A 113,182-nucleotide genomic window follows, 5' to 3' on the forward strand; every position below is an offset into this window, starting at 1 on the left:
CCGGATCCGGTGGCCCGGTCGGGGGTTCGGGTCGGGGAACATCCGCGGGCGGGTCGCGGTTGTATCCCCCGTACGACCGCAGCAGCGGGCGACATCACCGGCCTGTCCCGGCGTTTGTGGCCGGATGGGTGTGGTGTCCGGTTTCCGGGTCGTGATCGACTCGGCCGGGTGGGCGGATCCGTGGAATGCTCACCACCCGCCGACGGTTGTATCCCCGGTACGACCGCAGCAGCGGGACAGCCCCTCCGGTTTCCCCACCGAGAGCAGGGCATCCTCTTCTCTCCCGTTTTCGACCCACGCTCCCTGTCGGGGGTGTTCGGGTCTTTCATCCCCGGAAAATGGAAGGCGACCATCATGACTTTCGTCAACCGGTGGCTACCGGCCATCACCGAAACCCCGATCCGTAAGACCGCGCTCGGCATCGCCGGACTCGCCGTCGTCGGCGGCGCGATCGCCGGCCCCGCCGTCACCATGGGCACCCCGGCACCGTCGATGGACATGACCCCCACCGCCGTGACCCAGCAGATCGGCGACCTGGACAAGGGTCAACCGTCGAAGGTCCTCGACGTGAACTACGAACCGCAGTCGACGTACTTCTACTGCGCCCCGGCCGCGACCCGGATCGCACTGTCCGCGCAGGGACACACCCCCAGCCAGGACGACGTGGCCCGACAGCTGGGCACCACCGAGGCCGGCACCAACTCGGCCGAGGACACCACCCGCGTGCTCAACAACGCCGGCGGCAAGGACTACCACACCGTCGCCATCCCGGACGAGACCGCCAAGCCCGCCGAGATGGACCGACTCCAGGTCGACGTCGTACACGCCATCGACAACAACCGGCCGGTCGTGGCCAACATCAAGGGCACCGCGGTCGACACCGACGGCATGGCCCACTCCTACGAGGGCGGGCACTACCTGACCGTCGTCGGCTACGACGACCACGGCCGCAAGGTCAAGATCGCCGACCCGGCCGAGCCGAACCACAGCGAGTACTGGATGAGCACCATCAACCTCGCCAACTGGGCCGCCGAACGCGGCTACTCCGCCTGACCGACAAACCCGCACCACCACAAACGGGCCGGCTCCCCACCACGGGGAGCCGGCCCGTTCCGTCGTACCGTCACCCACCCGCACCGGGGCTCAGGCCGGTACGCCCAGTTCCTCGGCGAGGCGGGCGATGCCGCCACGGACCAGTCGCCCGTAGTCGTCGTCCGGAAGCACCGGGACGGCGTGCCGGGCCAAGGCGAGATGCTCCCGCGCCTCGTCCGGTCGTCCCAGCTTCCGGTAGTCGTCCGCGAGGTTGAGGTGCAGCGAGGGACGCATCCCCTCCACGGTCAGCGCCGAATGGTGCCGCTGCGCCCGTACGTCGGTGAGCACGTCGGCGGCGTCCAGGGCCCGCAGGTCCCAGCGGAGTTCCTCGGCCGGGTCGTCCTGCAGGTCGGCGAGGTAGTGGGCCAGGGAGCACCGGTGCAACGGATCGCCGTCCGGCCCGATCCGGCCCCAGAGTTCGGTGAGCCGCTCCCGCGCCTCGTCGACCCGGCCGGCCCGTCCCCACTCGACGGCCTCGATGATGCTCGCCAGCATGTCGTCGACGTCGTCCGGCATCTGCCCACTCCCTCCACCCGGCCCGACCCACCGTGGTGTCGGGACCTGCCACCGGCCGGTCAGCGCGCCGGCCGAGCCGCCATGCTCGGGGCTCAACAAGGTCGAGGGTCAAGCGAGCGACCGGACGCTCTCCCGGCTCGGGAAGGTCTGCGGGTGAGCGACCGGACGCGCTCCCGTCGCGGACCCGGCGCCGGGGGTCGGGCGACCCGCCGCAGGCCCGGGGTTTCAGAGTTCCCCGAGCGACATCGCGGTGGTCACCGCCGCCGTCCGGTCCGACACGCCCAGTTTGGCGAACGCCCGCAGCAGGTGGGTCTTCACCGTCGCCTCGCTGATGTGCAACTCGCGGCCGATCTCCGGATTCGACAGTCCCCGGGCGACCAACCGCAGCACCTGCACCTCACGTGGGGAGAGCGCCTCCTGCCGGGGGCGGCGTACCCGACGGATCAGCCGGGTGGCCACCGACGGGGCGAGGATGGTCTCGCCGCGCGCCGCCGCCCGTACCGCGCCGACCAGGTCCGCCCGGGAGGTGTCCTTGAGCAGGTAGCCGGCCGCGCCCGCCTCCACCGCCCGCAGGATGTCCGCGTCCGTCTCGTACGTGGTCAGCACGACCACCCGGGTCGTCGGGACGAACGCCAGCACCTGCCCGGTCGCGCCGACGCCGTCCAGGCCCGGCATGCGCAGGTCCATCAGGACCAGGTCAGGCCGCAGCGCCTGGGCGACCCGCACCGCCTCCGCGCCCGAGCCCGCCTCACCGACGACCGCGATGTCCGGCTCGCCCTCCAGCATGGCCCGGATCCCGGCCCGGACCACCGGATGGTCGTCGACCAGCACGACACAGATCATCCGTCCGCCACCTCCACCCGGACCGTCGTCCCGGCACCGGGCCGCGACTCCACCGTGAGTTCGCCCGCCACCTGTTCCACCCGCGCCGACATCGCGCCCAGGCCGTAGCCGCCGGCCGCCGGTGTGCCGAAGCCACGGCCGTCGTCGGCCACCACCAGCAGCACCCCGTCGGACCGGTACGCCAGCCGGACCGTGACCGAGGTGGCGTCCGCGTGCTTGCGCACGTTCGCCAGCGCCTCCTGGGTGACCCGCAGCAGCACCACCTCGACCGTGGTCGACAGTGCGCGGGGCTCCCCGGTCACGACAACCTGCCCGACCAGCCCGGTCTCGGCGCTGAGCCGGTCGACCAGCCGCCGTGTCGCGTCCGCGAGGGACGAGTGGGCGAGCGCCGACGGGGTCAGTGCGCCGACCAGCGCCCTCGCCTCGGCCAGGTTGTCCCGGGCCACACCGGTCGCGGTCCGCAGGTGCCGCCGGGCCTGGGCCACGTTCCCGTCGAGCTCGGCCTCGGCGGCCTGGAGCAGCAGCACCACACTGGTCAGACCCTGGGCGATCGTGTCGTGGATGTCGCCGGCCAGCCGCTGCCGCTCGGCCGCGACCCCGGCCTCGTGGGAGAGTCGGCCCACCTCGGCACGGCTGGCGTCCAACTCCTCGATCAGCACCGCCCGTTCCTCGTTCTGCCGGGACACCTGACGGGCCCAGGTGCCGAAGACGGCGGAGATCAGGATGACGACCACGGCCGTCGGCCCCGGGCCGGTGAGGGCGTCCCGCAGATCACCGGTACGCAGCACGTACACCGTCACACCGGCCAGGTTGAACAGCACCACCGCGCCGGTCGCCGGCAGCGCAGGCAGCACCATGTACGCCTGCGCGCAGACCGCGAGCAGGACGAAGGACGCGGCGCTGACCGAGGCGACCGCCGGTACGTAGAGCAGCAGGGCCACCCCGAGGTAGACCACGCCCCGCCAGCCCTCCACCTCGTCGCGGGCGACGGCCCGCCCCCAGAACAGGTACCAGCCGGTCATCGCGGCGAGCAGCACCACCGCCCTCGCCCGGTCCGACCCCGGTCTGCTCAGGTCGGCCAGGACGAAGGTGGTGGTGGCGACCGCCGCGAGTCCGAAGTAGAGCTCCCAGAGGGGGTACCGGCGCTGCCAGGCTCCTCTGCGGGTCTCCGGACTCACCGCTCCCCGTGGCCGCGCCAGCGGAAGGTCCTCAGACACAGCAACAGCCCTCCGATGCACCAGACGGCGAGCACGAGCGCGGTGCGACCATGCTCCCACGACCGGGTGACCTCCTGCGGCAGGATGGTGTCGGGCAGGAACACCGACCGGAAGCCCTGGGCCATCCACTTGAGCGGGAACAGCGACCCCACCCGCAGCAGCGGCTCGGGCAGCGCCGAGACCGGGGTGTAGAAGATCCCCGAGATGAACGCCAGCACCAGGTAGGGCAGGTTCATCACCGCGCCGGCGCTGCGCCCGGAGCGGGCCAGGCTGCTGGCCGCGATGCCCAGGAAGGAGCAGCCGGTGACACCGAGCAGGAAGACCCAGCCGAAGGTCAGCCAGCGCCCCGGCTCCGAGGGCAGGTCGACACCGAACATCAGCATGCCGATCGCGAGCAGCAGCACCACCTCGGCCACGCTGATCACCAGCACCATGAGGACCTTGCCGAGGAAGTAGGCCGACGCCGGCACCGGAGCGCCGCGCAGCCGCTTCAACGTGCCGTCGTCCCGGTCGGCGGCGATGCTGACCCCCAGGTTGACGAACGTGGTGGACGCGATGCCGGCGGCGATCATGCTGGGTACGAGGTACTGGGCCGAGGTGACGGTGCTTCCCTCGTAGACCCCGCTGATCAGTGATCCCAGCAGCGCCAGCAGCACCGCCGGCAGGGCGAAGGTGAAGACCACCGCGTCGCGTTCCCGGAAGAACGCCTTCAGTTCGAGAAGGCCACGGTGCAGCCCGAGAACGGGCACGGAGGCGATGGCGCCGGTCGTGACGATCATCAGGTACCGCTTTCGATCAGGGTGAGGTAGACGTCTTCGAGGCTGGGCCGGGTGATGGTCAGGCCGGGTACCGGTCCGCCGTACCGCTCGGTCAGTTCGGCGACCACCGAGGCCGGGTCGTCGGTCCGGCAGGACCGCGGCGCCGGGCCGTCCCGCCACGACACCGTCGCCTCCGCGGTCGCCCGGCCGCCCAGGGTCGCCGGATCACCCTCGGCCACGATCCGTCCGGCGACGATCACCGCCACCCGGTCGGCCAGGGCCTCGGCCTCGTCCAGGTAGTGAGTGGTGAGCACGACGGTGGTGCCGTAGCCGGTGGTCAGCGAGCGGATCAGGCTCCAGAAGGCGCGGCGTACCTGCGGGTCGAACCCGGTGGTCGGCTCGTCCAGGAAGAGCAGGCGGGGTCGCCCCACCACGCCGAGGGCGACGTCGAGCCGGCGCCGCTGTCCACCGGAGAGGGTACGGACCAGGGCTCCCGCCTTCTCGGTCAGCCCGACCAGCCCGATCACCTCGTCCGGGTCCCGGGCGTCCGGGTAGTACCGGACGAAGTGCCGGACCGACTCGGCCACGGTGAGTTCGTTCAGGTCGCGGGCGTTCTGCAGGACGATCCCGATGCTCCGGCGCCAGCGCAGCGGAGCCCGCCCGGGATCCGTGCCGAGCACCGAGACCTCGCCCTCGTCCCGCTCCCGGTAACCCTCCAGGATCTCCACCGTCGTGGTCTTGCCCGCGCCGTTCGGGCCGAGCAGCGCGAGGATCTCGCCTTCGGCGACGTCGAGGTCGAGGCCGTCGACGGCCGGCTCACCCCGGTAGCGTTTGCGGAGCCCCCGTACCCGGACGGCGTTCTGGTCGGTCATGTGTCGAGGATGCGCGAGGCCGGGGTGGCGCCGCGACGACCGGTGGACTGAACCGTGCTGTCCACCGGTCGGTGGACGGCACGGGCGTCCCGATCCGGGCCGGGCGGCGGGCTACCACGAACGTGGTATGCCGGGCGAGGTCCGGCTACGTACAGTTGCGGCGTGCGACGGTGGATGGTGGACGCCGGCATCCTGGCGATCACCGGCGCGGTGACCGGATACCGGCTGGCGGTGACCGACGCGGCCCCCGGCGACCAGGCTGCCGATCCGTGGGCGTACGGGATCGGGCTGCTGATGACGCTCGCCCTGCTCGGCCGGCGGCGCTGGCCGGCCCTGGTGCTGGCGGTGGTCAGCGGGCTCTTCCTGCTCTACCACGTCTGGCACTATCCGGGCGGCGCGCCGGCCCCGCCGATCTGGGTGGCGCTGTGCTCGGTCGCGCTCGCCGACCGGCGCCGGCCCGGCCTGGTCCTGGCCGGTCTGTTCATCCTCTTCGACCTCCATTCCCGGATGGTGGTGGAGGGGGTGGAGCCGCTGACCGCCACCCTGGACGGCTCGACCCTGGTCTTCCTGGCCGCGCTGCTGCTCGGTGAGTCGATCCGGAGCCGGCGGATCCGGCTGGCGCTGGTGGCCGCCGAACGCGACCGGGCGGTCGAACGACGCCTCGTCGAGGAGCGCCTGCGCATCGCCCGGGAACTGCACGACGTCACCGCACACACCCTGGCCGTGGTCGGCGTCCAGGCCGGGGTCGCCGCCGAGGTGCTGGAGGAGGACCCGGCGCAGGCCCGCGCCGCGCTGGAGGAGGTCCGGCGGGCCAGCCGGGAGGCGATGGTGGAGCTGCGGGCCGCGGTCGGCGTGCTCCGGGACGGCACCCGGGCCACCGACCCGACCGACGGGACCGGCCCGGAACGGGCCAGGCTCCTCGGGAGCGACCCGGAAGGACTCGGACTCCCCGGGACCGACGAGGAACGAGTCGGACTCTCCGGGACCGGCCCGGGACAGGTCGGATTCCCCGGGACCGGCTCCGTCGGGGGGTCCAGCGCCGTCCGGGTGGGCCCGGTCGGCCCCCGCCGGCCGCCGTCGGACGTCCCGTCACCCCCGCCGCCGGTGCCCGTCCTCGACCGGCTGCCCGCGCTGGTCGCCGCCACCGGTGCGGTCCTGGCCCGGGACGGCGAGCCGCGCCCGTTGCCCCGGGCGGTGGAGGCGACGGCGTACCGGATCGTGCAGGAGGCGGTGGCGAACGCGGTCCGGCACGCCGACGCCGGACGGATCGAGGTACGACTCGGTTACCGGGCGGATGGCCTGACGGTGACGGTCCGGGACGACGGCCGGGGCGCCACCGGCCCGCCCGGCAACGGGCTGCGTGGCATGACGGAACGTGCCACCGGCCTGGGCGGCTGGCTGCGCGCCGGCCCGGCGGAAGGGGGCGGTTTCCAGGTGCGGGGGTGGCTGCCGGGATGACCCGGGTGCGAGTGCTGTTGGCCGACGACCAGACGCTGGTGCGGGCGGGCTTCCGGGTGCTGCTGGAACGGGCACCCGACATCGAGGTGGTCGCCGAGGCGACCGACGGCGACGAGGCGATCGCGCTCACCCGCGCGCACCGGCCGGACGTCGTACTGATGGACGTGCGGATGCCCGGCACCGACGGGCTGACCGCGACCCGGCGGATCCTCGCCGACGACCGGCTGCCCGGGGTACGGGTGGTCGTACTGACCACCTTCGAGCTCGACGAGTACGTCTACGCGGCGTTGCACGCCGGCGCGAGCGGTTTCCTGCTCAAGAACCTGGAACCGGAGGAGTTGCGCCGGGCGGTCCGGGTGGTGGCCGCCGGTGACGCGCTGCTGGCGCCGGAGGTGACCCGTCGACTCGTCGCGGCGTTCGTCAGCGGCCCGGAGGTGCCCGGCCTGCACACGCTGACCGCACGGGAGCGGGAGGTGGTGGCGCTGGTCGCGGAGGGGCTCTCCAACGCGGAGGTGGGTGCCCGGCTCGGCATGAGTACCGCGACCGCGAAGACCCACACCAACCGGGCGATGACCAAACTCGGTGCCCGGGACCGGGCCCAGCTCGTGGTCTTCGCGTACCGCAGCGGGCTGGCCGGGGTACGACGACCGCGGTAGGCCGCCGCGTCGTCGGTCGGATCCGCCCGCGGCCGGCCGTCCATAGCGTCGGAACCATGTTTCTCATCCTTGGTCCCACCCTCAACCTGCTGGCCACCTTCTTCTGGGAGTCCGACTCGCAGGGCAGTACGGCCGGCACGCTCAGCGCCCTGTCCGTGGCCTGCTGGCTCATCGGCCTGCTCGGCCTCTACGACCGGCTGCGGGCCACCGCGCCCCGCTACGTGGCGGTGGCGGTGCCACTGACCGTCTTCGCCACGCTGGGCGGAATCTCGTTCGGCGTGCAGAGCGTCCACGAGGCGCTCTTCGACGTCTCACACGCCCGGGCGGTCGAACTGCTGGACCAGCACCAGTTCGCGGCGACGACCCTCTTCTGGACGGCCGGTCCGCTCTTCCCGCTCGTCCTCTTCGCACTCGGCGCGGTGCTGGCCCGGCTGCGCGCGGCACCACTGCCGGTCGCGGCACTGCTCTGTCTGGGGGCGCTCGCCTTCCCACTGAGCCGGATCACCCGCGAGGCCTCCATCGCGCACGTCGCCGACCTGCTCCTGCTGCTGCCGTTCCTCTACCTCGGGGTGCGAGCGCTGCGGGAACGGGCCCGGCCGACGTCGCCGGCGGTCGACGGTGACGTCGCCGCACAGCCACCCGCCCCGGTGGCGGGCGGCGGCGGTCGGGCCGGCTGATCCCGCACCCGGCCCCGGCCCCGGCTCGTCGCCGTGCGGGACCGGGGCCCATCCGTCGGGGTGCGGGCCCGGACCACGCCACCGGGCGTCGTCCGGGTCCGCTGCGGGCGGCGGAGCCGTCAGCCGTCCACCACGTCCGTCGGCCGCTCGACCCGTACCGGCAGGCCGTAGTCGGAGAACCCGATGGTCGCCCGTACCGTGTTGGCGACGTCGACCGGCGGCTCGGTCAGCCTGCCGCGCTTCTCCCACTGGTAGGTCACCTTCGCCACCCGACCCTCGGCGTCCAGGGTGACATCGCCGGTGAAGGTGACGGTGGCCGACCCGCTGGGCTCGTCCACCGTCGACACAGCGGTGAAGCGGTACGCCCGCTCGCCGGTCGAGGTGATCTCGGCGTCCGCCTGTCGCAGCACGTCGAACAGATGTTCCCGGTCGGCGGAGCCGCTCAGCGCCCCGTCCATCACGTGGTGGTCGAAGCCGAGCCGGTCGTGTCGCCCCGGATCCCGGACGAACTGTCCGCCGGTGGTGTGGATGAACATTTCGCCGTTGACCAGCCGCTGGCTCTCCACCCCGTCGGTCCGGACGTACCCGGTCGCCGTCGCCGGGTCGAACGCCCCCTCCGAGGTGTACGACGCGTCCGGCGTGACGGTGTCGCCGTACGACTTGTTGTAGGTGGTCGTGGCAGTGACCCGGTAGCTGAGTGCCTCGCTGGCGGCGATGGCCGCGACCAGTTCCAACCGCGGCGAGGACGCGGCCCCCACCGTCACACCCGACCGGTCGGTCGACGCCGGCCCGGGCCAGGCGACCACGGTGGCCCCGGCCACGGCCAGCACCACGCAGGAGGCACCGACCACCGCGACCGTCCGCCGACGTCGCGCCCGTACCCCGCGCAGCATGATCTGTCCGGTCGGTGGCGGCGTGGTCGGCTCGTCGTCGACCAGCGCGCGCAGTCCGCCCGACAGTCGCGAGTCAAGATCGTTCATTGCTGTTCACCTGTTCCGTTCCAGGATCGGCTCGCGCACCGTCTGCCGCAGCTTTGCCAGGGCGCGCGAGTACTGACTCTTGACCGTGCCGACCGAGCAGCCGAGCGCCTCCGCGATCTGTCGCTCGGAGAGGTCCTCGTAGTGCCGCAGGACCACCACCGCGCGCTGCCGCGGCGGCAGCGCCCGCAGCGCCCGCCGCAGCTCACCGTCGTCGGGCTCCGGACCCTGCGGCGCCGCCCGCTCCGGTACGTCGGCGACGAGACTCTCCCGTCGCCACCGCCGCCACGCCGAGGTGTGGCCGTTGATGACGACCCGCCGCAGATAGGCGTTCAGGTCGTCGTGGCGGGACAGCCGACGCCACCGCTCGTACATCCGGACCAGGCTGTCCTGCAGCAGTTCCTCCGCCCGCCACCGGTCGCCGGTCAGCAGCATCGCCAGCCGCAGGTGGCGCTGCCAGGCCGATTCGACGAAGGCCACGAATGATGTGTCGGCCGCCGACAGCGGCCCGGCTCGGTTCGTCACGGTCCTACCACGTGGCCGGCCCGGAAAAGGTTGCCCGGGTCTGTCAGCCGGACAGCAGGTGGCGCGCCTGGGTCAGGGTGGTCGGTTCGCCGTGGCTGTCGACGTACCACTGGTAGTCGTCGTCGAGCAGGTCGTGCAGCATCGCCACGTCGAGGCCGTCGTCCGGGCCCCGCAGGTGGAACGGCGGCGGATAGAAGCAGTCGCCGAGCAGCGCCACCCCGGAGTCCGGCACCAGGACAACCGTCGAGTCGGGGGCGTGCCCGCCACCGACGTGCCGCAGCCGTACGCCGCCGGGCAGGGTCAGCTCGTCGGTGAAGGTGGTGTGCGGCGGTACGACGGCGAAGTCCTCCCAGCCCTCCATCGCCAGCGCGCGGGCCCGGAAGCTCGGCCCCAGCCGGGGATTCGCCCGGACCTCGTCACGCAGGTAGCGGTGGCTCCACGGGCGGGCCGCCTCGGCTTCGAGCAGCTCCCGGCCGGCGACGTGGCCGATCACCTCCACCTCCGGCCAGGCGCAGGCGCCCCAGACGTGGTCCCAGTGGTGGTGGGTGTAGACCAGTCGACGGGCCGGTGGCAGCCCGGTGTCCCGGATCGCGGCCTGGATCTGGCGGGCGTGCGCCGGTGACTGGCCGGCGTCGACGATCACACTGCCCCGGTCGTCGGCGACCACGGCGACGCTGCCCCGGACGTTCTCCGGATCCGGGTCGCCGGGGAAGATCCAGACCCGCCCGGCGAGCGGCGCAAGGGTGGTGGTGATGGCGATCAGCTCCTCGGGCCGACGGGTCCGGCAGCGGACCGCGTGGCCTGGCTCACCAGGACCCGACCGGCGCGCTGCACCGGACTACCGTACGGCGTAGCGGGTGGAGCGGAGGCAAGAGATGATCAGCCGTACCGATGTGGAGAACGCGACGATCCGGATCGCCGGGCATGTCCGGTCGACCCCGGTGGTCGAGGTCGAGCCTGATCTCGCTGGTCCGGCCGGGGCACTCTGGCTCAAACTGGAGTACCTGCAACACACCGGATCGTTCAAGGCCCGGGGCGCGTTCAACCGGATCCTCGCCGCGGCCGAGGTCGGCGAGTTGCCGGCGGCCGGCGTGGTCGCCGCCTCCGGCGGGAACGCCGGCCTCGCCGTCGGCTACGCGGCGCGCCGCCTCGGCGTCCCGGCGGAGGTGTACGTACCGACCACCGCCCCCGAGGTGAAGGTGGCGAAGCTGCGGCGGCTCGGCGCCACCGTGGTCCGGCACGGCCGGGAGTACGCCGAGGCGTACGAGGCGGCGACAAAACGGACCGCCGAGACCGGGGCGCTCTTCTGCCACGCGTACGACCAGCCGGAGATCTGCGCCGGGCAGGGCACCGTCGGGCGGGAACTGCTCGACCAGCTCGGCGACCTGGACACCGTACTGGTCGCGGTCGGTGGCGGCGGGCTGCTGGCCGGGGTGGCGACGGCGCTGGAGGGGGTGACCCGGGCGGTCGCGGTGGAGCCGGAGTCGGTGCCGACGCTGCACGCGGCACTGGCCGCTGGCGGCCCGGTCGACGTGGAGGTCTCCGGCGTCGCCGCCGACGCGCTCGGCGCCCGCCGGGTCGGCGACATCGCCTACGACGTGGCGGTCCGGACCGGGGTGACGAGTGTGCTGGTCGACGACACCGAGATCGTCGAGGCACGACGGCTGCTCTGGGACCGGTACCGGATCGTGGTGGAGCACGGCACCGCCGCCGCGCTCGCCGCGCTCACCGCTGGCGCCTACCGGCCGGCCCGCGGGGAACGGGTCGCCGTCCTGCTCTGTGGCGCCAACACCGACCCGGCCGACCTCGGCTGACCGGCGGTTGCGCCCGGTTGGGGCCGGGAACCCGTCCGCTGCCGTCCCGGTCCGGCCGACCTGGGCCGGGGTACGTCGACCCCACTGGTGCCCGGCCAGTCCACCGCCGGACCGAGCAGCTCGACCAACCGGGTCGCGTCGGACTGCGCCTGGCCGCCGCAGCAGTTGTTGAGCAGCACGTGCAGCTCGGTGTGCTCGGCGGCGAAGTCCCGCAGCCGGCCGGCCCAGTCGGCGAGTTCGTCGTCGGTGTACGCGTACCGGAACTTCTCCTGCTTGTCCCCGGTCTCCCAGGCCGGGCTGTGGCCGTGGAAGCGGATCACGGCCGGTTCGGCGGTGCCGAGCAGGACCGGCGGTACGGAGGAGGCGTACCCCTGTGGCATGTCGACGCTGACGATCGAGATGTCGTGCCCGGCGAGGAAGCCGAAGGTGTCCGGTGCGGTGGTCGGTTCGTACCAGGAGGCGTTGCGGAACTCGACCGCGACCCGCAGTGGCCGGCAGCGTTCGGCGAGCTCGCGGATCCGCCGCTTGGCCGGCTCGCCGTGCGCCAGCCAGGGCGGGAACTGGAACAGCAGCACACCGAGTTTGCCGGCCGCGTCGAGCGGTGCGACCACGGACCGGAACCTCTCCCACAGCCGCTCGTACGTCCGCGCCGGCAGGTCCCGACGACGGACCCGACCGGTTTCCCGGCCCTCCGGTCGCAGGTCACGCGGCAGCGCCGTCACCTCTGTCGGATGGCCGGTGAACAGGCTGAACGCCTTGACGTTGAAGGTGAAGCCGGTCGGGGTCCGGTCGGCCCACGCCTCGACCGTCTCGACCGCCGGCAGCGCGTAGTACGTGGTGTCCACCTCGACCAGACCGAACCGCTCCGCGTAGTAGGCCAGCCGGCCGGCCGGGGTGTTGACCGACCGGGGATACCAGCCCGAGGCGAGCAGCGACCGGTCCGCCCACGACGAGGTGCCTACCCTGAGCGCGCCCATGCCTGACAGTTCTCCACCAGACACCCCGGTCGAAACCTCCACGACCGGTGGAAATCACCGAGGTCCACAGGTGACCGTCGCGGGACGGGACGGCGTGCCCCGGCCCGCGTCCGTCGCGGCCTGGTTCGCGTCCGTCGCGGCCCGGACGAACTCGCGGATCCTCGCGGTGGTGTTGCTCTCCAACCAGACCAGCCCACGATGGATCGGCGGGGCGTCGTGGATCGGCACGTACGTGATGTCCGGCCGTGCGTGGTAGCGCCGGCTCAGCTCACCAACCGGCAGTACGCCTCGGCCGAGCGCGACCAGCGAGAGCATCTCGGAGAACGTGTTGCCGGCCGGGCCCTTGGGCACCGGACGGCCGGACGGGGTCCACTCCGGGGTCCGGTCGCGTTTGAACTCGGCCGAGGTGATCTCCGGGTACTGCACGACGGGAAACTCGGCGAGGACCTCCAGGGAAACCGCCTCCGCTTCGGCGAGCGGATGCCCGACGGCCACGGCCAGCAGACGTCGTTCCGCCAGCAGGGGTGGTCCACAGGCCATGCCGTCGAAGGGGAACGAGGCGATGAGGAGGTCGACCGACCCGTCGAGCAGGCTGGCCCGGGAGTTGGCGAGCTGCACCTCGCGTACCTCGACCTCACAGTCGGGGTGCCGTTCGGTGAACAGGCTCACCGCCCTGAGCAGGGTCGGGGCCGTCCACTCGCCGAGAAAGGCCACCCGGAGTCGTCCGGTCACGCCCCGACCCGCCTCGACCGCCCGGCGTACCGCCTCGGCCATCCCGTTGACCAGCGGCGCCAGGTCGTCGGCGAGTTGACGGCCGATCGGGGTCAGTTGGACGACCCGGCTGGTACGTGCGAACAGCGGCGCGCCGATCCGGCGTTCCAGTTTCCTGACCACATGGCTGATCCGGCCGGTGGTGACCCGCAACCGCAGTGCGGTACGACCGAAGTGCAGTTCCTCGGCGAGCGTCAGGAACGTCTCGATCTCGTGCCGCTCCAGCAGCTGACTGGAGACGACAGTCTCGGCCGTCGTCTGCGGCATCGTGTCCCCCTCACCGGTTTCGGAACGTCCCACTCGAAACCGTTGCCGATCGTTGCCGCCCGCTCCGCACCGCCGCCGATCGTTGAATCTGGCGCAACGATCGTAGCTTGATCAAGTCTTGGTGGCCGCTACGGCGGCGCGAATAGTGGAGGCCGTCCCCGGTCGTGCCGGAAAGTCCCGGCGACGGCCGACATGACGACCATGGGAGCGAGCGGATGCCCAGCGCCACCCAGAACCTGCAGAATCCCGTCACCGACTACCTGGCCGGACTCGACGACCCGTTGCGGAAGGTCGGTGAGAGACTGCGTGGCATCGTCGATGCCGCGCTGCCCGAGGCGACCGGCGCGATGTGGCACGGCCACCCGACCTGGAGTCTCGGCGGGAAATCCGGGCAGCGGCCGGTCTGCCTGCTGAAGGCGTACGGCTCGTACGTGACCTTCGGGCTGTGGCGGGGCCAGGAGGTCGACGACGGTCCGGACGGCTCGTCCCCGGCGCCCGCCAGATGGCGTCGGTGAAGCTCACCAGCGTCGAGGACATCGACCCCGACCTTTTCGCCGACTGGTTGCGGCAGGCACACGACCTGGAATCGAGGTAACAGATGCTGCGGGTGAAGGCATTCGACCATGTGGTGCTCCGGGTACGCGACGTCGAACAGGCCCTGGAGTTCTACTGCGGCAGGCTCGGTCTGGAGCCGGTCCGGGTCGCCGAGTGGCGGGCCGGCACCGCCCCGTTCCCCTCGGTACGGGTCAGTCCGGAGACCATCCTGGACCTGGTGGCCAGCACCGGCGGGTCGACGCTCGACCACATCTGCCTGGTCGTCGAGCCGGTCGACTGGCAGGAGGTGGTCAACTCGGGCACGTTCACCGTTGTCGACGGTCCGGGAACCCGGTTCGGCGCCCGGGGCGACGCGCACGCCCTCTACGTACGGGACCCGGACGGCAACACCGTCGAGCTGCGGTGGTATCCGCAGGACAGCCCAGCCTGACGTCGACCACCGGAACAGGACGGGGTGCCGGGTCCGACGGATCCGGCACCCCGGGTGGCGTCCGACGCCGCCACGGACCCGGCGACCATCCCGAGGCGGTCCCGCCCGGTCGGTGCCCGATCAGCGGCCCAACGTACGACCGAGCAGGCCGAGCAGCCCGTACCCGTCGTCGATGACCGCGTCCGGCGCGCGGTCCGACAGCGGCGGCTCCACGTCCGAGCGCGGTGAGCGCATCAGCACCGCCGCCCCGGCGCCGGCGCGACGGGCACAAAGCACGTCCCGGTTCACCATGTCGCCGACGAACCAGCACTCCTCCACCGGTACGCCGACCTCCCGGGCCGCGCGCCAGGCCAGTTCCGGGTTCGGTTTCCGTAACCCCACCTCGTCGCTGTAGAGCTGGCTCACGAACAGGCCACCCAGCCCGGCCGCGGCGAGGAAGTCCCGGTGCGCGGCCCCGCAGAGCGCGTTGCTCACCACGGCGAGCGGCAGCCCGGCGTCGGTCGCCGCCCGTAGCGCCTCGGGAATCCCCGGCCGCACCGCCCAGTCGTCCTGCCAGGACCAGGCGTAACTGAGCGGGGTCGCCTCCCGGCGTACCGCCTGCCGGGCCGACTCCGGCCAGTCGACCGTCACGAAGTCGTTCCACACCTGCTCGTGCCCGAGTTCCACCGGTCTCGGCTCGGCGCTGGCCGCGTGCCGCCACGCGGCGTACCGCCGGGTGCCGTCGACAAGATCCTGCTCGATCCGGTCCGCCGGTACAGCAGATCCGACCAACCGGTGCAGCCGGCGTACCAGCTCCGGCGGGGCAGGGCGGCGGACACCGGGCGGGCGCGGTGGCCCGTCGACGAGTACGCCGCCGAAGTCGAGGAGCAACGCGCGCGGTGGACGGAGCATGCGTCCATTCTCGCCGAAACGCTCCGACCCGCCCGCGTCGCCGGCACCCCGTCGGCGCTGGGCGGTGTCGCGGTCGTGGTGGTGGCCGGTGCGGACGACATCCTGACCGCGGCACTGGTGCTCAACTCGCGTTCGCGGCCGTCAGCAAACACGGCGCGGCGCGGCCCTCTGGTCAGCGGTGCTGAACCCAGAGGTTCTCCTCGACGTACACACCGTGGTCCTGTTCGACGTCGATCCGGACGAGGTTGAGTGCCCCGGGGATGACGTACTCCCCCGTCACAGGGAAGACCATTTCCGTCCAGCTCTCCCATTCCGCGACGGTGCCTTCGATCACCATCGACCTCGGCGCGGTACCGAGCACCCGGGCACCCATCCGTTGGTGGGTGCGGATCCACGGGTCGATCGAGAGTCCGTCGGGCCGTGTCCACCCGGCGTACTCGTCCATCGGAACCGTCGGGTACCGGTGCTTCCAGGTCGGGCGCAACGGAGCGATGACGTGCGCCAACCCCTGGTCACGGGCCCGTCGCGTCAGCTCCTGGAGTACCACCGTGGCGAGGCCACGCTTGTCGTGCGACTCGCCGACGGCGGCAGCCATGAAACTCAGGGTGGTGGCCGGGATGTCGGCCTCCCGGGCCTCCACGGCCCGGACCAGCGCGGCGTCATAACCCGACGGCAGGTCACCGACGGCACCGTTCCAGGGAACCGGCACCCCCCACCCCCCGGCGACCACGGAGCCATGGTCGAGCACCATGATGTCGAACAGGCCGAAGTACTTCTCGGCCCGATCCGTGTACCTCCGGGGAACCTCGTCGTGGAAGACGAACTCCGGCCAGCGCTCCTTGAACACGGCAGCGGCCGTCTCCCGCAGATCGGGCCTGTCCGCGCGAGTCACGATCTCCACCGCAGGACCATACATCGCCTCGTCGGTCGACCTGATCGGCCGCGGGCCGCGCCGCACCCGGCGACCCGATCGGTGCGTGGCGATCAGTCACCGCGGCTTCGGCACCACGGGGCGGCGGGCGGCGGCGGGCGCCCGTACAGTGTGCACACCCTCGATCAAGGAGGACGTCTTGTCTGAGTCGCCACCGGCGCCGGACTCTCCCCCATCCGCCGACTCCGAACCCAGCGGTGTCGACCTGCCCGGCACCGGCACGCCGTACCTGCTCGTCATGCCGTCGGTCGACGGTGCGCCACCGACGATGACCTGGCCGGGGCCGGAGGGCCGGCCGGGCTGGGCCATCCCGGTCACCATCCCGGCCGGCACCCGGGGCTATGCGGTCTTCGTGCCCTTGCTGCCGGCGGACACGACGCTTCCGACCGGGGTACGCCCGGCCGTGGCGCTGCCGGCCGAGACCACGGCGGCCAGCACGACAACGGTGAGCACGGCGACCGGGACGCCGGTGGCGGAGACGGCACCGGCTGACGTGTCCGCGGCCACGCCGGCATCGGCACCGTCGCCGTCGACCGAGGCGCCGCCAGCGAGCGCCTCGACCGAGGCGGAGGTTGCCGCAGAGCCGTCCGCCGGGACCCCGGCCGAGGCAACGTCGAGCGGGACGCCGTCGCCGGGGACGCGGTCACCCGGAAGCCCGACCGGCACGCCGTCGACCGGCACCCCGACCGCGACGCCGTCGACCAGCACCGCAACCGGGGCGCCGGCGTCCGGCGCCCCGGGCCAGACCGCCGGCAGCGGACACACCAGCACCCCGGGACCGGCCTGGCAGGGCGCGCCCGGATTCACCCCCGCACGGCCGTACCACATGCCGCTCGGTCCCCCACGGCCGTCGTTCCTACAGACCCGGTGGCCGGGGCCGGCGCCCGGCCGGGGCTGGGCCGTACCGGCGGCGGTCCTCGTCGGGGCACTCGGGCACGCGTTTTTTGTCCCGCTCAACCGCACCGGCATCGGCTGGCTGCTCGGCTGGCTCACCCTGACCATCGGGGTCGTGCTGGCGGTCCGGGGGAACGCCGGCGCACTGCCCCGTACCGAGCGGTGGGTCCGGGCCGGCTGGGCCGCGGCGGCGCTCGCCCTGCTCGCCGTGCTCGCCTTCCGCAACGCCTGGTGGCTGGTGACTTTCTGCGTCCTCGGCGCGCTGGGCTGTGCGACGCTCGCCATCATCGGCGGCCGGCTCGTACGCTCGATCCTGTTCAGCCTGGTGGCCGCCCCCTTCGCGGCGTTCCGAGGGCTGCCGTGGGTACGCCGGCACGTCCGCACCTCCGCGAGTCCCACGGCCGCCCGGCGGATCGTCGGCTCGGCGGCGGCGACACTGGCCGTACTGCTCGTCTTCGGCGCACTGCTCTCCTCGGCCGACGCCGCCTTCTCCGTCGTCCTCGGCGAACTCGTGCCCGAGGTCAACGTCGGCACGGTCTTCAAGTGGCTCTTCCTGCTGGCCGTGGGTGGGCTGACCGCGGTCGCCGCGGTCTACACCCTCGCCGCACCCCCGGATCTGTCCACTGTCGACAAGCCGAGCGACCGTCGGTTCAGCGTGCTGGAGTGGGCCCCGGCGATCGCCGCACTGACCCTGCTCTTCGGCGGTTTTGTCGCCGTGCAGTTCACCGTCCTCTTCGGCGGCCAGCGGCACGTGCTGGAGACCGCCGGCCTGAGCTACGCCGAGTACGCCCGCAGCGGGTTCTGGCAACTCGTCGTCGTCACCCTGCTGACGCTCGCCATCCTGGGCGGCGTGACCCGGTGGGCCCGACGGGACCGACCGGTCGAGCGTGTCCTGCTGCGGGTCCTGCTCGGCCTGCTCAGCGCGCTCAGCGTGGTGATCGTGGTCTCCGCGCTGTCCCGGATGTACACCTACCAGGAGGTTTACAGTTTCACCGGTGAACGGATCTTCGTGATGGCGTTCGAGCTGCTGCTCGGCGCGGTCTTCCTGATGATCCTGGCAGCCGGGATCCGCTGGCGCGGCGGCTGGATCCCCCGGGTCACCGTGGGACTCGTCGTCCTGATGCTGCTGGGCCTGGCCGGGCTCAACCCCGAGGCCTACGCCGCCCGCCGGAACATCGCCCGCTACCAGGAGACCGGGAAGATCGACGCCTGGTACCTGCGGGCGCTCTCCGCCGACGCGACCCCGGCCCTGGCCACGCTGCCCGATCCGGTACGCCGCTGCACGCTGAGCTGGATCGACGAGGAACTGGCCGAGCCGGATCCCTGGTACGCCTGGAACCTGGGCCGGATCCGGGCCCGGCAGGCCCTCGACCGGCTGGGCCCGAACGCGGTCGGCGGGCCGAAGGACTGTCGGGCGGCCGACCAGTTCGACCTGCCCAAGATCCGCCGGTGACCCCGGTGCGGGTGGTCCGGCGGAGCATCGACCGGCCCACCCGCACCACCGGCGCGAGTCGCACCGACGACGGCGCCCAGCGGCGCGAACACCGGCGGTTCGGCCCGTTAGGCGGGCCGGAAAGCGGGTAGCCAACCCCGCGATCCGGAGTTCGCCGGCCGGATCGTCGACAGGCGTCGACGAAGCGAGGATGACCGCCGGATGATTCAGCTGCGGGAGAAGAGTCGGCTCGGGGGGTGCCGTGTGCGCCAGCCGGATTGACGAGTACGGTCTTCTCGCCGACGGCCGCTCCGGCGCGCTGGTGAGCCGTGACGGGTCGGTGGACTGGTGGTGTCCCGCCCGGTTCGACGGCCCGTCGGTCTTCGCCCGCCTGCTCGACAACGACACCGGCGGGCACTGGTACATCCGGCCGGCCGGGGACTTCGACGTCGAGCGCCGCTACCTCGACGAGACCCTGGTGCTGCGGACCGTCTTCACCACGGGGGACGGCTCCGTGGCGGTCACCGACGGGCTGGCCCTGGACGCGGAGGCCCGGGGACACGACGTCGGACGCTATCCACCGGGTCTGCTGCTGCGGGAGGTGCAGGGCCTCTCCGGGAGCGTGCCGATGGTGATGTCGTACGCCCCCCGGTTCGAGTACGGCCGGGTGCGGGCACACCTCCTCCGGCACGGCGAGACGATCCTCGCGAGAGCCACCGGCACCACCCTCGGCATGACCGCCTCGGTCCAGGTGGAGTGCCGGGACGTTGACGCGTCGGCGACCTTCACCGTGGAGGCCGGCCAGCGGGAGACGTTCTCGCTGTCGTACTCGCCGACCTACCACCAGCCGGAGCCGGTCGCGGCCGACGTGTCGGCGGCGTTGGCCGACACGGTCGAGGCGTGGCACTCCTGGACCGGCCAGCACGCCTACCCCGGGCTGTACGGGTCGCTGGTACGCCACAGTGCGATGGTCCTGCAGGGGTTGACCTACCAGCTCAGCGGGGCGGTGGTCGCCGCGGCGACCACCTCGGTACCGGTGACGCCGGAGGGCGGGCAGAGCTACGACTACCGGTACGTGTGGCTGCGGGACTTCAACCTGACCCTCCGGGCGCTCTCCATCGCGGCCTGCCCGAACGAGGCGGCACGGCTCTTCCAGTGGATGGCCGAGGCGATCGGCGTAGTGGGCCTGGAGCCGATCCCGATCATGGTCGGTGTCGAGGGCGAGCGTGACCTGAGCGAACGCCGGATCGACGTACTCGACGGATACGTCGAGGCCGGTCCGGTCCTGCTCGGCAACGACGCCTGGACCCAACAGCAGCATGACATCCTCGGCCAGATCGTGGACGCCGCCTGGCTGCTGCGCAAGAGCCTCGACCCGATGCCGGACGACGTACGCCGGCTGCTCCGGGACATCACCGAGCAGGCGGCCCAGACCTGGCGGGAGCCGGATGCCGGGGTGTGGGAGATCCGGGAGCGGGTGCGGCACAACCTGACCTCCAAGGTGAGCTGCTGGCTGGCGCTGGACCGGGCGGTGCGGTTCGGCAGCGTGCTGGGCGGTCCCGCCGAACTCAGGCGCTGGGCGGCGATTCGGGACGAGATCCGGACCGCGGTGCTGCGACAGGGCTGGAACGACCGGGTCGGCGCCTACACCGGCGCCTTCGACTCCGACCAGTTGGACGCCTCGGTGCTGAGCCTGCCGCTGATCGGCTTCATCCCCGCCGACGATCCGCGGATGCTGGCGACGGTGGAACGGATCGAACGGGAGCTGACCGTCGACGGTCTGGTCCGGCGCTGGCCGGGCGAGCCGGCGGGCTTTGTCATCTGCTCGTTCTGGCTGTCGCAGTGCCACGCGCTGGCCGGCAACCTCGACCGGGCCGTCGACCTCTTCGAGGGCATCGTCAGCAGGACCAACGACCTCGGCCTGTTCGCCGAGCAGATCGACCCGGGCACGGGACGACAGGTCGGCAACTTTCCCCAGGCGTTCTCCCACATCGGGCTGATCTCCGCCGCGTGGCGGCTCACCACTGCGCAGGTCGAGACGTACTCCCCGAACCGCGGGGCGACGTCCTGAGCCACACCGGTCCGCCCGAGGGCGTCACGGCAGCAGCCGGTGCCGCTCCGCCCAGCCCCGTACCGCGGCGGCGATCGCCTCCGGCTGGTCCTCTGGTGCGTGGTGGCCGGCGGGTCCGAGCCGCGCGATGTCGAGATTGGCGACGGTCGCCGCGCACCACTCGACCAGTTCGGGTCCCAGCATCGCGCCGGGCCCGGGTTCGAAGGCGAGCAGCAACTTCGGTACGTCGGCGCTCGCGGCCAGCCAGGCGTCGTACCGCTCGACGCGCGTCACGACGTCGGCGGGTTCGCCGTCCAGCGGCATGGCGCGCGGCCACTGCAGCAACGGCCGGCGACTCTCCGGGGTCGGGTACGGCTCCAGGTACACCCGGAGATCGTCGGCGGCGAGGCCGCTGGCGACGGTGAACGGCAGCATGTCGGTGAGAAACAGGTTCTGTTCGAGGATCATGCGCTCGCCGACCCCCGGCGTCCTGATCGACCGAAACAGGTCCCGGCCGCCCTCGGGGAACTCCTCCCACGTCATCGGCTTGACGATCGTCTCCAGGAACGCCAGGCCGCGTACCCGGTCGGGGTGCCGGGCGGCCCAGTCGAACGCGAGCGCGCCGCCCCAGTCGTGGCCGACGAGTACCACCTGGTCCAGGCCCAGCGCGTCGAACCACGCGTCCAGATACCGCGCGTGGTCGTCGAAGGTGTACGCGACCTCGGGCTTACCGGACTGCCCCATCCCGATCAGGTCGGGTGCGAGCCGGCGTCCGGCGCCGACCGCCGGCATGACGTGCCGCCACAGGTACGAGGAGGTGGGGTTGCCGTGCAGGAAGACGATCGGCTTCCCGGTGCCGACTTCCCGGTGGAACATCGTCGAGTCGAGGACGGGTGTGCTGGGCATGAGCTGACCTTTCAGAGGGGTGGGACGTGCTGTCGACGGCGGGGCGGCCGGGTGGGTCATTTCTTTCTGGCGATCGCCTCGCGCCAGATGAGCCCCGCGATGCTGGGCCGGACCTCGGTGGTGATCACCGCCATCGCCCGGCGGACGAACCGGTCGTCGGTCAGCTGCGCCAGCATGCTCGCCGCCAGGTCGGACCGGGCCGTGAACAGTCCGTCCGCGACGTCCTCCTCCACCCGGTGACGGGTGACGGTCGGGTGGTCGAACAGACCGGACGGCCGGGCGATCGTCCAGTCCAGGTCGCTGTCCCGGACGATCGCCTCCATCCGGCGCATGTCCTCGTGGGCGGTACGCCCCATCCGGCGGTTCACCAGCGGGTCCATCACGTTGTTGAAGAAGAGTTCGCCGGTCGGTCGCCACCTCGGGTCCAGCACGCTGGAGCTGACGGTGACCAGCCGCTTCACCCCGTACCGGTGCATCGCGGCCACGATGTTCGTGTTGCCCCGGGAGTAGACCGTGATCGGCTTCGGGGAGAGCGGCACCCCCAGGCTGGACAGGACGGCGTCGCTGCCGGCCACCGCCCGTTCGACGGCGTCGGGGGCGGTGACGTCGGCGGTGACCACGGTGAGGCCGGGCCGGGGCTGGACGGCGTCGGGCCGGCGGGTGACGGCGGTGACCTCGTGACCGGCGGCCAGCGCCTGCGTGGTGAGCTGCCGGCCGGTGGGGCCGCTGGCTCCGAAGATGACGGTACGCATCTGTGCGCTCCTCGTTGTGGGCTTGATCGCGTTGACCATGCCGGGCGGAGCGCGGAGTATTCAACCGTGATGAATAAAGGCCGGGGGCGGCCACGCGGCAATCCCGACACCAAGGCCCGGATCGCCGAGGCCGCCCGTGAACTGTTCCTGCGGCACGGCTACCAGGGCACCACGGTCCGCGCCGTCGCCGCCGCCGCCGGGGTCGACTCGGCGCTGATCAGCTATCACTTCGGCTCCAAGCAGGGACTTTTCGGTCAGTCGCTGAACCTGCTCTGCGTCGAGTCGCCCGCCCTCCTCCACGCCCTGCAGGGCGACCAGGCCGGCCTCGCCGACCGGCTGCTCACCGCCGTCACGACACTCTGGGACGCCACCGCCCCCACCGAGAACCGGATGGCGTTGCAGGACGACGACACGATGCGCGCCTTCCGGGGCTACCTGGAAAGTGAGCTGCTCGTCCGCATTGCTGAATTTCTCGGCGGCCCCGACGCCACCGATCGGGCCACCGCCGCCGTCGGCGTGATCGGCGGCCTGATCTTCACCCGGTACCTGAACCCGATCCGGCCCCTCAACACCCTGCCGTCGGCGGAGATCCGCCGGATCTTCGCACCGGCACTGCGCGCCGCCCTGCACCCGCGGCCCCTCCGACCCGGTCCCGTACCGGCCGCCGTCCGTCGCCGGTCGGGTTCCGAGGCCAGCTGTCCGGCCGACCGCGTGGAGCCTGGAAGCCGACGTCCGTTGGCGCGCGCCTGACCTAGCCAGCGACGGTACGCCGACAGTCTCCGCACCGCGGGCTTCCAGGTCAGCGGCACGCGCGTCGAGTACACCGTGGAGATGGATCTCGGCCACCTCGTCGGCGGGGTGTACTCCGTCCTGCCCGTCGACCGGGTGACGCCCCGGTGTCCAGGCCGGCCCGGACGGGCCGGCCTGGACGTCACAGGATCAAACCAGGTCGTACCGGTCCAGCTCCATGACCTTGACCCACGCGGCCACGAAGTCCCGGACGAACTTCTCCCGGGCGTCGTCGCTGGCGTAGACCTCGGCCAGCGCCCGCAGCTCCGAGTTCGAGCCGAAGACGAGGTCGGCCCGGGTACCGGTCCACTTGACCTCGCCGGTGGCCAGGTCGTGGCCCTCGAAGGTGGTGGCGTCCTCCGAGGTCGCCTTCCACGTCGTACCCAGGTCGAGCAGGTTGACGAAGAAGTCGTTGGTCAGCGCCCCGGGCGTGCTGGTGAAGACCCCCAGCGACGACTGCTGGTGGTTCGCGCCGAGCACGCGCAGACCGCCGACCAGGACGGTCATCTCGGGCGCGGTCAGGGTCAGCAGGTTCGCCCGGTCGACCAGCAGGAACTCCGCCGGCAGCCGGTTGCCCTTGCCGAGGTAGTTGCGGAACCCGTCAGCGGTCGGCTCCATCGCGGCGAACGACTCGACGTCGGTCTGCTCCTGCGACGCGTCCGTACGCCCCGGGGTGAACGGCACCTCGACGTCGACGCCGGCGCTTCGCGCGGCCTGCTCGACACCGACCCCACCGGCGAGCACGATCAGGTCGGCCAGCGACACCTTCCGGCCGCCGGTCTGGGCGGCGTTGAACGACTCCTGGATCCCCTCCAGGGTGCGCAGCACCCGCGCCAGCTCGTCCGGGTTGTTCACCTCCCAGCTGTTCTGCGGCTCCAGCCGGATACGCGCGCCGTTGGCGCCACCGCGCTTGTCACCGCCCCGGAACGTCGACGCCGAGGCCCACGCGGTGGAGACCAGCTGGGACACGGACAGCCCGGAGGCGGCGATCTGCGCCTTGAGGGCGGCGACGTCCCCGGCGTCGACCAGCTCGTGGTCCACCGCCGGAACCGGGTCCTGCCAGACCAGCACCTCGCTGGGAACCTCGGGACCGAGGTAGCGCTGGATCGGGCCCATGTCACGGTGGGTCAGCTTGAACCAGGCCCGGGCGAAGGCGTCCGCGAACTGGTCCGGGTTCTCCATGAACCGCCGCGAGATCTGCTCGTAGACCGGGTCCACCTTCAGGGCGAGGTCCGAGGTCAGCATCATCGGGGCGTGGCGCTTCGCCGGGTCGTGGGCGTCCGGGACGGTACCCTCACCGGCGCCGTGCTTCGGCTTCCACTGGTTGGCGCCGGCCGGGCTCTTGGTCAGCTCCCACTCGTACCCGAAGAGGTTCCAGAAGAAGTTGTTGCTCCACCGGGTCGGCGTGGTGGTCCAGGTGACCTCCAGGCCGCTGGTGATCGTGTCGGCGCCCTTGCCGGTACCGAAGCTGTTCTTCCAGCCCAGACCCTGCTGCTCGATCGGGGCCGCCTCCGGCTCGGCCCCGACGTTGTCGGCAGGTCCGGCGCCGTGGGTCTTGCCGAAGGTGTGGCCGCCGGCGATCAGCGCGACCGTCTCCTCGTCGTTCATCCCCATCCGGCGGAACGTCTCGCGGATGTCCCGGGCCGAGGCCAGCGGGTCCGGGTTGCCGTTCGGGCCCTCCGGGTTCACGTAGATGAGACCCATCTGGACCGCGGCCAGCGGGTTCTCCAGGTCCCGGTCGCCGGTGTAGCGCTGGTCACCCAGCCAGGTGGTCTCCGGACCCCAGTAGACGTCCTCCTCCGGCTCCCAGACGTCCGGGCGGCCGCCGGCGAAGCCGAAGGTCTTGAAGCCCATCGACTCCAGGGCGACGTTGCCGGTGAGGATCATGAGGTCGGCCCAGGAGAGGCTCTGACCGTACTTCTTCTTGATCGGCCAGAGCAGGCGGCGGGCCTTGTCCAGGTTCGCGTTGTCCGGCCAGCTGTTGAGCGGCGCGAAGCGCTGCATGCCGGCGCCGGCGCCGCCCCGGCCGTCGCTGATCCGGTACGTGCCGGCGCTGTGCCACGCCATCCGGATCATGAACGGGCCGTAGTGGCCGAAGTCGGCCGGCCACCAGTCCTGCGAGGTGGTGAGCACCTCGGCGATGTCCCGCTTCACCGCGGCGAGGTCGAGGCTCTTGAACGCCTCGGCGTAGTCGAACTCCTCGCCGAGGGGGCTCCGCACGGCGGGGTTCTTGGCGAGGATCTTCAGGTTGATGCTCTCCGGCCACCAGCTGCGGTTGCCGCCGCCCTGGGTCGGGTGCGGGGCGCGTCCGTGGGCGACCGGGCAGCGGGACTCGCTACCCGCGTCCGCGTCGTGGACGACAGCCTCGTGGTGCTCGGACATGGGGTTCTCGGACAACGGATTCCTTCCGTGTTTGGGCGGAACAGGGAGTCAGGAACTGCCTGCGGTGGAACAGTCGGGGCAGACGCCCCGGTAGACGACCTCGGCCTCGTCGATCCGGAAGCCGTTGTCGTCGGACGCGGTCAGGCAGGGCGCCTCGCCGACGGCGCAGTCGACGTCGGCGATGAGACCACATGATCGGCACACGACGTGGTGGTGGTTGTCACCGACCCGCGACTCGTACCGGGCCACCGAGCCGGCGGGCTGGATGCGTCGCACCAGACCCGCGTCCGTCAGCGTGTGCAGCGAGTTGTACACCGCCTGGTGGGACACCTCGGGGAGTTCGCCGCGCACGGCACCGATGATCGACTCGGTGTCGGCGTGCGGATGCGTGTGCACCGCGTTCAGCACGGCCACCCGAGGACGGGTCACCCGTAACGCGGCCCCACGCAGCATCAGCGGGAAGTCCAGGGTCGTGGCCACGCACGGCAGTCTGGTCAGTTTTCTGGAATCAGTCAAGAAAATGGGCGGGACATCACCCCGGGAACCGGGCCGGACCAGGCAGTACCGGGGAGCCGCCCGGCCGCCACCTTCAGCGCCGGGCGAGGTGGTGATCGAACCCTGACGCGTGAAGGTAGCACGCGCAGAAGTTCACATTTCGCCCATGGTCACCGCGTCGCCGGGACGCACGTGTCGACGTGGAGGTCGTACCCGTGAGCCGGAAACCGGTCGCCGAGCAGCGCCGCCGCACCGCGTCATAAGTTTCCATTATCTGTGGTGCAAGAGATTCGTATTTCCCTGAGGAGAGTTTGATTCACTGACGCCCCCTCCCTAGCGTGTGGGTGCGGCGTACGGGACGCGACCGGCGCCACCGTCGCACGTGGACCGTCGGTCCGGCTGAACGCCGGAGGACGGGCGGCTGTCGCGGCGGGCAGGCTCCGCCGGACCCGAACCCGCAGCACGCGAATCCGGGAGGTTCATACCCATGCGACCGTCGCACCACGGTCACGTTTCCGCCCGTTCCGGCCCCCGCCGCCGGGTTCTCGCCGTGGTCGCCACGCTCACCGTCTTCGGTGGCCTGGTCGGCGTCACGCAGACGTCCAATGCCGGGACCGAACGGGCCCTCGCCGGCCAGCGGGCCCCGGTCGGCTGCGACCCCACGTCGGCACCCGCGTCCACCGGTACGTCGGAGGATGCCGGCGGAGCCGGCACGGCCACCGAGGGCGCCTCGCCGTCGGCGTCCGCTCCCCCGGACGCGGTGGAGTGCGAGGAGCAGGACGGCGGTGAGGAGACGCCCGCCACCCCGGGCGCAGGGTCCGGATCGCCGAGCGCGGGCGCCCCGGGCAACGGCCTGGAACCGCTCGGCGACAACTGTGACAACAGCAGACTCGCCGCGCACACCGGCTTCCAGGAGGGTGACCGGTGCGTCTCGACCGCGTTCGGTGAGCTGGGTGCCGCGGAGCAGAACCCGACACTGCTGATCGCCGAGGCCCCCGAGACGGTACGGGCGGGAGAACGCTTCCGGATCGTCGTGAGCACGCGCAACCTCGTCCGCGACCGATTCCTGCCCGCCGCACAGGGCGGCTACTACAGGGAATCGTCGCTACTCAACGAGGAGGGCCTGGTCCGGGGCCATTTCCACACCTCGTGCCGGATGCTCACCAGCACCAACGCGGCGGCCGAGCCTGCTCCGGTGCCCGCCTTCTTCGTCGCCACGGAGGACGGCAAGGGCGGGAAGGAGCCGGATCTGGTGATCGTCGAGGTGCCGGGACTGCCCGCCGGCCTCGCGCAGTGCTCGTCCTGGGCTGGCGACGGCTCACACCGGATCCCGATGATGGCCCGCGCCAACCAGATCCCCGCGCTCGACTCCGTCCGCATCTGGGTCCAGCCCGCGGAGAACGACCCGCCCGCCGACGACCCCGGCGACAACAACCCACCGGCCGACGACCCTGGCGACGACAACCCACCGGCGGACAACCCGGGAGACGACCAGCCACCCGCCGACCAGCCCGGCGACAACAACCCTCCCGCCGACGACCCCGGCGACGACAACCCACCGGCGGACAACCCGGGAGACGACCAGCCACCCGCCGACCAGCCCGGCGACGACAACCCGCCGGCGGACAACCCGGGAGACGACAACCCGCCCGCCGACCAGCCGGGTGACAACAACCCACCCGCGAACCAGCCCGGTGGGCAGCCTCCTGCGCAGCAGCCCGACGACGATGACGAGCAGTCAGGGAACGGGCAGCAGCCTGGGGGTCAGCAGCCGGAACCGGAGAAGTCGAGCGGCCGTCCGACGCCGGAAGCCACCAAGCCGACGCCGGACGGAGCGGACGCCGTCGCGGAGCCCCCGGTCCGGCAGACCAACGCTGGCGGTTCGGGCGGAGGGTTGGCGCTCACCGGTGCGAACACGATCGGCTTCATGGTCGGCGGCGTACTGCTGCTGATCGCCGGAACGGCTCTGCTCTACCTGACCCGGCGACGCCGCGCGGTACGGCGCTGACCCCACCGACACTCGACGACCGGACCGAACGGCCCGGGCCACCCGTATCAGGGCGGTCCGGGCCGTTCGGCGTACGAAATTCCCACCGGACGAGCGGGTGCGCCGAACTTCCCCGCGCCTCCGGCGCCGCCCCGGTTGACCGGCGCCCTGGGCTGACCGCAGACTCCGGTTTAGTCGGCCGGAGGCCCGAGCCGGGCCAGCTCACGGCGGAGGTTGTCCCGGGCGGCAGATTCGCCTCGTCGGGCCAGCGCCGGCACGTGGAAGAGGGCGGGAAGGGCGAGCAGATTCCGCAGGACCGCAGCCCGGCCGACCTGGAACGCCGGGTCGGGAACGTGGGCGTACTCGGCGCGGATCGCGGCGGCGTAGCGGTCGTACTCGGGGGCGGGAGAGGCCAGGATCGCGAGATCGGCGTCGCAGAGCAGGGCACCGTCTTGGTCCTCGGGTGCGGCCCGGTGGCCGACGGTGAGCAGTACCAGCCTGACCACCTCGGCTACCGTCTCCCCCGGAACACCGAGCCCGGTCAGCAGCTCCGCGGCGAGTTCCGCGCTGGCCCGCTCGTTGGCGTCGCCAGCGGCCCGGGGGTCGTAGACCGCGTCGTGACACCAGGCCGCCAGCCGCACCAGATCGGGGCGGACGGCGTGGCCCTGCTCCGCGTCCACCACAGCGAGTACGGCCGTCAGGTGGTCCACGTTGTGGTAGCGCCGGTGCGGCTCACGCCATCGGCCCAGCAGCACCGCCCCGGCGGACACCACCGCCACGTCGCGGGTCGCCCCGGCCGCGACGGCCGCCGCCCGCCACCGCGTCAGCAGACCAGCCTCGTTCACAGCGGCACCCCATCGAGCTCGATCCGCAGGCCGTGGGTAGACCCCTGACAAGATCCATTGACACCGTCATCCTGGCAGATCCCCGCAACGAACTCTTCCGCCGCCGCGGCGCCGCACCGCTCCGAGGAGACCCGGGAAACCACCTGTCGCCCTGTCGACGGTACTGCGGACACCCGAGCGGGGAAGAAGGCCCGACGACGGCAGCCGACCCGGGACACGATCGAGGGCTGGCCCTGGAGCCAGCCCTCGATCACCTGTCGGTCGGTGCGCGGTCGGTCAGAGTGCCCGCACCCGGACGTTGCGGAACTCGATCAGGTCATTGGTGCCGTGGTTCTGCAACCCGACGAACCCGCTGAGGAACTGTCGCAGGTCCGTCGGCGGGTCACCCTGGCGGGACGACTGCTTGCCGGGCGTGTTGTCGAACTCGGCGATCACCACGCCGTTGCGGATCATCGTGTAGTGCTGGCCGACCACGTGGATCTCGTAGTCGTTCCACTGGTTCTTCGGGGTCACACCGGCCTTCTCCAGCGTGTTCGGCGCGAAGTTGTAGACCGAGCCGGTCTTCTGCGGCTCGCCGGTCTCGCCGTCGTAGATCTGGATCTCGTGACCGCAGTAGATCGCCACCCAGGCCTGGGAACTACGGGCCGAGCCGACCGTGCCGCAGCTGCCGGGTGGACGCTGCTCCAGCGGTGTTCTCGGGTCCGGGAACCGGACGAAGAGACCGCTGTTGGCCCGCACACCCTCCGGGGAGAGGTCCCGGAACTGCACCTTGATCGAGTAGTCGGCGAACTGCTGATCCGCGTACCACAGCATGCCGAGGCCGCCGGAGCTGCGGATCGACCCGTCCGGACGCAGCGAGAACGACCCGCTGGGTGCCTGGCGCCAGCCGGCGAGCGACTTCGCCGAGCCGTCGAAGATCGTCTTGTACCCCTCGGTGGCGCCGATCGGGGACTGCGTCCCGGCCCGGCGCAACGCCCGCATCTCGCGGTTGTCGATGACGTGTGCCGCGGTCAGCTCGGCGAGCACGGCGTCCAGGTGGGCCACGAACGAGGCCCGGTTCGGCCAGGCGCTCTCGTCGTCGATCAGGTCGTTGATCGTGCAGCCCCCGCCGGCCTGGCGGTTGGCCACCCCGGTGTCGGTCTCCAACAACCAGACCGTCGGCCGGGCGTCCGGCGCGGTGCAGCCGGCGTTGACGTCGACCTTCCCGGTGACGACCTCACCATCGGCGTACGTCACCTTCAGCGTCGCCTGGAAGGTGCCGTACCGCTTGTAGGTGTGCGTCGGGTGGGGCGCCGTCGACACCTTGGCGCCGTCGCCGAAGTCCCACTCCCAGGCCACGCCGCCGACCTTCGCGGCGGAGAACCCGATGGTCCGGGGCTGGCTCGGCGCGACCGACCGCGCCGTGGCCAGGCTCGGGTTCGGGGTGGCCTGGCCACCCTGGTACGTGATGCGGACCAGCTTCTGGTTCGCGTGCAGGCTGAAGAAGCCGCTGCCGTAGTCGAGCAGGTAGAGCGCGCCGTCGGGACCGAACTTCGCGTCCATCCAGGACTGGAGCTGGTTCGCGCCGTTACCGCCCTGGATGATGCTGCGCAGGTCCTCGGCGAAGGCCGGCGCACCGGCGTGCGCGACGGTGTCCGGGTTGACGGTGATCGCGACCCGGTTGTTGGAGTTGGACTGGTCACCGATGAACCACTTGTCGTCCCAGTACGCCGGCCAGGCGACGCCGCTGTTCACGTCGACGTTCTCCCGCTGGTACGTCGGACCGTCCATGATGGCCTGCCCGCCGCCGCTCAGGTACGGCTGGGTCAGCGTGATGTCCTCGGTCTTGTACGTCGGCAGGCCGCTGCCGTCGGCCCGCTCCGGGAAGACCGGCCCACCACCCTGCGGCGAGTACCAGACCATGTTGTCCCGGACCGGCGGAAGGTTGACCAGGCCGGTGTTGCGCGGCGACTCGTTCTTCGGGTTGTCGCAGTCGTACCAGCCGGTCAGCACCTTGGCGTCGGTGTTGCTGCGGTCCCGGTACGGCTGCCGGTTGCCCATGCAGTACGGCCAGCCGTGGTTGCCCGCCGAGGTGATGATCGTGGCGGTCTCGTACTTCGCCGGTCCCAGCTCGGGGTTCGGCGCACCGGCGTCCGGGCCGACCCAGGCGGCGGTGAGCCAGTCGTTGACCGGGTCCCAGGCGATCCGGGCGATGTTGCGCACGCCCATCACGTAGATCTCCGGGCGGGTCTTGCCGCCGCCCTGTTCCTGCCCGGTGAAGAGGTTGCCGTCCGGAATCGTGTACGTCCCGTCGGACTCCGGGTGGATCCGGAGGATCTTGCCGTTGAGGTCGTTCGTGTTGCCGGAGGTACGGCGGGCGTCCTGGAACGAGATGCCGGCGTACTCCTGGGTCCAGTTGTTGCCGGAGTAGCCGTCCGAACCGCCGGAGGAGTTGCTGTCCCCGGTGCCGACGTAGAGGTTGCCGGACTCGTCGAAGGTCATCCCGCCACCGGCGTGGCAGCAGCTGTGGATCTGGGTGTCCCAGTGCAGCAGGTCCTTGCGGGTGCCCTGGTCGACCGACTGCGCCGCGTGGTCGTAGGTGAACCGCGAGACCGTACGCTGGCCGACCCGCCGTTCCCGGTCGATCGACTCGTGCGGCATCCAGTAGACGTAGAACCAGCCGTTCTCCGCGAACTTCGGGTCGAGGGTGATGCCGACCAGGCCCTCCTCGTTCTTCACCAGCTCGCTGCCGCTGCCCCGGTTGCCCATCACCTTCAACGTGGTCAGCAGCTTGACCTGCTTGTTCTTCGGATCCCACTGGTGGATCGTGCCGCAGCCCAGGCCGACGTTCGGGTTGGCCCAGTCGGCGACCGGCCCGGACGGGCAGGCGGCCTTGCCGATGTAGAAGACCTTGCCGTCCGGCGCGATGGTCAGGCCGTGCGGCTCACCGATCTGGTCGAGCTGCCCGGACTGGTTGGCGGCGGTCAGCCGTTCGATCCGGTAGTTCGAGGCGATGGTCGCCTGGCAGTCGCCCCGGACCATGCCGGTCGCCCACTGGATCGCCCCGAGCAGGTGGCCGCGGAACCGGGTGTCGGTGGTGTAGCTGGCCTCGGTACGGCCCATGCCGGTGTAGAACGACCGGCCACCGTCGTAGTCGCGGCACCAGGAGACCGGGTGGAACGCGCCGTTGCCGCCCAGCCCCGCGTCGTAGGTGCTCTCCTTGACCTGGGCGACCGTGTGCACCCGGCCGACCGGGCTCGGGTCCCAGTTCATCCACTGGTCGGAGCGGGTCCAGTTCAGCGGCAGCCCCTTGTTCGCCGGATGCTGCCGGTCGACCACGTCCACCACGGCCTCCTGCACCCGGGTCTCCGGTGCGGGCCCCGCGTCCGGGCCGATCAGCCACAGCTCGGCGAGCTGGATCAGCGGCTCACCGCTGTTCGCGGTGATGTTCAGCCGGTAGTACTGGTACGCCTGGGTGTTGCTGAACGTGAACTGCCGGGTCTGGAACCGCCCCGAGAAGGTCTCCCCGGTCCGGCGATCCAGATCGGTCCAGGTGTTGCCGTCGGCCGACCCCTGCAGGGTCCAGTCCTTCGGGTCGCGGCCGACGAAGTCGTTCGCCGACGTCAGCGCGTACTGGGCGATCGCCTTCGGCTCGGCGAGCTTGGCGCTCACCCAGGCCGTCGGGGTACGGACCAGCCACTTGGTGCCGGTCGCCCCGTCGATCAGGTTCTCGACGATCTCGTTCGGCGGGTTGTTGCCGCTCGCCGTGACGCTCTCGATCTTCTCCGCGTTCGGCAGGGTCGCCGCCGGACGGGTGCCGATCAGGCCGGTGAACCACTCGGAGCCGGGCTGTGCCCGGGCGGCGTCGTGGATGCCGACGAAACCGCCACCCCCCTTGACGTACGCCTGGAAGGCCGCCTCCTGGGAGTCGTTCAGGGTCACCCCGTTGGCGGACAGGAACACCACGCCGCGGTAGCGGTCCAGGTTGTCGGCGGTGAAGACCGACGGGTCGTCGGAGTCGTGGACGTTGAAGCCGTTCTCGTCGCCCAGCTTCCGGATCGTGTTGACCGCCCTGGCGACCGGGTCCTCCTGGGAGGCCGCCGGGCCGTGGAAGACCAGCACGTTCACCGCCCGGCCGCCCCAGGCCGGCGCCACCCCGCCGAGGCCCGGGTCCGGGGCCGCGACGGCCGGCGCGGCCGGCGCGCTCAACAGGCCGAACGCGAGTACGGCAGCGGAGGCCAGCGCGACCGCGCGGCGGAACGGGCCGGCGTGCCGGGGTGGCCGGGACACCGGGGTGAGCGCGAGGGACGGTGGGTCAGCGGGGCCGGGACGGGATCGCCCGACCGGTCGGGACAGCCGGAAATGGCGTGGGTGAGCCATTTCTCCTCCTCCAGAGGGGGTACGAAGAGTCGCAGAGGTGGTCAGTGGGGCGTGGTCGCGGGTCATCGGTGGTTGGTGTGCGCGTCGGCGGGTGCCGCCGCGCCCTGGGCCGGCGCGGCCGGCGCGTGGCCACCGGCGTGCGGCGGCATCTGCCCGTTCTCGTCCAGCACGTGCAATGTCGTGGACATGCCCAGGTCGGAGTGGAACTGCATGTGGCAGTGCAGCATCCAGTGCCCCGGTCCGACCGAGTCGCCGGCGACGAACTGCACGCCGAAACTGTCACCCGGGCCGAGCGTCTTGTTGTCGATGATCGGGACCGAGTCGACCAGCGCCTTGCTGCCGTCGACCAGGCCGGTCCGGGTGTCGGCCCAGGAGTGTCCGTGCACGTGGAAGGTGTGCATGTCGTCCCCGATGCCGATGACGATGAACTCGACCCGCTCGCCGAGCTTCGCCACCAGGCAGGTCGGACCCGGCACCGGGTTCACCGGGTCGCAGGTGTCCGCCTCCGCGCTGCGCCGCAGGTTGATGGTCTGCCGGTCGCCGAAGACCGTCACGTACGTCCGGTCGGGCCGTGGGTCGCCCTGCCGGCGTACCACCAGGCCGCCGAAGAGCCCGGAGCGCAGGCCCTGCGTGCCGTGCGGGCCGCCGACCACGTGGTCGTGGTACCACCAGTAGCCGGCGGTACCCGGCGAGGTCGCGGTCCGCGGCTTGGCGAACCAGAAGTACGTCCGCGATCCGCCCGGCGGCACGAACGAGTCGCTGTGCACCGTGCCGTCGGACTGCTGGGTGTACTTGACCCCGTGCACGTGCAGCGACACCCCGACCGGGTGTGCCGGATCGGTACGCAGCTGTTCCAGGGTCGCGGCCGGCACCTGGTTGTGCAGGGTGATCGCCAGACACTCCCCCTCGATCATCTCCATCGTCGGACCGGGGTACGAGGCCGTCTGCGGGGTGAGGCCGTAGCCGAGCCGTACCTGGTTCGTCACCGGGTCCTTGGGCAGCTCCACCGCGTACAGGCTGAGCCGGCGGTCCGGGGCGACGCAGCCCTCCGGCCGCTCCGCCGACCGGGCCGCGGCGGCGGCCTCGACCGCCGGCTGCCCGGCCGACTCGGCGGCGGTGTCGTCGCGGGCGAGGGCGAGCCCGCCACCCGCGCCGACCAGCGTCACCAGCATCACCACCGCCACCAGCACGGCCCGGCCGGTCCCCGAGTCGAACAGCCGGGCCGGGGACGACCGGCGGACCTCCGGCCCCTCGGCGGCCGGTGACCGCACCGGCCCGCCGATGTCGTTCATTTCCTTGTCCAAGGCGGTATCCAATCGCTCGGCCCACCACCGCTGACGCCGGTGGCGGAGAGGACGACGTACGGTCACGGGGTCAGCGGGGCGATCCGGATGTTGCGGAAGCTGACGATGTCGCCGGCACCGTGGTTCTGCAGGCCGATGTAGCCGGTCGCGTTCTGCCGTCCGGCGCCGCCCGGGTCGTCGGCCCGAGGCGGGCTGAAGACGGCTCCGGGGACGTTGTCGTACTGGTTGATCAGCTTGCCGTTGCGGAACACCGAGTAGTGCTGGCCGACCACCCGGATCTCGTAGTCGTTCCAGGTGCCCTTCGGGGTGACCCCGGCGCCGTCCAGGTCGACCTGGTCGAAGCCGTACACTGACCCGCTCTTGTACTGGTCGCCGTCGGCCCGGTCGAAGATCTGGAGCTCGTGGCCGTACTTGATGGCGACCCACTCGGGGCGGGGCTCCTGCGGGTGCTGGTGCGGCTGCGGGAACCGGACGAAGACCCCGCTGTTGGCCCGACCGTCACCGGGGGCGTCGTCGCGCCACTGGAGCTTGAGCGAGAAGTCGCCGTAGCCGCGGACGGGGAACCAGAGCATGCCCAGGCCGTCGACGGCCCGGCTGGTGATCGAACCGTCGGCGTTGCGGCGGAAACCGCCCGCGCCGACCTGCTCCCAGAGCGTGAACGAGGCGTTCGAGCGGTCGAGCAGCGGCTGGTAGCCCTGCTTCTCCTCGGACCTGCCGACGTTGGACTCCCGGGCCGTGCGGACCAGGGTGTTGCGCTCCCTGAGCTGGATCCTGCCCCGCTGGTGCAGGTGGTCGGCGACCGCCGTGACGTGGTCCACGAACTCGTCGTGGCCGGGCCAGGCCCGCTCGTCCTCGATCAGGTCGTTGATCGAGCAACCGCCCTCGATCACCCGGTTGGCCACCCCGCTGTTCGCGGTGCCGAGCCAGACCGTCGGCCGGGTGTCGGTCACCCGGCAGTTCGGTGCCGGCGGTCCGCTCTCGACCACGGTGAACGTGGTCGACCCGGTGCCCGAGGTGTTGCCGGCCCGGTCGGTGGCCCGGTAGCTGACCGTGTGCGGGCCGGGGGTGTTGACCGTGAGCGGTCCGGTGTAGGTGACGTAGCCGCGCCCGTCGAGGGCGTACTCGACGCGGTACACGCCGGAGCCGCTGTCGGTGGCGGTCAGCATGATCGTGGCGCTGCCGACGTACGCCCAGCTGCCGTTCTGTTGTCCGGTGATCGCGGCGTTCACCGTGGGCGCGGTGGTGTCGGGGTTGGGGGGCGCGACCACGGTGAAGGAGACCGATCCGGGGGTGGAGGTGTTGCCGGCGACGTCCGTCGCCCGGTACGCGACGGTGTGCTGGCCTGGCTGGTTGACCGTCACCGGCGCGGTGTACGCCGCGTACGGCTGCCCGTCGAGCGAGTACTCGACCCGGTCGACCCCGGAGCCGGCGTCGGTGGCGGAGACGGTGACCGTGGCGGCACCGACGTAGGCGCCGTTGCCGTCCCGGTTGCCGGCGACGGTGGCGGTCGCGGTCGGCGCGGTGGTGTCCGGGTCCGGTGCCGCGACGACCTGGAACGTGACCGACTGCGGTTCCGAGATGTTGCCCGCGTGGTCGGTGGCCCGGAAGTCGACCTTGTGCTCGCCGACGGTGTTGACCGTCACCGGGGCGGTGTACGCCGTGTACGGCTGCCCGTCGAGCGAGTACTCGACCCGGTCGACCCCGGAGCCGGCGTCGGTGGCGGAGATGGTGACCGTGGCGGCACCGAGGTAGCCGCCGTTGTCGTCCTGGTCACCGGTGACCCCACCGGTCACGGTCGGCGGTGTGGTGTCCGGGGTCGACGTGCCGGCCACCTCGAAGGTGACGGACTGCGCGGCGGAGGTGTTGCCTGCCTGGTCGGTGGCCCGGTAGCTGACCGTGTGCTCACCCGGCTCGTGGACCATGAACGGCGCGGTGTACGCCGCGTACGCCTGCCCGTTCAGCGAGTACTCGACCCGCTCCACCCCCGACTCCGTGTCGCTGGCGGTCAGCGTCACCGTCGCCATCCCGACGTACGCGCCCTCCTCGTCCTGCTCACCGGTCACCGCGGCGGTCACCGTCGGGGCGGTGGTGTCCGGATCCGACGGCGCCACCACCTCGAACGCGGTCGACTGCACCGGCGAGGTGTTGCCGGCGACGTCGGTGGCCCGGTACGTCACCGTGTGCTGACCCGGCTCGTGGACCATGAACGGCGCGGTGTACGCCGCGTACGCCTGCCCGTTCAGCGAGTACTCGACCCGCTCCACCCCGGACTCCGTGTCGCTGGCGGTCAGGGTCACCGTCGCCATCCCGACGTACGCGCCCTCCTCGTCCTGCTCACCGGTCACGGCGGCGGTCACCGTGGGGGCGGTGGTGTCCGGGCTCGACGGCCGCACCACCTCGAAGGTCGTCGACTGCACCGCCGAGGTGTTGCCCGCCACGTCGGTCGCCCGGTACGTCACCGTGTGCTCGCCGTAGGCGCTGACCGTCACCGGCGCCGAGTAGGTGCCGTACGGGCCGCCGTCCAGGGAGTACTCCACCCGACCGACACCGGAGCCGGTGTCGGTGGCGGACAGGGTGACCGTGGCGGAGCCGACGTACGCCCCGTCCTCGTCCTGCTCACCGGTGACCTCGGCGGTCACCGTGGGCGGCGTGCTGTCCTCGCCACCGCCGGTGACGACGAGCAGACCGTTCATCGTGCCGTGTCCGGGGATCACGCAGAAGTAGCGGTACGTGCCCGGGGTGAGCACCACGTCGACCTGGTGCCGCCCGTTGTTGGCGTCGAACGGGTCGGCCAGGATGTTCAGCTCCACGTCCCGGTTGTAGTCCGGGTTGCTCGTGTCGAACGTGAGCGTGTGCTGCATGCCGGTGGTGTTGCCGGTCGCGGCGCTGTTCTCGAAGACGATGGTGGTCGGCCCGGCGACGGCGGTGGTGGGCGCGGAGGTGTACTCCAGCGTGCTGTTGCCCGCCGTCCAGGTGAGCACCTGGGCCTGCAGTTGTCCGGCCGACGCGGTGCCGTTGGCCGAGGTGGGTTCGGTGTCCGCCGGGCGGGCGCTGGCCGGTACGGCGGCGACCACGGAGCCGGCGAGCAGGACGGCCATTACCGCGAGCACCCTCATCGGTCGGCTGGGCCGGCCCGTGGCGAGCCGGGCGAGTAGCCACGGACGCCTCGGTGTGCGGCATCGCACAGGGAGAGCTGGCATGTCGGACATACCTTTCGCGAGTCGTGCGGAACGTCGCCGACCGGGGGTTTCCCGGATCGACGGACGGCATGGCGGCAGACCGCACACCGACGCGGTCCACCTGGGGCGGACCGGGTGACGCGGTTGCCGTCCGGTCAGGACGGAGGTGTGGATGGAGGTGTCAGCCCTGTTGGCGAAGGTGGACGGTGGGCGGGGCCGGATCCTTGGTGGTGGTGGTGGGGGTGGAGTCCTCGGTGGGGGTGGACGCCGACCACGCGTCGCCGAAGCGGCGGAGACCGACGTCGTCGCCATGACACGGGGGACCGTGCCAGCGACGGTCTGCGGACACCGGCAGGCTGGGGAGTCGGTTCCCCCGGCCCGGACCGTGGCCCTCAGACGGTGAGCTAACCGCGCCGCCGGTTACCTCGCCGAAACATGTTGATATTGACCGACCCTAACGGCCGTGGCGTCGACATGTCTACATCTTTCGACGGACTAGGCTCAACTTTTGCTCGTAGCAACAAAAGGATCGGGCAGGCCGCGCGTCGACCACGTCAGACCGGCCGACGCGTCGAGCCCGGTCGCCCGGTCCGGCCGACACGGTCGGCCGACCGACGCGCCGCGACGTCGGGCGCCTCGCCGCACCCTGGACACCTGAGACTGGGCGCCTGACGGCCGGCTCAGCCCCGCAGGTACTCGAGCATGTCCGGCCCCGGCGCGGTCCGGTTCCGCCACGGGTACCGCGCGACGGGGTACGTCCTCGGGTCACGTTGCAGACGCGCGTAGCGTGCCGCCAGGGCGGCGAGCAGCATGGGCCTGAGTTGCGGGTCGTCATCGGGCGCCACCGCCAGCGCGCACAGGAGGACCTCGACGGCGATCTCCGGGTCGTCCCATCCCTGTACGGGCGAGAACACGATGTCGGACTGCCAGATGAGCTCCGGCCAGCCCTCCGCTGTCTTCATCACGCCCTTGCTCCCCTCGGGAGCCTTGACCGGCCTCGCCTGCGTGACCAGGTCCTCGGGACGGCCGGCGTAGCGGGGCGGCTCGACGACCTCCACCTCGGCGTCTTCCGGCAGCCACACGAGGCCGCGTCGGCCGTGCACGACCCCTCGGAGCTCGACGAGCGCGAACGGGTTCTCGTCGCTCACCCGCCGGGTCCACACGGTGACCACGTCGCCGATCGCCGGTGACCCGTCGTCGGACCGACCCGTCGGACCGGGACCGGTGATCCGCACGCGGGAGAACGTCGGGACCGTGGCAAGCAGCATGTCCGGGACACTAGTGTCGCGGACCAGCTTCCTTGATCATCTTCTCGGATGGTCCACCCCGACTGGTCGGCCGCTGTTCGGGCGGGACGCGGCCCGGCGTAGGCCACCGGCTGAACTCCGGTACGTGGTCTGCCGGCCGGCGCCGCCCCTACAGCACCTTGAGGACCTCCTTGGCGAGAGGACCGGACGAGGCGGGGTTCTGACCCGTGTAGAGGTTTCGGTCGCTGACCAGGTAGGGCTCGAAAACGGGGCCACGGGAGTAGTCGGTGGGCAGGTTGCGCACCTCGTCTTCCATGAGCCACTTCGCCCTGTCCCGCAGGTGCACGGCCTCTTCCTCGTCGTTCGTGAACCCGGTGGTCCGGTATCCAACGAACGGGGAGTTCCCGTTGACATCGCGGGTGGCGAGAAGAGCGGCGGGTGCGTGGCACACGACGGCGAGGGGCTTACCGGACGCGAGCGCGTCTCTGAGGAGCTTCCCCGAGTCGCGGTCATATGCCAGGTCTTCCATCGGACCGTGTCCGCCGGGATAGTAGACGACGTCGTAGTCGTCGACGCTGACGTCTCTCAGGACGAGCGGGCGGCGAAGTTCTTCGGCCTTCTCGATGACGGCTTCCTGTGCGAGCGAATTGTCTTCGCCACCCGCCATGCTGGGGCGCAGGCTCATGGTGTCGACGGTGGGAATGACGCCACCAGGGGTCGCGACGGTGACCTGGTGGCCCGCCCCGGTGAAAACGCTGTAGGGCGCGACGAATTCTTCAGCCCAGTAACCGGTGGGATGACGGTGACCGTCCTTCAGCGTCCAGTACTGCGCACCGGACACCACGAACAAGACCTTCGCCACTGTTTTCGCCTCCTTGACCCGGCGCGACGGGAACGGGCAAACACCCAGGCAGAACATTCCGAAGGATCCGCCGTACTTTCGCCGAAGCCAACGCTACCTACCAGCCCGTACCGAGACAGGCTCAACCGACGGATCTGTTGGTTGCTCCCCCGCGCCCTAGGCTGGCACCATGTCGGTGGAGCGTGGAGTGATCGACCTGGATGAGCACCACCACCAGTCGACGGCGGCGGGCAGCGTGGTTCCCGACCGCCTCCTGGCCAGACGGAAGATGAGTGTCCGGCTCGTCGCTGCCTTTGTTGTCGGCGGGGTGCTTGGTGGCTTTGGTGTGAGCGTGCTGCGGGACTCGCGGGAGGAGCGGGAGCGAAATGCTTCGGTCGCACTCCTGGCCTTCCCCGCGACCATCGCCGGCGGGGGTTCGGACGTCCCGGGCGTCCTTGAGCTGGACGGGCAACTGGCCGTGACCAACGCGGGCCAAGCGCCGATCACGGTTCGTGCGGCGACTGGGCAAGGACCGGGTGCCCTGGTCCGTGACACCGGCGAGTCTCGCTTGCTACGCCCCGGTGATACCGACTTGATCGATGTCGAGCTGCGCCTCGAATGCGCGACCGCGTTCGGGAGTGAGCTGTTGCCGATGCGATTCTCGGTCGAGACCGGCGATCGCCGGGTCAGAGAGATCGACTACCCCGTCGCCCTGGTGGGGAGCATCTGGCACGTTAGGACCGAGCAGCCGTGCGCGCACTTCCGTGAGCCGAAGAAGCGCGGCGGACAGCGCTGAAGCGGATCTCCTCGTCGGGCAGTCCCCAGACCGTCCAGCCTTCCGGACGGGGACAAGGTGGAGCGCCGCACCAGCCGAACGACCCTGAGTCGGTCAGGAGAGGCTGACAGCCCCTGTGGTGCCCGGCGAGGTGGTCCGCCCAGCATTCTCGGTCGCCGGTCGTGCGGCTGCGGAATCAGTGCGGACTGAGGGGTTCGGCCCGGCCCTCGGCGTGGTGCGGCCGGGTCGTCGGCAGCATGGCTGACCAGGGTTTGCCTGGTGGGGCGGGCGGGACTCGAACCCGCGACCGAGGGATTATGAGTCCCCTGCTCTAACCGACTGAGCTACCGCCCCGCGCTGGCAGCGCCGGGATCGTATCCCGGTGTACCGCCGACCGACCACCGACATCAGAGCTGGGCGCGGTCGGCCGCCGAACCGGGCCCGGCGTACGCCACGATCGGGTCGGCAGGGCGAGGATAGCAACCGGAGCCGACCACCGGGCGACGCCGACCGGGCCACGCCGGCCCCTACCCGGGCGGTTGACCCGTGACCGGGGATCACGAGTCCCCCGCTCCGAGCGAGCCGCGACTCCGCAGCCGCCGGAGGATCACTCCCGCGGCGCGCCAACCGCTGGCCAACGCGCCCTGCACCGACGGGCTGGCCCGGTGGTCGCCGGCGACGAAGAGCCCCTCCCCCACCACCACCGGCTTGCGGAGCCGCCCCTGTGGCGGCGGCGCGGCGGGTAGCGCCGCCGGCACCGCGACCGTGGTCAGGTGCTCCCAGTCGTCGACCGGTACGCCGTAGAGCCGGGCGAGTTCGGCCCGGACGACCGGCTCCGGCGGGGCCTGCGGACCGGCCACCGAGGTGGCGACCAGGTGCCGCCCGGCCGGGGCGTACATCGGCACGGCCAGGCTGGGCACGACCGTGTTGGCGACCAGTCCGCCCCGGTCCCCGTCGAGCAGCAGGATCGGCTCGTCGACCGGCGGCTCCAGGGTCGAGTGGTAGTACGTGGTCAGCTGGTTCATCCGTACCGGGCCGAGGGTCGGTAGCAGTGCGCTGGCCGTACCCGGGTCGGTGGCGACCAGGACGGCCCGGCAGCGGATCGCGCCGGCCGGGGTGACCACCAGCCCGGGCCGGACCGAGGAGGCTGGCACGCCGAGGGTGATCAGCGAGGCCGGCAGCGGTGCGGCGACCGCTGCCGGCAGGGCGCCCATCCCGGCCGCCGGCAGCCCGATCCGGCCCCGGGTGAAGGCGCGGACCACCATCGCCAGCACGCGGCTGGACGTGGTCAGCTCCCGCTCGCCGAAGACCCCGGAGAGGAACGGCCGGAGCAGTTCCTCCACCGCCCGGTCGGAGAGGCCGACCCGGCGCAGTTCCAGTTCGGTGCTCAGCTCCGGCGCGGCGAGCAGCCGCTCGACCGGGTACGTGGCGCAGCGTCCGGCGAACCCGGCCAACCGCAGCCGGTCGAACGCCCGGCCGACACTGCTGATCCGGTGTGCGCCCACGGCGCGGCCGAGCCGGCCGAGGGTGCCGGGCGCCTGCGCCATCCGGCCGAGGTCGACAGCGTCGGCCAGACCGGTGGCGATGGTCCGGGCCGCGCCGAGCGGGTCCCGCAGCGGGTGGACCATCCGGTGCCGGCCCTCACCCCGGCACACCAGCACACCGTGGGTGAAGAAGCCCAGCTCCAGGTCGGCCGGGTCGACCAGGTCCGCCTGCCGGGGATAACCGGTGTTCACCACCTGGAAGCCATGGTCGATCAGGTAGCCGTCGACCCGGTCGGTGGCGACCCGGCCGCCGAGCCGGTCGGTGGCCTCGACCAGCGTCCAGGGTGTGCCGGCCCGGTGCAGACGCCGGGCGGCGGCCAGCCCGGCGAGCCCGCCGCCGACGATCACCACGTCGGTCTCGGCCGGCGGCGTGTTCCTTGTCGTCACCGGGCCACCCGCCGCTCCGGCCGACGGCCCGGTCCCCGTTGTCACCGGCTCACCCGTGGTCGGGCCGGTCCGGGGCCCGGAACAACCGGGACGGCCACCAGATCACCGGGCCGAGGTCGTAGGTCAGCGCCGGGACCAGCAGCGAGCGGACCACGATGGTGTCCAGCAGTACGCCGAGCGCGACCGCGACCCCCAGCTCGATCAGGATCACCAGCGGAAGTACGGCGAGCGCCGAGAAGGTCGCGGCGAGGACGATCCCGGCCGAGGTGATGACGCCACCGGTGACCACCAGCCCGCGCAGCACCCCGGCGCGGGTCCCCCGCCGGACGGCCTCCTCCCGTACCCGGCTCATCAGGAAGATGTTGTAGTCGATGCCGAGCGCCACCAGGAACACGAAGGCGAAGAGCGGAAACGACGAGTCGACCCCGGGGAACCCGAAGACGTACCGGAACAGCAGGGCGCAGAGTCCCAGGGTGGCCAGGAAGGACAGCACCACGGTCAGGATCAGCAGCACCGGGGCGAGCAGGGACCGCAGGAGCAGGGCCAGGACCACGGCGATCACCCCGAGCACCACCGGGATGATGACGTTGCGGTCCCGGATGGCCGCGTCCGAGGTGTCCACCGTGGTCGCGGTGAATCCGCCGACCACCGCGTCCGCACCCGGTACGGCGTGTACGGCGACCCGCAGTTGCCGTACCGTCCGCTCCGCCGACTCGCTGTCCGGTGATGTGGCCAGGGTGGCCTGGAGCAGCACCCGTCCGTCCACCACCTTCGGCGGACCGGCGGCCCCGCCGGGGCCGGCACCCGGGTCGCCCGTGCCGGTCGGATCGGGGTTCCCGGCGGGTACGGCCCGGACCTCGGCCACCCCGGGCACCGACCGGGCCGCCGCGGTCACCTGGTCGGCGGCACCGGCGGCGGTGAAGATCTCGGCCGGGCTGCCCATCCCGCCGGGGAAGTGCCGGTCGATGACCTCCTGCGCGACCACCGAGTCGGGCCGGTCGGTGAACAGTTCGGTCTCGCCGAGCCGGGTGCTGCCGAGCTGGGTCAGCCCGATGGCGAACCCGACCAGGACGAGGGTGGTCACCAGCCAGACCGCCCGGGACCGGCGGGCGATGAAGTGGGCGGTCGGCTTCCACAGCCGACCGACGGTGGCGGCGTGTTCACGGTACGGCGACCGGGGCCAGAACGCCCACCGGCCGCCGAGCAGCAGCAGTGCGGGCAGGAGGGTGAGCATGACCACCAGGGTGGCGCCGATCCCGACCGCGGCGACCGGCCCGAGGGCCTGGTTCGAGGTGAGGCTGGAGAGCAGCAGGCAGAGCAGGCCGGCGATGACCGTACCGGCGGAGGCGACGATGGCCGGCGCGGCGCCGCGCCAGGCGGCGAACAGGGCCTGGACGGTTCCCTCGTGGTGGCAGAGTTCCTCCCGGTAGCGGGCGATCAGCAGCAGGGCGTAGTCGGTGCCGGCACCGAAGACGAGCACGGTGAGGATGCCCTGGGCCTGCCCGTTCAGCATGATCACCTCGGTCTTGGCCAGGAAGTAGACGGCCAGCGCGGCGAGGGCGTACGAGATGCCGGCGGCCAGCAGCGGGATGATCCACAACACCGGGCTGCGGTAGACGACGAGCAGGATCACCAGCACCACACCGAGGGTGACCAGCAGCAGTGGCCCGTCGATCGAGGAGAAGACCTCCACCAGGTCGCCGAGCAGACCGGCCGGGCCGCCGACGGCGACCCGCAGCCCGTCCGTGGCGGACTGCTCGGCCGTCCGACGCAGCTCGCCGACCACCTCGGGGGTCCGGTCGCCGTCCGCGCTGTCGACCGGCACGATCACCTGCAGTGCCATGCCGTCCGTGCTGGGTATCGGCGGCGGCAGCGGGGTGACCACACCCGGGATCCCGCTGAACCGGGTCGCGGCGGCGGCGACCCGCTGCCGGTCGGCGTCGGTGATCCCGCCCGCGCGGGTGTAGACGACCAGCGCGGGTACCGTCTCCCGCTCGGCGAAATCGGCGGCGAGCCGCTGGGCCCGGGTCGCCTCCGCGTCCTCGGGCAGGAAGGCCGCGTTGTCGTTGACGGCGACCTCGCCGAGCCGTCCCGCGTACGGACCGGCGACCGCGGCGACCGCGAGCCAGCCGACCACCAGCAGGGCTGCCCCCAGCAGAGCGGTACGGCTGCGCGATCCGGCCATCATCCCCACCCGTTCCGTGCGCCGTCTCTCCCGACCCGCCCGCGCCTCGGAACGCCCCGCCCTTCACACACCCGCGGCGGGACGGCGCGGAGCGGCAGGGCGGGTCCCCGGACCTTGCGGATGGACCCCGGATAAAACGATGCCCGCCGGGTGGGCCGGCGGGCGGGAAGTTGGTGAAGCTCCCCCGTTTGGACTCGAACCAAAAACCTGCCGGTTAACAGCCGGCTGCTCTGCCAATTGAGCTACGGGGGATCGCGGTGTCCGGTACCGGATCTCTCCGGTGCGGTGCGACGGGACAAGAGTACAGGACCACCGGGGGTGGTGGTCCAGCGGGTTGTCGCTCGGGATCCCGGGCGTCCTGTCCCGGCCGCCGAGGGATCCTATACCGGACAAATCGTCTGGCTGGCCCCAACCAGGCATGACTTCGGTGGAGGATGGGTACCGACCTGGGGACAGACGACGCAGGCGCGAGACACCTAACCCGCCGGGAACATCCGGTGGACGGACCCGCGTCAACACGGAAGGAGCCGCCATGCGCGGAAAGCTGTGGTTCGTCGGCGGGCTGGCTGTGGGCTTCGTCCTGGGCGCCCGGGCGGGCCGGGAGCGGTACGAACAGTTGGTGCTGCAGGGCCGCAAGGTTCTCGACCACCCGACGGTGCAGGAGGCGGCCGGGGTGGCCCAGGCCCAGGCGAACCGGCTCTACGCCGAGGGCAAGGACCGGCTCAGTCACACCCGGCTGGGCGAGAAGCTCGGCACCACCGGCAACGGCCAGTCCGCTGAACTGGGTGTCGGCGACAGCGGTACCGACTCGACCACCTCGACCTCGTCGAAGTCGTCAACCAGCCCGGCCTCGGCGACCGCCGCCCGGACCGGGTCCGGCGGGTCGGCTGCCAACGGCACCACGTTCTGAGCCGAACCGGCCCGGAATCCCGGCACCGACCGGTGCCCATACAGACCGGTGACCCGCCCGGCCATGGCCGGGCGGGTCGCCCTGTGTGTCGCGTACCGCCGCTCAGTCCCGACTGCTGAACGCCGCATCGAAGGCGGCACTCGGCGCGTCGAAGGCCAGCCGGCGGACGAACTGCAGCGCCTCCGGCGCCCCGACCAGCCGGTCCATCCCGGCGTCCTCCCACTCGATGGAGATCGGGCCGTCGTAGCCGATGGCGTTCAATGCCCGGAACGAGTCCTCCCACGGCACGTCGCCGTGCCCGGTCGAGACGAAGTCCCAGCCCCGGCGCAGGTCCGCCCAGGGCAGGTGGGACGCCAACCGGCCGCGCCGGCCGTCACCGGTACGGACCTTCGCGTCCTTGCAGTCCACGTGGTAGATCCGGTCGGCGAAGTCGAAGATGAAGTTCACCGGGTCCAGCTCCTGCCACACGAAGTGGGACGGGTCCCAGTTCAGCCCGAACGCGGGCCGGTGGTCGATCGCCTCCAGGGTGCGCTTCGTGGTCCAGTAGTCGTACGCGATCTCGCTCGGGTGAACCTCGTGGGCGAACCGCACCCCGACCTCGTCGAAGACGTCGAGGATCGGGTTCCAGCGGTCGGCGAAGTCCTGGTAGCCGCGCTCGATCATCGCCGGCGGTACCGGCGGGAACATGGCCAGGGTGTGCCAGATCGACGACCCGGTGAACCCGACCACGGTCTGCACGCCGAGCTTCGCCGCCGCCCGGGCGGTGTCCTTGATCTCCTCGGCGGCCCGCTGGCGTACCCCCTCCGGCTCCCCGTCGCCCCAGATCCGGGCCGGCAGGATGTCCTGGTGCCGCTCGTCGATCGGGTGGTCGCAGACCGCCTGCCCGACCAGGTGGTTGGAGATGGTGAAGACCTGCAGATTGTACTTGGCCAGCGTCTCCCGCTTGCGGTCGACGTAGGACGGGTCGGCGAGGGCCTTGTCGACCTCGAAGTGGTCACCCCAGCAGGCGATCTCCAGCCCGTCGTAGCCCCACTCCGAGGCGAGCCGGCACACCTCCTCGAACGGCAGGTCGGCCCACTGGCCGGTGAAGAGCGTGATGGGTCGCGCCATGGTCTTCTCCCTGTTGATCACATGCGGGATTCGCGACTGCGCCGTACGCGGCGCCGGTGGACCGGGGCGAGGGTGACCGTCCGGGACGGTGGCGGGGTTCTCCGGCGAGGTGTCCGGCACGTGCGTCGATCGCACCCGAGCCGGGCGGGTTGCGCCTCCCGCCTGGTCGCCGGCCACCACCGAGGATCGCCGAGACCACTCTAGGCGGTGGCGGGCGGGCCGAGAAAGACCCTGTACCCGTGATCAACGGATCGCCCCGGGCCGGTGGGTCCGGTCCGGGGCGATCCGGGTGGTCAGGGTGGGAGCGGGCGGCGGGGACGCGCGCCGGTGGTGGGGGGTCGCGCGCGCCGGCCGCCGCCCGCTCAACTCAGGAGGAGGCCCTCAGCCGGGTTCCTCAACGAGATCCTCAGGGCAGGGTCCACCGCTGGTTCGCGGCCCCGGCGACACAGTCCCACAGGTGTACGTCCTGCCCGTCGGCCGAGCTGTTGTTCGACACGTCGAGGCACTTGCCGGACGACGCGCTGCGCAGGGTGCCGTCGGCCTGGGGAGCCCAGTTCTGCGCCCCGGTGCCGTTGCAGGTCCAGAGCTGGATCTTGGTGCCGTTGGCGGTGCCGCCGCCGGAAATGTCCAGGCACTTGCCCAGCGCCCGCAGGGTCTGGCCGTTCCGGGTCCAGGTCTGCCGGGCCGAGTTGGCGACGCAGGTGTTGATCTGTGCCTGCGTACCGTCGGCGGTGCCGCCACCGTCGATCTCCAGGCACTTGCCGGCCAGCCCGACCACCGGCCCGGTCCCGCTGCCGCCGCCTCCGCCGCTCCCCCGGACCAGGGTGAACTCGTCGACGTCGTACAGGCCGGTGCCGGAACCGGCGACGGTGAGGTAGAGGTTCTGGGTGCCGCTCGGTACGCCGGTCAGCCCGGTGCTCACCTCCGCGTAGCTCTCCCAGCCGCCGGTGTTCGGGATCGTCGCGGTGCCGAGTACCGGTCCGGTCTGCGAGCCGGTCCGGACCTGGAGGGTGCCACCGGCGCCGCCGGAGACGACCCGGGCCCGCAGCGAGGTGACCCCGGTCAGGTTCTGCCCGTTGTACGCCGCCCAGTCACCCGGGTCGAGGTAGCCGATCGTCGAGCCGCCGTTGGCGCCGGCCTTGCCGACCACCTGGATCCCGCTCTGCGCGGTGAACGCCTCGGCCTGGACCGTGGTGTTCTGGCCCGGGTCCGGGCCGGGGCCGCCGCCGAGTTCCTTGATCCGGATGTTGCGGAACGAGACGTCGTCGCCGGTGCCGTGGTTCTGGATCCCGATGTGCCCGGCCAACGACCGTACCGGGTTGGTGTTGGTGAAGTCGTTGATCAGCACACCGTTGAGGTAGATCCGCAGCCGTTCACCCTCGACCAGCAACTCGTAGTTGTTCCACTCACCGGCGGCGTTCAACGCCGCGTCCCGGGCCGCGATATCCGCCGACTTGAACGTGTACACCGCGCCCGTGGTCCGGTCCGCCGCGTCGGTGGCGTCGATCTGGATCTCGTAGCCGTTGTCCACCGCCGACCACGGGTCCGAGCTGGCCGGGAAACCGATGAAGACCCCGGAGTTGTCGTCCCCCGCCATCCGCCAGTCCAGCTTCAACGAGTAGTTGGTGAACTGCTTCGCGCTGTACCAGTACAGGCCCATGCCGCCGACCGAGGTCAGGGTGGCGTCGGTGTTGGTGAAACTACCCGGACCGGCCTGGGACCAGCCGGTGGTGGAGCCGTTGTAGAGCGCGGTGTAACCGGACTCGGGCCGACAGTCGGCCTTGCTCCGCCCCGCCGCGTACCGGATCCCGCCGAGCAGATGCGACCGGAACGCCGGCTCCGCGTACGACGCCTGGGTGTGCCCACCACCGGTGTAGAACGACCGGCCACCCTCGAACGACTTGCACCACGCGTGCGGATGATCCGCACCCATCCCACCACCGGAATACGACGACTCGTCCAACGTCGCCAACACCCGCGCCGTCGACCGGGCATTCGTCCGATAGTTGTACCACTCGTCAGTACGCGGCCATGTCTGCGGCAGATGAGCCGTCGCCGCGTGCCCCCGGTGCTCCACCTTCACGTTCGCCTGCTGAATCGCCGGATGCGACGCGAAGTACGCCCCCACCAGATTGCCGTAGAACGGCCAGTCGTACTCCGTGTCCGCCGCCGCGTGCACCCCGACATAACCCCGACCCGACCGGATGTAGGACTCGAACGCCCCCTGCTGGCTGGCGTTCAGGGTGTCACCGGTGGTGTTCAGGAACACCACCGCCTCGTACTGGGCCAGATTCGCCGCACTGAACGCCGCCGCGTCCTCCGTCGCGGTCACCGTGAACGAGTTCGCCGCACCCAGCTCCCGGATCGCCTGGATACCGGCCGGGATCGAGTCGTGTCGAAAACCAGCGGTCTTCGAGAAGACCAGGACGTCGTACGGTGCGTCGGCGGCACTCGCCGGGCCGGCCGGCACGGTCGTGCAGGCCAGCACCATGAGCGTGGTGGCGGCGACGCTGAGAAGGGGTCTGATCGTCCTACGCCGTGCCGGGGACTGTCGTCTGCGCATCATCGCTCTCCTCCGAGGGCGGTTAGGAAGGGCCCCTTCTACAACAGAAAACGATAGGAAGGGGCCCTTCCTTTCAGGTCAGGGCAGGATCCACTTCTGGTTCGCGGCGCCGGCGATGCAGTCCCACAGGTGGACGTTCTGACCGTCGGCGGAGCTGTTGTTGGAGACGTCCAGGCACTTGCCGGACGTCGGGTTGCGCAGCGAGCCGTCGGCCTGGGGAGCCCAGTTCTGCGCCGCGGTGCTGTTGCAGGTCCAGAGCTGGATCTTCGTGCCGTTCGCGGTGCCGGCGCCGGAGATGTCCAGGCACTTACCCAGGGTGCGCAGGGTCTGGCCGTTGCGGGTCCAGGTCTGGTGGGCCAGGCCCTCGCAGGTCCAGATCTGCGCCTGGCTGCCGTCGGCGGTGCCGCCGTTCTCGATCTCCAGGCACTTGCCGGCCAGCCCGGTGATCGGGCCGCTGCCCCCACCGCCGCCGGAGCCGGTGTTGATGGTGAAGGCGTCGAGGTCGTAGAGCGCCCCGGTGCCGGTACCGGCGAAGGTCAGGTAGAGCGTGGTGGTGCCGGCCGGCGGGTTGGCGATGCTGCCGTTGACCGTGGCGAAGGTGTCCCAGCCGCCGGTGACCGGTACGGTCGCGCTGCCCAGCACCGTGCCGGTGGCCGAGCCGGCCCGCACCTGGAGGGTGCCGCCGGAACCGGCCGACGAGACCCGGGCGGTGAACGAGGTGGCGTTCGACAGCCGGTACGGGGTGAAGGCGATCCAGTCCCCGTTGTTGATGTCGCCGACGGTCTGGCCACCCTCGGCCGCGGTCTTGGCGAACTTGTTGACCCCGGACGAGGTCTCGTAGTGCTCGGCCTGCCGGTGCTTCGGGGTCAGTTCGTGCTGGGTGTGCGTGGTCAGCCCGCCGTTGTCGGTGTACTCGGCGTCGAAGATCGGGAAGATGTTCGCCGCGTCGTCGTGCTCACCGTCGACCGGGATGGTGATCGTGCCGGAGCAGCCGTTGGCCGAGGTGATCTGGTGGCCGTGGCTGTCGTGGCCGAGGACGTACGTCATCTTGACCCGGGAGCAGTTGATCGTGCCGTCCTCCGGGTCGGTCACGGTGATCTGGAACGGCACCGCGTCCCCGAAGGCGACCAGTTGCCCGCTGGCCGGGGCGACGATGGTGACCGTCGGCGCCGTGTTGCCGACCCCGACGGTGACGCTGGCGGTACCGGTGGCGCCCTGCGGGTCGCGTACGGTCAGCGTCGCCGTGTACGTCCCGTTCGTGGTGTACGTCTTGGTCGGGTTCGCCGCGGTCGACGTGGTGCCGTCACCGAACGCCCAGGAGTAGGTCAGCGCCCCGCCGTCCGGGTCGGAGGAGCCGGCCGAGGAGAAGGTGACGGTCAGCGGGGCGGTGCCGGAGGTGGGGTTGGCGCTGGCCACCGCGACCGGGGCCCGGTTGCCGCCGGCCACGTAGTCGAACCGGTAGAGCGCCGAGTTGGCGTCCCCGTTGAAGTAGCCGGTGCCGTAGTCCAGCACGTAGTACGCGCCGTCCGGGCCGAACGCCGAGTCCATCACCTGCTTGCCGACCCAGGGGAAGGTGTCGATGGTGCCCGGCGAGCCGTCGGCGTTGACGTGGATCGGCTTGATCCAGCCCCGGCCGAACTCGGTGGCGAAGAACTGGCCGTCGAAGGACTGCGGGAACTTGGTGGTCGACGGGTTCGAGGCGCTGTACCGGTAGACCGGTCCACCCATCGGCGACTCCGAGCCGCCACCGAACTCCGGCGGGGTGCCGGCGTCGCCGGCGTACCGGATCCAGGCCGGGCGGGCCGCCGGCAGGGTGCTCTGGCCGGTGTTGCGGAACGAGTTGTTGGTCGGCCCGCCGGTGCAGTTGTACTTCGCCCCGCTCGGCCCGTCCGGGAAGGTCCACTCGTTGTACGTCTCGGCCGCGGTGTTCGTCCCGGTGCAGTACGGCCAGCCGTAGTTGCCCGGCGAGGTGACCCGGTTGAACTCGACCTGGCCGCTGGGACCACGGTTGGCGTTGGTGGAGCCGGCGTCCGGGCCGTAGTCGCCGACGTAGACCACGCCGGTGGCCTTGTCGACGCTGATCCGGAACGGGTTGCGGAAGCCCATCGCGTAGATCTCGGGACGGGTGTTGGCGGTACCCGGCGCGAAGAGGTTGCCGGCCGGCACCGAGTACGTCCCGTTGGCGTTCACCTTGATCCGCAGGATCTTGCCGCGCAGGTCGTTGGTGTTGCCGGCGGAGCGCTGGGCGTCGTACGCCGGGTAGCGGTTGGTCCGCTCGTCGATCGGCGCGTAGCCGGCGGACTCGAACGGGTTGGTGTCGTCGCCGGTGGAGAGGTAGAGGTTGCCGGCCGCGTCGAAGTCGATGTCGCCGCCCACGTGGCAGCACATGCCCCGGTCGGCCGGTACGTCCAGCACCGTCACCTGGCTGGACATGTTCACCGTGAAGTCGGCGTTCAGGGTGAACCGGGCCAGCCGGTTGACTCCGCTGAACGGCGCGAACTGCGCCGCGGTGCCGATGGCCGGCGCGTCACCGGCCGGAGTGGACAGCGGCGGCGCGTAGTAGAGGTAGATGTGCCGGTTGGTGGCGAAGCCGGGGTCCACGCCGACGCCCTGCAACCCCTCCTCGTCGTGGGTGTAGACCGGCAACGTGCCGACCACCGTCGTGTTGCCGGCGGCGTCGGTACGGCGCAGCGTGCCGTTGCGCGCGGTGTGCAGCACCGAACGGTCCGGCAGAACGGCCAGGGACATCGGCTCGCCCACCTCGGCCACGCCACGGGCCAGGGTGACCTGCTGGAAGTCGGCCGCGTTGATCGGGTGCGCCGCGGCGGGGGTGGCCGGGGCGAGCATCGCCGGGGCGGCGGTGGCCACCAGCAGCAGCGCCGCCGCGGTGGCCCACCGCGGGTGCCGCAGCCGGGATCGACCGATCCGGGGTGCGGCGCGCAGCGGGGATGGATGATCGGGTGAAGACATGGTCGTGCTCCGTCCTGACCGGTGGGTCGCCGGCAGGGCGCGCGCCGTCGCGCCAGATGCCGTCGGTGGTGTACCGCCCGGGGGTCGCCGTTCCCGCCAAGCCGCGACCGTCGTCCGGTGCGGACACGCACCGGCTGCCGGTCGCTAGTCGTGGGTCAACCGCGCCGTCGGTTACCTCGACGTAACAACTCTGAGCTGTGCTCGACACAGTAATTGGAGCGTGCAGATGTGTCTATACCTTCTGCTGCTCCGTGCCGAACTTTTGTTCGTAGCGTAGAAAAGTCCCGCGATGGCCGAGGGTGGGTGGGGTACTAACCGGCCCGCTGCACGGCCTCGGCGGCCAGCGCGGCGAGCACCGTGGCGGCCTCGTCGGAGATCGGGGCGTCCGCCAGCGCGGTCAACGCGGCGTCCGTACACACCTTGATCATCTGCTCGATCCGGTCCAACGCACCGGTGTCCACAATGATCCCCCGCAGCTCCGCCGCGCCCGCCGGATCGAGCGCCGGATTGCCGAACAACTCCTTCAACCGCTGCCCCTGGGCCCGGTCGACGCTGCCCCGGGCCAGCGCCATCATCACCGTCGGCTTCCCCTCGCGCAGGTCGTCCAGCACGGACTTCCCGGTCAACGCCGGATCCCCGAACACCCCGAGCACGTCGTCCCGGAGCTGGAACGCGTCACCCAACGGGTCGCCGAAGGCGGCCAGCGCGGCCAGCAGCTCCGGCGACCCCGCCGCCAGCGCCGCGCCGATCTGCAACGGGCGGGTCACCGTGTAGCGGGCCGCCTTCATCCGGATCACGGTCAGCGCGCTCGCCACCGACCCGTCCCCGACCCCGGAAACCAGGTCCAGGTACTGCCCGGCGATCACCTCGGTACGCATCGTCGCGAAGACGCCGTACCCCTGGTGCACCTCCTCCGGGGTCAGCCCGCACTCGTGGAACAGCTGGTCGGCCCAGGCCGCGCAGAGGTCACCGCAGAGCAGCGCGGTGCTGCGCCCGTACGACGCCGGATCGCCCCGCCAGGCCGAGCGGGCGTGCAGGTCGGCGAAGAAGCGGTGCACCGACGGCTCGCCCCGGCGCTGGTCGCTGCCGTCCATGATGTCGTCGTGGATCAACGCGAAGGCGTGGAACAGCTCCAGCGCGGCGGCGGCCGCCACGATCGGCGTACCGTCCGCGCCGCCGGCCCCCCGCCAGCCCCAGTAGCAGAAGAGCGGACGGAACCGCTTGCCACCGGCCAGCACGAACCGGCGCAGGGTGGTGAAGACCCCACGCGGCGCACCGTCCGGCCAGTCCGGGTCCTGCCGGTCCAGGAAGGCGGCGAGCTGGTCGTCGAAGCGCTTCCGCAGCGCGTTGAGATCCGCCGCCGGAACCGTCGCCGTCACGACCGCTCACCCGTCGCCTCGGCCAGACCGGCCAGGGTGAGCAGCAGTCCCTTGACCTCGGTCGCCTGGTAGCGGTCCCGGGCCGGGCCGGGAGCGGAACAGAGCAGCACCGGGCCGTCCTGCGGGTCGGCGGGGAGCCGGCCGTGTGAACCGCGTACCGCCCGCGCCCCGGCGTCCAGCCCGACCACACTCATCAGGTACCGCATCCCGAGCTTCTTACGGGCCAGTGCCACCGCCGCCCGGCGCTTGGCCGCGCCCGGGGCGGCCGGGTCGAAGAAGAGTTCCGCCGGGTCGTAGCCGGGCTTGCGGTGGATCTCCACCAGCCGGGCGAAGTCCGGCGCCCGGCCGTCGTCCAGCCAGTAGTAGTAGGTGAACCAGGCGTCCGGTTCGGCGACCAGCACCAGTTCGCCGGAACGCGGATGGTCCAACCCGTACCCCGCCTTGCCGGCCTCGTCCAGCACCTCGGCCACCCCGGGCAGCCCGGACAGCAGCTTCGCCACCGCCGGTACGTCGGCCGGGTCCTTCACGTACACGTGCGCCACCTGGTGGTCGGCGACGGCGAACGCGCGGGACGTCCACGGATCCAGGTACTCCATCCCGTCCTGGGTGTAGACCCGCAGCAGTCCCTCGGCGCGTAGCAGCCGGTTCACGTCCACCGGCCGGGACGCCTCGGTGATGCCGTACTCGGAGAGCACCACCACCGTCGCGTTCCGGGCCGCGGCGGCGTCCAGCAGCGGGCCGAGCACGGTGTCCAGCTCGGCCGCGGCGGCCGACGCCTGCGGCGCGGACGGGCCGAACCGTTGCAGGTCGTAGTCGAGGTGCGGGACGTAGACCAGGGTCAGGTCCGGGTTCTTCTCCGTCATGACCTGCTCGGCGGCCCGGCAGATCCACCGCGACGACGGCATCCCCGCCCCCGGACCCCAGTACGTGAACAGCGGGAACCCGCCCAGCCGCCCGGTCAGCTCGTCGTGCAGCTCCGGCGGGTCGGTGTAGCAGTCCGGTTCCTTGCGCCCGTCGGCGTAGTAGATCGGCCGGGGCGTCACCGTCCAGTTCACGTCCGCGCCCATCGCGTACCACCAGCAGATGTTCGCCACCGTGTAGTCCGGTCGCCGCCGCCGGGCGGCCTGCCAGACCTTCTCGCCGCCCATCAGCGCGTGGTGCTGCCGCCAGAGGAACACCTCGCCGAGGTCCCGGAAGTACCAGCCGTTGCCGACGATGCCGTGCTCCGCCGGCGGTACGCCGGTCAGCATCGTCGCCTGCGCCGAGCAGGTGACCGCCGGCAGCACGGTGCCGAGTTCGGCCCGGAACCCGGTGTCGGCGACCGCGCGCAGCCGGGGCATGTGCGCGAGCAGTCGGGGGGTCAATCCGACCACGTCGAGCACGAGCAGTGGGTCAGCCATCATGCCTCCTCGCCTCGGGGTTGCCGGGACAGCGGCCCGGCCGGGACAACCTGGGTCGGATCCGGAACACCGCCGGGGCGACCGGACCGGGAAACGTCGGCCAGGCCCAGCGCGGTCAACTCGTCGCGGGCGAAGGCCAGCTCGGCGGCGATACCGTCGGCCAGCTCCGGGTCCGAGTTCGGTCGCCGCGCCGCCGGCAACACCCCCCAGGTGTACGTCTCGACGTCCAGGTGGTCGCAGCCGGCGGCCGGCCCGGCGAACAGCTCCCGCAACGCCGTACGCAGCACCGGCACGGTGGACTCCAGTGGCGGCTCGGGTACCGCGTGCAGCGGCACGTGGTAGTGCACCCGCCAGGCGCCCGGCAGGTCGGCTGCCAGGGCCTCGTCCAGGTCGTCGGTGGCGTGTGCCGGGTCGGCCGGGTCGGCCGCCCGTCCGCACGGCTCGGCCCGGGTCTGGTGCAGGAAGCGGGGTTCGACGTACCCACGCAGGGTCGCCGCGGCCGCGACCGGGTCGGCGGCGGCCAGCGCGGCGGAGACCTGGACCTTCACCACCGGCAGCCCGGCGGCGGCGAGCCGGGCCAGCGCCGCCGCCGGCTCCTCCCAGGCGCAGGCGAGGTGGGCCAGGTCGAGGCAGACGCCGAGCCGGTCGGTGTCGACCCCGGACAGCGCGGCGGCCGCCTGGGCGGTGGACTCGACCACACAGCCCGGCTCCGGCTCGAACCCGACCCGGACCGCTCGGCCGGTACGCCAGGCCAGTTCGGTCAGCCCCTCGGCCAGCTCGGCCAGCACCCGGCTGGCCTGCCCGGCGCGCCCGGCGTCCCAGGGCTGACGCCAGGCCAGCGGCAGCGTGGAGATCGACCCCCGGACCGCGTCGTCGGGCAGCAGGTCGAGCAGCACGGTGGCCAGGTTCAGGGTGTAGACCAGCCGTTCCCGGGTGGTCCAGTCCGGCAGGTAGACCGCCTTCTTCACCACCGGCGCCTGGAACGCCTGGTAGGGGAACCCGTTCAGGGTCACCACCTCCAGGCCGCGCGCCGCCAGTTCGGCACGCAGCCGCCGCCGGGCCTGCGGGTCGGCGGCCAGGCCGGCCGCCACCGGTGCGGCCAGCCACAACCCCAACCCGAGTACGTCGACGTCGAGTCGCCGCCGGATCGCCGCCGCGTACGTGTCGAGTTGCCCGATCACCCCGGCCAGGTCCTCCGCCGGGTGGACGTTGGTGCAGTAGCTCAGGTGGACCAGTTGCCCGTCGGCGTGCCGCAGCCGCATCAGCTGCCACCCCGCAGGATCGAGTTGCCGGCGAAGGTCGCCACCGGCGCCCCCGGGACCGCACCGTTGCCGGCCCCGCCCGGCGGCTCCTCCCCGGACCTGCCCGCCGGCTCCTCCCCGGGCAGCTCCAGCCGGCCGGACTGGCCGTAGAACTCCACCGGGTTGCGCCAGAGCACCCGGTCGACGTCGTCGTCGGTGAACCCGGCGGCCAGCATCGCCTCCCCGGTGGCCCTGGTCAGCAGCGGGTCCGACCGGCCCCAGTCGGCGGCCGAGTTGACCAGCATCCGCTCGGTGCCGTACGTGCGCAGCAGCTCGACCATCCGGGGCGGAGACATCTTGGTCTCCGGATAGATGGAGAAGCCGAGCCAGCAGCCGGTGTCCCGGACCAGCGGGGTGGTCACCTCGTTCAGATGGTCGATCACCACCCGACCCGGTTCGAGACCAGACTCGGCGATCACCGCGAGGGTCCGCTCGGTACCCCGGGCCTTGTCCCTGTGCGGGGTGTGCACCAGTGCCGGCAGGTCGTACTCGACGGCCAGAGCGAGCTGGGCGGCGAAGACCTCGTCCTCCTCCGGGGTCATCGAGTCGTACCCGACCTCGCCGACCGCCACCACCCCGTCCTTGTCCAGGTAGCGGGGCAGCAGGTCGAGCACCTCCCGGCAGCGCGGGTCGTTGGCCTCCTTCGGGTTCAGCGCGATGGTGGCGAAGTGCCGGATGCCGAACTGGCTGGCCCGGAACGGCTCCCAGCCGACCAGCGAGTCGAAGTAGTCGACGAACGACGCGGCGCTGGTCCGTGGCTGACCGAGCCAGAACGCCGGCTCCACCAGGGCGCGTACCCCGGCGGCGGCCATCCGTTCGTAGTCGTCGGTGGTCCGCGAGGTCATGTGGATGTGCGGGTCGAAGATCCTCATCACGCCTCCTCCGTGGCCGCCCGGACCGGGGTCCCCGGCCGTGTCGGCGAGTGCAGTCGGTCCAGCAGCGCGGTCGCGTCGGCGGGCATGTCCCGTCCGGCGGCCCGGCGTTCCTCGGCGAGGCCGGCCAGCATCACGGCCAGTTCACCGTCGGCCCGCTCGTCGAGCCGGTGCACGACGGACAGCGGGATCCCGGTGAAGACACACTTGAGCACCGCCTGCCGCCAGGCCGGCTGGTCGAGCCGGTCGGCGTACCGGCCGAGCGCGGCGGCGACCAGCCGGGTGTCGTTGGTCCGGATCGCGTCGTGCAGCAGTGGCAACCCGGCGTCCCCGACCGGCAGCAGTGGCAGGGCGCGCAACACCGCCCGCTTCTCGGCCGCGTCGCCGTGTCGGTAGCCGGCTTCGACCTGGCCGGGCAGCGCGGCCGGAGGCAGCGCGGCGAGCAGCAGCACCCGGGCCGCCTCGTCGGCGGTCCAGTCCGGCAGCCCGGGCAGCGGTTCCCGGCCGCACCGGCGCCCGGCCGCCGCGAAGAGCCGACCGAGTGCGTCCGGGTCGGCTGTCACCCGGTCGAGGGCGGCGGTCAGCCAGTCCCGCTCGGGTCCACCCCGCTCGGGTACGGCGAACAACGCCGCCCGCAGTTGTTCCAGTTCCGGTTCCATCGGTTCCTCCCCAGCCAGTCGTGCGATGTGGATGGTGGTCGCGATCCCCCCGGTTTGACCCTGTGTCTCAGTCCGGCGTACCGGCCCCGCTCCCCCGCGCCGACGGTGCCGGCGGCCTGGTGGCGGTCGCGCCGAGGCTCGTGCCGGCGGCCGTTGTCGTCGCCGCCTCGGCCTCGGCGGCGCGCAGGAACCCGATCGAGTGCGCCGCCACCGTTGGCGCCGCGTGTGAGTGCCGGGGCAGCTCGACGGCGACCAGTCCGGCGTACCCGGCGTCGGCCAGCGCCCCCAGCACCGGCGGGAAGTTGATCTCCCCGGTGCCGAACTCCAGGTGCTCGTGCACTCCCCGGCGCATGTCGTCGATCTGCACGTTGACCAGGTGTGCGGCCACCTGGGTCACGCACTGCGGCACCGGCACCGGCTCCAGACAGCGGCAGTGTCCGATGTCGAGGGTGATGCCGAAGTGGGACGGCGCGCCGAGCGCGTCCCGCAGCCGCCACCAGTCGGCGATGTCGGCGACCAGCATGCCCGGCTCCGGCTCGAAACCGAGCACCACACCGGCGGCGTCGGCGGCGTCGACCAGTCCGGCGCAGCCGGCGACCAGCCGGTCCCAGGCGGTCGCCGGGTTGACCTCGGCCGGCCGTACGCCGGACCAGAAGGAGACCGCCTCGGCACCGAGGTCCGCGCCGATCTCGACGGCCCGGCGGAGGAACTCGACCCGTAGGGCGTTGTTGTCGTGCAGCAGCGTCGGCGCGTGCTTGTGCCACGGGTCGAGCAGGTAGCGGGCCCCGGTCTCGATCACCACCGCGAGGCCGAGTTCGGCCAGCCGCCGGCCGACCGCCGCCACCCGGGCCGCGAGGTCCGGGGCGAAGGGGTCCAGGTGGTCGTGGTCCAGGGTCAGCGCCACCCCCTGGTACCCCAGGTCGGCGATGACCGCCAGCGCGTCGTCCAGCCGGTGGTTGGCGAATCCGTTGGTGCCGTAGCCGAAACGCAGTCCGGGTGCGGTGCCGGTCATGTCGGGGACACCTTCCGGGCGAGCCGCCGGCCCAGCGGCGCGGCGGCGGCCACCGCCACCCCGAGCAGCGCCGCCCCGGCCCGGGCGACCAACGCCCCCTGGAGGGCGGGCAGTCCGGTGATGCCGGCGCCGACCGCGGCCCGGACCCGGGACGCCTGCGGGTCGGCCGCCACCCGGGCCTGCGCGGCGCCGTACTGGAGGCCGTACCAGCCGGCGAGCACGGCCGGTACCAGGGTCCGCCAGCCTGGCCGGGCCAGCGGCCGGTCGGGGACGGCCCGGGCGCCGGCGCGGCTGCCGACCACCGCGGCGGCCGCGACCGCGGCGGTGCCGGCGAGGGTCGCCGCCGGCAGCGCCCGGGACGCGCCGGAGACCTCCCGCCGGGAGAGTTCGGTGACCGTGTACGTGTGCGCGGCGACGGTCAGCGCCGCCGGTACCGCCCGGGCGGTACGCCCCTGGCTCGCCCCGAGCAGCACGTCCAGCCCCCGGCAGACGGCCATCAGCGCCGGACCGGCGGCGGTGTTCTTGGCCCGCAGGTCGTACGCCCAGACCGCGCCGGCCAGCGGCACCGCGACGGCCAGCGCCCGGCGCCCGCCGGTCACGCCGGCCAGCGCCACCCCGGCGGCGGTGAGCCCGGCCGAGACGCCGAGGGCGACACCGGGCGAGATCCGGCCGCTGGGGATCGGCCGCTCCGGCCGTTCCCGCGCGTCGAGTTCCCGGTCCGCCCAGTCGTTGGCGGCCATCCCGGCCCAGTAGAGCAGTACCGACGCCCCGGCCAGCCCGGGCACCCGGTGGTCGAGTGCCTCGGCGGCGGCGGCCCCGGCCACGACGTCGCCGGGTACGGAGAGCGCGGCCGGCGCCCGGACGAGTTGGGCCAGGTCAGCGAGGGACGGCATGCCGGACCTCCGCCGTCTGCTCGGTGCCGCCCGACGCCTGCGCACCGCCGGGGAGGCCCTGTGCGGGTGCCCGGACACCGGTCGTGGCGGCCGGTGGGTCGTCCGGGCCGGCGGTGCAGGGCGCCAGGCCCCGGGCGAACGCGCAGAGGGTCGCCCACTGCTCGGCGAGCCCGTGCGGGGTGTCTCCGAGCGGATCCTTGAAGAAGAACGCCAGCTCGGTCAGGGGTCCGGTCCGGCCGGCCCGGTGCGCGGCGGCGGTCAGCCGGGCGAGGTCGAGCACCAGCGGGGCGGCCAGCGACGAGTCGCAGCCGTGCCAGGTGAACTCCATCCGCATCGGGGTGCCGAGGAAGCCGGAGAAGGTGACCAGGTCCCAGGCGGTCTTGAAGTCGCCGAGGTCGTCGAGGTACTCGATCCGGGTGTTGCCCTGCGGGACGTACCCGAGCGTCTCGCCGAGCACCCGCTGTTTGCTGGCCGTCTTGGCCGCGTTCGCCGCCGGTTCGGCGAGGTTGGCGCCGTCGCCGCCGCCGAGCAGGTTCACCCCGGACCAGCTGCGCACCTGCAGGTGGCGCATCGCGAACATCGGGGCCAGCACCGACTTGACCAGCGTCTCGCCGGTCTTGCCGTCGTGCCCGGCGTACGGCACGCCGGCCCGTTCGGCCAGCTCGGCGAGGGCGGGCAGCCGGGCACCGGTCGACGGGGTGAAGTCCACATAGGGGCAGCCGGCGGCGAAGGCCGCGTACGCGTAGGCGGCGCTGGGCGGCAGCGGGTTGCCCTCGGCCAGCGCCCGGTCCAGTGCGGCGAGGCTGGCGTGCCCGGGGTGCGGGTCCGGCACCGGTTCGGTCGAGGAGATGTTCACCACCACCACCCGCTCCAGCGCGTGGCGTTCACGGAACCGGGCCAGGTCGGCGCCGATCGCCTCGACGGCCGCCGCCTGCGGCGTACCGGTGGGGGCCGGTCGCAGCTCCGCCTCGACCGTGCCGAGTTCCTCGGTCAGCGCGGCGACCAGCCGGGCCGGGAGCACGCCCGCCTCGGCCAGTTCCTCGGCCTTCTTCAGCAGTGGGATGGTGGCCACGTCGTGCCCGCCGAAGACCAGGTCGGCCAGGGCCGGGAGGTCCGCGCCGCGCAGCGCCGGCAGTTCGGTCACGCAGCCGGTCGGTTCGGCCAGGCCGGCCCGCAGGGCGAGTGCGCCGACCACGGCGGTCACCGCCACCGAACCACGCCCACCCACCAGCCAGACACCCGTTCGCATCAGTCTTCCTCCCTCCGGTGCCGGCTCGGCTCAAGTGCCGACCGGGGGCGTACGACGACGAACCGACGCATATGCTCCGATCCGCTCGCCGAATCTGCCTATCGGGACATCCTGCCTTCTGATCAAGTGAAAAGCGCCCCGTCCGCCCGACCGTCCCGGTGTGACATCCCGTGCGGCACCGGAGTCGGCGGCACCGGTGTCGCACGGATCCGTGACCGTACGGGCGGACGGGGCTTTGGTAGGCAGGGCCGGTCGGCGTCGCGGTCCTGCCTCCCCCGAATTACCAGTGCGACCGGCCGGCGTGGTGCCGGTCCCGGTCGCGGTCCCACTGTGCAGTTGTGCCGCCGCATCCACTGTGGACCGCGTAGTGGACGGCGGAGTCGTCGGGCGGGCCGCCGGGCGGGCCGGGCGGCGTCGCGGTGTGGGCCGGCCGGAGCCGGCGGGTCGGCACCGGCCGGGGGGGTGGCCGGTGCGGTCCGGCGTCCGGCACGACCGGGGAATCCCGGTCCGGCCGCACCGGACGGCCGTGTTACCTGCTGTACGCGGCGCTACCGGAGTGGTTCCGGCGCGGACGCGCACTCCCTCCGGACCGACCTCCGTCCGCTCGCGGGGCGCAACCGCGACCGGACCCTCGCCGATCAGGCCGGAGAGCTCTCGGGCCGGGTACCCGACCGGAGGTCGGGACACCCGAGCTGGTGGATGGTGGGCTCCGGCGTCGCCGGCGTCGGCCCGGGGCGGGCCGAGGCGCCGACGTGCCGGAGGTGCTACACGGAGACCGGGTCGGGTACCCGCTCCACCTCGGTCCAGGACGAACCGAGCTCGGCCGAGCGTGCCACCGCGTCCAGCACCAACTGGACCTGGAGACCGTCGGCGAAGGACGGGGCGGGATCCGACCCGTTGGCGACCGCCAGCAGGAAGTCCCGCATCTCGTGCGTGAACGAGTGCTCGTAGCCGATGATGTGTCCCGGCGGCCACCACGCCGACATGTACGGGTGGTTGCCCTCGGTCACCAGGATCCGCCGAAAGCCCTGCTCCGCACCGGGTTCCGAGGCGTCGAAGAACTCCAGCTCGTTGAGGCGTTCGAGGTCGAACGCGACCGATCCGAGCGACCCGTTGATCTCGACCCGCAGCGCGTTGCGCCGACCGGTGGCGAACCGGGTGGCCTCGTACGTCGCCAGGGCGCCACCGTCGAGCCGGGCCACGAAGATCGCGGCGTCGTCGACGGTGACCTGGCCGGTGGCCGGGGCGGCCCCGTTGGCGCCGTCGGCCGAGGCGGCCAGTCCGCTCGACTCGGTCGGCAGCGGACGCTCCTTGACGAACGTCTCGGTGACCGCGCTGACCCCGGCGATGCGCTGGCCGGTGACGTACTGGGTCAGGTCGATGATGTGGGCGCCGATGTCGCCGAGCGCCCCGGAGCCCGCCTTGTCCTTCTGCAGCCGCCAGACCAGCGGAAACTGCGGGTCGACGATCCAGTCCTGCAGGTAGACCGCGCGGACGTGCCGGATCGTGCCGAGCCGGCCGGACGCGACGAGTTCCCGCATCAGGGCGACCGCGGGCACCCGGCGGTAGTTGAACCCGCACATCGCCCGTACCCCCGACGCCTGCGCCCTGGCCGCGGCCGCGACCATCAACCGGGCCTCGTCGACCGTGTTGGCCAGCGGCTTCTCGCACAGTACGTGCTTGCCCGCCGCCAGCGCCGCGATCGCGATCTCGGCGTGGCTGTCCCCCGGCGTGCAGACGTCGACGATGTCGATGTCGTCCCGGCTGATCAGGTCACGCCAGTCGGTGGTGTGCGCCTCCCAGCCGAGCCGGTCGGCCGCCTCGGCGACCTTTCCGGTGTCCCGGCCGCAGATCAGCGACATCCGGGCGCGTACCGGCAGGTCGAAGACGCGGTTCACGGTGCGCCACGCCTGTGAGTGCGCGGCGCCCATGAACGCGTAGCCGACCATGCCGACCCGCAGTTCTCTTTCTTCCCTGGACAAGGTGGGTCTCTCCCCCCGGTGTATCAGAACCCGAGCTTGCTGTACGCGCTCGCGTTCTCCTTGGTGATGGTCTCCGAAGCCAACGTGATCTCCTTCGGGACCTGCAGTTCGACCAGGTCGGACATGCCGCGACCCTGGCCGATGAGCCGGGCCAGCGAAATCGCCGACGAGGCCATGGACGGGCTGTAGGTGACGGTCGCCTTCAGCACGCTGTTGTCCGCCGCGATGGCGTCGATGGCGGCCTTGGAGCCGGCACCGCCGACCATGATGAACTCGGAGCGGTTGGCCTGCTGGATGGCGGCGAGCACGCCGATGCCCTGGTCGTCGTCGTGGTTCCAGACCGCGTCCAGCTTCGGTTCCGCCCGCAGCAGCTGGGACGCCTCGACCTGGCCGCTGTCGGCGGTGAACCGGGCCGCCCGCCGGTTCTTCACCTTGAAGCCGTACACCGCGAGTTCGGCGGCGAAGCCGGCGGAGCGCTCCTGGGTCAGCTCCAGTTCGTCCATGCCGGCGATCTCCCCGATCACCGGGTTGGCGATCCCCTTCGCCTTCATCTGCTCGCCGATGTAGCGGGCGGCGGCGACGCCCATGCCGTAGTTGTCGCCCTTGATCTGGAGCCGGTAGGCCAGCGCGTCCGGGAACGCCCGGTCGAGGTTGACCACCGGAACGCCGGCCTTCATCGCCTCCAGGCCGGCCGCGTTCAGCTCCTTGCCGTCGTGCGGCAGCATCACGATCACGTCGGGCTTCTGCGAGATCAGGGTGCTCAGCGCGGCCCGCTGGGCGGCGGCGTCGGCGCCGGCCTGGACGGTGCGGAACTCGACGTCGGAGTAGACCTTCGCCTGCGCCTCGGCGTTGCGGGTGATGGCGGCGAGCCAGCCGTGGTCGGCGGCCGGGGCGGAGAAGCCGATGACCACCCGCTTGCCCGGGGAGCTGTTCGGGTTGGCTCCGGCGTCGGCCTCCTTGACCTGCTCGTTCGCGTTCGGGGCGGCCTCGTTGCTGGTGCAGGCGGTGAGCAGGGCGCCGGCGCCGACCGCGGCCGTGCCGAACAGCAGCCGCCGACGCGACAGGTCGCGCACGGGCCGGAGCGGATCGTGCTTGGTCATGACGACCTCCTGTTATCGGTGTTTCGGTGGGGGTGGGTGGGGGGTGGAGAGGGAGGTGCGGATCAGCGAATTCACCGCCCGGGTCCGGCGGGCCGCCGGGTTGCCGGGCGGACCGCCGGTGGTCGGGCTCTTCGACCACCGGCGGCGGACCGCCGGCGGAGCTTTCTCTGGTACGTCCGCCCGGCCGGGAAGTCAGCCCGTGGAGCTGAGCCGGTTGCGGGCGAAGAACTGGGTGAGGGACTTGAAGCGGAACTGCTGGACCAGCACGGCGGCGACGATGATGCCGCCCTTGACCATGTTCTGGGCCTCGGGGGAAAGGTCGTTGAGCGCGAACAGGTTGGTGATGGTGGCGAAGATGACCACACCCAGCAGGGCGCCGACGACACTGCCCCGGCCACCGCTGAGCAGGGTCCCGCCGATGATCGCCGCGGCGATCGCGTCGAGTTCGTAGAGGTTGGCCATCGCGGCCTGGGCCGAGTTCGCCTGTGCGGTCAGCATCACCGCGCCGATTCCGCAGCAGAGGCCGGAGAGCGCGTAGAGCAGCACGGTGTGCAGGCGTACGTTGATGCCGGCCAGTCGGGCGGCCTCCGGGTTGCCGCCGACCGCGACCGTACGCCGGCCGAACGTGGTGCGGTTGAGCAGCACCCAGCCGGCCGCGACGACCCCGACGAGGATGATCACCAGCACCGGAATGCCGAGGACCTCGTTGCTGGCGATGCCGTTGATGGTCTGGTTCGTGGAGACCTGGGTCTGCTTGTCGGAGATCTCGGCGGCCAGGCCCCGGGCCGCGACCAGCATCGCCAGGGTGGCGATGAAGGGCACCAGCCGGCCGTACGAGATCAGCAGGCCGTTGACCAGGCCGACGCAGGTGGCCACGACGATCGCCGTGAAGATCATTCCGCCCGCGCCGAACTGCTGGGTGGCGACGGTCGTGGACCAGACCCCGGCCAGCGCGATGATCGCGCCGACCGAGAGGTCGATGCCGCCACCGATGATCACGAAGGTCATCCCGACGGTCACCACGCCGACCGCGGAGGCCAGTTTCAGGATGGTCATCATGTTGCCGCCGACCCAGCCCAGGTCACCGTAGAGGTCCGGGCGGGTGATCATCCCGATGACGATCAACACCACCAGTACCCCGATCAGGGCCAGGTTGCGTCGGGCCGACTCACCGGCCTCACCACGCCACCACCCCGAGCCGGGAACCTTCTGCGCCCCGGAGTCGACGACCCCGACCGGCGCCGGCGAGACCGGCGCCGACTGGGCCGGCACCGCCGTCGGCGCGGCGGTTTCCGTACGCTCGCTCATGCCGCCTCCTCGCTTCGCTCGCCGACGTCGTGAGCCGTACGGCCGAGCCGACCGGTCCGCCCGCTCACGCCGTCACCCCGTACGACTGCCGCTGTGCACTCATGCTGGTGCGCCCTCCATCAACGACCCCGCCATCACGAGGTCGAGCACCCTGTCCTCGTCGAGTTCGCCGGCCGGCGCCTCGTGCACGACCCGTCCCTCCCGCATCACCAGTACGCGGTCGGCCAGGCCCAGCACCTCCGGCACCTCGCTGGAGACCAGCAGCACGCCGACGCCCTCGTCGGCCAGTGCCTGGATCACCTGGTACAGCTCCGCCCGGGCGCCGACGTCGACTCCCCGGGTGGGTTCGTCGAGCAGCAGCAGCCGGGTGTCCCCGAGCAGCCACCGCCCGACCACGACCTTCTGCTGGTTGCCGCCGGAGAGCGTGCGTACCGGGCGGTGCACGTCCCGGGGCCGCAGTTCGAGCCGGTCGGCGATGGCCGTCGCCGCCCCCCGCTCCTGACCGGCGTCGGTGAAGCCGAACCGGGCCCAGCGGGTGAAGGTGGCCAGTGTGACGTTGCGGTAGATCGGCTCGCCGAGCAGCAGCGCCTGGCTCTTGCGCTCCTCAGGGGCCAGGCCGATGCCGGCCCGTACCGCGGCGCCGACGCTGCCCGGGCGCAGGTTCCGGCCGCCCACCGTGACCGTGCCGGCGTCCGCCCGCCGCGCCCCGAAGATCGTCTCCAGGAGTTCGGAGCGTCCCGAGCCGACCAGGCCGGCGATGCCGACGACCTCGCCCGCGCGCACGGTCAGCGAGACGTCGGCGAACTCGCCCTCGCGGCTCAGCCCCCGGACCTGCAGCAGTTCCTCGCCCGGTCCGCCGCCGGGGGTCCGCTCCGGGAAGACGTACTCGATCGACCGGCCGGTCATCCGGCTGACCAGGTCGCGGGTCGGGGTGGTCCGGGCCGGCAGGTTCGCCGCCGTGGTCCGACCGTCCTTGAGGACGGTGACCCGGTCGCCGATCTCGCGGATCTCCTCCAGCCGGTGCGAAATGTAGATCACCGCGATGCCCTGCGCGGTCAGTTCCCGGATGATCCGGAAGAGGTTCTCCACCTCGTCGTGGGCCAGTACCGCACTCGGCTCGTCCATGATGATCAGCCGCGCCTCGTGCGACAACGCCCGCGCCATGCTGACCACCTGCTTGCCGGCGGCGGGCAGCGACCGCACCATCCGCCGGGCCGGGATCTCCGGATGTCCGAGCCGGCCCAGGATCTCCCGGGTACGTCGGGCCATCCCGCCCCACCGGATGAAACCGAGCCGGCGCGGCTCGTGGCCGAGGAAGGCGTTCTCCGCCACCGACAGGTCCTCGACCAGGTCGAGTTCCTGGTAGATGGTGGCGATCCCGGCCCGCATCGCGGCCTGCGGGTTGGCGAAGTTGACCGGCTGGCCCAGCCACTCCACCTGACCCGAGTCGGGCCGGTGCGCCCCGGAGAGAACCTTGATCAGCGTCGACTTGCCGGCACCGTTCTGGCCGAGCAGGCAGTGCACCTCGCCGGCCCGCACCTCCAACTGCACGCCGTCCAGGGCCCGTACGCCGGGGAAGGTCTTCACCACGTCGGTGAGCCGGAGCACGATCTCGCCCGGCTCCGACACCGCGTCCCCGTTCACCGCGTCCCCGGTCGGCTCCGGCACCGCGTCCCCGTTCCGCGCACCCGCGCTCGACCCGGTCATGGTCGCCTCTCCCTCTCCCGTCATGGCCTCCTCGTTCCGGTCGGTCATGACGCCTCCGCGAACGCGACGTCGGTGGCGAGTACGGCCGCGCCCGCGACGCCCGCCCTCGGGCCCAGTTCGGAGAGGACCACCGGCAGGTTCCCGGTGGCCAGCGGCAGTGACCGTCGGTACACCACACTGCGGATCTCGGCGAGCAGGATGTGGCCGAGCTGCGCCAGCCCGCCCCCGATCACGATCATCGAGGGGTTGGCGAAGCTGACCAGGCCGGCGAGCACACCACCGACCCGTCGGCCACCGTCCCGGATCAGCCGGATGCAGGTCACGTCGCCCTCGCTCGCGCCCTGCGCGACGTCGAGGGCGGTGACCGAGTCCGTCGGGCTCGCGGCGAGCCGCTCGGCCAGTGCCGGCGAGGCCCCGCCGCGCGCCGCCGCGGTCGCCTCCCGGGCCAGTGCCGCTCCGCTGAACAGCGCCTCCAGGCAGCCGACGTTGCCGCACGAGCAGACCGGGCCGTGCGCGTCGACCTGGATGTGGCCGATGTCGCCGGCGCAGCCGTCGTTGCCCCGGTAGACCTCGCCGGAGAGGTAGATCCCGCAGCCGATGCCGGTGCCGATCTTCACGAACAGGAAGTCGTCCACCGAGTGCGCGACCCCGCCGTGCCGCTCGCCGATCGCCATGATGTTGACGTCGTTGTCCACCACCGCCGGGCAACCGTGCTCCCGGGTGAGCAGCTCCCGCACCGGGAAGCGGTCCCAGCCGGGCATGATCGGCGGCGACACCGGGGTGCCGTCCCGGAAGCTCACCGGGCCGGGTACGCCGATCCCGACCGCGTGCAGCCGCTCGTACGCCCCGTCCACCTTCGCCTTGTGCAGCAGGTCGTTGACCCGGTGCAGGATCGCCTTGGGGCCGGTACGGATGTCGGCGACCTCGGCGTACACGGCGACCGTCTCGAGCCGACCGTTGACCACCTCGACGTCGATCGAGCTGGCGCCCAGGTCGACGGCGGCGAACCTCAGGTGGGGGCTGAGCTCCACCAGGGTGGACCGCCGACCGCCCCGGGAGGCGGCGAGTCCGGCCTCCGCGACGTAACCGAGAGTGACGAGTCGTTCGAGTTCGGCGAGCAGTCGGGGCCGGGGCATCTGCAGCCGGTCGGCGAGTTCGGCCCGGGAGATCGCACCCTCGTCGCGCAGCAGCCGGAGCAGCCGGAGGTGCAGGGCTTCGGTTCCGCGCACCGCGGGTCACCTCCGTCAGACTCAGTTCACGGGCTGGCAACGCCAGGGCGTTGTGCTCGACACAGTAGGAGTCTTCCGGAGTGACTGTCCAGAGCTTCGGCTAAGTTGACGTCAACTTTTGTCCGTACGGACGAAAGTTAGTAAATGATCAAGGAAAGCGGCTGGTCACTGACCGCGACCCCGCTTCCGGAGCTTCCGGTCGTCCCGGAGCGACACGTACGGCTCCCGCTCGGCCGACCCACCCAACCGGACGGTCCGCTCCCGCTCCAGTTCGGCGCTCAGTTCCGCGCCGAGCAGGATGGCCACGTTCGACAGCCACAGCCAGATCAGGAAGACGATCACCCCGGCCAGCGACCCGTACGTCTTGTTGTAGGAACCGAAGTTGGCCACGTAGAAGGCGAAGCCGCTGGAGACGACCGCCCAGGCGAGCACCGCGAAGAGGCCACCGGGACTGATCCACCGGAAACGCTGCCGGGCGTTCGGCGTCGCCCAGTAGAGCACCGCGAAGGTGAGACTCACCAGCACCAGCAGGACCGGCCACTTCGCGATGTCCCAGGCGGTCACCCCGGCCGAGCCGACCCCCAGTCGTCGGCCGACCTGTTCCGAGAGCTTCCCACTGAAGATCAGCAGCACCAGGCTGACCAGCACCATCAACCCGACCAGTGCGGTGGTCCCGAGCCGGAAGAGCAACGTCCTGCCGAGCGGCCGACCCTCCGGCACGTCGTAGATCGCGTTCGCCGCCCGCATGAACGCGCCCACGTACCCCGAGGCCGTCCAGTACGCCCCGAGCAGGCCGAGGATCGCGACCAGGCTGGCCGTACCGCCACTGCCCTGCACCTGGCCCACCCCGGTCAACAGGATGTCCCGGGCCGACTGCGCGGGGACCACGTCCCGGATCACGTTCTGCACCCCGCGCACCGCCGCGTCGCCGATCAGGGCCAGTACCGAGACCAGTACCAGCAGCGCGGGAAAGAGCGCCAGCACCCCGTAGTAGGTCAGCGCCGCCGCCCAGTCGGTGATGTTGTCCGCCTGGGCCTCGCGCAGCGTCCGCCGCAGTACCCGGAACCAGTCGGCCCGGGAGAGTCGACCCGGGCGCCCGGCCTGTCGCTCCTCGGCCATCCCGACCCCCTCCGTCGACCCCGCCCGGTGACCCGAAGGCCACCTCGTACGGATACCAGTCAACTACACAAGGTGGTCAAATCACCGGATTCCGTTCCCACCTCAGGTACCGGATGCGCCGAAGGGTGGCGCCGCGGCGGGCGCCGACGGGGTCACTTGTTGAGCAGCCGGCCCATCCGCCGACCCGCCACGACCAGGCCCAGTGCCAGCACGCCGAGCAGGTAGAGCAGATCCACCAGCTGGCTCCAGCCGACCCCGGCGACGGTGATGCCCCGGATCAGGTCCACCGACCGGTAGAGCGGGCTGGCCTCGACCACCCACCGCAGCACCGCCGGATAGGCCTGGGCCGGCACGAAGGTGCCGGAGAAGAGGAAGAGGGTGAACTGGACCGAGCCGAGCAGGTCGAAATCCTGCCAGCTGCGCATGAAGGTGGAGATCGCCATGCCGAGCGCACCGAACGCGAACCCGACGAGCACCGCCGCGGGCAGCCCCAGCAGCGCGCGTACCGGGCTGGTCAGATCCATCCACACCATCACGGCGAGGAAGACCGCGCTGTAGAGCGTGCCGCGCAGCATCGCCCAGCCCAGCTCACCGAGGGCGATCTCGAACGGCTGCACGGGGGTGGCCAGGATCCCGTCGTACAGCTTCATGTACTTCATCTTGCCGAAGAAGTTGAATGTCGTTTCGGCCAGCGCGCCGCTCATCGCCGAGGCGGCCAGCATCGCCGGCGCCACGAACGCGGCGTACGTCACCACCGCGCCGCCGGGCAGCGTCAGGTCGCCGACCAGCGCGCCCACCCCCACCCCGATGGAGAGCAGGTAGAGCATCGGCTCGAAGAAGCCGGAGATCAGCACGATCCAGTACGCGGACTTGAGGGCGGCGACGTTCCGCTCGGCCACCGAGACCGCGCGGCGGGCCGGACCGGCGAGACCGACCAGCCGGGGCAGGACGAAGCTGACCACGGAACCTCTCTCCTTACGTCACGGACACCGCCGACGCGCGGCGGACGGGGCCGGCCACGGCCGGGTGCGGCGAATCAGACCACCAGACGACGACGGAACCGGGCCCGGGCCAGCAGCCAGCCGGCCACCGCCCACGCGGCGAGATAGAGCAGGTGACCCGGCACCGACCAGTCCGGCGCGACACCGAGGGCGGCGGCGCGGCACAGGTCGACGCCGTGCCACAACGGCGACACGTACGCCAGCCAGCGCAGCACCACCGGCAGCGACTCGACCGGGAAGAAGACCCCGGCGAAGAGCGTCATCGGGATGACCGCGAACCGGAACAGCAGCGCCAGGTAGCTGTCACTGCGGACCGAGGCGCTGTACGCGAAGACCGGGGTCGAGATCGACAGCCCGATCAGCAGCACCAGCAACGGCACGACCAGCGCCCACGGCGAGTGCAGCGTGCCGAACAACGCCGCGACCAGCAGGAACGCCAGACTGCTGGTGAGCACCCGGAACAACACGAAGGCGACGTGCCCGCCGAGGATGTCACCGACCCGCAACGGGCTCGCCGCCATCGCGAAGTAGGTCCTGATCCACTCGAAACTGCCCAGCACCGGCCAGGACGACTCGCCGACCGCGACCTGCAACGCCGTCGAGGCGATCAGGCCGGGAACGATGAAGTCGAGATACGAGACCCCGCCCACCCCGGAGTCGACGTACGCCCCGACACCGACCCCGAAGCCGAGCATGGTCAGCAACGGCAGCAGGAACGACGAGAACGCCCCCGCCCGCCAGGTCCGCCGGTAGGAGACGAGTCCGTACTCGAGGACCGCGAGCGCGGGGATCCGCCCGACCAGCCCGGCACGGGGAGCCCTTCCCCCGGTCTGCTCCAGCACCGCCATCTCAGTCCACCAACGTCCGGCCGGTCAGGTGCAGGAAGACGTCCTCCAGGCTGCCACGTCGGACCAGCACGCTGGCCGGGCTGAGTGCCCGGGCCTGCACCTCGGCCACCGCCGCGTCGCCGTCGGTCACGTAGATCAGGATCCGGTCCGGCAGCACCTCGGTCCGCTCGCCGATCCCGGCCAGCTTTCCGGCGAAACTCTCCTGCGTCTCCCCGGCGAACCGCAGCTCCACCACCTCACGGGTGGCGTAGCGCTCGATCAACGTCCTCGGCGACCCCTCGGCGACGATCCGGCCACCGTCCATCACCACCAACCGGTCGCAGAGCTGCTCGGCCTCGTCCATGTAGTGGGTGGTCAGCACCAGCGTGACGCCCTGCTGTTTCAACCGGAACAGCCGCTCCCAGACCAGATGCCGGGCCTGCGGGTCCAGCCCGGTCGTCGGCTCGTCGAGCAGCACGATGTCCGGTTCGTTGACCAGCGCCCGGGCGATGGTCAGCCGACGCTTCATGCCGCCGGAGAGCGGCTCCACCTTGCTACCGGCCCGCTCCGCGAGCTGCACGAACCGCAACAACTCGGCGGCCCGTTCCCGGGCCACCCGACGCGGGATGCCGAAGTAGCGCGCGTACGTCGTCAGGTTCTCCTGGACGGTGAGCTCGGGATCGAGGTTGTCCAACTGGGGACAGACGCCGAGCCGGGCGCGGATCGCCGGGCCGTCCCGGCGCGGGTCCATCCCCATGATCCGCAACTCACCGCTGGTCGGCGGGGAGACACAGCCGACCATGCGCATGGTCGAACTCTTGCCGGCACCGTTCGGCCCGAGAAACCCGAACGCCTCACCGGCCCGGACATCGACGTCGATCCCATCGACCGCGACAAAATCCCCGAACCGTTTGACCAGCCCACGTGCCTGGATCAGCACCCCGTCCTTCGCCACGGCCCCGACCCTAGCCCGGACCTCCGACACGTCCCACCGAGTTTCCGCCGACCGAGCGGCCCGCCAGCCCGCCCAGCTCGGCGGTCGGGCCGCCGCCAGCCGGCCAACTAGGCCGTCGAGTCCGCTGCCAGCCGGCCAGTTCGGGCGGTCGGATGCGCTGCCATCGGCGGTCGGGCCGGCATACCGGCCAGGTCAGAGGTCGGGCGTGGTTTCGGTCCGGGCCACCGACACCAGCTGGTCGGTCTCCTCGACCACCGCCGCGTCGTCGGACGGCGTGCCGGGGTCGTAGCGGACCGTCCAGGTCAGGCCGTCGACGCCGGGCACCCGGCGGGCCGCCACCCGCACCCCGCCCGCCGGCAACCGGTGATGCGCGGTGTACGCCACCGAGCGGGTCACCCGGGCGCGTACCTGGTGCGGCACCTCGCCCGGATCGAGCAGCAGGTACGTCCGCACCTCCCCGTCGGCCAGCACCCGGTAGTCGGCCCGCTCCCCGACCGGCTCGGCCGGGGTGACCGCCAGCTCACGACCGGACCAGACCGCCTTGTGGATCTCGTGCCAACCGAGCCGGCCCTCGCGATCGGGCAGCCACAGCCCCCGGTCGGTGACCACCACCGTCTCCGTGCCGTCGCCGACCCGGGCCCAGTCGAGGACCCGCTCGTCGCGGTCGAGCGCCGGCCGCCGATCGGTTGGCAACCGCCGCCGCCGGGAGAACAGGTTGAACGGTGCCACCGGCTACAGACCCCCCATCGCCTGCTCACGCAGGGCCCGCGCGTGCTGTTCGAGCGAGAGCAGCTCGCCGAAGAGCGCGAAGTACTCGTCCTTGTTCGCCGCCGGATTGATCCGCTGCACCTTCGACTTCAGATCCCGGATCCGGGCGGTCACCGCACCCCACTCCAGCCGGGACAGCGTGATCGAGACGTACCGGGGATCGGGCTCGTTGTCGATCCGCAGCGGCTCGACGGCGAGTTCGCTGACCAGCGCCACCGCGGCCAGGTCGGCACAGGCGTCCCGGACCGCCTCGATCCAGACCGCGCCGCCGGTCGCGGACGCCGCACCGCCGGCCGCCTCCACCGCCGAGCGCACCACCCGGTGCACCGGATGCTGGTACACCTCCGGGGCGAGCGCGTCGAACATCGGACCGGCCAGCACCGGCACCTGCAGGGCCAGTTTCAACGCCTCGCGTTCCACCATGACCTGCGGGTTGTCCACCGTTGGTGCGGCCGGGGCAGGCCGGGTCGGCGGGCTCGGCCGGTCGCCACGGGCCGGTGCCGTCGCGGCGTTGCGCAGCTCGTTCTCGGCGTTGCGGACCGCCCGCTGCACCGGCTCGATCTCCATCCCGAGGTCGCCGGCGAGCTTCCGGACGTACTCGGGGCGCTTCTCCCGGTCCTTGAGCTTGGCCACCAGCGGGGCCGCCCGGCGCATCGCCTCCACCCGGCCGTCGACGGTGTCCAGGTCGTACCGGTTGAGCACCTGACGCAGCGCGAAGTCGACCAGCGGCTCGCGGCGGGCGACCAGGTCCCGCACCGCCAGGTCCCCCTTGGCCAGCCGCAGGTCGCACGGATCCATGTTGTCCGGGCTGACCGCGATGAAGGTACGGCCGACGAACCGCTGGTCCTCCTCGAAGGCGCGCAGTGCCGCCTTCTGCCCGGCGGCGTCCCCGTCGAAGGTGAAGATGATCTCACCGGCCACCGCGTCGGTGTCCATCAGCAGCCGCCGCAGTACGCCGATGTGGTCGGCGCCGAACGCGGTGCCGCAGGTCGCCACCGCGGTCGGTACCCCGGCCAGGTGGCAGGCCATCACGTCGGTGTACCCCTCGACGATCACCGCCCGCCCCTGCCGGGCGATTTCCCGCTTCGCCTGGGAGATGCCGTAGAGCACGTGCGACTTCTTGTAGAGCGGCGTCTCGGGGGTGTTGAGGTATTTCGGGCCGTCGTCGTCGTCGAAGAGCTTCCGGGCGCCGAACCCGATCACGTCGCCGGTCAGGTCCTTGATCGGCCAGAGCAGCCGGCGCCGGAACCGGTCGATCAGCGAGCCGGACCGCGCCTCCCGGGCCAGCCCGGCGGTGATCATCTCCTGGGCGGTGAAGCCCTTCTGCCGCAGGTGCCTGGTCAACGCGTCCCAGGTGTCCGGGGCGAACCCGCAGCCGTACGTCTGGGCGGCGGCCCGGTCGAAGCCGCGCCGGGCGAGGAACTCGCGGGCCGGCCGGGCCCCGGCGGTACCGAGCTGACCGGCGTAGAACTCGGCGGCGACCGCGTGCGCGGCCACCAGCCGCTGTTTCTGGCCCTGCTGCGGACGGACCGGCACCGGCCCGGCCTCGAGGTACCGGAGCTGGATGTTGGCCCGGTCGGCGAGCCGTTCGACCGACTCGATGAAGCTCAGGTGTTCGGCGTCCATCAGGAACTTGATCGCGTCGCCGCCAGCTCCGCAGCCATGACAGAAGTAGACATTCCGGGCGGGAGCCACGGTGAACGACGGAGTCTTCTCGTCGTGGAACGGGCACAGACCCTTCAGGTTGCCGCCACCCGCGGACTTCAACGTGACCGTCTCGGAGATGATGTCGGCGATCGAGGTGCGCTCCCGGACCAGCGCGATGTCCTCGTCCCGGATCCGCCCAGCCATCGTCCCACCCCCTCCGGCGTACATCCTGCCCTGCCGGGAAGATCTCACCGCCGAAGGGGTGCCCACCGGAGAGGCCGCCGCACCGGCCCGGTCGTCGACCGCCCACGCCCGGCCCGCCGGCCGGGTCGACCCATCGCCGGCGGCCGCCCCGCCCGGGCGCGCCCCACCGAGCAACCGTCAGCCGGTCCGGGCGAACCGCCGGGCGGCGGCGACCAGGGCGAGCAGGCTGACCAGCAGCATCACCGCGAGTTCCACACCGAGCGGCGGAGTCCAGCCGGCCACCTCCAGCGCGGCCGGGGCCCGCTCCGGCGGCAGCGCCAGCGCGGCGCTCCGACGTAACGCGTCGACCGCGTAACTGAGCGGGTTGACCAGGGTGAGCGTGGTCAACCAGCCCGGCAGGCCGCCGACGGTGAACAGCGCCCCGGAGAGGAAGAACAGCGGCATCATGCCCAGGCTCAGCATCATCTGGAAGGTCTCCATCCGCCGCACCAGTACGGCGGCGAACGCGCTCAGCACGGTCATGGTGAACCCGATCAACGCCAACTCGGCGAGGAGCAGCGCCAACACCGCGGGGTGGTACGGCAGGCCGGCCAGCCCGGCGAAGGCGAGCAGCAGGCCACCCTGGGCGGTGGCCGCGGTCGCACCGCCGAGACAGGCGCCGACCAGAATCGTCCCGCGCCCGACCGGCGCCACCAGCATGCCGCGCAGGAAACCGGCCTCCCGGTCCCGGACGATCGACATCCCGGCGTTCAGCGCCGGCAGCTGCACCGCCATCAGCAGCACCCCGGGAAACAGGTACGTCCGGTAGTCGCCGCCCGACGTACCGGCCAGCATCGTGTCGAGGCCGGTGCCGAGGACGACCAGGAACAGCAGCGGATTGATCAGCAACAGCGCCAGTTGGATCCGGTTGCGGGCCAGTCGGAGCAGTTCGCGCCGCCAGAGCACCCCGACGGCCCGCAGTTCGTGCCGGACACCGCCGGCCGCAACGGTCCCGGTGCCACCCGCCCGGTACCGGGCCGTCCCGTCCGGTCCGGCGCCGGACCGGACAACGGGTTCGACAGGTTCGACGGCGGGTTCGACGGCGGCGGTCACGACGTCACCGCCGACACCTCGGCCGACGCCGGGGCCGCCCCGGCGTCGCGGATGGTCCGGCCGGTGTGGTGCAGGAACACGTCGTCGAGACTGGGCCGGGTCACCGTCACCGAGTAGACCGGCGTGGTCAGCCCGGCACAGAGCCGGGGCACCAGGGCGGCGCCGTCGGCGACGCTGACCCGTACCCCGTCGGGACCGCACCCCACGTCCAGGCCCGCCTCCGCGCGCAGGGTGGCGGCCACCCCCCGGTCGTCCGCCGTCCGCAGGTGTACGACATCCGCGCCCAGCTCCGCCTTCAGCTGCCGAGGGGTGCCCTGGGCCACCACCCGCCCCTGGTCCATCACGACGATCCGGTCACAGCGCTCGGCCTCCTCCATGTGGTGGGTGGTCAGGAAGAGGGTGACCGGCTGTTGTTCGCGTAGCCCGTGCAGGTGTTCCCAGATCGCCGCCCTGCTCTGCGGGTCGAGGCCGACGGTCGGCTCGTCGAGGAAGAGCACCCGGGGACGGTGCATCAGGCTCCGGGCGAGTTCGAGGCGACGGCGCATCCCGCCGGAGAAGGCCCCGACCGGTGTTCCCACCCGGTCCAGACCGAGCAGCCCGAGCAGGTATCGCGACCGGGACCGCAGCTCGCGGCGGGGCACCCCGTACAACTCGGCGTGCAGCCGCAGGTTCTCCTCGGCGGTCAGGTCCCGGTCGACGGTCGGTTCCTGGAAGACCACCCCGATCCGGCGGCGGACCTCCCACGGAGTTCGCCGCACATCCGCCCCGGCCACCTCGGCGGTGCCCGCGGTGGGCCGGAGCAGCGTGCAGAGCATGGCGATGGTGGTCGACTTGCCGGCGCCGTTCGGTCCGAGGAAACCGAACGTCTCGCCCTCGGGTACGGCCAGGTCCAGTCCGTGCACCGCGGTCCGCTCGCCGTACGTCCGGCGCAGCCCCCGGGTACGTACCGCGAGCGGAACGGTCGTCGTCACGTTCATGATCGAACTTTCACGGTCATGGTGCGGTGGAAGTAGCGGATGTCGTTGATGTTCTCGCCGACCGGCACCCCGTCGACCGCGACCCAGGCGTGTGCCTGGAACGGCTGGGTGCGTACCCCCGTGCACCAGTCGGGCCAGCTACCGCCGGCCCGGCAGAGCAGCACGGTGGCGATCGACCGTTGCAGGCAACGCGGCCCGGCGCAGCGGATGCTGACCGCGACCACGGCGTTGCGGGCCCGCCACGCGGTGGTCGTGTCGGCCGGACGGGCGCCCCGGCTGGCCAGTTCGAGCACCCGGCGCAGGCGTCGGGGTGGCAGGCGTTCGAGCAACCTGGCCAGCCCGACCGCAGCCAGCGCGAGTGGACGGAGCCGCCACGGCGGGGCGACCGACGGCTCGATGGTCACCACCTTCCCGCTCACGACGTCACCTCACTTCGCTCGGCGCCCTCGTGAGCCACCAGACCGCGCCAGCCGATTCGCTCGCCACGCTCACTCATGACATGACCTTCGCCGCTCGGAGGGCGTCGACCAGGTCGGTCACGTCCTGGATGATCTGGTCCGCCGCGTCGGGGAACCGGCCCCGCAGGGTACTGACGGCGGACTCCACGCTGCCGCCGTCGAGCAGGCACCGCAGCACCACGGCGGCGGTGTCGTTCATCTGCCAGTACCGGCCGGTGCGCTCGTCGAGCAGCACCACACCGTGCTCGGTCTCGGTCGCGGTCACGTACGCGGCCAGGGAGAAACTCATCGTTCCGCTCCTTCGGCGAGGACAAGTTCGGTAGCCCGGACGGGAGCCGGGGTGGAGTCCGGGGTGTCACCCCGGGTGTGCCCGGACAGCGAGCGCAGCCAGAGCTCGTAGTTCAGGGTCACGTCGAACGGCATCAGCGGGCGGGCGTCCGGGTGCAGGCCGAAGAGGACGGAGGCGAGCGCGTCCCGGTCGGCCAGGCCGAGTCGGACCAGGTGCGAGTCGTCACAGAGGTCACGCAGCTCACGCCGGTAGCGACGCAACGCGGTGTAGAGCTCGGGACTGTGGTCACCCTTGTTCTTGCGCGCCAGCAGGTCGTCGGGGGCGACCCCGCGCAGGGCGGCGGAGAGGACCGGTTTCGCCCAGCCCACCGCCATCCGGTCCGCCAGCCGGATCGACAGGGCCGCCTCCAGTACCCGGTCGTCGACGAACGGGGCCTGGAACGAGACGCCGAACTGCTCCCCGACCCGGCTGCTCCGTCGGATCATCGTGCCGTTCACCTGGCTCAGCCGGATCATCTCGTGCTGCACCGGCAACCCGGCCAGCGGCTCGGGACGTTCCGCCGCGGCGTCGAGGAGCAGCCGTCGGGCCGCGTCGACGGCCTCCCTGGTGGCCCAGGGCGGCATCTTGGCCGCCACCTCCCAGTCGACCTCGGCATCCCAGCGGCGCTCGGTGGTGAGCTGGTCGGCGCGGGAGGCGAGCCAGCGCGGATAGGGTTCGATCGGGGACAGGCTGCGTACCGTGGTCGCCCAGCTCCACCGCCGCATCGAGCGGAAGGCCCGGATCTGCCGTACGGACCGCAGCGGGTGTCGGCGGGCGAGTGCGTGCAACGTCATCAGGCTGGGTCGGAAGAGCTCGTCCGAACCGAGTCCCATGACGTGTCGCCGGGAACCTGCCTCGGCCACCTGTCGGGCGCTGTGTTCGACGGTCGCGCGCCGGATCATCGACAGCGGCGCCTCCAGGTCCGGGCAGGGGTCCGGGGTGGCCAGTTCCGCGTACATCCCGGGCCCGGTGCCGGGCGGCACCACCAGGTGGCGGGTGACCGGCAGATCCGGCAGGCAGCGTGCCGCCCAGAGCCGGTCCTCGCTGGACGGGTCCACGGAGTCGTAGTGGAAGGTCACCAACGGGACGCCCTGGCCGGCGATGAGATAGCAGAGGCTGGTCGAGTCCATCCCGCCGGACAGGTCGGCGCTGACCGGAACACCCCGGGCGGTACGCGCCTCGACGGCCGCGACGAGCGCGTCGCGCAACACGCCCGCCCCCTCGGCCAGCGGCACCTCCGGCTCCGGCGGGGTCCACCAGGACACGGTTCGGGCGGTGCCGTCGGCCTCGATCCCGAGGCGGTGTCCGGGTGTCAGCGTCCGCACACCCCGCCACAGGCAGCGGTCGTTGAGCGGCCACGGCGGCCCGAACGGGGCCAGGATCTGCAGGGGAAGCAACTCCTCGACGATTCCGGCACCGGTCAACCGGGCCAGGGTCTGTGGCCGGTCGGCCGCCACGGTGACTCCCGCCACCGGGCCGTAGAAGAGTTGGCAGGCGCTGGAGAGGGTGCCCTGTCCGTGTACCCGACCGCCGAGCGAGGCGACCAGGTGGAAGGCGCCGGCCAGGCCACCCGCCAGGGCGGTCAGGTCGCCGCCGGTACGCACCCCGCGCAGCAGTTCCGCCAGCCGGGTGGCGGTCACGCCGGCACTGCCCAGCAGCGCCAGCCGGTTCTCACCCAGGCCGGCCCAGGTGATGTCCTCGTCGGACCACCGGCCGACGAGCCACGGCCGCCCCGAGTGGTGGTTGAGGATCCGTACGGCACCGTCGTCGATGGCGGCACGGACCCGCCTGGCGATCCCGGCGGCGGCCGGATGGTCGGGAAGTACCACAAATTCCATCTCGATCTCCTGAATCAGTGGGGTGCCGGCACGGACGTCGGCGTGGTTCCGGGCAGCGGCGTACGACGGGGTCCCGGACGGGGACCCGCGGCCAGTTCCGCGCAGGGGGTGTACCGCGCCGGTCGACCGGTGCTGGTGCGGAAACCGGACGGCCGGTGTGATCCCGCGCGATGACGGGGTCACACCGGCCGGTGCGTCGTCCTGGGTCGTGGCGTCACCGGGCAGGTGGTGCGCCGGCGTTCAGAGCCACCAGCCGCCGAGGATGCTGTCGAGGTAGTTGCCGGTGTTCCCGAACCGGGTCAGCTCGGCGAACCCGCCGACCTCGACCAGCCTCGGGGACACGTAACAGGTCGACTGTCCGTCCACGGTTTCTCCTTCGTATCGTCACCGCCGCCGGCGCTATCCGTTCCACCAACCCCCGTAGAACGGGCCGTCGACGAACATCCAGCCGCCGACGAGGCGGGTCTGCTCCGTGAAATCACCGACCAGCACGAGCCTGGGCGGATCGTAGGGCTGAACCACGCGATTCATGATGGACTCACCCCTCTTCTCGGTGTCGGCCTGTGGGACCGGCGCGGGGTTGCTCCGTGCCGATCACGGGTCGCCCCGCGCCGATCCCACACTCACGAGTCGGCTGGTTGGGCCGGGCTCGCGATCAGAGCCACCAGCCGCCCCACGGGCTGTCGATGTAGCCGCCCCGGTTGGTGATCCGGGTCAGCTCGGTGAACCCGCCGACCTCGGTCAGCACCGGACGCACGTACGTCAGGAACTGCTCGTTCATGTGAACCTCCTACGGTTTGATCCGTCTCGGCGACCGGTCGGCCGCCTTGCTTGGACCAATCCTGCGGCGAGCGTCGACGCATCGGAAGTGGTCACTTCCGGCTATCTGTCGGGGGTGGCAGGAACCGGCCACTTCCCTGTTTCCGTCCTATGTCTGCCATTGCATCCTCTTGCCATGCCGGCACTCGGGCACAGCCGACGGAACCGGGTTATAAAAGTGTGCAGGCACTCATCAACGGGAGGCGAAAATGCGTAGGGCCGTCAGAACGGGAATTGTCGCCGCGTTTATCGGCACCGCGGTCTGGGCCGCCGGCCATTACGACGGCGGCGGGTCCGGCCGGGATTTCCCGGAGTGGCCCGGCACGATCTCCGTGGCCGGCGACGGCAACGGCGGCGGTTTCGGTTGGGACACCCCGACGCCGGGCGGGACCGCTTCCGGGGCCGGCGACGACAACGGTGGGGGCTTCGGCTGGGACCTCCCCGCCCCGACGCGCTGATCCCGCTGCGACGTCCGGCACGACCACGTCGGCGGAGGCTGGTCAGATGTACCTGGTGGTGGTCGCGGGCGCCCCCCCCCGCGGGGGGGGCGCCCCCCCCCCCCCGCGCGGGGGGGGGGGGGCCCCCCCGGCCCGCTCGGGTCGCCTCCAGCACGTCCACGTCGGCGTCGACGCCGGCCAGGCCGTGCTCTCGCTGTACCTGCAGGCGGTCGACCGGGCCTCGGCGGTCCAGCTGGCCGGGCAGCTCGCCCGGCGGACCATGGCGACCGTGCCCGCCGCCAGGCGGTGGCGGATCCTCTCCATCCGGACGCTGTGACACCCGACGGCCACCGGTTCACCCGACGGCGACCGGCTCACTCGACCTCGGTGGGGTCGATCCAGGAGCGGGCGACGGCCAGTACGCCCGCCTGGAACCGGCTCCGGGCGCCGAGTCGGTTGAGCAGGTTGGCGGCGACCCGACGGGCGGTACGCACCGAGATGCCGAGCCGGCGGGCGATGACCTCGTCGGTGTGGCCCTCACCGAGCAGCCGCAGCACCTGCTTCTCCTGCGTCGACAGGCCGTTGTCGTCGCGACGCCGGGGCGCCCCGAACGGGGTGGCGTCCTTCCAGATGCCGTTGAAGAGCGCGAACAGCGCACTGACGATGCCGGTGCCGGAGATCATCAGCGCCATCGCGCCACTGTTGTCGGTGTTGACCGGCACCAGTGCGTACCGGCGGTCGACGATCAGCATGCGCAGCGGCAGGGTCGGCGCGGTCCGGACCTCACTGCCGAGTTCGCCGAGCCACTGCGCGTAGTCCCGGGTGGCCGGGTCGTTGCGGACACTGTCCTGGTAGACGGTACGCAGCCGGACGCCCCGGTTGATCGCGTCCGCGTCGAGGGGGCGGCTGGCGGCCAGGCTCGATGCGGACTGGGCACCGCCGGGCATGAACGAGCAGGCTTCCCACGTGCAGGTCTCGGCCAGTTCCTGGAGCCGGGAACGGATGGCCTCGATTCCGACCAGCCGTTCCACCCCCGGCTCGGCGAGCTTCGGCTGTTGCTCGGCACGGGCGGCGAGCAGGGTCGAGAAGGCCGCCCTGCTCTCCTCGAGTTCCTGGTGGCGTCGGGCCACCTCGGCCTGCTGGCGGGCGAGCAGCGCCGCCAGGCCGACCTCCGGGTCGACCAGCCGGACCGGCTCGGGGCCGGCCAGCGGACGGTGCAGCAACGACATCCGGGCCAGTTCGTCCAGCGCGTCGAGCAGCTGCGCCCGGCCGAGGTCGAGATGCCGGGCCAGGTCCTCCAGGTTCGCCTCGGGCAGTTCCAGCATCGCCAAGTACACCGACTCGGTCGTCGGGTCGAGGCCGAGTGCTTCAAACATCGGGGTTTCCGCGGGACGGGGCCGTACGGCGGAACGCTGCGGCCGGCGCGGCGAGTGGGCTCATGAGTAGTCCTCAGTTCCGGGGCCTACCTCGTTCCACTCCACCAGATCCGGCGCCGGGCGAACAAGACCGCCCGGCTGTTCCGAACTGTTCCGAACACCGGGTGAGCGCCGGCGGCCGGCGTCACCCGACGGGAAGGACCGCCGCCTCCTCTTCCTCCAGCCGACGGTTCCAATCGGCCTTGACGGCACGCCAGCTCTCGTCGTCGTGGCCCCGCCGCCAGTAGCCGGAGATGGAGAGCATCTCCTTCGGTACCCGCAGGTCGACGCGGAGCAGCCGGCGCAGCTCCCGGACGAACTGCGCCTCGCCGTGCACGAAGGCGTGCACGGCGCCGGGGGGCGGGTCCATCGCCCGGACCGCCTCGACCAGGGCCTCGCCGACCGTCCGACGCCTCCGGTGCACCCAGACGATCTCGGCCGCCCCGGTGGTGGTCAGCTCCTGCTCCTCGGCCGGGTCGGACACCTCGACGAAGACCCGGGCCGGCGCGTCGCGGGGCAGTCGTTCCAGGGCCGCGCCGATCGCCGGCAGGGCGCTCTCGTCGCCGACCAGCAGGTGCCAGTCGGCGGCCGGGCTCGGGGCGTAGCCGCCACCGGGGCCCCGGAACATCACCTGGTCGCCCGGCCGGGCACCGGCCGCCCACGGGCCGGCGAGGCCCTCGTCACCGTGGTAGACGAAGTCCAGGGTCAGCTCCCTGGCGGCCGGGTCCCAGAATCGGACGGTGTAGGTGCGCAGCCGTGGCCACTGGTGCCGGGGCAGTTCACGCCGGATCAGGTCCAGGTCGCAGGGCACCGGGTACTCGACGCCCGGCGGCGGGAAGATCAGCTTGACGTAGTGGTCGGTGTACCTGTCGGCGGCGAACTCCGCCAGCCCGTCCCCACCCAGCACCACCCGGATCATGTGTGGCGTGATCCAGCTGGTCCGCAGCACGGTGGCGTACCTGACCCGCGTTCCGTCCCTACCCTCCGCCATTAGCTTAGGCTAGCCTCATCGACCGCCGGGCGTCGCCCGGGGAGGCCCAGGTCACCCGCGTACGGGTCGGGGGCCTTCTCCTTTTCGCCGCCGTGACTAGGCTGTGGGTGCCACGGACCGCCACCGTCCGACAGTCGACGAGATCAGCTTCTGGGGAGAGGTCATGGGCCAGGGCGTACGCGTACAGGAGTTGCCGGGCATCGGCAAGCGGTTCGACATCGACCTCGGCCACGGCGGCGACCGGATCTCCGTGGTGGTACGCCGGGACGGCACCCGCGACCTCTACGTCTTCAACAGCCGCTCGGACGAGCCGGCGGCGGTCATCGAGTTCAGCGAGGAGCAGGCCCGCAAGGTCGGCGCCGTACTCTCCGGCACGTTCTTCGCCTGAGCGCCGTGCACGCTGACCTCATCGGCTTCGGCGCCCTCGTCCTGGCCGCCGGGCTGCTCGCCCGCGCCGGACGACGGGTGGGCCTGCCCAGTGTCCCGTTCTACATGCTCACCGGCATCCTGCTCGGCCCGGCCACCCCCGGGCCGGTCCTGGTCGCCCATCCCGAGGACCTCGCCCTGCTCGCCTCCGTCGGGCTGGTCCTGCTGCTGTTCAACCTCGGTGTCGAGTTCCCCGTCCAGCAGGTCTTCGGCAGCGGGCGACGACTCTTCATCGCCGCCGCCTGCTCCATCGGGCTGAACGTCGGTGCGGGACTCGGGTTCGGTTTCGCCCTCGGCTGGGGCACCCCGGAAGCCTTCGTGATCGCCGGCGCGCTGGGGATCTCGTCGTCGGCGATCGCCACCAAACTGCTGATCGAGCTGCGCCGACTGGCGAACGCCGAGACACCGATCATCCTCGGCATCATCGTGATCGAGGACCTGTTCCTCGCCTTCTACCTGGCGCTGCTCTCCCCCATCCTGGCCGGGGCCACCTCACCGGCGGACATCGCCATGCACATCGGCATGAGCTTCGGCTACCTGCTGCTGCTGGTCCTGGTGGCCCGGTTCGGCGCCCGGGCCATCGGCTGGCTGATCGGCAGCCACGAGGACGAACTGCTGGCGATCCTGATGGTCGGCCTGGTTGTCCTGGTCGCCGGGCTCTCCGCCGAGGTCGGCGTCTCGGACGCGATCGGCGCGCTGATGATCGGGCTCGTGGTCGCCCGGACCGCCGTACGGGAACGGGTGGAACGGCTGGTACTGCCGCTGCGGGACGTCTTCGCCGCGGTCTTCTTCGTCGGCTTCGGGCTGAGCATCGACGTGGGCGCGTTCGGCACCGTGGCCGTGCCGGTGGTGATCGCGGTGCTGATCACCCTCGTGGTCAACGTCGGCTCCGGGCTGATCACCGCCTCGCTGTTCGGCTTCAACCAGCGGGGCGCGGCGAACGTCGGGTTGACCGTGCTCGGCCGGGGCGAGTTCTCGCTGATCCTCGCCACCCTGGCGCTCGGCGCCGGGCTGAGCCCCCGGATCGGGCCGTTCGTCGCGCTGTACGTGCTGATCCTCGCGGTGCTCAGCCCGATGTTCGCGGCGCAGTCCCGCTACCTCGCCCGGTTCATCCCGGACCAGCTGCTCCGGCACCGTTGGCGGTACGTCCGCGAGGAGACGACGAGCACCGCCTGCCCGCACTTCGACCGGATCCAGATCACCGAGACCGACACCGACGTGTGCCCGCAGTGCGTGGAGTCCGGGGACGACTGGGTCCACCTGCGGATGTGCCTGACCTGCGGTGAGGTCGCCTGCTGCGACGACTCGGTGAACAAGCACGCGACCGCGCACTTCGAGGAGACCGGGCATCCGCTGATCCGCTCCATCGAGCCGCACGAGGACTGGCGGTACTGCTATCTCGACGGCGCCCTGGTCCGCGAGCCGATCGGTCCCCGGCCGAGCGTCGAATCCTGAGTTCCCGACGGCCAGGATCCGCGCGAGCGCACCTAGTCGTCGTCGATCTGGGTGAAGGTGACGGTGTCGGAGAGGTAACCCGGGAAGCTGAGGGTGAAGACGACGACGTCGTCGACCGTGTTCGCGTCCTGCACGCTCCCCACCGCGAAGCCCTGCCAACTGCTCCAGTTCGTCGGGGTGAACCGGAGCATCACCGGCTGGCTGACCCAGCCACCGGTGCCCCGCATCGTCATCCCGAGATAGGCGGCCTCGGCCGGCGGGTGGCTCAGGCGTACCCGGAACCCGGCGCCGGTGCCCTCCGGGACGGAGTCCGAGGTGGGATCGGCGATCACCGTCGGAGGTTCGCCGTCGGTCACGCAGGCCACCCCGTTGACCCGCCAGTTGGTCGGCGGGGTGTTCACTCCGGTGTGACTGCCGATGGTCGCGGTGTAGTCGACCGCGCAGCCGACGGCGGCCCGGGCCGGCCCGGCGGGGGCGACGATCGCGACGGTGGCGAGGACGAGCGCACCGACGGCACCGGACCAACGGCGTACGGGAATGACGGGCATGGGACACCTTTCGGGCAGGAACGGACGTCGCGGCGGCACCGCCGGAGCCCGCCAGCGGCGCTGATTCGCGTGTCCCACCCGCGCGTAGACATCGACAGTCTCCCATGTTCTCATCGTCGACCGGAACTGCACCACCGGTCCGGTCGGCCTCCGGACAGCACCTAGGGGCCGGCTTCGGCGGGCAGCAGGTGGCTGACCTCCGGCTCACCCTCGACGTGTCTCAGCGCGCGCAACTCGGCGGCCTGGTCGGCCTTGGTCAGCCGGCCGCCGTGCTGGCGGAGGTGCTCGTCCCAGGAGGCCAGCTCGTAGACCTCGTGGTAGCGGTCCGCCGTCTCACCCTCCCGGTAGAGACCCCAGCGCAGCGCACCGGTACGTTGCCGGGCGGCCCGGACGTCCTCCATCGCGGAGACGAAATGCTCCCGCTGTTCCTCCCGGACGGTGTAGGTCAGGATCACCACCACCGGACCGATGCTCGGGTCCGGGTCGTCCACCAGGTCGAGTTCCGGCCAGTGCGTCGCCGGGTCCTTCTCGACGGCCCGCAGGTCCGGCAGCGGCCAGATCCGTACGGTGAAGGCACCGGCGACCATCAGCAGGCCGGCGATCAGGTTGGCGAGCAGCAGACTGGTCGTGTCCGCGACGACACCCCAGGCCAGTGCGCCGATCGCCTGGCCACCGGCGAAGACGACCTGGTAGACGGCGAGGCCGCGGGCGCGTACCCAGCCGGGGAGGAACAGCTGCATCTCGGCGTTGAGGTTGGACAGCACCGTCACCCAGGCCAGGCCGGCCGGTACCAGGGCGATCAGCACCACCGCCTCGATCTTGACCAGCACCACCACGAGCATGGCGATCCCGTATGTCACCCCGGCGATCAGCAGGAACTGGTTCGGGGAGAGCCGGGACCGGACCCAGGGCAGCACCAGCCCGCCGATGACCGCGCCGACACCGAGCGCCGCCAGCAGGACGCCGTACCCGCCGGAGCCGAGTCCGAGTTCCTGGTTGGCGACGAGCGGCAGCAGCGCCCAGAGCGCGCTGCCGGGGATCAGGAAGAGCAGGGCCCGCAGCAGCAGCCGCTGCACGATCGGCGAGTGCCGGACGTACCGGCCGCCGGCCCGCAGCGCGGCGGTGAACCGCTCCGGTACCTCCACCGACCGGGCCTTGCCGGGCCGCCAGCGGATCAGGACGAACGCGAAGAAGAGGAAGGCCAGGGTGTTGAGGGCGAAAACCAGCGGTACGCCGGTCCAGGCGATCAGCAGTCCGGCCAGCGCCGGCCCGACCGAACGGGCCGCGTTCACGCTGATCGAGCCGAGCCCGGAGGCGGACTGCAGCAGCCGGCGCGGGACCAGGTCCGGGATGACCGCGGCCCAGGCCGGCAGGGTCAGCGCCTGCCCGACCCCGAAGGCGAAGGTGAGCAGGAGCAGCAGCGCCGGTGGCATCCGGGCGGCGGCGGTCAGCAGGGTGAGCGCCACCCCGACCGCGACGACAAAGAACTGCACGGCGATCAGCAGCCGCCGCCGGTCGAGGGTGTCGGCGAGCGCCCCGGCCGGGAGTGCGAGCAGCAGGATCGGCAGCATGCTCGCGGTCTGTACCAGGGAGACCAGGGTGGAGGCGTTCGGCTGCTCGATCAGGAGCCACTGGGCACCGACGGTCTGCATCCAGGTGCCGATGTTGGCGACCAGCATCGCCACCCACAGGTTCCGGTACGCCGCCACCTTCAGCGGCGCGAGCGCTGAGGGTGGCGGCTCGGCGGAGGCCGGTCCGGCGCTGACCATCGGTGTCCGTTACCAGCGTCCGTCGGCGCGCAGCACCCTCTGGCCGGAGACGTAGAGGTCGTCGGCGGTGAGCAGGAGCAGCCGTACGACCTCGGCCGCCACCTGCTCGGGGAGCGCGAAGACGGTGTCGAGGAAGTCGGCGCCGACCCGCTCCTGGAGCCGGGTGTGCATCGGACCGGGGTGGATCTCCATGACCTTGATGCTGTTCGTCCCCTGCGCCTCCGCGAGCGACTCGACCAGACTGGTACCGAAACTCTTCGTCGCCCGGTAGAGCGGGATCCCCGGGCGGGGGACGTCGGTGGCCAGCGCGCTGACGTAGACGATGTTGCCGTACCCCTGCTCTCGCATCCGGATCAGCGTCTCGCGCAGCAGGATGGTGGTGCCGAGCACGTTCACCTCGATCGCCCGACGGACCATCTCCGGCGCGAGGTCCTCCAGGGCGCCGCCGGCCCACATCGCGGCGCAGTGGGCCAGGCCGTCGATCGGGCCGTACCGGACGGTGACCTCCGCCAGCGTGTCCCGGACCTGGTCGGGCTGGGAGACGTCGCAGACGATGCCGTCGCAGCCGAGCTCGTCCCGCGCCTGGGAGACCTCCGCGGGTACGTTGCCGATGATCACCACCCGGTGGTCGGCGGCGAGGAGTCGGGCCACCTCCAGACCGAGGCCGCTCGTCCCGCCGTCCACCACGAATGTCCTGGGGTTCATGGGCACGCTCCAGCTCCCTGTCGACGACGCCGTCCTATCAAGGAGGGTTACACCTGCGGGGCGGACGTGCGGCCATGATCGCCCAATCGGGGCGGGGACGACCGGGACGGGCGGGCACGATCGCCCCGATTCGATCGACAGCCGCCCGTCACCGTCGATTCCGTGCCGAGGCGTACACAGTTCACGCACGGCCCGCAGGGTTACCGGCCATGAGGAAACTCCACCGCCGCATCTTCGTCCTCGGCGGCCTCGGCGCCGTGGGCGTCGTCGCGGCCACCGGACGGGCGGCCCTGGCCGCCCCGCCGTACCCCTTCAAACTGGGCGTCGCCTCGGGTGATCCGGCCCCGGACAGCGTCGTGCTGTGGACCCGGCTGGCGCCGGCACCGTTGAACGCCGACGGTCAGGGCGGGATGGCCAACGCCGACGTGACCGTCGAGTGGCAGGTGTCGGCCGACGAGCGGTTCAGCTCGCTGGTCGCCTCGGGCTCGGTGACCGCCCGCTACGCCGACGCCCACTCGGTGCACGTCGTCCCGGGCGGTCTCGCCCCCGACACCGACTACTTCTACCGGTTCCGGGCCCAGGGGCACATCTCACCGGTCGGGCGTACCCGGACCGCGCCGGCGGCCGGCAGCTTCGGCCGGGACCTGGTGATGGCGTTCGCCTCGTGCGCGCACTACGAGGCCGGCTACTACACCGCGTACCGACGGCTGGCCGAGGAGAACCCGGGGCTGGTCCTGCACCTGGGTGACTACCTCTACGAGGACGCGACCTCGACCGGTTCGGTCCGGGAGCACGTCGGCGGCGAGATCGTCACGCTGGCCGACTACCGGCGGCGCTACGGACAGTACAAGTCCGACCCGGACCTGCAGGCGGCCCACGCGGCCGCGCCCTGGCTGGTCGTACCGGACGACCACGAGGTGGAGAACAACTACGCCAACATGGTGCGCGCGGACAGCAGCCCGACGCTGACCGCCGCCCAGTGGACCGCCCGGCGCACCGCCGCCTACCGCGCCTACTACGAGAACCTGCCGTTGCGGCCGAGTGCCGCGCCGAACGGCAACAGCATCCCGCTGTACCGGCGGATCCGCTGGGGTCGGCTGGCCACGTTCCACATGCTCGACACCCGGCAGTTCCGGGACGACCAGGCCTGCGGGGACGGCTGGAAGGTCTGCGCCGACGCCGACCTCGCCGCCCGGACCGTCACCGGCACCGCCCAGGAGACCTGGCTGCTCGACGGCCTGGCCCAGCGTTACGGCACCTGGGACGTCATCGGCCAGCAGATCTTCTTCGCCCGCCAGCTCAACGCCTCCGGTGCGGCCAACATGGACGCCTGGGACGGCTACCGGGCCTCCCGGTCCCGGATCCAGCAGGGCTGGGTCGAGCGCGGCGTACGCAACCCGGTGGTGCTGACCGGCGACGTGCACCAGGCGTGGGCGAACAACCTGAAGGCCGACTACGCGAACCCGTCCTCGGCCACCATCGGCACGGAACTGGTCTGCACCTCGGTCTCCTCCGGCGGGAACGGGTCGGCGGAGACCGCCATCCCGAACGGTTCGTCCAACCCGCACCTCAGGTTCTTCTCCAACCGCCGTGGCTACGTCCGTACGACCATCGGCCGGACCGAACTGCGGGCCGACTTCCGGGCGGTGGCCAGCGTCACCGAACACGGCGCCCCGGTCTCCACCGTGGGTTCCTTTGTCATCGTCGACGGCCAGCCCGGCCTGCAGGCCGGTTAGGAGACGCCGCGGATGTCCACGATCAGCACACTGCTCGCCGCGTCCCTGCTCGCGGTTCCCGGACCCACCGTGCCGCCGCAGCGGATGGTCGCCGCGGCGGTTCCGGTCACCTGGCTCACCGCGAACAGCGCGGCCACCGGAGACCAGGACGTGCCGGCGATCGCCTCCAACCGCAACGGCCGGGTCGCCGTCGTCTGGGAGGACGACCGGGACTCGACGGCCCCGGAGGACGACGTCCACTCCGAGATCTACCTGCGGGTGTTCAGCAACGGCGCGCCGGTGTACGAACTGAAACTCTCCGCCGGCGGCACCGCCGGCACCGACTGGAAGCACGTGACACCGGACGTCGGCATCGACGACCGGGGCAACGTCGTGGTGGTCTGGGCGGACGACCCCGACGGCAACGGTTACTACAACATCCCGTACCGGGTCCTCTCCCCCACCGGATCGGTGCTCGCCTCCGGGCGGGCGAACGCCGCCACCGCGGGCCAGCAGCTCTGGCCGACGGTGGCGGTGGACCCGGACGGCGTACCGGGCAACCCGACGGCGGTGGCGTTCACCGTGGCGTGGGAGGACGTCCAGGACACCGGTCCGGCCACCGTCCGGGCCGCCGGCTACACCGGTGCGGCCAGCAAGGCGTACGAGGTGGCGGCCAGCCAGTCGACCGGCGAGCACCACCGCCCGGACGTGGCGGTCTCGGCCTCCGGTGACGCGCTGGTGGTCTGGGACGAGGACGCCGACGCCAACGGCGTCTACAACGTCGGGCTGACCCGGCTGGCCCGGGGCGACGGTGCGGTCAACCTGTCCCGCCGGGTCGCGAACTCGGCCACCGGCGGCCAGCAGTGGCATCCGGCGGTCTCGGCGAACTTCACCGGCGACTTCGTCGTCGCCTGGGAGTCCGACCACACCGGCGGTCCGGGCGTCTGGCTGCGGTCGTTCACGAGTGCGGCCGTGGCCCGACATGCCGAGGTCGAGGCGGTCACCGGTGCCGGCGATCCGGTGGTCGGTCTCGACGACCAGGCGAACGTGGTGGTCGGCTGGACGGTCGGCGGTCAGGACGTCGCGCTGCGCGGCGTCAACCCGGACGGTACGTTCACCGGCCGGCTCGCTGCCAGGGTGGTCGGGCAGACCACCACCGGACGGCAGGAACAGCTCGCCGTCGCCGTCTCGCCCTGGGGCGAGTTGACCGTCTGCTACACCGACGACAACGACGGCAACCTCTTCGACCAGGTCATCCTCGGCCTGGACGGCAGCAACTCCGACTGGCGCCAGCAACGCTGAACGGAAGGGGCCCTTCCTAACGCTTTCTGTATGGGAAGGGCCCCTTCTTAACGCCGGTGCCTGCCGGCGGTCGTTGCCACCGGACGGTCCAGCCGGCGCCGGGTGGCCGGGGGGGCGAGCCGGCGGCGGGCGGCGCGGATCAGCCGACGGTCGCGGGGATCAGGGGATCAGGGGATCAGCCGACGGTGAGGCGTTGGTGCCAGGCGACCGCGGCCGGGTCGGTCAGCGAGGCGACCTGGTCGACCAGCACCCGCAGCCGGGTGTTGTCGTCCGGCGCCGCCCTCCAGAGCGGCGCGAAGACGGGGTCGAGCGCGTCCGGTGCCCGGACGGCCAGCGCCCCGACCAGCTCGGTCAGGATCTCGCGCTGGCGGGCGTACCAGCTCTCGGCGCCGGGGCGGCGCATGACGTACCGCAGGGCCATTCCCTTGAGCAGGGCGCACTCGGCGCGGATCCGCCGTGGTACCACCAGCTCGGCGGCGTAGCGGTGCAGCGGTCCGACGCCGTACCGCTGCTGGGTGGCGGTGACCGCCGAGGCGACAAACCGGCCGGTCAGCACGCTGGTGGTCGCCTTGAGCGCGGCCAGCGACCGGTGACTGCCGTCGTAGCCGGCCAGCGGGGCCAGCAGCGGGTCGTCGAGCAGGTCCGCCAGTACCTCGGACAGGTAGTCGGCGGACTCGGGCGAGTAGCGCCCGGCCACGTCGGCGCAGAGCGCCGCCCGCTCGTCGGCGTCGGCGCGCAGCGGCAACAGCCGCAGGTATCCGCCGTGGATGCCGTCCTCGACGTCGTGCACCGAGTACGCCACGTCGTCGGCCCAGTCCATCACCTGTGCCTCCAGGCAGCGGACCTCGCCGTCCGGGGCACCCCGGCGCAGCCAGGCGAAGGTGTCGAGGTCGTCGGTGTACACCCCGAACTTGCGCCGGCCGGCCCGCCGGGGCCAGGGGTACTTGCAGACGGCGTCGAGCGTGGCCCGGGTCAGGTTGAGGCCGACGGAGGTGCCGTCCGACCCGTACACCTTGGCTTCCAGCCGGGTCAGTACCCGCAGCGTCTGGGCATTGCCCTCGAAGCCGCCACACCCGGCGGCCAGTACGTCCAGCGCGTCCTCGCCGTTGTGTCCGAACGGCGGGTGTCCGAGGTCGTGGGCGAGCCCGGCCACGTCGACGATGTCGGGGTCACAGCCGAGCCGGCCGCCCATCTCGCGGGCGATCTGGGCGACCTCCAACGAGTGGGTGAGCCGGGTACGCAGAAAGTCGTCGGTGCCGGCGGTGTGCACCTGGGTCTTGGCGGCGAGTCGCCGGAACGCCGCCGAGTGCAGGACCCTGGCCCGGTCCCGCTGGTACGGGCTGCGTCCGTAGCCGGTGTCCTTCGGCGCCTCCACCACCCGGCGTTCCGCGTCGTGGTCCGGGTCGTGCCCGGGCCGGCCGACCGTGCCGAGAGTGCTCACCGGTCCGTGCCGAGCGTCGTCATCGGCCCCGCCGGTCAGCTCCGCTGCGCGAGCACACAGAACTCGTTGCCCTCCGGGTCGGCCAGCACGGTCCAGGTGACGTCGGACGACTGACCGACGTCGACGTGTCGGGCACCCATGTCGACCAGTCGTTCGACCTCGGCCTCACGGTCTGTCGGCCGGAGGTCGATGTGCAGCCGGTTCTTGGTCTCCTTGTGCTCCGCCACCGGTACGAAGACCAGGGCGGGCAGCACGTCCGGGGCGCGGCGGATCTCCACCTCGTCGGGCAGCTCGTTGACGATCTGGTAGCCGAGGGCTTCGGCCCACCAGCGTGCGAGGCGGGCCGGATCGGCCGCGTCGACCACCAGGTTTTCCCACACGCTGCCCATCGGCCAAACCTCCGTCACGAGGGAAACAGGGTTCGCGTGCCGCTCAGGTTACGCCTGGCCGCCGAGACCGGAGAGCCAACCGGAGCCCGACACTCCCGCCGATCGCGCGCTGCCGCCGGCCCACAACCACCGAACAGCCGAGAGTCGCCGAACGATCGCCGGTGGTCACCGGCCCCCTGACCGGCCATGGCCGGGTGTAACGTGCCGGAGGCGGAAGGTGACCAGCCAACGACGTCGGCCCATATCAGCGGGCAGGGCGTCCGCCGGCACGGACGACCGGTCCGCGTCTCCGCCGGCAGGTTCCCGACCGCCGGCACGTTCCACGCTCAGCGGCACCGGACCGACACCCGAAGGAGAGACCAGTGAACGCTGATGCCGCCCTGCTGGCCGAACTGCACCGGCTGCGCCGTGCGGTACCGGAGATGTCGGGGGCGGTCCTGGCCGCCGTCGACGGCCTCCTGGTCGCCGGCGACCTGCCCGGCGGCGACCCGCACCACCTGGCCGCGCTTTCCGCGGCGAACCTCGGCATCGCCGACCGGCTCGCCCGCCTCGCCGGGCACGGCCCGTTGGCCGAGTCGGTGGTCCGCTGCGCCGAGGGGTACGTGGTGACCTATCCGGCCGGCGCCGAGGCGATCCTGACCGCGATCACCGGTACGGCGGCCGACCTGGCCCGGCTGCACGCCGAGGCCCGGCCGGCCGCCCAGCGGCTCGGCGCGCTCTGGGACGCCGTACGTCGGCCGACCGTGGCCACGGCGATCCCGCCGACCAACGACCCGGCGGCACCGCTCGCCACCCGTACGCCGATGGCGACGTTGCCGGCCGGGCTGTGGTCGGAGTCGGGCGGCTGGCGCTCCCCCGGTCGGGAGTGAGGCGCCGCCCGAGTCCGCGTCACCGTCGGTCGTCGTGCGCCGGCCGCCACCGGCCGGCCCGCGACCCGGTCAGCGGCTGTCGGAACCGGCCGAGCTGATCACCGCCCGACCGGCCTCCAGCCGGGCCACCGGTACCCGGAACGGCGAGCAGGAGACGTAGTCGAGGCCGACGGAGTGGAAGAAGTGCACCGACTCCGGGTCGCCGCCGTGCTCGCCGCAGACCCCGAGCTTGAGCCCGGGTCGGGCCGCCCGTCCCTCCTCGGAGGCGATCCGGACCAGCCGCCCGACCCCGTCGGCGTCGATCGACTCGAACGGCGAGATGCCGAAGATGCCCAGTTCGAGGTAGCGCCAGAAGAACGCGCCCTCGACGTCGTCACGGGAGAATCCCCAGGCCATCTGGGTCAGGTCGTTGGTGCCGAAGGAGAAGAACTCGGCCGCCTCGGCGATCTGGCCGGCGGTGAGCGCCGCCCGGGGGACCTCGATCATCGTGCCGATCAGCACCTCGACGGCCTGTTCCCGGGTCACCTCCGCGATGATCTTCTCGGCTTCGGTACGTACCGTCTCCAGTTCCTGCACGGCGCCGACGAGCGGCACCATGATCTCCGGCTTCGGGCTCCCGCCGGCCCGGGCGCACTCCACCGCCGCCTCGACGATCGCCCGGACCTGCATCGCGAACAGGCCGGGGATGACCAGGCCGAGCCGTACGCCGCGCAGGCCCAACATCGGGTTCTGTTCGTGCATCCGGCGTACCGCGCTGAGCAGTTGCTCGTCCCGGGCCGCGTCCTCGCCGCGCTCGTGGGCGACCGCCACGTGCACCGCCAGTTCCTCCAGCGAGGGCAGGAACTCGTGCAGCGGCGGGTCGATCAGTCGTACCGTCACCGGCTGCCCGTCCATCGCCCGGAAGATCTCCGCGAAGTCGGCCCGCTGCAGCGGCAGCAGTTCGGCGAGCGCGGCCTCCCGGTCGGTGTCGGTGGCGGCCAAGATCAGCCGCTCGACCAGTTCCCGCCGGTCGCCGAGGAACATGTGCTCGGTGCGGCACAGGCCGATCCCCTCGGCACCGAACCGGCGGGCCCGGGCCGCGTCCTCACCCGTGTCGGCGTTCGCCCGGATCCCCAGCCGGCGCTGGGCGTCGGCGTGCGACATGATCCGGTGTACGGCGGTCACCAGTGGATCGTCGGCCCGCTCCGGGTCCAGTTCACCCTCGAAGTAGCGCACCACCTCGGAGGGCCAGACCGGCACCTCGCCGAGGTAGATCCGGCCGGTGGTGCCGTCGATGGAGACCACGTCCCCTTCCTCGACGGTCTGTCCGGCCACGGTGAAGTTCCGGTCCCGGACGTTGACGTCGAGCGCGTCGGCGCCGCAGACACAGGTCTTGCCCATGCCCCGGGCGACCACGGCGGCGTGGCTGGTCTTCCCGCCGCGTGAGGTGAGGATGCCCCGGGCGGCGATCATGCCCGGCAGGTCGTCCGGATTGGTCTCCCGGCGGACCAGGATGACCGCCTCACCGGCGTTGGCCAACTCCACGGCCCGCTGGCCCTCGAAGACCACCTTGCCGACCGCCGCGCCGGGCGAGGCACCGATGCCCTGGGCCACCGGCCGCAGGTCGTCGCTGAGCTTGAACCGGGGGAACATCAGCTGGGCCAGCTGGTCGCCGTTGACCCGGTGCAGCGCCTCGTCGAGGTCGATCAGTCCTTCGTCGACGAGTTGGGCGGCGATCACGAACGCGGCGGCGGCGGTCCGCTTGCCGACCCGGGTCTGCAGCATCCACAGCTTGCCGCGTTCGATGGTGAACTCGATGTCGCACAGGTCCCGGTAGTGCTCCTCCAGCCGGGCCATGATGGCGAGCAGTTCGTCGTACGCCGGCTTGTTCAGTTCTTCGAGCTGTTGCAGCGGTACGGTGTTGCGGATGCCGGCGACCACGTCCTCGCCCTGCGCATTGGCCAGGTAGTCGCCGTAGATGCCCTGGGCGCCGCTGGCCGGGTCGCGGGTGAAGGCGACGCCGGTGCCGGAGTCCGGTCCGAGGTTGCCGAAGACCATGCTGCAGACGTTGACCGCGGTGCCGAGGTCGGCCGGGATCCGTTCCTGTCGGCGGTAGAGCACGGCCCGTTCGGCGTTCCACGACTCGAAGACCGCGTTGATGGCGAGTTCGAGCTGTTCGAGGGGCTGTTGCGGGAACTCCCGCCCGGTGTGCTTGACGAAGATCTTCTTGTACGTGCCGACCAGTGCCCGCAGGTCGTCCGCGTCGAGGTCGAGGTCGTCGGTGGTGCCCCTGGCACGCTTGCACTCCTCCAGCGCGTGCTCGAACTCCTCGCCCGGTACGTCACAGACCGTCTTGCCGAACATCTGGATCAGTCGACGGTAGGAGTCCCAGGCGAACCGCTGGTTGCCGCCGGCCTGCCGGGCGAGTCCGGCCACGCTCGTGTCGTTCAGGCCGACGTTGAGCACCGTCTCCATCATTCCGGGCATGGAGAACTTGGCGCCGGAGCGGACGGAGACGAGCAGCGGGTCGTCCGGGTCGCCCAGCCGGCGCCCCATCGCCTCCTCCAGCGCGCCGAGGTGTGCGGTGATCTCCTCGGCGAGTCCGGCCGGCCGGGAACCGGTGGCCAGGTATGCCTGGCAGGCCTCGGTGCTGATGGTGAAGCCGGGCGGTACCGGCAACCCGAGATTTGTCATCTCGGCCAGGTTGGCGCCCTTGCCGCCCAGGAGATCCTTCAGATCCTTGTTGCCCTCGGTGAAGTCGTAGACGTACTTCCGGTCCGCCGTCTGCTGCGATGCCACGGAGCCTCCTACCCGCGTCGTTCGACACTGAACGATGGTTTAGCCGCTCTCCAGGTACCCCGGTGACGGTCGTCCGTACCAGGGCAACCGCTGGCGCTGTGGGGCGAAGGTTAAGCGACCCTGGGGGCCTGCGGGAGCTTTCGGTGACAATGTGCACACCCGCGAAGGCTGTCCGTGTTCGCGAGGTTGCGTGGGAACGGTCCCACGAACATGATCGAGCAGCGCCGGGCGGGGCGCCGGCGGGCGAGGGCGGTGGGAACCGGCCGGAGTCGAACCGGCGTCCTCCGCCTCCGCAAGGCGGCGCGACGACCTCTGCGCTACGGATCCCACCGGCAGGCGAGCCTAGTGCCTCCGGCCGATCGACGACAGGGAATGATCATGGATCGCGCACCGTTGGGATGGCGGTGACCGAGCGTCGACGAGCGAACCGGACCGGACCGGACCGCCCGTACCACAGGGTGACCAACACTTGACAGACGGCAGTTTCGTACGTACGTTTCATGAGATTTGCCCGGAAATTCCCTGCGGCTTCCCCCGGAGTGACCTGCCGTGCGACCTACCACGTTCCCACCCCGGCTTCCCGTTCAACCCGGCGCCGAGACGCCGATCCGGCTGACCGACGTCCTGCCCGCCCCGGTCCGCGTCGTACCGACCGACGGCGTGGGATACGGGCTGACGCCCGGCACGACGATCCGCACGACGCCCGAGCCGGGCGCGGTCGCGGTCGGCCGCTACCTGGCCGACCTGCTGCGCCGCCCCACCGGCTACCCGCTGCCGGTGGTCGACGCCGTCCCCGGCCAGACCTCCGGCGGCATCAGCCTGCTGCTGGCCGAGCCGGACGTGGCAGGCGACGAGGTGGCAGGCGACGGCGCGGAGCCGACCGGCGACCCGCGGACCACCGACGAGGGATACCGGATCGAGGTGACCAGGACCGGTGTCGTCGTCCGGGCCCGGACGGCGGCCGGACTCTTCTACGGCGTGCAGACGCTCCGTCAACTGCTGCCGGCCCGGATCGAGTCCACCCGCCGTGAGCCCGGACCGTGGCGGATTCCCGGCGGACTGATCGAGGACCGGCCCCGGTTCCCCTACCGGGGCGCGATGCTCGACGTCGCCCGGCACTTCTTCGCGGTGCCGCACGTGCTGCGCTTCATCGACCACCTGGCCCGGTACAAGCTCAACCACCTGCACCTGCACCTCACCGACGACCAGGGCTGGCGGATCGCGGTCGACTCCTGGCCCCGGCTGACCAGCGTCGGTGGCGCCACCGAGGTCGACGGCGGCCCCGGCGGCCACTACACCAAGGCCGAGTACGCCGAGATCGTCGCGTACGCCGCCGCCCGGCACATCACCGTGGTGCCGGAGATCGACCTGCCCGGGCACACCAACGCGGCACTCAACGCGTACGGCGAACTGGCCCCGGGCGGAACGCCGCCGCCGGAGTACACCGGCACCGACGTCGGGTTCAGCTCGGTCGACGTGACCAGCGAGCGGACGTACCAGTTCATCGACGACGTGCTCGGCGAGGTCGCCGCGCTGACCCCGGGGCCGTACCTGCACATCGGCGGGGACGAGGCGTTCACCCTGAAGGCGGCGGACTACACCGCCTTCATGAACCGGATCCAGCCGATCGTGACCCGGCACGGCAAGGCGGTGCTCGGCTGGCACCAGCTCGCGGTGGCGGAGCACAGCCCGGGGCGGGTCGTCCAGTACTGGGGCACCAGCACCGAGGACCCGGTGGTGGCCGCCGCCGTCGCACAGGGCGCCAAGCTGCTGCTCTCCCCCGGCAACCGGACCTACCTCGACATGAAGTACGCCGAGACGACGCCACTGGGCAAGGACTGGGCCGGACTGGTCGAGGTCCGCGACGCGTACGACTGGGACCCGGGCAGTTATCTGGCCGGCGTACCGGCCGATGCGGTGCTCGGCGTCGAGGCGCCACTGTGGACGGAGACGGTGGTCTCGGTCAGCGACATCGAGTTCATGACCTTCCCCCGGCTGCCCGCCATCGCCGAACTCGGTTGGTCACCGGCGTCCACCCACGACTGGGCGGACTTCCGAGTCCGGCTGGCCCGGCACGGTGACCGGTGGAACACCGCCGGCATCACCTACCACCGCTCGCCTGACGTGCCCTGGCCGGGCACGCCGGTTCGGGCCGACAGCGGCCCGGCCGGAGTCGACAGCGGCCAGGGCGGGACAGCGGAGGTACCCGGTCCGCGCCCGGGCCTCGTACCCGAGGAGTCGGCTGCCGTGCCGGAGCCGCGCCCGGCTGTCGACGACCAACCGACCGCAGCCGGCTGACGCCGACCACCCGGCCGGCCGGGCCGGGTGGTCGGCCTGCCCCGGTCCCCGGCGGCCGCTGTCGCCCACGTCAGGCTGGTCCGGGACATCGTGACCGGTGGGGTGGGTGCCGGCCTCACCGCATCCGAGCCGACAGTTCCTGCCGCACCTCCGCCATATTGATCACGCCACGGAGCAGTCTGTTCGCGGCACAGTCGGGGCTGTCGAGCATGGCCAGCAGCAGGTGGCTGGTGCCGACGTCACCCGTCTCGCGGATACCGACAGCGTGGCGGGTGACCGCCGCCGCGTCCGCGCCGAAGACCGGGTCACCCCGCCGGCTGCGCCAGCGGTACGTCCGGTCGGCCGCCGACCCCGGCTCCGCTGGCACCACCGCGCGTGCGGTGGTCGCCGCCACGTCCAGCCCGCTGCCAGCGAGGATCTCGCCGGCGGCGTTGGTGGCGGCCCAGGGCGGCGCGAAGCTCCGCTGCCGGGCGCGCAACTGCTCGTCGAGCGAGAGCACCGCGGCGAGCAGACCCACGCTGTCCACCTCGGGAGCACCCATACGCACGGTCTGCCGCACCGCCTCCTGTTCCAGAACCGGCACCAGAACACCGACACCGGACCGCAGCACCAGACGGCTCAGCCTGTGGCGCAGACGGCCGGGGGCCGCTCCCCCCTCACCCGGACGAGTCAGCACACCCGCCGCGGTGAGGAAATCCGCGCTGCGTGCCGTCGGCGACCCCTCCGCCGCGATCGACGAACGGATCGGCACGGCATGCCGGATGTGATCCCCGGTAACCCCCAGGCTGGCCAGCACCTCCATCGCCCGACAGCCGGGGTCTTCGGTCAACGCCAGGAACAGGTGCATGCCGTGGGCGTACCCGACGCGCTCGGCCCTGGCGATGTCCAGCGCCTTCCGTACGGCGGAGTAGCTGGCCGAACTCCAGGACGGGGACGGGTCGGTGACCTCCCGGCGCAGATCGCGCCGGGCGTCCCAGGTCGCCTCCCGGAGGACGGCCAGGACCTCCATGTCGAGGGGTGACTGTGCGTTCACCGGAGGCTCGGCCGGTGACTCGTCCAGTCGCGGGTCGTGGGCCGCCTCCCTGAGCTGCCGCAGTTTCGGACCGAGCAGGTGCGCGAACGACGGCAGCCGGGTCGCCAACTCGACCACCAGGTCGAGCGTACGGACGGTGCGACGATCTGCCCGCCAGGCGGCGGCCGCCGCATCGGCCAGGGTCCCGATGACCGCCGTGCCGGCACGAGCCGCCCAGGTCGTCACCAACCCTTACCCCAGCCGCGGATCACACCGATCAGCCATCCGATGATCCCACCGATGAGCTTCCCCATCTCGACGATTCCGTCGTCACCTCTGGACACCATGCGTCCGCCCATTTCACCGTACTTGATCCCATTCTTGCCGTCTTTGTCGCCCCGTTCGATCGACTCCTTGCCCTTCCGGGCAGCCTCGTTCATCCGGTAGCGCCACTTGTCGAAGAGCGTGGCGCCGCCCCGGTGGTCCTTGATCCGGCCGGGGAACCACTCGTGCGTCGGCTCGTACTCGGCCCGGTGCCGCCCAACGTAACCCTCTTCGTCGGTCCTGTGCTTCCCGGTGTAACCCCCACAGTTGTGGACCAGGATCGGCGAATCGGCGTCCACGTAGTACGTGTGGATATCGTCGACGGTGAGGTTGTGCACGGTCGCGACAGCGGCGTAGGCGACGATCGCGATCACCGTGGCCCGGGCCCCGTCGGGTGTCAGCAGGCGATCGTTGGGCTTGAGTCGATCCGCGCGCACCCAGTCCTGCTGGCCCGGCGACCAGAACGGATGCCCGTCGGTCGCGGTGAGGGTGGCGTCGGATCGCCCGTCCCCGTCCGTGTCGACACTGACGTCGACGAGCCGCTTCTCACCCTCGCCGCGGATCAGGGCGGTGACCGGTCGCAGACCCTCTTCGCCGGTCTCCGGATCCGAGGCACGGACGACGTCGTCGAGCCTGATGTCCTCGATGGCCCGGTAGCTGCCATCCCCCATCAGAACCCTGGTGCCCGGCAGGAAGCTGTTCGGCACCGGACAGCCGGGCGAGTCGGGCTTGCCGCCCTTCACCGCCTTCTTCGCCGCACCCACCCCGCGGGCAGCGGTCTTGGCCTGGCGGACCCCGGGAATCATGCCCGCCACACCCATCGCGCAACCCGCGCGGTCACCGCCCGCGCAGGTCTTGATGGCGTCTATCGCACCCGCCACCGCGGCCACCGCACCGGCGGCGGCGGCCACCACCTGCGCCGGAGGCGGCAGCACCGCCGCCACGACGGCGACCGTGCTGGCGACCGCCGCGATGGTACCGGCGTTGTTGACCACCGTCTTGGCCGCCGACTTCGCGGCCCCCGCCACCGCGTTGCCCGCCCTGCTCGCCGCGTTCTTGACCTTGCCCCAGAAGAGGCCGTCCGGATCCGAGAAGGTGACCGGGTTGTTGTTCGCGTACGCGAACGGGTGCATGCGCTGCGGGTCGTACTCGTCGGTCTGAGCGTCGACGGAGATGAACGCACCGAGGGTCGCGTCGTAGAACCGTGCGCCCAGCAGGGACAGACCGGTGGGATCCGCGATGCCGTCCACAAACCCGCGCTGCCCGGACGGCCAGGTGCCGCCGCTGCCGCCGGCCCGTACCCTGCCGAACGGATCGGCGTACCGGACCGTGTCGACCCGGGTGACGGAGTTGACCGCCCAGTGTGCGGAGTCGTGCTGGTCGGCGCCGAGCCAGACCACGTCCTTCAGGCCCGAGACACTGCTCGCCGACCGGGACGCGACGGTGTCACCGGCGTGTTCGTAGTAGCGGGTCGACACCGTCTCCTGGCCCGAGACGGTCAGTTCGTGCCCGGCGACGAAGACGCTCGCCGCCCCGTTCGGGTCGATCCGGGCGATCCGGTTCCCGTCGACGTCATAGATCATCCGGGTGGAGCCGCCCGGTCCGCTGATCTCCGTGAGCTTGCCCTGCGCGTTCCAGTCGTACGTCTCGCTGACCCCGCCGACCCTGCGGTAGGTGAGGTTGCCGGTGGCGTCCCAGTCGTAGTGGTCGACCCGGTCGCCCGTGGTGACCGTGCGGACCGCGTGCGGTTGCCCCGCATCGGGCTCGCCGTAGCCGTACCGGGCGACCGTCCCGGTGCGCCGATCGGTCACGGAATCCCGGGAGCCGGCCTGGTCGTAGGCGTACGACGTCCAGTAGGGGGAGACACCGCCGACGTCGCCGGCGGCCGGCTGGTCGACACAGTCAGCCACGCCCTGCGTCCAGGCCTGGGTGAGCCGACGAAGGTGGTCGTACTGGAAGCACTGGACGTCGCCGGCGCCGGGCCGTGGCTCGCCCTCGTTGTCCTGTGGCCTGTTCGCCACCGACAACACGTTGCCGGCCGGGTCGTACCGGTAGGACAGCGCGGCGACGTTGGTGACCGTCGCGTCACGGTCGAAGTAGAAGTCGGTCAACCGCCGGGTCGGCGCGTCGTAGACGTACGTCTGGTACGCCTGCGGCTTGTCGTTGACGCCCAACTTGCGCTTCAGCAGCTCGCCGTGGGGCGAGTAGGTCGCCTCGTCCACGTAGACGGTGTTCCGCCCGGACGGGTACGAGGTGCCGACCAGCCGGGTCACGTTCCCCACGTCGTCGTAGGTGTGCGCGATCGTCTCCCGTTCCAGCGCGCCGACCTTCGGCAGGTTCGTCCGGTCCGGTGAGCCGTCGGCCCTGAAGGTGTACGTCGACACGTAGGTGCCGGCGGCCCGCTCCAGGCCCGGCGCGGCCGGGATCACCGACTCCTCGTCCATGACCTGGTACGCGTCGCTGTACGCGAAGACCTCCCGGCTGAACCGGTGCCCGTTGAAGATCGACACCTGCTTCGACAGGTGCCCCTTCGCGACGGTGTCGTAGGTCCACTCGGCGGCGAGTTCGCCGTTGACCAGGCGTTTGCGCTGCCGCCCCAGCAGGTCGTACTCGGTGGAGACCATTTCGCCGCGGGCGTCGGTCGACGAGGTCACGTCGTCGCCACCGTCGTAACTCAGGACGGTGACGCCCTTCTCCGGATCGGTGGTCCGCACCTCGCGGCCGCGCAGGTCGTACTCGTAATGCCAGACCCTGCCCAGCGCGCTGGTCACGGTCGCCAGGTCACCCCGCGGGGTGTGGGTGTACCGGGTCGCGTCGTATTCCCCGGTCGGGGTGCCGACCCGGTACTGCCGCAGTTCGGTGGTCCGGTCACGGACGTCGGTGATCGTGGCGGTGGCGGTCCCACCCCGGGGCGGGGTGACCGCGACCTGCCAGCCGTCGGGGTTCCCGCCGTAGCTCGTGATCTTCGCCCAGAGCTGGCTGTTACCCTCCCACGTCCCCTCGTTGACCACCCGTCCGACGGCGTCGTAGCTGAGGGTGGTCCGGACCCGGTCCTCACCGGGGGTGCTCTGCAGCAGTGTCCGGTCCGGTGCGCCGCTGACGTGGTTGGGCCCGGACCGGTACGCCTCCAGGCCACGGTCGTTGTAGCCGGTCGACTCCACCAGCCGCCGGCCGTCCAGGGCGGCCTCCTGGGTCTGCACCGGGCGGTAGAGGGAGTCGAAGAACCCGATCTCCGTCAACTGGTTGCCGTTGGGACCGAGCCGCTTGGTGGTGACCACCAGCGGCCCGTCGTTCCGGACGAGATAACCGAACTCCAGATTCGGGGTCTCGGTCGACTTCGACCGACCGGGCAGCCAGACCCTGGTCAGCCGGCCGAGCGGGTCGTGTGCGAGATCGGTGCGCTTGTCGTTGGCGTCGACGACGGCGGTCGGCTCGGCCCAGGCCGGCTGCTGGTAGGTGGTCACCTCGTGGTCGAGTGGGTTTCTGGTGACCGTCTGGGTGACCGGCCCGGGGCCCGCCGGCGTGTAGGTGGTGCGGGTCACCCCGCCCCGGGCGTCGGTCTCGCTGGTCACCCGGCCCAACTCGTCGTAGGACGCGCGTTTCGTGGTGGCGTAGCGCGGCCCGCCGTCCCAGCTGTCGAGCGTCTCCTCCCAGGTGACCAGTCCCCTGGTCGGGGTGGCGCCGTGGACGCTGGATCCGTCGTGGTAGGTCCTGACGTCGGAGACGACGTCGGCCGGCCGGGCAGTCGTCGCCGTGCACGCCTTGGCGACCTTCTCCACCCGGGACACGGCCTGCCGGATCCACCGGTCCTGGTTGCGGACGTACGTGGTCCGGGTGCAGGTCTCGTCCCCCGACCGGGCCGTGTCACCCAGCTCGGAGACGGTCAGCGGCTGACCCTCGTCGTCGTACGTGGTCACGGTCTCGGTACGGGCCCAGTGGCCCGGCGCGAGCAACTTGCGGGTCTTCTGCACCGACGGTCCGCCGAGGTACGCCCGGTCTGTTCCACCGGTGTGCCGACGCGCGGCGGTCTCGCGGGTCCAGTACTGCGTCGTGGTCGATTCGACGATGGTCGAGCCGTCGAGCTTCGCCTCCTCCAACGGGAAGCCGGCCAGTGCCGGATGGTCCCGGTGCTGGCCCTTCTCGGAGTCCGTCACCTGCACCGCGCGCCTGGTGCCGTCAGGCATCGGCTGCCCGTCCAGTCCCCGGTAGAACCGCTTCCGGGTGGTCAGCGGCACGCCCCGGCCCGGCTCGCCGACCATCGTCGTGACCTGGGAGTAGCCGCGCCACTGCCCGTACGTGCGGTGCTTCTTCTTGGTGAACTCGCTGTCGTCGTAGCCCCACAGCGCGGCGACGCCGCCACCCTCGGTGCTGTAGGCGTAGCGCGTGGTTTTCGCCGGCTGGTCGGCGGTACGGTCGATCTCCGAGATCTCGGTCACCACGTACCGGTGGAACCAGTCCAGTTTGGGCTCGGAGTAGCCGTCCGGCGTCCAGTAGACCGGGTAGCAGCGCCGCGAGTTGTTCTCCACCGGACTCGGCAGGTCGTTGGTGTCACAGTCGGTCGCGGAGTACGTGACGTGGAGGTCGGCGCCCGACTCGGTGCGGATGTTCTGGATCCGCCACCGGGAGAAGATCGGCGCCCCGGCCAGGGCGTTGGCGCGGTTGGCCAGCTCCACCCCGGTGAACCGGACCGGCGGGTCGGTGACCGTACCGCCGACGTGGCCGGCGTGCACGATCTCCTTCAGCCACAACGACGCCGACCCGGCCACCTTCGGCGCCTTGAACTCGTGCGCCAGGCTCCAGGACTCCACGTCGGAGAACGAGCCGCCGGCACGGACCTGCGTGGTGATTTTGGTGAGCCGCTTGGTGCTGAAGAAGACCGGGGCGAGCTTGTCCGTGCACGGCGCGGCGGCACACTCCCGGTCCCACGGCACGTCCGGCCAGTTCGCCCGGACCGGCTTGCCGTCCTTGTGGCACTCCGACGCCAGACACCGGTCGGCGGTGGTGAACAGCACCTGGGCGCTGGCGCCGACGCTCGGGTAGGCCTCGTGCAACCCGTACTCGATCTTCGTCAGGTGCCCGCCGCGGACGAACGAGACCCGCCTGTCCTTGTCACCGGCCGCGCCGTAGTAGCCGGTCTCGCTCTGGTAGTGGTAGCGGACCGTGTTGCCGTGCACGTCGACGGCCTTGTCCAACATCCACCGCCACGCCTGCGCGCAGGAGGAGCTCTTGAACTCGGTCGCGTGGCACTTCTCGTCCGGATGGTTGCCGAACACCGGCACCGTCCACCGGGAGTTGGCCGAGCCGGCCTCACTGGCGAAGAAGTACCGGGTGCCGTCCGGAGTGGTGACCGTCCAACGCTCGGTCGTCGCCGTACCCGGGGTCGCCGCGCCACCCGCCAGCTGGACCTTCCAGTTCGCGTCGCTCTGCACCCGCCAGACGCCGCTCGAGTCGTCCTTGATCAGAGAGGCGTTGGTGCCGTTCAGCGAGATCGTGACGTTGGGCGATTCGCCCTTCCAGCACTGGTCGTCGGTTTTCTTGTCCTTGTTGTTCGGCGCGTCGCCGTCCGCGTTCTCCCGGTCGTCGGTGCAGGTCGCGTACGAGCGCTCGATGAAGCCGGGCGCGTACTCCCAGCCGTCGCCGATCCAGGACGCCTGGTTGTTGGACCCGGCCATCCGGCCGTCCACCACCTGCGACGAATAGCTCAGCGATACCTCCGGCAGCGGTCCCTCCGCCGGAGGTAGCCGGACCGGGTTCGTGTACGAGAAGGACCCGGAGCTGTCCCCGGCCGTCCACGACCCCGACGCCTTGAGGTCGGTCGCCCGGTAGTCGCCGTCCTCCGACGCCTCCTCGGCCGTGACGGCGAAGACCATCGGCGCCCCGTCGGAGTTGTCCACCGAGGTGGACAACGTACGGGTGGCACGGTCGTTGGTCGTCTCGACCGCCGCCGCCCGCTGGCACTCCGACCGCTGCGGCGTCGTCACCGCGCAGGCCGGCAGTCGCAGCAGGGTCAACCGGTCGCCCCAGCCCGCGCCGTAGAGCTGCCGGAAGCCGGCGTAGTCGATGGACGTCCGGAGCGGCCCCGATCCGCCGTCGACCACGACAACCGGGCCGCTGACACCGAGCCGGAGCGAATGCTGCTCGTCCAGCACCCGCGCCTGGGGCTGCCGCGGTGTGCGCCCGCCCGGCAGGGCGGAGACGGTCACCGGCAGCTCACCGACCAGGTCGGTACCCCGCCGGTCCGGACCGCCGGCGGCCGGCGGCGTCGCCCGGGCGGCGGTCGGCCAGGTCGCTCCGGTCGGGCCGGTCCACCTGCCGCCGTCGTCGGGTAGCGGCGTCCGGTCGACCGGCACCGGTCGACCGGACCGGGCCGCCGCCGTGCCGATCGCGCGGTCGCCGTCGGGCACCTCGGCCCCCCGGGCCGGGCGGGCCACGCTGAGGGTCGACGCCACCAGCACCACGGTCATGCTCAGGGCAACTGTCTGCCAGGGACGGGAGAGGGCCGTGCGTCGCCGAGACATGGGCACCTTCCTGACACGAGAGGGGGATGGGAAGAGCGCGAGAGAGGAGAGGGAGACAGCGGGAGGAGAAGCGCGTGGAGGACGCGTGGAGGAGAGGTGTCCCGACCGGCGAGCGACCCGGTGGGTCGCCCGCCGGATCCGGTCAGCCGGCGGCGAGGTCGGCGATCCGGTCGGGGTCGACCGTCGACGTCCAGAGGCGTACGTCGTCGACGACGCCGCCGAGCGGGGACGACCGGGTGCCGTCGGTGGAGCCGTTGCAGCCGATCAGCGTCGGCCCGCCGGCCATCCATGGGCTGGCCGGGCCGCCGCTCTCGCCCTCCAGCACACCGTTGACGTACAGCCGCACCTTGCCGGCGGCCCGGTCGTACACCCCGGCCAGGTGGGTCCACTGGCCGAGTGCCGGCGGCTGGGCCGACCCGGCGATGTGCCAGGTCGGCGAACCGCCCGACGCCGAAGGCATGGCGAAGTGCCACCGGCCCGCGTCGGGGTTGTAGCCGAGGAAGAAACCGGGAGCCCCGCCCGCGGCCTGGGTGGCCACCGCGTGGTGCCCGGTCAACCGGTCGACCACCACCCAGGCGCTGACCGTGAACGAGGCGTCGGTACGGACCCCCGGACCCGCCGTCTGCGCGCAGGAGTTGGCCGCGAGTTCCAGGCCCAGTGCGCCGTCGCGTCCGAAGCCCCGGTCCCGGGTCCAGGCGTACGCCCCGCTGATGGTCAGGTTGCGGCCGTTCCCGGAGACGTCGGTGAGGTACGTCGGGGTGTCGCTGGCCGGCCCGTCCAGCGGCCAGAGCGCCTCCTGCCGCACCCCGGGGTTGCCGCCGTGCAGCGTCGCCACCTGGGCGTCGGTCAGTGCACCCCGCCAGGCCCGGGCGTCGGAGACCGCCCCGTTGACCCGGTCGCCGTAGGCACCGGCGTACCAGGCACAGCCGACGGTCATCGCCCCACCGGCCCGCCACGGGGTCTGGTTGGCGGCCACCGATCCCGCCCGGACGCCGTTGACGTAGAGAACCATCTGGCGCGCGGTGGCGTCGTAGACACCGGCCAGGTGTGTCCACCGGCCCACGTCGGCGGTGGCCGCCTGGGGAGACAGCACCATCTGGTAGTGGGTGGCCTCGTTGTCGTTCGCGGTCATCGTCAACGACCAGTACGGCACCCCGCTGAAGTAGCGGGTCCCCAGATACCAGCCGCTGACCCGGACACCGTTCTGTCCGAGGACGGTCTGGTTACCGGCGCCGACGGCGGTCAGCCTGACCCATGCGGCGACCGTGAACGACTCGTCGGTACGCAGCACCGACGCCTCCGACGTCGCGCACTTCGTACCGTCCAGCACCATCGCGGACTCGGTCCGGCCGTACTGGTCGTCGGCCCAGCCGACACCCTCCGGCACCACCAGGTCGGAGGAGCGACCGGTCTCCTCCGCGCCGTTGCCGTGCAACTGCCAGTCGGCGACCAGCCCGGCGGGCAGTTCGGTCGCGGCGCGGGCGATCTGCGCGTCGGAGAGCAGCCCCTGCCAGACCCCGACGTGGTCGATTCCGCCGATCAGCTGGTGCCAGACCGAGGTCGTGATGCCCGCGCAGCCGACCAGGAGCGGGCCCTGGGCGTTCCAGGGCGTGAACGGGATCGCGCCCTCCGCGGCGAGCCGGCCGTCGAGGTAAAGCCGCATCACCCTGGCGACCGGGTCCATGGTCGCCGCGACGTGCTGCCACACCCCGAGTGGCGTCGCGGTGGAGGCGGTGATCGTGGCGAACGTCGCGTCCGCCGCGTCGGAGCCGCTCAGGGTGAACTGCCACCGGTCACTCGGACCGTTGTAGCGCAGGTAGAACGAGGACCGGGCGACACCGGCCCGGGCGGCCAGGGAGCGGTAGTCGGACTTGTCGGTCATCCGCACCCAGCCGGCGACGGTGAACTCGGCGTCGGTGCGTACCCCCGTGGCGCCCTGCGCGCAGCCGGTGCCGTCCAGGGTCAGCGCCGCGCCGCCGTTGCCCCGGCGGTCGGGACCGTAGCCGAGCCCGCTGCCGACCGTCAGGTTCCGGCCCTGGCCCGAGTCGTCGAGTCCGTCACCGTCGAACCGCCAGGCGCCGTGCGACTGGGCCTCGGTGATCCGGCCGGTGAAGAAGTCGAACGCGGTACGCGCCGAGTAGTTGCCGGCGTTGTCCTGCGCCCAGACGTAGACGACGGTACGGCCGGCGACCGGCGTGAACGTGATCGTCGTCGTACCGGTCGACGCCTTGAAGGTCTGCTGGGCGTCGACACCGATGCCGTAGGCGAACTGCTTCATCCCGGAACGGGCGTCCGACGAGGTGAACGAGAGAGTCACCGGCTGACCGACGACCGGGGTGCCGGACGTCCGGGTGACCACCGGGGTGGTCGGGGCGGTGTGGTCCAACCGGAAGTAGCAGTACCCCGTCCACCCGGTCGTGTCGACCTCGTCGACCCCCTGGACCCGCCAGCTGTAGTTGCCCTCGGCGAGGGTGGGCGTGGTCCACCCCCGCTCGGCACCCGAGGTCGTCCAGGCCGAGGTGGCGTCGGCGGGGTTCGTCGGCCCGGTCAGGTCGAACCTGACCTTCACCGTGCCGTCGCCGTCACTGGCCTTGCCGTAGAGCGTCGGGGTACGACTGGTGATCCACGGCCCGGGGGAGGCGGTGTTGCAGCCGCCGCCCGGTGAGGTCCGGATGGCCACCGGCGAGGTGGGCCTCGACTGGTACGTCGCCTTCAGTTTGACGTTCGCCGGGTCGAACTTCGCCCAGTGACCGCCACTCTCGCTCGCCATCCGGAGCCCGAACGTGATCGACGTGTAACTCGCGTTCGCGTGCCGCTGGACGTGGTAGCCGATGTCCGGATCGTCGAACTTCAGCCAGTTCGCCGACTGCCCGCACCCGACGTTGGCCTTACCCGTCCTGGTCTGCAGCGGGCCGCCGTGCAGCCACTGGCCGGCCATCCCGTTCCAGGTCGGGGTGGCGCTCGCGATCGAACTCGTCTGCCAGATGCCGATCGACTCGCCCGCGCACCAGCCGGTGTGCACCAGGTAGGCGTCCAGACTGGTCGTGTTGACCAACCGCTTGCCGACCAGCGTCGAGACGTCGAAGTAGAAGTGCGACCGCCAGACGTCGCCGTGGTTGTCGTAGTTCGACCCCACCCGGGCCACCTCGCGGGGCCAGGAGGTGCCGGAGGTCCACCGGGTGTTCGGGTTGGAGTCGTTCACCGGGGCCCATCGGGCCCACTTCTTGTCGTAGGTCGGGTCGATGAAGATCGGGAAGTGTCCGCTGTCCAGCACCTCCGGGTCGGCCGCCACGGTGAGCGAACCCGCGTCGACCCGTACCTCGGCCGGTGCGACCAACGCCGAGTCACTGGGGCCCCGGACGGTCGAGGTGTCGGGTCCAGCCGGATCCGACCCGCTCACGCCGTCCGTACCGGCACGGTTCGCGGTCGTCGGGGCGGGCGCCGAGTCCCAGGCCGTGGCCGGCGGTGCGGCGGCGAGCAGGCCGTTCGGCCCGGTGATGGTGACACCGCCGTCCGCCACCGCCACCTCGGCCGACCCGCCCACCACGTACGCCGTCCGCCGCACGGCGGGATTGCTCGCCGCCTCGGCGCTGCCGACCACGAGCAGGTGCGAGAAACCGCCGCGTTCGGCACGGACGACCAGGTCGACGTCCGGATACACGTCGGGATAGGTGATGGTGTCGCCGACGACGACACCCGGCGGCAGCGGAGCCGGCCAGCCGAGCGAGAACTCGGCGCCGGCACCCCTCATCGTCGCGAAGGGTCCCGCGCCACCGGGTGAGAAGACGACGTCCGCCGTCGAGGCGACCGGGCGGACCAGGCCGTCGGCCCCGACCACCAGGGTGGTGTCGACGCTCACCCAGGAACCGTCCCGCTGTGCCCGCTGCGGCTCGGACCAGGACTCGAACACGAAGTCACCGGACGGCTGGGCGAGCACCCGGGTCGTCTCCGACGCCTGGGCCAGCACCTCGACCTCGACGCCGCACGTCGCGGCGAGGGTCTGGGCCGCTCGTTCCGAGCCGGCGGACGGTACGTTCCCGCCGACCGCCGGAGCCGGACAGGTGTCGGGCTCACGGGCCGACGCCGATGAGGGTGTCCCGATCACGGAGATCGAGGACACGACGGATAGGGCCGTCAGAGCCGCCAGAACACGCGCAGCACGGATCAGCACAGACACGATCACGACCCCCGTATCGCAACCAGTGAATGAGATTGCCGGGAGGCTATCGAGTGATCGTCTGTCGTCAGCCGAAGATCGTCGTTCGGCACGCGGACCGTGACTTCCGACATGACGCTCGAATGTAGACGGTGGCAGTCCTAACCCGACGAGTCACCGCGAGCACCGGCCGTCGTGGTCAAACAGCGACAGATCAGCCGCACACCCTCGGCCGTCGCGGTCCGACGGCGACGACTCAGCCGCCGGAGTCGGCGAGCTCCGCACCGGTCGGGACCTCGGCACTGTCCCGGTCGGCCAGCCAGCCGTCCGGCAGGACCACCTTGCCCGGCGAGTTCGTCCGGCCACGAGGCTGCCCCAGCGTCTGCACCGGAAACGGCTCGGCCGTGTCCAGCTTGCCCAGCAGGTCGTCCAGTTCGGCCAGCGAGTTCACCATGGCCAGGGCGCGCCGCAGCTCGCTGCCGACCGGGAAACCCTTCAGATACCAGGCGACGTGCTTGCGGAAGTCGACACAGCCGTCCCGCTCGCCGTTGGGGTTCCGACCGCCGTCGGCGTACCAGTCGGCCAGCAGCTCGGCGTGCCGGCGCATGGTCACCGCCACCTCGCCCAGATCCGGCAGTCGCCGCTGCGGCCGGCCGTCGAACGCCGCCGCCAGGTCGGCGAAGAGCCACGGGCGGCCGAGGCAGCCCCGCCCGACCACCACACCGTCCGCCCCGGTGTGCGCCACCATCCGCAACGCGTCGTCGGCCTCCCAGATGTCACCGTTGCCCAGCACCGGCACGTCCAGCGCCTGCTTGAGGGTGCCGATGGCGTCCCAGTCGGCGGTCCCCGAGTAGCGCTGGGCCGCCGTACGGCCGTGCAGGGCCACCGCCGCGACGCCGGCGTCCTGGGCGGCGAGCCCCGCCTCGACGTACGTCAGGTGGTCGTCGTCGATACCCTTGCGCATCTTGACCGTGACCGGCACCCCGGCGGGCGCCGCCGCCCGCACCGCCGACCCGACGATCCGGGCGAAGAGCCGGTGTCGCCACGGCAATGCCGCTCCCCCGCCCTTGCGGGTGACCTTCGGCACCGGGCAGCCGAAGTTCAGGTCGATGTGGTCGGCGAGATCCTCCTCGACCACCATCCGCACGGCGGCGGCGGTGACCTCCGGGTCGATGCCGTAGAGCTGGAGGCTGCGCGGCCGCTCACCGTCACCGAACGCCACCATCCGCAGCGTCTTCGGGTTCCGCTCGACCAGCGCCCGGGTGGTCACCATCTCGCAGACGTACAGACCGCCGCCCTGTTCCCGACAGAGCTGCCGGAACGCGACATTCGTGATGCCCGCCATCGGGGCCAGCACCACCGGGGGCCACACCGTGTGCGGTCCGAGTGTCAACGGACCCGGTACGGGATTCGGCAGGGTCGGGGCGGCAGGGCTGGCAGTCACGCCTTGAAGTGTAGGGAAGGGAGTGCAGCTGATCGTGCCGCACGGGACCCGGCGGAGGTCAGCCGACCACGCCATGGTGCATCGGGCGCTCGCCCTGGACGAGCGGCCCCGCGACGCCGGGCTGTACCAGGTCTGTTCCCCGGCCCGCGCGGTGGTCGACGCCGGCAGGGAACTGCGTGACCTGCGTACCGTACGCGCGATCATGGCGGAGGCGGTGCAGCGCGACTTCACCGACCGGCCCGCCTCGACGAGGAGGTGGTCCGGGCGCGCCGGAGCCGCACCGCCCTGGTCCGACGGGCGCTGCAGGAGATCATCCAGGGCGTACGGTCATCGCCGGAGGCGGAGTTGCGGGAGTGCCTGGGCCGCAGCCGGCTGCTACCCGAGATCCTCTGGAATCCCCGGCTGCTCGGCCCGGACGGCTCGATCCTGCCAACCCCGGACGGCTACCTGCCCGACGCCGCGCTCGCCGTGGAGGTCGACTCCCAGGAGTTCCACTTCGCTGCCGCCGACTGGCATCGCACCCTGGACCGACACAACGAACTGAGCCGATACGACGTCCTGATCCTGCACTTCACGCCGGCCCAGATCCGCCGGGACCCAGCCCGGGTACGACAGATCGTCGAGGACGCCTACCGGAGTCGCCGAGGGTTCGGTGCGCGGTCCGGGGTGTTAACAGGGGCCCCTTCCTATAGAGCCTGTTTCTGAACCTGCTTGTCGGTGAGGTGGTAGGAGGCTGGTTGGTTCCGGCGTGGCGGCTGGGTATGGTCGCGGGCTCTTGATAGGCAAACGGTTCCTACACCCAAGCCAGTCAAGAGCCCGCGATGTCATTGAACCCTGTCCCGGATGTTGCCGGAAGCCCGCCCGGCGGCGTGTGCCTGTGGCTGCTACTCCCGGCCACGGCATTACCCGTCGGACACCACCGACGCCCAGTGG

87 protein-coding genes, 3 tRNA genes and 1 pseudogene are annotated in these 113,182 nt (G+C 71.7%); 22 read left to right on the forward strand and 69 right to left on the reverse strand.

Going from position 1 to position 113,182, the window contains the following annotated elements:
- The first annotated feature begins 354 nt into the window (after positions 1 to 354).
- Entirely contained in the window at positions 355 to 1,053 is a 699-nt protein-coding gene (locus V1633_RS33835; protein ID WP_331216224.1) for a C39 family peptidase, read from the forward strand.
- A gap of 90 nt (positions 1,054 to 1,143) precedes the next feature.
- On the opposite strand, the gene V1633_RS33840 is transcribed toward V1633_RS33835, so the two are convergent.
- The 5 genes from V1633_RS33840 to V1633_RS33860 form a co-directional block, all read right to left on the reverse strand.
- Positions 1,144 to 1,608, reverse strand: coding sequence for a hypothetical protein (locus V1633_RS33840; protein WP_331218370.1), 465 nt, complete (start codon positions 1,606 to 1,608; stop codon positions 1,144 to 1,146).
- 225 nt (positions 1,609 to 1,833) lie between these two features.
- Entirely contained in the window at positions 1,834 to 2,451 is a 618-nt protein-coding gene (locus tag V1633_RS33845; protein ID WP_331218371.1) for a response regulator transcription factor, read from the reverse strand.
- The gene (locus V1633_RS33850) at positions 2,448 to 3,629 is read right to left on the reverse strand and encodes a sensor histidine kinase (RefSeq protein WP_331218372.1); all 1,182 of its coding nucleotides are present in this window, start codon (positions 3,627 to 3,629) and stop codon (positions 2,448 to 2,450) included. Before V1633_RS33850 ends, V1633_RS33845 begins: the two co-directional genes overlap by 4 nt.
- Complete coding sequence (locus tag V1633_RS33855; RefSeq protein WP_331218374.1) at positions 3,626 to 4,447, reverse strand: ABC transporter permease; 822 nt, start codon at positions 4,445 to 4,447, stop codon at positions 3,626 to 3,628. The genes V1633_RS33850 and V1633_RS33855 overlap by 4 nt, the downstream gene beginning before the upstream one ends.
- Positions 4,447 to 5,298 carry an ABC transporter ATP-binding protein gene (locus tag V1633_RS33860; protein ID WP_331218375.1) on the reverse strand — a complete coding sequence of 284 codons (852 nt, stop codon included), beginning with the start codon at positions 5,296 to 5,298 and terminating at the stop codon, positions 4,447 to 4,449. Before V1633_RS33860 ends, V1633_RS33855 begins: the two co-directional genes overlap by 1 nt.
- A 162-nt stretch (positions 5,299 to 5,460) precedes the next feature.
- On the opposite strand from V1633_RS33860, the gene V1633_RS33865 reads away from it, so the two are divergent.
- From V1633_RS33865 to V1633_RS33875, 3 genes are read left to right on the forward strand one after another with little or no spacing between them, the layout of a single operon-like run.
- Positions 5,461 to 6,756: a sensor histidine kinase gene (locus tag V1633_RS33865; RefSeq protein ID WP_331218376.1), complete on the forward strand. Its 1,296-nt coding sequence runs from the start codon at positions 5,461 to 5,463 to the stop codon at positions 6,754 to 6,756.
- Positions 6,753 to 7,412 (forward strand): response regulator transcription factor, encoded by a 660-nt coding sequence (locus V1633_RS33870; protein ID WP_331218377.1) that lies wholly within the window; start codon positions 6,753 to 6,755, stop codon positions 7,410 to 7,412. The genes V1633_RS33865 and V1633_RS33870 overlap by 4 nt, the downstream gene beginning before the upstream one ends.
- A 56-nt stretch (positions 7,413 to 7,468) precedes the next feature.
- A complete protein-coding gene (locus V1633_RS33875; protein WP_331218378.1) occupies positions 7,469 to 8,089 on the forward strand; it encodes a hypothetical protein in 621 nt (206 codons plus the stop codon).
- A 119-nt stretch (positions 8,090 to 8,208) separates the two neighbouring features.
- Here the strand turns inward: V1633_RS33875 and V1633_RS33880 are convergent, their stop codons facing one another.
- The 3 genes from V1633_RS33880 to V1633_RS33890 are packed head-to-tail and all read right to left on the reverse strand — an operon-like array spanning position 8,209 to position 10,258.
- Positions 8,209 to 9,069, reverse strand: a complete 861-nt coding sequence (locus tag V1633_RS33880; protein WP_331218379.1) for a hypothetical protein — start codon at positions 9,067 to 9,069, stop codon at positions 8,209 to 8,211.
- Between the two features lie 6 nt (positions 9,070 to 9,075).
- The gene (locus V1633_RS33885; RefSeq protein WP_331218380.1) at positions 9,076 to 9,591 is read right to left on the reverse strand and encodes a SigE family RNA polymerase sigma factor; all 516 of its coding nucleotides are present in this window, start codon (positions 9,589 to 9,591) and stop codon (positions 9,076 to 9,078) included.
- Between the two features lie 43 nt (positions 9,592 to 9,634).
- Positions 9,635 to 10,258 (reverse strand): MBL fold metallo-hydrolase, encoded by a 624-nt coding sequence (locus tag V1633_RS33890; protein WP_331218381.1) that lies wholly within the window; start codon positions 10,256 to 10,258, stop codon positions 9,635 to 9,637.
- 208 nt (positions 10,259 to 10,466) lie between these two features.
- On the opposite strand from V1633_RS33890, the gene V1633_RS33895 reads away from it, so the two are divergent.
- A complete protein-coding gene (locus V1633_RS33895; RefSeq protein WP_331218382.1) occupies positions 10,467 to 11,405 on the forward strand; it encodes a threonine/serine dehydratase in 939 nt (312 codons plus the stop codon).
- Here the strand turns inward: V1633_RS33895 and V1633_RS33900 are convergent.
- Complete coding sequence (locus V1633_RS33900) at positions 11,330 to 12,382, reverse strand: DUF72 domain-containing protein (RefSeq protein ID WP_331218383.1); 1,053 nt, start codon at positions 12,380 to 12,382, stop codon at positions 11,330 to 11,332. The genes V1633_RS33895 and V1633_RS33900 overlap by 76 nt on opposite strands.
- A gap of 54 nt (positions 12,383 to 12,436) precedes the next feature.
- The gene (locus V1633_RS33905; RefSeq protein ID WP_331218451.1) at positions 12,437 to 13,381 is read right to left on the reverse strand and encodes a LysR family transcriptional regulator; all 945 of its coding nucleotides are present in this window, start codon (positions 13,379 to 13,381) and stop codon (positions 12,437 to 12,439) included.
- A gap of 254 nt (positions 13,382 to 13,635) precedes the next feature.
- Between V1633_RS33905 and V1633_RS33910 the strand changes: the two genes are divergently transcribed.
- Entirely contained in the window at positions 13,636 to 13,935 is a 300-nt protein-coding gene (locus V1633_RS33910; RefSeq protein WP_331218385.1) for a DUF1801 domain-containing protein, read from the forward strand.
- Between the two features lie 83 nt (positions 13,936 to 14,018).
- The gene (locus V1633_RS33915; RefSeq protein WP_331218386.1) at positions 14,019 to 14,405 is read left to right on the forward strand and encodes a VOC family protein; all 387 of its coding nucleotides are present in this window, start codon (positions 14,019 to 14,021) and stop codon (positions 14,403 to 14,405) included.
- 120 nt (positions 14,406 to 14,525) lie between these two features.
- On the opposite strand, the gene V1633_RS33920 is transcribed toward V1633_RS33915, so the two are convergent.
- Together V1633_RS33920 and V1633_RS33925 are read right to left on the reverse strand one after the other, a co-directional pair.
- Positions 14,526 to 15,296: an HAD family hydrolase gene (locus V1633_RS33920; RefSeq protein WP_331218387.1), complete on the reverse strand. Its 771-nt coding sequence runs from the start codon at positions 15,294 to 15,296 to the stop codon at positions 14,526 to 14,528.
- A gap of 172 nt (positions 15,297 to 15,468) precedes the next feature.
- On the reverse strand, positions 15,469 to 16,197 hold the full coding sequence (locus tag V1633_RS33925) for a hypothetical protein (protein ID WP_331218388.1): 729 nt from the start codon (positions 16,195 to 16,197) through the stop codon (positions 15,469 to 15,471).
- A 169-nt stretch (positions 16,198 to 16,366) separates the two neighbouring features.
- Here V1633_RS33925 and V1633_RS33930 point away from each other — a divergent pair, with 169 nt between their 5' ends.
- Both V1633_RS33930 and V1633_RS33935 read left to right on the forward strand, forming a co-directional pair.
- Positions 16,367 to 18,574, forward strand: coding sequence for a DUF4153 domain-containing protein (locus V1633_RS33930; protein ID WP_331218389.1), 2,208 nt, complete (start codon positions 16,367 to 16,369; stop codon positions 18,572 to 18,574).
- 241 nt (positions 18,575 to 18,815) lie between these two features.
- Positions 18,816 to 20,624 carry a glycoside hydrolase family 15 protein gene (locus tag V1633_RS33935; protein WP_331218390.1) on the forward strand — a complete coding sequence of 603 codons (1,809 nt, stop codon included), beginning with the start codon at positions 18,816 to 18,818 and terminating at the stop codon, positions 20,622 to 20,624.
- A 24-nt stretch (positions 20,625 to 20,648) separates the two neighbouring features.
- Here V1633_RS33935 and V1633_RS33940 read toward each other — a convergent pair whose 3' ends face one another.
- The gene (locus V1633_RS33940; protein WP_331218391.1) at positions 20,649 to 21,509 is read right to left on the reverse strand and encodes a haloalkane dehalogenase; all 861 of its coding nucleotides are present in this window, start codon (positions 21,507 to 21,509) and stop codon (positions 20,649 to 20,651) included.
- Positions 21,510 to 21,565: 56 nt separating this feature from the next.
- On the reverse strand, positions 21,566 to 22,261 hold the full coding sequence (locus V1633_RS33945; protein ID WP_331218392.1) for an NAD(P)-dependent oxidoreductase: 696 nt from the start codon (positions 22,259 to 22,261) through the stop codon (positions 21,566 to 21,568).
- Positions 22,262 to 22,330: 69 nt separating this feature from the next.
- Between V1633_RS33945 and V1633_RS33950 the strand changes: the two genes are divergently transcribed.
- Positions 22,331 to 23,011, forward strand: coding sequence for a TetR family transcriptional regulator (locus V1633_RS33950; RefSeq protein ID WP_331218393.1), 681 nt, complete (start codon positions 22,331 to 22,333; stop codon positions 23,009 to 23,011).
- Positions 23,012 to 23,200: 189 nt separating this feature from the next.
- On the opposite strand, the gene katG is transcribed toward V1633_RS33950, so the two are convergent.
- Positions 23,201 to 25,432 (reverse strand): catalase/peroxidase HPI, encoded by a 2,232-nt coding sequence (katG, locus tag V1633_RS33955; RefSeq protein ID WP_331218452.1) that lies wholly within the window; start codon positions 25,430 to 25,432, stop codon positions 23,201 to 23,203.
- Between the two features lie 48 nt (positions 25,433 to 25,480).
- The gene (locus tag V1633_RS33960; protein ID WP_331218453.1) at positions 25,481 to 25,885 is read right to left on the reverse strand and encodes a Fur family transcriptional regulator; all 405 of its coding nucleotides are present in this window, start codon (positions 25,883 to 25,885) and stop codon (positions 25,481 to 25,483) included.
- A 529-nt stretch (positions 25,886 to 26,414) separates the two neighbouring features.
- Here V1633_RS33960 and V1633_RS33965 point away from each other — a divergent pair.
- Positions 26,415 to 27,935 carry an LPXTG cell wall anchor domain-containing protein gene (locus V1633_RS33965; protein ID WP_331218394.1) on the forward strand — a complete coding sequence of 507 codons (1,521 nt, stop codon included), beginning with the start codon at positions 26,415 to 26,417 and terminating at the stop codon, positions 27,933 to 27,935.
- A gap of 170 nt (positions 27,936 to 28,105) precedes the next feature.
- Here V1633_RS33965 and V1633_RS33970 read toward each other — a convergent pair whose 3' ends face one another.
- The 6 genes from V1633_RS33970 to V1633_RS33995 form a co-directional block, all read right to left on the reverse strand.
- A complete protein-coding gene (locus V1633_RS33970; protein ID WP_331218395.1) occupies positions 28,106 to 28,759 on the reverse strand; it encodes an HD domain-containing protein in 654 nt (217 codons plus the stop codon).
- Between the two features lie 276 nt (positions 28,760 to 29,035).
- Positions 29,036 to 33,118, reverse strand: coding sequence for a ThuA domain-containing protein (locus V1633_RS33975; protein ID WP_331218396.1), 4,083 nt, complete (start codon positions 33,116 to 33,118; stop codon positions 29,036 to 29,038).
- A gap of 62 nt (positions 33,119 to 33,180) precedes the next feature.
- Positions 33,181 to 34,422: a multicopper oxidase domain-containing protein gene (locus tag V1633_RS33980; RefSeq protein ID WP_331218397.1), complete on the reverse strand. Its 1,242-nt coding sequence runs from the start codon at positions 34,420 to 34,422 to the stop codon at positions 33,181 to 33,183.
- Between the two features lie 62 nt (positions 34,423 to 34,484).
- Positions 34,485 to 37,622, reverse strand: coding sequence for an OmpL47-type beta-barrel domain-containing protein (locus tag V1633_RS33985; protein ID WP_407952157.1), 3,138 nt, complete (start codon positions 37,620 to 37,622; stop codon positions 34,485 to 34,487).
- Between the two features lie 659 nt (positions 37,623 to 38,281).
- Entirely contained in the window at positions 38,282 to 38,869 is a 588-nt protein-coding gene (locus tag V1633_RS33990; protein WP_331218399.1) for a hypothetical protein, read from the reverse strand.
- 148 nt (positions 38,870 to 39,017) lie between these two features.
- Entirely contained in the window at positions 39,018 to 39,710 is a 693-nt protein-coding gene (locus V1633_RS33995; RefSeq protein WP_331218400.1) for a type 1 glutamine amidotransferase domain-containing protein, read from the reverse strand.
- 169 nt (positions 39,711 to 39,879) lie between these two features.
- On the opposite strand from V1633_RS33995, the gene V1633_RS34000 reads away from it, so the two are divergent.
- Positions 39,880 to 40,485 carry a hypothetical protein gene (locus tag V1633_RS34000; RefSeq protein WP_331218401.1) on the forward strand — a complete coding sequence of 202 codons (606 nt, stop codon included), beginning with the start codon at positions 39,880 to 39,882 and terminating at the stop codon, positions 40,483 to 40,485.
- 256 nt (positions 40,486 to 40,741) lie between these two features.
- On the opposite strand, the gene V1633_RS34005 is transcribed toward V1633_RS34000, so the two are convergent.
- The 4 genes from V1633_RS34005 to V1633_RS34020 form a co-directional block, all read right to left on the reverse strand.
- Positions 40,742 to 40,818: transfer RNA gene (locus V1633_RS34005), tRNA-Ile, on the reverse strand.
- A gap of 203 nt (positions 40,819 to 41,021) precedes the next feature.
- Entirely contained in the window at positions 41,022 to 42,395 is a 1,374-nt protein-coding gene (locus V1633_RS34010; RefSeq protein ID WP_331218402.1) for an FAD-dependent oxidoreductase, read from the reverse strand.
- 49 nt (positions 42,396 to 42,444) lie between these two features.
- Positions 42,445 to 44,580 carry an MMPL family transporter gene (locus V1633_RS34015; RefSeq protein WP_331218403.1) on the reverse strand — a complete coding sequence of 712 codons (2,136 nt, stop codon included), beginning with the start codon at positions 44,578 to 44,580 and terminating at the stop codon, positions 42,445 to 42,447.
- Between the two features lie 179 nt (positions 44,581 to 44,759).
- Positions 44,760 to 44,832 (reverse strand) — tRNA-Asn (locus tag V1633_RS34020).
- A gap of 280 nt (positions 44,833 to 45,112) precedes the next feature.
- On the opposite strand from V1633_RS34020, the gene V1633_RS34025 reads away from it, so the two are divergent.
- Positions 45,113 to 45,490, forward strand: a complete 378-nt coding sequence (locus V1633_RS34025) for a hypothetical protein (protein WP_331218404.1) — start codon at positions 45,113 to 45,115, stop codon at positions 45,488 to 45,490.
- A gap of 102 nt (positions 45,491 to 45,592) precedes the next feature.
- On the opposite strand, the gene V1633_RS34030 is transcribed toward V1633_RS34025, so the two are convergent.
- The 30 genes from V1633_RS34030 to V1633_RS34175 all read right to left on the reverse strand — a co-directional run bounded on the left by V1633_RS34030 (position 45,593) and on the right by V1633_RS34175 (position 80,219).
- Positions 45,593 to 46,600 (reverse strand): sugar phosphate isomerase/epimerase family protein, encoded by a 1,008-nt coding sequence (locus V1633_RS34030; protein WP_331218405.1) that lies wholly within the window; start codon positions 46,598 to 46,600, stop codon positions 45,593 to 45,595.
- Between the two features lie 406 nt (positions 46,601 to 47,006).
- Positions 47,007 to 49,091, reverse strand: coding sequence for a ThuA domain-containing protein (locus tag V1633_RS34035; RefSeq protein WP_331218454.1), 2,085 nt, complete (start codon positions 49,089 to 49,091; stop codon positions 47,007 to 47,009).
- A gap of 150 nt (positions 49,092 to 49,241) precedes the next feature.
- Entirely contained in the window at positions 49,242 to 52,133 is a 2,892-nt protein-coding gene (locus V1633_RS34040) for a PQQ-dependent sugar dehydrogenase (RefSeq protein WP_331218406.1), read from the reverse strand.
- 311 nt (positions 52,134 to 52,444) lie between these two features.
- A complete protein-coding gene (locus V1633_RS34045; RefSeq protein ID WP_331218407.1) occupies positions 52,445 to 53,512 on the reverse strand; it encodes a polyprenyl synthetase family protein in 1,068 nt (355 codons plus the stop codon).
- A complete protein-coding gene (locus V1633_RS34050; protein WP_331218408.1) occupies positions 53,509 to 54,912 on the reverse strand; it encodes an alkaline phosphatase family protein in 1,404 nt (467 codons plus the stop codon). The genes V1633_RS34045 and V1633_RS34050 overlap by 4 nt, the downstream gene beginning before the upstream one ends.
- Positions 54,912 to 56,174 (reverse strand): metabolite traffic protein EboE, encoded by a 1,263-nt coding sequence (eboE, locus tag V1633_RS34055; protein ID WP_331218409.1) that lies wholly within the window; start codon positions 56,172 to 56,174, stop codon positions 54,912 to 54,914. Before eboE ends, V1633_RS34050 begins: the two co-directional genes overlap by 1 nt.
- Entirely contained in the window at positions 56,174 to 57,085 is a 912-nt protein-coding gene (locus V1633_RS34060; RefSeq protein WP_331218410.1) for a TatD family hydrolase, read from the reverse strand. Before V1633_RS34060 ends, eboE begins: the two co-directional genes overlap by 1 nt.
- Positions 57,085 to 57,744, reverse strand: coding sequence for an EboA domain-containing protein (locus V1633_RS34065; RefSeq protein WP_331218411.1), 660 nt, complete (start codon positions 57,742 to 57,744; stop codon positions 57,085 to 57,087). The genes V1633_RS34060 and V1633_RS34065 overlap by 1 nt, the downstream gene beginning before the upstream one ends.
- A gap of 67 nt (positions 57,745 to 57,811) precedes the next feature.
- A complete protein-coding gene (locus tag V1633_RS34070; RefSeq protein ID WP_331218412.1) occupies positions 57,812 to 58,756 on the reverse strand; it encodes a sugar phosphate isomerase/epimerase family protein in 945 nt (314 codons plus the stop codon).
- Positions 58,753 to 59,649, reverse strand: a complete 897-nt coding sequence (locus tag V1633_RS34075; RefSeq protein WP_331218413.1) for an SCO3242 family prenyltransferase — start codon at positions 59,647 to 59,649, stop codon at positions 58,753 to 58,755. Before V1633_RS34075 ends, V1633_RS34070 begins: the two co-directional genes overlap by 4 nt.
- Positions 59,633 to 60,898 (reverse strand): inositol-3-phosphate synthase, encoded by a 1,266-nt coding sequence (locus V1633_RS34080; RefSeq protein ID WP_331218414.1) that lies wholly within the window; start codon positions 60,896 to 60,898, stop codon positions 59,633 to 59,635. Before V1633_RS34080 ends, V1633_RS34075 begins: the two co-directional genes overlap by 17 nt.
- 764 nt (positions 60,899 to 61,662) lie before the next feature.
- A complete protein-coding gene (locus V1633_RS34085) occupies positions 61,663 to 62,847 on the reverse strand; it encodes a Gfo/Idh/MocA family protein (RefSeq protein ID WP_331218455.1) in 1,185 nt (394 codons plus the stop codon).
- Between the two features lie 56 nt (positions 62,848 to 62,903).
- Positions 62,904 to 63,980, reverse strand: coding sequence for a substrate-binding domain-containing protein (locus tag V1633_RS34090; RefSeq protein ID WP_331218415.1), 1,077 nt, complete (start codon positions 63,978 to 63,980; stop codon positions 62,904 to 62,906).
- 192 nt (positions 63,981 to 64,172) lie between these two features.
- Positions 64,173 to 65,288 (reverse strand): ABC transporter permease, encoded by a 1,116-nt coding sequence (locus V1633_RS34095; RefSeq protein ID WP_331218416.1) that lies wholly within the window; start codon positions 65,286 to 65,288, stop codon positions 64,173 to 64,175.
- A 99-nt stretch (positions 65,289 to 65,387) separates the two neighbouring features.
- A complete protein-coding gene (locus V1633_RS34100; RefSeq protein ID WP_331218417.1) occupies positions 65,388 to 67,043 on the reverse strand; it encodes a sugar ABC transporter ATP-binding protein in 1,656 nt (551 codons plus the stop codon).
- Complete coding sequence (locus V1633_RS34105; protein WP_331218418.1) at positions 67,040 to 68,224, reverse strand: ROK family protein; 1,185 nt, start codon at positions 68,222 to 68,224, stop codon at positions 67,040 to 67,042. Before V1633_RS34105 ends, V1633_RS34100 begins: the two co-directional genes overlap by 4 nt.
- 165 nt (positions 68,225 to 68,389) lie before the next feature.
- A complete protein-coding gene (locus V1633_RS34110; protein ID WP_331218419.1) occupies positions 68,390 to 69,343 on the reverse strand; it encodes a YihY/virulence factor BrkB family protein in 954 nt (317 codons plus the stop codon).
- Positions 69,344 to 69,495: 152 nt separating this feature from the next.
- Positions 69,496 to 70,305 carry an ABC transporter permease gene (locus V1633_RS34115; RefSeq protein ID WP_331218420.1) on the reverse strand — a complete coding sequence of 270 codons (810 nt, stop codon included), beginning with the start codon at positions 70,303 to 70,305 and terminating at the stop codon, positions 69,496 to 69,498.
- A gap of 74 nt (positions 70,306 to 70,379) precedes the next feature.
- Positions 70,380 to 71,183 carry an ABC transporter permease gene (locus tag V1633_RS34120; RefSeq protein WP_407952159.1) on the reverse strand — a complete coding sequence of 268 codons (804 nt, stop codon included), beginning with the start codon at positions 71,181 to 71,183 and terminating at the stop codon, positions 70,380 to 70,382.
- A gap of 10 nt (positions 71,184 to 71,193) precedes the next feature.
- A complete protein-coding gene (locus V1633_RS34125) occupies positions 71,194 to 72,126 on the reverse strand; it encodes an ABC transporter ATP-binding protein (protein WP_331218422.1) in 933 nt (310 codons plus the stop codon).
- Between the two features lie 192 nt (positions 72,127 to 72,318).
- Positions 72,319 to 72,855, reverse strand: a complete 537-nt coding sequence (locus tag V1633_RS34130) for a hypothetical protein (protein WP_331218423.1) — start codon at positions 72,853 to 72,855, stop codon at positions 72,319 to 72,321.
- Between the two features lie 3 nt (positions 72,856 to 72,858).
- Entirely contained in the window at positions 72,859 to 74,769 is a 1,911-nt protein-coding gene (gene dnaG, locus V1633_RS34135) for a DNA primase (protein ID WP_331218456.1), read from the reverse strand.
- 153 nt (positions 74,770 to 74,922) lie between these two features.
- Positions 74,923 to 75,837, reverse strand: coding sequence for an ABC transporter permease (locus tag V1633_RS34140; protein WP_331218424.1), 915 nt, complete (start codon positions 75,835 to 75,837; stop codon positions 74,923 to 74,925).
- Positions 75,834 to 76,814 carry an ATP-binding cassette domain-containing protein gene (locus V1633_RS34145; protein ID WP_331218425.1) on the reverse strand — a complete coding sequence of 327 codons (981 nt, stop codon included), beginning with the start codon at positions 76,812 to 76,814 and terminating at the stop codon, positions 75,834 to 75,836. Before V1633_RS34145 ends, V1633_RS34140 begins: the two co-directional genes overlap by 4 nt.
- Positions 76,811 to 77,233: a lasso peptide biosynthesis B2 protein gene (locus V1633_RS34150; protein WP_331218426.1), complete on the reverse strand. Its 423-nt coding sequence runs from the start codon at positions 77,231 to 77,233 to the stop codon at positions 76,811 to 76,813. The genes V1633_RS34145 and V1633_RS34150 overlap by 4 nt, the downstream gene beginning before the upstream one ends.
- A 73-nt stretch (positions 77,234 to 77,306) precedes the next feature.
- The gene (locus V1633_RS34155; RefSeq protein ID WP_331218427.1) at positions 77,307 to 77,561 is read right to left on the reverse strand and encodes a lasso peptide biosynthesis PqqD family chaperone; all 255 of its coding nucleotides are present in this window, start codon (positions 77,559 to 77,561) and stop codon (positions 77,307 to 77,309) included.
- A complete protein-coding gene (locus tag V1633_RS34160; protein ID WP_331218428.1) occupies positions 77,558 to 79,438 on the reverse strand; it encodes an asparagine synthase-related protein in 1,881 nt (626 codons plus the stop codon). The genes V1633_RS34155 and V1633_RS34160 overlap by 4 nt, the downstream gene beginning before the upstream one ends.
- Positions 79,439 to 79,678: 240 nt before the next feature.
- Positions 79,679 to 79,804 carry a lasso RiPP family leader peptide-containing protein gene (locus V1633_RS34165; RefSeq protein WP_331218429.1) on the reverse strand — a complete coding sequence of 42 codons (126 nt, stop codon included), beginning with the start codon at positions 79,802 to 79,804 and terminating at the stop codon, positions 79,679 to 79,681.
- A gap of 33 nt (positions 79,805 to 79,837) precedes the next feature.
- Positions 79,838 to 79,960, reverse strand: coding sequence for a lasso RiPP family leader peptide-containing protein (locus tag V1633_RS34170; protein ID WP_331218430.1), 123 nt, complete (start codon positions 79,958 to 79,960; stop codon positions 79,838 to 79,840).
- Between the two features lie 133 nt (positions 79,961 to 80,093).
- A complete protein-coding gene (locus tag V1633_RS34175; protein ID WP_331218431.1) occupies positions 80,094 to 80,219 on the reverse strand; it encodes a lasso RiPP family leader peptide-containing protein in 126 nt (41 codons plus the stop codon).
- Between the two features lie 247 nt (positions 80,220 to 80,466).
- Here V1633_RS34175 and V1633_RS34180 point away from each other — a divergent pair, with 247 nt between their 5' ends.
- Both V1633_RS34180 and V1633_RS34185 read left to right on the forward strand, forming a co-directional pair.
- Positions 80,467 to 80,715 carry a hypothetical protein gene (locus tag V1633_RS34180; RefSeq protein WP_331218432.1) on the forward strand — a complete coding sequence of 83 codons (249 nt, stop codon included), beginning with the start codon at positions 80,467 to 80,469 and terminating at the stop codon, positions 80,713 to 80,715.
- A 184-nt stretch (positions 80,716 to 80,899) separates the two neighbouring features.
- Positions 80,900 to 81,031, forward strand: coding sequence for a hypothetical protein (locus tag V1633_RS34185; protein WP_331218433.1), 132 nt, complete (start codon positions 80,900 to 80,902; stop codon positions 81,029 to 81,031).
- 37 nt (positions 81,032 to 81,068) lie between these two features.
- Here the strand turns inward: V1633_RS34185 and V1633_RS34190 are convergent, their stop codons facing one another.
- Both V1633_RS34190 and V1633_RS34195 read right to left on the reverse strand, forming a co-directional pair.
- On the reverse strand, positions 81,069 to 82,070 hold the full coding sequence (locus tag V1633_RS34190; protein ID WP_331218434.1) for a LuxR C-terminal-related transcriptional regulator: 1,002 nt from the start codon (positions 82,068 to 82,070) through the stop codon (positions 81,069 to 81,071).
- A gap of 184 nt (positions 82,071 to 82,254) precedes the next feature.
- The gene (locus tag V1633_RS34195) at positions 82,255 to 83,100 is read right to left on the reverse strand and encodes a siderophore-interacting protein (RefSeq protein WP_331218435.1); all 846 of its coding nucleotides are present in this window, start codon (positions 83,098 to 83,100) and stop codon (positions 82,255 to 82,257) included.
- A 103-nt stretch (positions 83,101 to 83,203) separates the two neighbouring features.
- Between V1633_RS34195 and V1633_RS34200 the strand changes: the two genes are divergently transcribed.
- On the forward strand, positions 83,204 to 83,488 hold the full coding sequence (locus V1633_RS34200) for a potassium transporter TrkA (RefSeq protein ID WP_331218436.1): 285 nt from the start codon (positions 83,204 to 83,206) through the stop codon (positions 83,486 to 83,488).
- Between the two features lie 5 nt (positions 83,489 to 83,493).
- Positions 83,494 to 84,981 carry a cation:proton antiporter domain-containing protein gene (locus tag V1633_RS34205; protein WP_331218437.1) on the forward strand — a complete coding sequence of 496 codons (1,488 nt, stop codon included), beginning with the start codon at positions 83,494 to 83,496 and terminating at the stop codon, positions 84,979 to 84,981.
- A gap of 32 nt (positions 84,982 to 85,013) precedes the next feature.
- On the opposite strand, the gene V1633_RS34210 is transcribed toward V1633_RS34205, so the two are convergent.
- The 3 genes from V1633_RS34210 to V1633_RS34220 form a co-directional block, all read right to left on the reverse strand.
- The gene (locus V1633_RS34210; protein WP_331218438.1) at positions 85,014 to 85,529 is read right to left on the reverse strand and encodes a hypothetical protein; all 516 of its coding nucleotides are present in this window, start codon (positions 85,527 to 85,529) and stop codon (positions 85,014 to 85,016) included.
- Between the two features lie 161 nt (positions 85,530 to 85,690).
- Positions 85,691 to 87,298: an MFS transporter gene (locus tag V1633_RS34215; protein WP_331218439.1), complete on the reverse strand. Its 1,608-nt coding sequence runs from the start codon at positions 87,296 to 87,298 to the stop codon at positions 85,691 to 85,693.
- Between the two features lie 9 nt (positions 87,299 to 87,307).
- Positions 87,308 to 88,003: an SDR family NAD(P)-dependent oxidoreductase gene (locus tag V1633_RS34220; protein ID WP_331218440.1), complete on the reverse strand. Its 696-nt coding sequence runs from the start codon at positions 88,001 to 88,003 to the stop codon at positions 87,308 to 87,310.
- 209 nt (positions 88,004 to 88,212) lie between these two features.
- Between V1633_RS34220 and V1633_RS34225 the strand changes: the two genes are divergently transcribed.
- Positions 88,213 to 89,739, forward strand: a complete 1,527-nt coding sequence (locus V1633_RS34225) for an alkaline phosphatase D family protein (RefSeq protein ID WP_331218441.1) — start codon at positions 88,213 to 88,215, stop codon at positions 89,737 to 89,739.
- Between the two features lie 12 nt (positions 89,740 to 89,751).
- Complete coding sequence (locus V1633_RS34230) at positions 89,752 to 91,020, forward strand: hypothetical protein (RefSeq protein ID WP_331218442.1); 1,269 nt, start codon at positions 89,752 to 89,754, stop codon at positions 91,018 to 91,020.
- Positions 91,021 to 91,195: 175 nt separating this feature from the next.
- On the opposite strand, the gene V1633_RS34235 is transcribed toward V1633_RS34230, so the two are convergent.
- Together V1633_RS34235 and V1633_RS34240 are read right to left on the reverse strand one after the other, a co-directional pair.
- Positions 91,196 to 92,461 (reverse strand): deoxyguanosinetriphosphate triphosphohydrolase, encoded by a 1,266-nt coding sequence (locus V1633_RS34235; protein ID WP_331218443.1) that lies wholly within the window; start codon positions 92,459 to 92,461, stop codon positions 91,196 to 91,198.
- A gap of 35 nt (positions 92,462 to 92,496) precedes the next feature.
- Positions 92,497 to 92,850, reverse strand: coding sequence for a VOC family protein (locus V1633_RS34240; RefSeq protein ID WP_331218444.1), 354 nt, complete (start codon positions 92,848 to 92,850; stop codon positions 92,497 to 92,499).
- A 362-nt stretch (positions 92,851 to 93,212) separates the two neighbouring features.
- Between V1633_RS34240 and V1633_RS34245 the strand changes: the two genes are divergently transcribed.
- Positions 93,213 to 93,719, forward strand: a complete 507-nt coding sequence (locus V1633_RS34245; RefSeq protein WP_331218445.1) for a roadblock/LC7 domain-containing protein — start codon at positions 93,213 to 93,215, stop codon at positions 93,717 to 93,719.
- 69 nt (positions 93,720 to 93,788) lie between these two features.
- On the opposite strand, the gene ppdK is transcribed toward V1633_RS34245, so the two are convergent.
- Both ppdK and V1633_RS34255 read right to left on the reverse strand, forming a co-directional pair.
- Positions 93,789 to 96,497 (reverse strand): pyruvate, phosphate dikinase, encoded by a 2,709-nt coding sequence (ppdK, locus tag V1633_RS34250; protein WP_331218446.1) that lies wholly within the window; start codon positions 96,495 to 96,497, stop codon positions 93,789 to 93,791.
- A 253-nt stretch (positions 96,498 to 96,750) separates the two neighbouring features.
- Positions 96,751 to 96,825, reverse strand: a tRNA-Arg gene (locus V1633_RS34255).
- 275 nt (positions 96,826 to 97,100) lie between these two features.
- On the opposite strand from V1633_RS34255, the pseudogene V1633_RS34260 reads away from it, so the two are divergent.
- Positions 97,101 to 98,795: pseudogene (locus V1633_RS34260) on the forward strand (beta-N-acetylhexosaminidase); the annotation flags it as partial.
- Between the two features lie 115 nt (positions 98,796 to 98,910).
- Here V1633_RS34260 and V1633_RS34265 read toward each other — a convergent pair.
- The 4 genes from V1633_RS34265 to dusB all read right to left on the reverse strand — a co-directional run bounded on the left by V1633_RS34265 (position 98,911) and on the right by dusB (position 112,249).
- Complete coding sequence (locus V1633_RS34265; protein ID WP_331218447.1) at positions 98,911 to 100,053, reverse strand: Clp protease N-terminal domain-containing protein; 1,143 nt, start codon at positions 100,051 to 100,053, stop codon at positions 98,911 to 98,913.
- Entirely contained in the window at positions 100,050 to 106,649 is a 6,600-nt protein-coding gene (locus tag V1633_RS34270) for a polymorphic toxin-type HINT domain-containing protein (protein WP_331218448.1), read from the reverse strand. The genes V1633_RS34265 and V1633_RS34270 overlap by 4 nt, the downstream gene beginning before the upstream one ends.
- A 142-nt stretch (positions 106,650 to 106,791) precedes the next feature.
- The gene (locus V1633_RS34275) at positions 106,792 to 110,769 is read right to left on the reverse strand and encodes a LamG domain-containing protein (RefSeq protein ID WP_331218449.1); all 3,978 of its coding nucleotides are present in this window, start codon (positions 110,767 to 110,769) and stop codon (positions 106,792 to 106,794) included.
- Between the two features lie 292 nt (positions 110,770 to 111,061).
- Positions 111,062 to 112,249 carry a tRNA dihydrouridine synthase DusB gene (dusB, locus tag V1633_RS34280; RefSeq protein WP_407952158.1) on the reverse strand — a complete coding sequence of 396 codons (1,188 nt, stop codon included), beginning with the start codon at positions 112,247 to 112,249 and terminating at the stop codon, positions 111,062 to 111,064.
- 255 nt (positions 112,250 to 112,504) lie between these two features.
- Here dusB and V1633_RS34285 point away from each other — a divergent pair, with 255 nt between their 5' ends.
- Positions 112,505 to 112,954 carry a hypothetical protein gene (locus V1633_RS34285; protein ID WP_331218450.1) on the forward strand — a complete coding sequence of 150 codons (450 nt, stop codon included), beginning with the start codon at positions 112,505 to 112,507 and terminating at the stop codon, positions 112,952 to 112,954.
- The last annotated feature ends 228 nt before the right edge of the window (positions 112,955 to 113,182 follow it).

It is taken from the genome of Plantactinospora sonchi, from assembly GCF_036422035.1.
GTDB classification, from domain to species: domain Bacteria; phylum Actinomycetota; class Actinomycetes; order Mycobacteriales; family Micromonosporaceae; genus Plantactinospora; species Plantactinospora sonchi.

What these genes read in the sequence shown, in the direction of transcription:
- V1633_RS34175 (WP_331218431.1), bottom strand. Translation starts at nt 80,219, where the DNA reads ATGAACGAGCAGTTCCTGACGTACGTGCGTCCGGTGCTGACCGAGGTC.
- V1633_RS33915 (WP_331218386.1), top strand. Translation starts at nt 14,019, where the DNA reads ATGCTGCGGGTGAAGGCATTCGACCATGTGGTGCTCCGGGTACGCGAC.
- V1633_RS33870 (WP_331218377.1), top strand. Translation starts at nt 6,753, where the DNA reads ATGACCCGGGTGCGAGTGCTGTTGGCCGACGACCAGACGCTGGTGCGG.
- V1633_RS33910 (WP_331218385.1), top strand. Translation starts at nt 13,636, where the DNA reads ATGCCCAGCGCCACCCAGAACCTGCAGAATCCCGTCACCGACTACCTG.
- V1633_RS33920 (WP_331218387.1), bottom strand. Translation starts at nt 15,296, where the DNA reads ATGCTCCGTCCACCGCGCGCGTTGCTCCTCGACTTCGGCGGCGTACTC.
- V1633_RS33900 (WP_331218383.1), bottom strand. Translation starts at nt 12,382, where the DNA reads ATGGGCGCGCTCAGGGTAGGCACCTCGTCGTGGGCGGACCGGTCGCTG.
- V1633_RS34025 (WP_331218404.1), top strand. Translation starts at nt 45,113, where the DNA reads ATGCGCGGAAAGCTGTGGTTCGTCGGCGGGCTGGCTGTGGGCTTCGTC.
- V1633_RS33945 (WP_331218392.1), bottom strand. Translation starts at nt 22,261, where the DNA reads ATGCGTACCGTCATCTTCGGAGCCAGCGGCCCCACCGGCCGGCAGCTC.
- V1633_RS34030 (WP_331218405.1), bottom strand. Translation starts at nt 46,600, where the DNA reads ATGGCGCGACCCATCACGCTCTTCACCGGCCAGTGGGCCGACCTGCCG.
- katG (WP_331218452.1), bottom strand. Translation starts at nt 25,432, where the DNA reads ATGTCCGAGCACCACGAGGCTGTCGTCCACGACGCGGACGCGGGTAGC.
- V1633_RS33960 (WP_331218453.1), bottom strand. Translation starts at nt 25,885, where the DNA reads ATGCTGCGTGGGGCCGCGTTACGGGTGACCCGTCCTCGGGTGGCCGTG.
- V1633_RS34085 (WP_331218455.1), bottom strand. Translation starts at nt 62,847, where the DNA reads ATGGTCGGCTACGCGTTCATGGGCGCCGCGCACTCACAGGCGTGGCGC.
- V1633_RS33840 (WP_331218370.1), bottom strand. Translation starts at nt 1,608, where the DNA reads ATGCCGGACGACGTCGACGACATGCTGGCGAGCATCATCGAGGCCGTC.
- V1633_RS34155 (WP_331218427.1), bottom strand. Translation starts at nt 77,561, where the DNA reads ATGAGTTTCTCCCTGGCCGCGTACGTGACCGCGACCGAGACCGAGCAC.
- V1633_RS33975 (WP_331218396.1), bottom strand. Translation starts at nt 33,118, where the DNA reads ATGGCTCACCCACGCCATTTCCGGCTGTCCCGACCGGTCGGGCGATCC.
- V1633_RS34015 (WP_331218403.1), bottom strand. Translation starts at nt 44,580, where the DNA reads ATGGCCGGATCGCGCAGCCGTACCGCTCTGCTGGGGGCAGCCCTGCTG.
- V1633_RS34060 (WP_331218410.1), bottom strand. Translation starts at nt 57,085, where the DNA reads ATGAGGATCTTCGACCCGCACATCCACATGACCTCGCGGACCACCGAC.
- V1633_RS33940 (WP_331218391.1), bottom strand. Translation starts at nt 21,509, where the DNA reads ATGCCCAGCACACCCGTCCTCGACTCGACGATGTTCCACCGGGAAGTC.
- V1633_RS34065 (WP_331218411.1), bottom strand. Translation starts at nt 57,744, where the DNA reads ATGGAACCGGAACTGGAACAACTGCGGGCGGCGTTGTTCGCCGTACCC.
- V1633_RS33985 (WP_407952157.1), bottom strand. Translation starts at nt 37,622, where the DNA reads ATGCCAGCTCTCCCTGTGCGATGCCGCACACCGAGGCGTCCGTGGCTA.
- V1633_RS34075 (WP_331218413.1), bottom strand. Translation starts at nt 59,649, where the DNA reads ATGCCGTCCCTCGCTGACCTGGCCCAACTCGTCCGGGCGCCGGCCGCG.
- V1633_RS33965 (WP_331218394.1), top strand. Translation starts at nt 26,415, where the DNA reads ATGCGACCGTCGCACCACGGTCACGTTTCCGCCCGTTCCGGCCCCCGC.
- V1633_RS33990 (WP_331218399.1), bottom strand. Translation starts at nt 38,869, where the DNA reads ATGCTGCTTGCCACGGTCCCGACGTTCTCCCGCGTGCGGATCACCGGT.
- V1633_RS34215 (WP_331218439.1), bottom strand. Translation starts at nt 87,298, where the DNA reads ATGGTCAGCGCCGGACCGGCCTCCGCCGAGCCGCCACCCTCAGCGCTC.
- V1633_RS34000 (WP_331218401.1), top strand. Translation starts at nt 39,880, where the DNA reads ATGTCGGTGGAGCGTGGAGTGATCGACCTGGATGAGCACCACCACCAG.
- V1633_RS33860 (WP_331218375.1), bottom strand. Translation starts at nt 5,298, where the DNA reads ATGACCGACCAGAACGCCGTCCGGGTACGGGGGCTCCGCAAACGCTAC.
- V1633_RS33895 (WP_331218382.1), top strand. Translation starts at nt 10,467, where the DNA reads ATGATCAGCCGTACCGATGTGGAGAACGCGACGATCCGGATCGCCGGG.
- V1633_RS34225 (WP_331218441.1), top strand. Translation starts at nt 88,213, where the DNA reads ATGAGGAAACTCCACCGCCGCATCTTCGTCCTCGGCGGCCTCGGCGCC.
- V1633_RS33880 (WP_331218379.1), bottom strand. Translation starts at nt 9,069, where the DNA reads ATGAACGATCTTGACTCGCGACTGTCGGGCGGACTGCGCGCGCTGGTC.
- eboE (WP_331218409.1), bottom strand. Translation starts at nt 56,174, where the DNA reads ATGCGGCTGCGGCACGCCGACGGGCAACTGGTCCACCTGAGCTACTGC.
- V1633_RS33950 (WP_331218393.1), top strand. Translation starts at nt 22,331, where the DNA reads ATGAATAAAGGCCGGGGGCGGCCACGCGGCAATCCCGACACCAAGGCC.
- V1633_RS34240 (WP_331218444.1), bottom strand. Translation starts at nt 92,850, where the DNA reads ATGGGCAGCGTGTGGGAAAACCTGGTGGTCGACGCGGCCGATCCGGCC.
- dnaG (WP_331218456.1), bottom strand. Translation starts at nt 74,769, where the DNA reads ATGTACGCCGGAGGGGGTGGGACGATGGCTGGGCGGATCCGGGACGAG.
- V1633_RS34210 (WP_331218438.1), bottom strand. Translation starts at nt 85,529, where the DNA reads ATGCCCGTCATTCCCGTACGCCGTTGGTCCGGTGCCGTCGGTGCGCTC.
- V1633_RS34145 (WP_331218425.1), bottom strand. Translation starts at nt 76,814, where the DNA reads ATGAACGTGACGACGACCGTTCCGCTCGCGGTACGTACCCGGGGGCTG.
- V1633_RS33855 (WP_331218374.1), bottom strand. Translation starts at nt 4,447, where the DNA reads ATGATCGTCACGACCGGCGCCATCGCCTCCGTGCCCGTTCTCGGGCTG.
- V1633_RS34270 (WP_331218448.1), bottom strand. Translation starts at nt 106,649, where the DNA reads ATGTCTCGGCGACGCACGGCCCTCTCCCGTCCCTGGCAGACAGTTGCC.
- V1633_RS34190 (WP_331218434.1), bottom strand. Translation starts at nt 82,070, where the DNA reads ATGTTTGAAGCACTCGGCCTCGACCCGACGACCGAGTCGGTGTACTTG.
- V1633_RS34040 (WP_331218406.1), bottom strand. Translation starts at nt 52,133, where the DNA reads ATGTCTTCACCCGATCATCCATCCCCGCTGCGCGCCGCACCCCGGATC.
- V1633_RS34100 (WP_331218417.1), bottom strand. Translation starts at nt 67,043, where the DNA reads ATGACCGACCGGAACGAGGAGGCCATGACGGGAGAGGGAGAGGCGACC.
- V1633_RS34180 (WP_331218432.1), top strand. Translation starts at nt 80,467, where the DNA reads ATGCGTAGGGCCGTCAGAACGGGAATTGTCGCCGCGTTTATCGGCACC.
- V1633_RS34220 (WP_331218440.1), bottom strand. Translation starts at nt 88,003, where the DNA reads ATGAACCCCAGGACATTCGTGGTGGACGGCGGGACGAGCGGCCTCGGT.
- V1633_RS34080 (WP_331218414.1), bottom strand. Translation starts at nt 60,898, where the DNA reads ATGCGAACGGGTGTCTGGCTGGTGGGTGGGCGTGGTTCGGTGGCGGTG.
- V1633_RS34110 (WP_331218419.1), bottom strand. Translation starts at nt 69,343, where the DNA reads ATGGCCGAGGAGCGACAGGCCGGGCGCCCGGGTCGACTCTCCCGGGCC.
- V1633_RS34050 (WP_331218408.1), bottom strand. Translation starts at nt 54,912, where the DNA reads ATGGCTGACCCACTGCTCGTGCTCGACGTGGTCGGATTGACCCCCCGA.
- V1633_RS33835 (WP_331216224.1), top strand. Translation starts at nt 355, where the DNA reads ATGACTTTCGTCAACCGGTGGCTACCGGCCATCACCGAAACCCCGATC.
- V1633_RS34160 (WP_331218428.1), bottom strand. Translation starts at nt 79,438, where the DNA reads ATGGAATTTGTGGTACTTCCCGACCATCCGGCCGCCGCCGGGATCGCC.
- V1633_RS33875 (WP_331218378.1), top strand. Translation starts at nt 7,469, where the DNA reads ATGTTTCTCATCCTTGGTCCCACCCTCAACCTGCTGGCCACCTTCTTC.
- V1633_RS34070 (WP_331218412.1), bottom strand. Translation starts at nt 58,756, where the DNA reads ATGACCGGCACCGCACCCGGACTGCGTTTCGGCTACGGCACCAACGGA.
- V1633_RS34095 (WP_331218416.1), bottom strand. Translation starts at nt 65,288, where the DNA reads ATGAGCGAGCGTACGGAAACCGCCGCGCCGACGGCGGTGCCGGCCCAG.
- V1633_RS34035 (WP_331218454.1), bottom strand. Translation starts at nt 49,091, where the DNA reads ATGGTGCTGGCCTGCACGACCGTGCCGGCCGGCCCGGCGAGTGCCGCC.
- V1633_RS34090 (WP_331218415.1), bottom strand. Translation starts at nt 63,980, where the DNA reads ATGACCAAGCACGATCCGCTCCGGCCCGTGCGCGACCTGTCGCGTCGG.
- V1633_RS34230 (WP_331218442.1), top strand. Translation starts at nt 89,752, where the DNA reads ATGTCCACGATCAGCACACTGCTCGCCGCGTCCCTGCTCGCGGTTCCC.
- V1633_RS33845 (WP_331218371.1), bottom strand. Translation starts at nt 2,451, where the DNA reads ATGATCTGTGTCGTGCTGGTCGACGACCATCCGGTGGTCCGGGCCGGG.
- V1633_RS34195 (WP_331218435.1), bottom strand. Translation starts at nt 83,100, where the DNA reads ATGGCGGAGGGTAGGGACGGAACGCGGGTCAGGTACGCCACCGTGCTG.